Annotated in this window: 66 protein-coding genes; 36 read left to right on the forward strand and 30 right to left on the reverse strand. The window is 73.4% G+C overall.

The features are described from left to right. Nucleotides 1-255 precede the first annotated feature (255 nt). The 6 genes from Voc01_RS43425 to Voc01_RS43450 are packed head-to-tail and all read left to right on the forward strand — an operon-like array spanning nucleotide 256 to nucleotide 8440. On the forward strand, nucleotides 256-3918 hold the full coding sequence (locus Voc01_RS43425) for a nitrate reductase subunit alpha (RefSeq protein WP_203933594.1): 3663 nt from the start codon (nucleotides 256-258) through the stop codon (nucleotides 3916-3918). Further along, nucleotides 3918-5549, forward strand: a complete 1632-nt coding sequence (gene narH / locus Voc01_RS43430) for a nitrate reductase subunit beta (RefSeq protein WP_203933595.1) — start codon at nucleotides 3918-3920, stop codon at nucleotides 5547-5549. Before Voc01_RS43425 ends, narH begins: the two co-directional genes overlap by 1 nt. Beyond that, complete coding sequence (narJ, locus tag Voc01_RS43435) at nucleotides 5546-6166, forward strand: nitrate reductase molybdenum cofactor assembly chaperone (protein ID WP_203933596.1); 621 nt, start codon at nucleotides 5546-5548, stop codon at nucleotides 6164-6166. The genes narH and narJ overlap by 4 nt, the downstream gene beginning before the upstream one ends. Then, nucleotides 6163-6897, forward strand: a complete 735-nt coding sequence (narI, locus tag Voc01_RS43440; RefSeq protein WP_203933597.1) for a respiratory nitrate reductase subunit gamma — start codon at nucleotides 6163-6165, stop codon at nucleotides 6895-6897. The genes narJ and narI overlap by 4 nt, the downstream gene beginning before the upstream one ends. Next, entirely contained in the window at nucleotides 6894-8099 is a 1206-nt protein-coding gene (locus Voc01_RS43445) for an MFS transporter (RefSeq protein ID WP_239160913.1), read from the forward strand. Before narI ends, Voc01_RS43445 begins: the two co-directional genes overlap by 4 nt. Before the next feature lie 8 nt (nucleotides 8100-8107). Then, the gene (locus Voc01_RS43450; protein WP_203933599.1) at nucleotides 8108-8440 is read left to right on the forward strand and encodes a cupin domain-containing protein; all 333 of its coding nucleotides are present in this window, start codon (nucleotides 8108-8110) and stop codon (nucleotides 8438-8440) included. A gap of 6 nt (nucleotides 8441-8446) precedes the next feature. On the opposite strand, the gene Voc01_RS43455 is transcribed toward Voc01_RS43450, so the two are convergent. Both Voc01_RS43455 and Voc01_RS43460 read right to left on the reverse strand, forming a co-directional pair. After that, nucleotides 8447-9457 (reverse strand): LLM class flavin-dependent oxidoreductase, encoded by a 1011-nt coding sequence (locus Voc01_RS43455; protein WP_203933600.1) that lies wholly within the window; start codon nucleotides 9455-9457, stop codon nucleotides 8447-8449. A gap of 112 nt (nucleotides 9458-9569) precedes the next feature. Beyond that, complete coding sequence (locus Voc01_RS43460) at nucleotides 9570-10574, reverse strand: alpha/beta fold hydrolase (protein ID WP_203933601.1); 1005 nt, start codon at nucleotides 10572-10574, stop codon at nucleotides 9570-9572. Between the two features lie 95 nt (nucleotides 10575-10669). Between Voc01_RS43460 and Voc01_RS43465 the strand changes: the two genes are divergently transcribed. From Voc01_RS43465 to Voc01_RS43475, 3 genes are read left to right on the forward strand one after another with little or no spacing between them, the layout of a single operon-like run. Then, a complete protein-coding gene (locus tag Voc01_RS43465) occupies nucleotides 10670-11338 on the forward strand; it encodes a TetR/AcrR family transcriptional regulator (RefSeq protein WP_203933602.1) in 669 nt (222 codons plus the stop codon). Next, nucleotides 11335-12903: a carboxyl transferase domain-containing protein gene (locus Voc01_RS43470; protein WP_203933603.1), complete on the forward strand. Its 1569-nt coding sequence runs from the start codon at nucleotides 11335-11337 to the stop codon at nucleotides 12901-12903. Before Voc01_RS43465 ends, Voc01_RS43470 begins: the two co-directional genes overlap by 4 nt. Nucleotides 12904-12914: 11 nt before the next feature. Then, nucleotides 12915-14870, forward strand: coding sequence for an acetyl/propionyl/methylcrotonyl-CoA carboxylase subunit alpha (locus Voc01_RS43475; protein WP_203933604.1), 1956 nt, complete (start codon nucleotides 12915-12917; stop codon nucleotides 14868-14870). On the opposite strand, the gene Voc01_RS43480 is transcribed toward Voc01_RS43475, so the two are convergent. From Voc01_RS43480 to Voc01_RS43495, 4 genes are read right to left on the reverse strand one after another with little or no spacing between them, the layout of a single operon-like run. Next, entirely contained in the window at nucleotides 14853-15635 is a 783-nt protein-coding gene (locus Voc01_RS43480) for an IclR family transcriptional regulator (protein WP_239160921.1), read from the reverse strand. The two genes, Voc01_RS43475 and Voc01_RS43480, sit on opposite strands and share 18 nt — an antisense overlap. After that, entirely contained in the window at nucleotides 15590-16525 is a 936-nt protein-coding gene (locus tag Voc01_RS43485; RefSeq protein ID WP_239160914.1) for a PDR/VanB family oxidoreductase, read from the reverse strand. The genes Voc01_RS43480 and Voc01_RS43485 overlap by 46 nt, the downstream gene beginning before the upstream one ends. 2 nt (nucleotides 16526-16527) lie before the next feature. Continuing rightward, nucleotides 16528-16758 (reverse strand): hypothetical protein, encoded by a 231-nt coding sequence (locus tag Voc01_RS43490; RefSeq protein ID WP_203933605.1) that lies wholly within the window; start codon nucleotides 16756-16758, stop codon nucleotides 16528-16530. Nucleotides 16759-16772: 14 nt separating this feature from the next. Continuing rightward, nucleotides 16773-17810, reverse strand: a complete 1038-nt coding sequence (locus Voc01_RS43495) for a Rieske 2Fe-2S domain-containing protein (protein WP_203933606.1) — start codon at nucleotides 17808-17810, stop codon at nucleotides 16773-16775. A gap of 133 nt (nucleotides 17811-17943) precedes the next feature. Between Voc01_RS43495 and Voc01_RS43500 the strand changes: the two genes are divergently transcribed. Together Voc01_RS43500 and Voc01_RS43505 are read left to right on the forward strand one after the other, a co-directional pair. Next, the gene (locus tag Voc01_RS43500; protein WP_203933607.1) at nucleotides 17944-18414 is read left to right on the forward strand and encodes a YfbM family protein; all 471 of its coding nucleotides are present in this window, start codon (nucleotides 17944-17946) and stop codon (nucleotides 18412-18414) included. Between the two features lie 25 nt (nucleotides 18415-18439). Further along, nucleotides 18440-19054, forward strand: a complete 615-nt coding sequence (locus Voc01_RS43505; RefSeq protein ID WP_203933608.1) for a hypothetical protein — start codon at nucleotides 18440-18442, stop codon at nucleotides 19052-19054. 2 nt (nucleotides 19055-19056) lie between these two features. Here Voc01_RS43505 and Voc01_RS43510 read toward each other — a convergent pair whose 3' ends face one another. The 3 genes from Voc01_RS43510 to Voc01_RS43520 form a co-directional block, all read right to left on the reverse strand. Further along, a complete protein-coding gene (locus Voc01_RS43510; RefSeq protein ID WP_203933609.1) occupies nucleotides 19057-19566 on the reverse strand; it encodes a DUF1877 family protein in 510 nt (169 codons plus the stop codon). A 16-nt stretch (nucleotides 19567-19582) separates the two neighbouring features. Next, nucleotides 19583-19879, reverse strand: a complete 297-nt coding sequence (locus Voc01_RS43515; protein ID WP_203933610.1) for a hypothetical protein — start codon at nucleotides 19877-19879, stop codon at nucleotides 19583-19585. Nucleotides 19880-20157: 278 nt separating this feature from the next. Beyond that, nucleotides 20158-21180: a serine hydrolase domain-containing protein gene (locus Voc01_RS43520; RefSeq protein ID WP_203933611.1), complete on the reverse strand. Its 1023-nt coding sequence runs from the start codon at nucleotides 21178-21180 to the stop codon at nucleotides 20158-20160. Between the two features lie 99 nt (nucleotides 21181-21279). Here Voc01_RS43520 and Voc01_RS43525 point away from each other — a divergent pair, with 99 nt between their 5' ends. Beyond that, nucleotides 21280-21837, forward strand: a complete 558-nt coding sequence (locus tag Voc01_RS43525; protein WP_203933612.1) for an RICIN domain-containing protein — start codon at nucleotides 21280-21282, stop codon at nucleotides 21835-21837. A gap of 15 nt (nucleotides 21838-21852) precedes the next feature. Here the strand turns inward: Voc01_RS43525 and Voc01_RS43530 are convergent, their stop codons facing one another. Beyond that, nucleotides 21853-22506: a response regulator gene (locus Voc01_RS43530; RefSeq protein ID WP_203933613.1), complete on the reverse strand. Its 654-nt coding sequence runs from the start codon at nucleotides 22504-22506 to the stop codon at nucleotides 21853-21855. Continuing rightward, on the reverse strand, nucleotides 22503-23654 hold the full coding sequence (locus Voc01_RS43535; RefSeq protein ID WP_203933614.1) for a sensor histidine kinase: 1152 nt from the start codon (nucleotides 23652-23654) through the stop codon (nucleotides 22503-22505). Before Voc01_RS43535 ends, Voc01_RS43530 begins: the two co-directional genes overlap by 4 nt. Before the next feature lie 172 nt (nucleotides 23655-23826). Between Voc01_RS43535 and Voc01_RS43540 the strand changes: the two genes are divergently transcribed. After that, entirely contained in the window at nucleotides 23827-24426 is a 600-nt protein-coding gene (locus Voc01_RS43540) for a hypothetical protein (protein ID WP_203933615.1), read from the forward strand. Here the strand turns inward: Voc01_RS43540 and Voc01_RS43545 are convergent. Next, the gene (locus tag Voc01_RS43545; protein WP_203933616.1) at nucleotides 24347-24667 is read right to left on the reverse strand and encodes a helix-turn-helix domain-containing protein; all 321 of its coding nucleotides are present in this window, start codon (nucleotides 24665-24667) and stop codon (nucleotides 24347-24349) included. The genes Voc01_RS43540 and Voc01_RS43545 overlap by 80 nt on opposite strands. A gap of 516 nt (nucleotides 24668-25183) precedes the next feature. Between Voc01_RS43545 and Voc01_RS43550 the strand changes: the two genes are divergently transcribed. From Voc01_RS43550 to Voc01_RS43560, 3 genes are all read left to right on the forward strand, one after another. Next, nucleotides 25184-25819 (forward strand): hypothetical protein, encoded by a 636-nt coding sequence (locus tag Voc01_RS43550; RefSeq protein WP_203933617.1) that lies wholly within the window; start codon nucleotides 25184-25186, stop codon nucleotides 25817-25819. A 101-nt stretch (nucleotides 25820-25920) separates the two neighbouring features. Further along, complete coding sequence (locus tag Voc01_RS43555; protein WP_203933618.1) at nucleotides 25921-27297, forward strand: multidrug effflux MFS transporter; 1377 nt, start codon at nucleotides 25921-25923, stop codon at nucleotides 27295-27297. A gap of 1360 nt (nucleotides 27298-28657) precedes the next feature. Further along, nucleotides 28658-29152: a hypothetical protein gene (locus Voc01_RS43560; RefSeq protein ID WP_239160915.1), complete on the forward strand. Its 495-nt coding sequence runs from the start codon at nucleotides 28658-28660 to the stop codon at nucleotides 29150-29152. Here the strand turns inward: Voc01_RS43560 and Voc01_RS53695 are convergent. The 4 genes from Voc01_RS53695 to Voc01_RS43575 form a co-directional block, all read right to left on the reverse strand. Continuing rightward, on the reverse strand, nucleotides 29110-29622 hold the full coding sequence (locus Voc01_RS53695) for a hypothetical protein (protein ID WP_239160916.1): 513 nt from the start codon (nucleotides 29620-29622) through the stop codon (nucleotides 29110-29112). The genes Voc01_RS43560 and Voc01_RS53695 overlap by 43 nt on opposite strands. A 103-nt stretch (nucleotides 29623-29725) precedes the next feature. Beyond that, nucleotides 29726-31096, reverse strand: coding sequence for a permease prefix domain 1-containing protein (locus Voc01_RS43565; protein WP_203933619.1), 1371 nt, complete (start codon nucleotides 31094-31096; stop codon nucleotides 29726-29728). Next, on the reverse strand, nucleotides 31093-31449 hold the full coding sequence (locus Voc01_RS43570; RefSeq protein ID WP_203933620.1) for a PadR family transcriptional regulator: 357 nt from the start codon (nucleotides 31447-31449) through the stop codon (nucleotides 31093-31095). Before Voc01_RS43570 ends, Voc01_RS43565 begins: the two co-directional genes overlap by 4 nt. A gap of 48 nt (nucleotides 31450-31497) precedes the next feature. Beyond that, nucleotides 31498-32112, reverse strand: a complete 615-nt coding sequence (locus Voc01_RS43575) for a hypothetical protein (protein WP_203933621.1) — start codon at nucleotides 32110-32112, stop codon at nucleotides 31498-31500. A gap of 45 nt (nucleotides 32113-32157) precedes the next feature. On the opposite strand from Voc01_RS43575, the gene rnhA reads away from it, so the two are divergent. Then, nucleotides 32158-32865: a ribonuclease HI gene (gene rnhA, locus Voc01_RS54865; protein ID WP_203933622.1), complete on the forward strand. Its 708-nt coding sequence runs from the start codon at nucleotides 32158-32160 to the stop codon at nucleotides 32863-32865. A 57-nt stretch (nucleotides 32866-32922) separates the two neighbouring features. Then, nucleotides 32923-33252: an ArsR/SmtB family transcription factor gene (locus Voc01_RS43585; protein ID WP_203933623.1), complete on the forward strand. Its 330-nt coding sequence runs from the start codon at nucleotides 32923-32925 to the stop codon at nucleotides 33250-33252. An 18-nt stretch (nucleotides 33253-33270) separates the two neighbouring features. Here Voc01_RS43585 and Voc01_RS43590 read toward each other — a convergent pair whose 3' ends face one another. Both Voc01_RS43590 and Voc01_RS43595 read right to left on the reverse strand, forming a co-directional pair. Beyond that, nucleotides 33271-34443 carry a macrolide family glycosyltransferase gene (locus Voc01_RS43590; RefSeq protein ID WP_203933624.1) on the reverse strand — a complete coding sequence of 391 codons (1173 nt, stop codon included), beginning with the start codon at nucleotides 34441-34443 and terminating at the stop codon, nucleotides 33271-33273. Between the two features lie 176 nt (nucleotides 34444-34619). After that, complete coding sequence (locus Voc01_RS43595) at nucleotides 34620-36644, reverse strand: S9 family peptidase (protein ID WP_203933625.1); 2025 nt, start codon at nucleotides 36642-36644, stop codon at nucleotides 34620-34622. A 1028-nt stretch (nucleotides 36645-37672) separates the two neighbouring features. Between Voc01_RS43595 and Voc01_RS43600 the strand changes: the two genes are divergently transcribed. Continuing rightward, complete coding sequence (locus tag Voc01_RS43600) at nucleotides 37673-38170, forward strand: GNAT family N-acetyltransferase (RefSeq protein ID WP_239160917.1); 498 nt, start codon at nucleotides 37673-37675, stop codon at nucleotides 38168-38170. Nucleotides 38171-38221: 51 nt separating this feature from the next. Here Voc01_RS43600 and Voc01_RS43605 read toward each other — a convergent pair whose 3' ends face one another. Both Voc01_RS43605 and Voc01_RS43610 read right to left on the reverse strand, forming a co-directional pair. Beyond that, entirely contained in the window at nucleotides 38222-38734 is a 513-nt protein-coding gene (locus tag Voc01_RS43605; RefSeq protein WP_203933626.1) for an RICIN domain-containing protein, read from the reverse strand. Between the two features lie 72 nt (nucleotides 38735-38806). Next, on the reverse strand, nucleotides 38807-39358 hold the full coding sequence (locus Voc01_RS43610) for a TetR/AcrR family transcriptional regulator (RefSeq protein ID WP_203933627.1): 552 nt from the start codon (nucleotides 39356-39358) through the stop codon (nucleotides 38807-38809). A 71-nt stretch (nucleotides 39359-39429) separates the two neighbouring features. Between Voc01_RS43610 and Voc01_RS43615 the strand changes: the two genes are divergently transcribed. Further along, a complete protein-coding gene (locus Voc01_RS43615) occupies nucleotides 39430-40101 on the forward strand; it encodes an SDR family oxidoreductase (RefSeq protein WP_203933628.1) in 672 nt (223 codons plus the stop codon). Here Voc01_RS43615 and Voc01_RS43620 read toward each other — a convergent pair. Together Voc01_RS43620 and Voc01_RS43625 are read right to left on the reverse strand one after the other, a co-directional pair. Continuing rightward, complete coding sequence (locus tag Voc01_RS43620; protein WP_203933629.1) at nucleotides 40067-40783, reverse strand: DUF5710 domain-containing protein; 717 nt, start codon at nucleotides 40781-40783, stop codon at nucleotides 40067-40069. The two genes, Voc01_RS43615 and Voc01_RS43620, sit on opposite strands and share 35 nt — an antisense overlap. 16 nt (nucleotides 40784-40799) lie before the next feature. After that, complete coding sequence (locus tag Voc01_RS43625; RefSeq protein ID WP_203933630.1) at nucleotides 40800-42560, reverse strand: sialidase family protein; 1761 nt, start codon at nucleotides 42558-42560, stop codon at nucleotides 40800-40802. A gap of 141 nt (nucleotides 42561-42701) precedes the next feature. Between Voc01_RS43625 and Voc01_RS43630 the strand changes: the two genes are divergently transcribed. Then, nucleotides 42702-43112: a (R)-mandelonitrile lyase gene (locus Voc01_RS43630; protein ID WP_203933631.1), complete on the forward strand. Its 411-nt coding sequence runs from the start codon at nucleotides 42702-42704 to the stop codon at nucleotides 43110-43112. Between the two features lie 4 nt (nucleotides 43113-43116). Here the strand turns inward: Voc01_RS43630 and Voc01_RS43635 are convergent, their stop codons facing one another. From Voc01_RS43635 to Voc01_RS53710, 3 genes are all read right to left on the reverse strand, one after another. Beyond that, complete coding sequence (locus tag Voc01_RS43635) at nucleotides 43117-43719, reverse strand: CBS domain-containing protein (protein WP_203933632.1); 603 nt, start codon at nucleotides 43717-43719, stop codon at nucleotides 43117-43119. A 155-nt stretch (nucleotides 43720-43874) separates the two neighbouring features. After that, on the reverse strand, nucleotides 43875-44522 hold the full coding sequence (locus Voc01_RS53705) for a response regulator (protein WP_239160918.1): 648 nt from the start codon (nucleotides 44520-44522) through the stop codon (nucleotides 43875-43877). Continuing rightward, complete coding sequence (locus tag Voc01_RS53710; RefSeq protein WP_239160919.1) at nucleotides 44510-45766, reverse strand: sensor histidine kinase; 1257 nt, start codon at nucleotides 45764-45766, stop codon at nucleotides 44510-44512. The genes Voc01_RS53705 and Voc01_RS53710 overlap by 13 nt, the downstream gene beginning before the upstream one ends. 176 nt (nucleotides 45767-45942) lie before the next feature. Here Voc01_RS53710 and Voc01_RS43645 point away from each other — a divergent pair, with 176 nt between their 5' ends. From Voc01_RS43645 to Voc01_RS43700, 12 genes are read left to right on the forward strand one after another with little or no spacing between them, the layout of a single operon-like run. Continuing rightward, nucleotides 45943-46926, forward strand: a complete 984-nt coding sequence (locus Voc01_RS43645) for an ATP-binding cassette domain-containing protein (protein WP_203933633.1) — start codon at nucleotides 45943-45945, stop codon at nucleotides 46924-46926. 2 nt (nucleotides 46927-46928) lie between these two features. After that, complete coding sequence (locus tag Voc01_RS43650; protein WP_203933634.1) at nucleotides 46929-47765, forward strand: ABC transporter permease; 837 nt, start codon at nucleotides 46929-46931, stop codon at nucleotides 47763-47765. A gap of 29 nt (nucleotides 47766-47794) precedes the next feature. After that, a complete protein-coding gene (locus Voc01_RS43655; protein WP_239160920.1) occupies nucleotides 47795-47992 on the forward strand; it encodes a ferredoxin in 198 nt (65 codons plus the stop codon). Between the two features lie 10 nt (nucleotides 47993-48002). Continuing rightward, nucleotides 48003-57938, forward strand: a complete 9936-nt coding sequence (locus tag Voc01_RS43660) for a non-ribosomal peptide synthetase (RefSeq protein WP_203933636.1) — start codon at nucleotides 48003-48005, stop codon at nucleotides 57936-57938. Beyond that, complete coding sequence (locus Voc01_RS43665; RefSeq protein ID WP_203933637.1) at nucleotides 57939-65858, forward strand: non-ribosomal peptide synthetase; 7920 nt, start codon at nucleotides 57939-57941, stop codon at nucleotides 65856-65858. Then, complete coding sequence (locus tag Voc01_RS43670; RefSeq protein ID WP_203933638.1) at nucleotides 65855-72787, forward strand: non-ribosomal peptide synthetase; 6933 nt, start codon at nucleotides 65855-65857, stop codon at nucleotides 72785-72787. The genes Voc01_RS43665 and Voc01_RS43670 overlap by 4 nt, the downstream gene beginning before the upstream one ends. 17 nt (nucleotides 72788-72804) lie before the next feature. Then, the gene (locus Voc01_RS43675; protein ID WP_203933639.1) at nucleotides 72805-76758 is read left to right on the forward strand and encodes a non-ribosomal peptide synthetase; all 3954 of its coding nucleotides are present in this window, start codon (nucleotides 72805-72807) and stop codon (nucleotides 76756-76758) included. Then, complete coding sequence (locus tag Voc01_RS43680) at nucleotides 76755-78053, forward strand: glycosyltransferase (protein WP_203933640.1); 1299 nt, start codon at nucleotides 76755-76757, stop codon at nucleotides 78051-78053. The genes Voc01_RS43675 and Voc01_RS43680 overlap by 4 nt, the downstream gene beginning before the upstream one ends. After that, nucleotides 78050-79246: a cytochrome P450 gene (locus Voc01_RS43685; protein ID WP_203933641.1), complete on the forward strand. Its 1197-nt coding sequence runs from the start codon at nucleotides 78050-78052 to the stop codon at nucleotides 79244-79246. The genes Voc01_RS43680 and Voc01_RS43685 overlap by 4 nt, the downstream gene beginning before the upstream one ends. After that, entirely contained in the window at nucleotides 79246-79563 is a 318-nt protein-coding gene (locus tag Voc01_RS43690; protein ID WP_203933642.1) for a DsrE family protein, read from the forward strand. The genes Voc01_RS43685 and Voc01_RS43690 overlap by 1 nt, the downstream gene beginning before the upstream one ends. Beyond that, nucleotides 79563-79985, forward strand: coding sequence for a hypothetical protein (locus Voc01_RS43695; protein WP_203933643.1), 423 nt, complete (start codon nucleotides 79563-79565; stop codon nucleotides 79983-79985). Before Voc01_RS43690 ends, Voc01_RS43695 begins: the two co-directional genes overlap by 1 nt. Further along, nucleotides 79985-80368, forward strand: coding sequence for a hypothetical protein (locus Voc01_RS43700; protein ID WP_203933644.1), 384 nt, complete (start codon nucleotides 79985-79987; stop codon nucleotides 80366-80368). The genes Voc01_RS43695 and Voc01_RS43700 overlap by 1 nt, the downstream gene beginning before the upstream one ends. A gap of 3 nt (nucleotides 80369-80371) precedes the next feature. Here the strand turns inward: Voc01_RS43700 and Voc01_RS43705 are convergent, their stop codons facing one another. Genes Voc01_RS43705 through Voc01_RS43725 form a run of 5 tightly spaced genes read right to left on the reverse strand, consistent with a single transcriptional unit; the run spans nucleotide 80372 to nucleotide 85009 of the window. Next, nucleotides 80372-80863: a DUF3995 domain-containing protein gene (locus Voc01_RS43705; RefSeq protein ID WP_203933645.1), complete on the reverse strand. Its 492-nt coding sequence runs from the start codon at nucleotides 80861-80863 to the stop codon at nucleotides 80372-80374. A 5-nt stretch (nucleotides 80864-80868) separates the two neighbouring features. Next, the gene (locus tag Voc01_RS43710) at nucleotides 80869-81372 is read right to left on the reverse strand and encodes a hypothetical protein (RefSeq protein WP_203933646.1); all 504 of its coding nucleotides are present in this window, start codon (nucleotides 81370-81372) and stop codon (nucleotides 80869-80871) included. Nucleotides 81373-81403: 31 nt separating this feature from the next. Further along, complete coding sequence (locus Voc01_RS43715; protein WP_203933647.1) at nucleotides 81404-82813, reverse strand: M1 family metallopeptidase; 1410 nt, start codon at nucleotides 82811-82813, stop codon at nucleotides 81404-81406. A 26-nt stretch (nucleotides 82814-82839) separates the two neighbouring features. Beyond that, a complete protein-coding gene (locus Voc01_RS43720) occupies nucleotides 82840-84003 on the reverse strand; it encodes a tryptophan 2,3-dioxygenase family protein (protein WP_203933648.1) in 1164 nt (387 codons plus the stop codon). Beyond that, the gene (locus Voc01_RS43725) at nucleotides 83996-85009 is read right to left on the reverse strand and encodes a methyltransferase (RefSeq protein WP_203933649.1); all 1014 of its coding nucleotides are present in this window, start codon (nucleotides 85007-85009) and stop codon (nucleotides 83996-83998) included. Before Voc01_RS43725 ends, Voc01_RS43720 begins: the two co-directional genes overlap by 8 nt. A gap of 388 nt (nucleotides 85010-85397) precedes the next feature. Between Voc01_RS43725 and Voc01_RS43730 the strand changes: the two genes are divergently transcribed. The 3 genes from Voc01_RS43730 to Voc01_RS43740 all read left to right on the forward strand — a co-directional run bounded on the left by Voc01_RS43730 (nucleotide 85398) and on the right by Voc01_RS43740 (nucleotide 86914). After that, nucleotides 85398-85676, forward strand: a complete 279-nt coding sequence (locus Voc01_RS43730) for a LysR family transcriptional regulator (RefSeq protein ID WP_203933650.1) — start codon at nucleotides 85398-85400, stop codon at nucleotides 85674-85676. Between the two features lie 135 nt (nucleotides 85677-85811). Beyond that, complete coding sequence (locus tag Voc01_RS43735; RefSeq protein WP_203933651.1) at nucleotides 85812-86030, forward strand: MbtH family protein; 219 nt, start codon at nucleotides 85812-85814, stop codon at nucleotides 86028-86030. Nucleotides 86031-86113: 83 nt separating this feature from the next. Next, on the forward strand, nucleotides 86114-86914 hold the full coding sequence (locus Voc01_RS43740; RefSeq protein ID WP_203933652.1) for a thioesterase II family protein: 801 nt from the start codon (nucleotides 86114-86116) through the stop codon (nucleotides 86912-86914). Nucleotides 86915-86951 lie beyond the last annotated feature (37 nt).

The following is an 86951-nucleotide window of genomic DNA, read 5'->3' on the forward strand; positions in this document are numbered from 1 at the left end:
AACGATCAACAGAGAACCGAACCCCGCGAGGGCAGAGCGTCCGAACCACAGTCACACACCACGACCGCACACGAACGTCCATCCGGGCCCAACGACACCCGCATGACGGGTCCAACGGCCCTGGGCCGATTGCCGTCCGGCACCCACCATGGGGATCGGCCCGGTGATCTCCCCCCGTGAGGTCGTCCTCCGAAGGTGAGGCGGGGACCGCTGCACACCTGGTAGGACGGGCTTTCCGGACCTGAGGAGGTGCCCATGGCGGGTGGAACCGACGGTGCCGAACGGGCGTTGCTGGCCTTCGGCGGGCTCGTGCGCCGGGCGGAGGTCTCTCCCGACGGGCGGGCGCTGTACCAGGTCGGCGGACGGGAGGCCGACGCGTTCTACCGCGACCGGTGGTCCTACGACAAGGTCGTGCGCTCCACGCACGGGGTGAACTGCACCGGCTCGTGCTCCTGGAAGGTGTACGTCCGCGACGGCATCATCACCTGGGAGCAGCAGCAGACCGACTACCCGAGCGTCGGGCCCGACCGGCCGGAGTACGAGCCGCGCGGCTGCCCGCGGGGTGCCGCGTTCTCCTGGTACACGTACTCGCCGACGCGCGTGCGTTATCCCTACGCGCGCGGGGTGCTGGTCGAGCTGTACCGGGAGGCCAAGGGCCGCCTCGGCGACCCGGTCGCGGCGTGGGCCGACATCCAGAACGACCCCGAACGGCGGCGCCGGTACCAGCGGGCCCGGGGCAAGGGCGGGCTGGTGCGGATCTCGTGGGACGAGGCGCAGGAGATGATCGCGGCCGCGCACGTGCACGCGATCGCGACGTACGGCCCCGACCGCGTGGCGGGGTTCTCGCCGATCCCGGCGATGAGCATGGTCTCCCACGCCGTGGGCGCCCGGTTCCTGTCGCTGATCGGCGGCAGCATGCTGTCGTTCTACGACTGGTACGCCGACCTCCCGGTCGCGTCGCCGCAGATGTTCGGCGACCAGACCGACGTGCCCGAGTCCGGCGACTGGTGGGACGCGTCCTACCTGATCATGTGGGGCTCCAACGTTCCCGTGACCCGTACACCCGACGCCCACTGGATGGCCGAGGCCCGCTACCGCGGCCAGAAGGTCGTCGTCGTCTCGCCGGACTACGCCGACAACGTGAAGTTCGCCGACGACTGGCTGCCCGCCCAGCCGGGCACCGACGGCGCGCTCGCCATGGCGATGGGTCACGTGATCCTCAAGGAGTTCTTCGTCGACGGGCGCACCCCCCGCTTCGTCGACTACGTCCGCCGCTACACCGACCTGCCGTACCTGGTGACCCTCGACCGGCACGGCGACGGGTACCGGCCGGGCAAGTTCCTGACCGCCGCCGACCTCGGTGAGACCGGCGCCGAGGCGGCGTTCCGCCCGGTGCTGTGGGACCTGGCCGCGGGCGCGCCCGCGGTGCCGAACGGGTCGCTCGGGCACCGCTTCGGCGAGACCGGCGTCGGCAGGTGGAACCTCGACCTCGGCGCCATCCAGCCGCAGCTGACCTGCGCCGGCGGTACACCCGTCACGGTGGCGCTGCCGCGCTTCGACGGCGACGCGCCCGCGGTGATGCACCGGGGCGTGCCCACCACCACCGTGGCCGGGCGGCTGGTGACCACCGTGTTCGACCTGATGCTGGCCCAGTACGGGGTGGCCCGGCCGGGTCTGCCGGGGGAGTGGCCGGCCGGCTACGACGACCCGGCGCAGCCGTACACGCCGGCGTGGCAGGAGCCGATCACGGGCGTTCCGGCCGCCGCGGTGACCCGCATCGCGCGCGAGTTCGCCGACAACGCCGACCGGTCCGGCGGCCGGTCGATGATCCTGATGGGCGCCGGCACCAACCACTGGTTCCACTCCGACACGACCTACCGGGCGATGCTGGCGCTGACCACGCTCACCGGGTGCCAGGGCGTCAACGGCGGCGGGTGGGCCCACTACGTCGGGCAGGAGAAGTGCCGGCCGGTCACCGGATGGTCGCACCTGGCGTTCGGGCTCGACTGGTCGCGGCCGCCGCGCCAGATGATCGGGACCGCGTTCTGGTACACCCACACCGACCAGTGGCGCTACGACCACTACGACGCCGGCGTCCTGGCGTCTCCGCTCGGCCGGGGCACGTTCGCGGGCCGGCACACCATGGACCTGATCGCGCAGTCGGCCCGGCTCGGCTGGATGCCCAGCATGCCGACGCTCGACCGCAACCCGCTCGACGTCGCCGACGAGGCGCTCGCCGCCGACCCGGAGAACCCCGCCGCGCACGTCGCGCGGGAACTGGTCGACGGCCGGCTCGGCTTCGCGTGCACCGACCCGGACGCGCCGGAGAACTGGCCGCGGGTGCTCATCGTGTGGCGGGCCAACCTCCTCGGGTCCTCCGCCAAAGGGAACGAGTACTTCCTGCGTCACCTGCTCGGCACCGACTCGAACCTGCGCGCGGCCGAGACCCCGCCCGACCAGCGCCCGCACGACGTGACGTGGCGCGACGACGCGCCGGAGGGCAAGCTCGACCTGTTGCTCAGCCTCGACTTCCGGATGACGTCGACCACGCTGTTCTCCGACATCGTGCTGCCGGCCGCCACCTGGTACGAGAAGCACGACCTCAACAGCACCGACATGCACCCGTTCGTGCACGCGTTCACGCCGGCCATCAGCCCGCCGTGGCAGACCCGTACCGACTTCACCGCGTTCCACGGCATCGCGAAGGCGTTCTCCGCGCTGGCGAAGGACCACCTCGGCGTCCGGCGGGACCTCGTCGCGGCGCCGCTGCTGCACGACACCGCCGACGCGTTGGCGACGCCCGGCGGCGTCGTCCGGGACTGGAGGACCGGCGAGGTCGACGCCGTGCCGGGCCGCACGATGCCGAAGTTCGTGGTGGTCGAACGCGACTACGGCGCCGTCGCCGAGAAGCTGGCCGCACTCGGTCCGCTGCTCGACCGGCTCGGTACCACGACCAAGGCCGTCACCGTCGACGTCGGTCCCGAGATCGAGCAACTGAAGTCCATCAACGGCACCGTGCGCGGCGGCGTCGCCGACGGTCGGCCGCGGCTGGACACCGACGTGCGCGCGTGCGAGGCGATCCTCCTGCTGTCGGGCACGACCAACGGACGCGTGGCCACGCAGGGGTTCGAGGCGCTGGAGCGGCGGACCGGACAGCGGTTGGCCGACCTGGCCCGCGAGCACGAGGGCAAGCAGATCCGGTTCGCCGACACGCAGTCGCGGCCGGTGCCGGTCATCACGAGCCCGGAGTGGTCGGGCAGCGAGCACGGCGGCCGGCGGTACTCGCCGTTCACCATCAACACCGAGCGGCTCAAGCCGTGGCACACGCTCACCGGCCGGCAGCACTTCTACCTCGACCACGACTGGATGCAGGAGCTCGGCGAGGAGCTGCCGGTGTTCCGGCCACCGCTGGACATGCACAAGCTGTTCGGCGAACCGCGGCTCGGTCCCAAGGGCGAGCTGGAGCTGACCGTGCGGTACCTGACGCCGCACTCGAAGTGGTCGATCCACTCCGAGTACCAGGACAACCTCATCATGCTGACGCTGTCGCGCGGCGGTCCGACGATGTGGATGTCCGAAGTGGACGCGGCGAAGATCGGCGTCGCCGACAACGAGTGGATCGAGGCCGTCAACCGCAACGGCGTCGTGGTGTGCCGGGCCGTCGTCACGCACAAGATGCCCGAGGGGACCGTGTACATGTACCACGCGCAGGAGCGGGTGATCGACGTGCCGAAGGCGGAGACCAACGGTCGCCGCGGCGGCATCCACAACTCGCTGACCCGGCTGCTCATCAAGCCCAGCCACCTCATCGGCGGGTACGCGCAGCTGTCGTTCGCGTTCAACTACCTCGGTCCGACCGGAAACCAGCGCGACGAGGTCACCGTCGTCCGCCGGCGCTCGCAGGAGGTGCAGTACTGATGCGGGTGATGGCGCAGATGGCGATGGTGATGAACCTCGACAAGTGCATCGGGTGCCACACCTGCTCGGTGACGTGCAAGCAGGCGTGGACCAACCGGTCCGGCGTCGAGTACGTGTGGTTCAACAACGTCGAGTCCCGCCCCGGGCAGGGCTACCCGCGCACCTACGAGGACCAGGAGCGGTGGCAGGGAGGCTGGGTCCGCACCCGGCGCGGCAAGCTGCGCCCGCGCGCCGGTGGCCGGCTCCGCAAGCTGTTCAGCATCTTCGCCAACCCCAAGCTGCCGTCGATGGGCGACTACTACGAGCCCTGGACCTACGACTACGAGCACCTGCTGTCGGCGCCGGCCGGCGACGACACCCCGGTCGCGCGGCCGAAGTCGTTGCTGACCGGGAAGGACACGACGGTGACGTGGTCGGCCAACTGGGACGACTCGTTGGCCGGCGGCAACGAGATCGCGGCCGGCGACCCGGTGCTGCGGCAGGTGTCCGACCGCGTGAAGCAGGAGTACGAGAAGGCGTTCCTGTTCTTCCTCCCGCGCATCTGCGAGCACTGCCTCAACCCGTCGTGCGCCGCGTCGTGCCCGTCCGGCGCGATCTACAAGCGGGCCGAGGACGGCATCGTGCTCGTCGACCAGGACCGGTGCCGGGGCTGGCGCATGTGCGTCACCGGCTGCCCCTACAAGAAGGTGTACTTCAACCACCGCACCGGCAAGGCGGAGAAGTGCACGTTCTGCTTCCCCCGCATCGAGATCGGCCAGCCCACCATCTGCTCGGAGACGTGCGTCGGCCGGCTGCGCTACCTCGGTCTCATGCTCTACGACGCCGACGCGGTCGCGGAGGCCGCGGCGGTGGAGGACGAGAAGGACCTGTACGCCGCGCAGCGGTCGGTGTTCCTGGACCCGCACGACCCGGAGGTGGCCGCCGCCGCGGGCCGCGCCGGGATCCCGGACGACTGGATCGACGCCGCACGCCGGTCACCGATCTGGGACCTCATCGTGAAGTACGAGGTGGCGCTGCCGCTGCACCCGGAGTACCGCACGATGCCGATGGTCTGGTACATCCCGCCGCTGTCGCCGGTCGTCGACGTGCTGCGCGACACCGGCCACGACGGCGAGAACGCCGGCAACCTGTTCGGCGCCGTCGACGCGCTGCGCATTCCGGTCGACTACCTCGCCGGGCTGTTCACCGCCGGCGACCCCGCGCCGGTGCGGGCGGTGCTGAACCGCCTCGCCGCGATGCGCGCCTACCAGCGGCGGGTCAACCTCGGCGAGCCGCGCGACGAGTCCATCGCCGCGGCCGTCGGCATGACCGGAGCCGGGATGGACGACATGTACCGCCTGCTCGCGATCGCGAAGTACGAGGAGCGTTACGTCATCCCCGCCGCGCACGCCGAGGACGCGCACCGCCTGGAACAACTGGGTACCGAGTGCCCCGTGGCGTCCTCCGGACCGTTCGGTGAGGCGTCCGGCACCCCGGCACCGATCGACGTGGAGAACTTCCACATGCTGCGCGAGCGGCAGACCGCCGACGAGGTCACCGACGTGCCCAGAAGGGTGAACCTCCTGACGTGGGACGGCAGGGGCCGTCCCGCCGGGATGTTCCCACCGAAGCGCGACGAGAGCGACCGGTGACGATCCCCTGGCGTGCGGTCGCGGCCCGTTCCGCGTCGCTCCTGCTGCGCTACCCCGACGACACGGTGCTCGCCGCGCTGCCCCTGATCCTCGACGTGCTCCCCGGCCTGCCGGCCGAGGTCGGCACGCCGCTGCACACCGTGGCACGGCACCGCCTCGGAACTGGAACCCGTGAGCTGCAGGCCGAGTACGTGGAACTGTTCGACTTCCGCCGCCGCTGCGCCCTGCACCTGACCTACTACACGTGCGGCGACACCCGCCGGCGCGGCGAGGCGCTGGCGAACGTCGCGGCCGTCTACAAGGCGGCGGGGTTGGAGGTCGTCGACGGCGAGCTGCCCGACCACCTCCCGGCGCTGCTCGACCTCGCCGCGGCCGATGCCGCCGGGGGATCGGGCTGGCGGCTGCTGCGCGAGTACCGGGTCGGTCTCGACCTCCTCGCGACGGCGCTGGAGCGGTCGCTGTACCGGCACGCGATCCAGGCCGTGCGCGCGATGCTCCCGCCCGCCGGCCCGGCCGAGCTCGCCGCGGCCGCCCGCCTCGCCCGTGCCGGCCCGCCGCAGGAGCAGGTGGGCCTGGAGCCGTACGGGCTCGTCGACACCACCGGAGGTCGCAGGTGAACACCGACGTCCTGCTGTGGGCGGTCTACCCGTACGTCGCGGTGGCCGTGCTCGTCGGCGGGCTCATCTGGCGCTACCGGTACGACAAGTTCGGGTGGACCACGCGGTCCTCGCAGCTGTACGAGACCGCCGTGCTGCGCTGGGCCAGCCCGATGTTCCACTTCGGCGTCCTCCTGGTGCTCGTCGGCCACGTCGGCGGTCTGATGGTCCCGAAGTCCTGGACCGAGGCCGTCGGCGTCACCGAGCACGCCTACCACCTGATGGCCGTGTTCATCGGCACCGTCGCCGGGCTCTGCACGCTGATCGGCATGGCGCTGCTCATCGCACGCCGCCGGTTGACCGGCCCGGTGTTCGCCGCCACGACGAGGAACGACAAGGCGATGTACGTGGTGCTGGGCGGCGTCATCGTTCTCGGCCTGTGGGCGACGGTGAAGGCGAACGTCGCCGGCGGTGGCTACGACTACCGCGAGACCGTGTCGCCGTGGTTCCGGTCGCTGTTCGTCCTGCGACCGGACCCGGACCTGATGGCCGGGGTGCCGGCGAGCTTCCGGGTCCATGTCGTCGCGGCGTTCGCGCTCTTCGCGTTCTGGCCGTTCACCCGGCTGGTGCACGCGTTCAGCGCGCCCGTCGGTTACCTCACGCGTCCCTACGTGGTCTACCGCAGCCGTGACGAGCGTTCGCGCCCCGGGTTGCGTCCGTCGCGACGCGGATGGGACGGGAGTGGCAGATGAGAACCCGCAACCTGGTCGTCGCGACCCTCGGTTTCACCGTCAACTTCTGGGCGTGGGCGCTGATCGGCCCGCTGGGCCCCGGAATCAAGGAGCGCCTGGGTCTCAGCTTCGCGGCGCAGTCGCTGCTCGTCGCCGTGCCGGTCGTGGTCGGTTCGCTCGGCCGCATCCCGGTCGGCGCGCTCACCGACCGGTTCGGCGCCCGCGTCATGTTCCCGGTCCTCAGCCTGCTGACGATCGCGCCGGTGCTGACGCTCACCGTCGTCGAGAGCTACCCGGCCCTCATCGTCGCCGGCTTCTTCCTCGGCCTCGGCGGCACCACGTTCGCGATCGGGGTCCCGCACATCTCGGCGTGGTATCCGCCGTCCCGCAAGGGTTTCGCGCTCGGCGTGTTCGGCATCGGCACCGGTGGCACGGCGATCGCCAACTTCACCACCGTCAAGCTGGCCGACGCCTACGGAAGGAACACGCCGTTCGTCCTCGTGGCCGCCCTGCTCGCCGGCTACGCGGTGCTGGCGTTCGCCGTGCTGCGTGACGCGCCGGGCCGCACCGCGCCGGCCGGGTCGGCGTTCGCGCGCACCGTCGAGGTCGGCCGGCTGACGGTCACCTGGCAGTTGTGCTTCCTGTACGCGGTCGGCTTCGGCGGGTTCGTCGCGTTCAGCGTCTACCTGCCCGCGTACCTGCGCACGGTCTACGACCTGAGCACCAACGACGCCGCGCTGCGCACCGCCGGGTTCGTCGTGCTCGCGGTGGCCGCGCGCCCGACCGGCGGCTGGCTGTCCGACCGGTTCCATCCGGTGCCGGTGCTCGTGTGGTGCTTCTCGGGTGTCGCGGTGTTCGCGATCATGCAGGCGTTCCAGCCGCCGCTGATTCCGGTGGCGACCATCGCGTTCCTGTCCATGGCCGCGCTGCTCGGCGCCGCGAGCGGCGCGGTGTTCGCGCTCGTCGGCAAGGTCGCGCCGGCCGACAAGGTCGGGTCCGTCACCGGGGTCGTCGGTGCGGCCGGCGGCCTCGGCGGCTTCGTCCCGCCTCTGATCATGGGCTGGGTGTACGGCGTCGAGGGCTCGTACGCCATCGGTCTCATGCTGCTGTCCGACGTCGCGTTGGCCGCCGCGGTCTACACCGCGGTCCGGATGCGCGGCCTGTCCACCACGTCCGCCGCCGGCGGCGTCTCACCGCCCGTCGCGGCACGGGCCGAAAGCTAGGGGACCGCGTGCGCACGCACTCATTGACCGACCTCGCCGCCGAGCACCTCGCCGCCGCCCGCTCCGCCGCCAGCGGGCGCAGCGCGAAGACCGTCGTCGGCGGCCACGACCGGGCTCTCCGGCAGACCCTCATCGCGCTGGCCGCGGGGCACCGCCTCGACGAGCACGAGAACCCCGGTGAGGCAACGGTCCACGTCCTGCGCGGCGAGGTCCGGATGGTCACCGGCACCGAAGCCCACGACGCCACCACCGGCGACCTGCTCCCGGTACCTGACGCCCGGCACAGCCTCGAGGCCCTGACCGACAGCGTGGTGCTGCTGACCGTGGCATTCGCTCCATAGCCGAGGTCACGACCCGAGCCTTGCGAGTGCCGCCGGGATGCGTGACGGTGCCGCGGCCAGGAGCGTGGCCTCGATCTGTGCCCAGGGCAGGCCCGGTGGCAGACCGATCATCGTGATGTCGGCGGTGTCGGCCCACCGGTCCAGTTGCTGGCGCACGGTGTCGGGATGGCCGTACGCGGTGAACTCGTCGAGCAGGGGTTCCGCCGCGTCGGGGACGACGCCGGCGCCGCGGTGCTGCAGCGGGTTGGCGGCCCGGGTCAGGTCGACCTCGGCGCCGAGGCCCTGCGCGGTGACCAGGGCCGGGTAGAGGTCGCCCATCCGGGCCATGTACTGGGCGGTGCACGCGGCCACGGCGGCCCGTGCGTCGTCGACGTTCCGGTCGACCACGGTGAAGGGGCCCGCGGCGATGGTCATGGTGCGGCCCTGTCGCAGCGTGGCGGCCAGTTCCCGGCAGCGGTCGCGGCGCAGGTAGATCGGGTACCACCCGTCGGCGAGGTCGGCGGCCACCGGCAGGGTCCGCTCGCCGGTGGCGGCCATCCAGATGGGCACGTCGGCCGCGGCGGGCAGGCCGAGCCGCAGCGCCCGGGCGCCGGGCGCGTGGCGCAGCGCCGCCCGGTCACCGGCCAGCAGCGCGCGGACGGCCGTGGCGACGTCGCGGAGCCGGCCGGCCGGGTCGGTGAACACGGTGTCGTGCCAGCCCTCGACGAGCTGCCGGGTACTGGCTCCCAGCCCGAGGATGAACCGGCCCTCGGAGAGCTGGTGCAGGGTGGCGGCGCTCATCGCGATCGTGGCGGGGCTGCGGCCCCACACCGAGAGGATGCCGGCGAGCAGCCGGATCCGCGACGTCTTCACGGCGATCTCGGCCAGCACGACCGTGGCGTCGAGGCCCCATCCCTCGGCCACCGAGAAGACCTCGTACCCGAGGTCGTCGGCGAGCAGCGCGGTCCGCACGATGACATCGCGCCGGACCTCCATCGGGGTGAGGGCCACCCCGCGTCGGGTGTTCAGGTTTGGCATGCACGAAAGGTAGGTCCGCCGGCGCGGGAGCGAATCGGTCGTCCTACCTACCCGGGCCGCTCCCGGCCGGGCGGCTTCCCGACACTCCCGAGCTGGCCGCCGCGGGAACTACCTAGCCGGCGGCCGACCACACGGCGATCTGGGCGCGGGTGCGGACCCCCAGCTTGTTGCGCAGGTGCTCCAGGTGCGCGTCGACCGTGCGGACCGACACGCCGAGCCGGCGGCCGATGTCGGCGTTGGTCAGGCCCGCCGCGAGGAGCGCGGCCACCTGGCGTTCCCGCGCGGTGACCGGCTTCGTGGCGGTCACCGCGCCGGCGGCGGGCGCGTGCCGGTCGAGGAACGACCGGATGGCGCCGACGGCGGCGTCGACCCGCTCGGCGTAGATCGGCTGTGCCCGGCCCTCCAGCGCCACGAGCTGCGCGCCGGGGATGAGCCCGGCCATGCGGCGGCCGAGATCGAACGGCACGGCCCGGCTGCCGCGCCGGTGCAGGACCAGCGTGGGCACCCGGATCGCGGGCAGTACCGCGCCGACGCGCATGCGGTAGTACATGTCCAGGAGGTCGGCGGCCATCCCGGCGGTCGCGGCGCCGCGCTGCAACCGGGCGAAGCCGGCGACGGACTCCGCCGGGGCGTCGGGCAGCCAGATGTCCGCGAGGACCCGGGATCCGAGACCCCAGTGCGCCCGCACCGTCGACAGGACCGAGGCCCGCACGTCGGCGGGTGCGAGCTGCCCGCCGTCGGCGCAGCTGCCGTAGACCAGCAGGGCCGTCACGGCGTCGGGACGCCGGGCCGCGTGCGCGGCCGCCACCTGCCCGCCCTCGCACGACCCCAGCAGGGCGTAGCGGTCGAGGCCGAGCTGGCCGGTCAGCGCGTCGAGGACAGCCAGCTCCGACTCCAGCGTGAAGTCGTCACGGGACCGGTTGGACAGGCCGCAGCCGACCCGGTCGTACCGGATGACGGTGTACTCCCGCGCGAGCTCCTCGACGAACCGGCGGTGGTCGGGCAGGTCCCACATCAGCTCCAGGTGGGAGATCCAGCCGAGCAGGTAGACCAGCGGCGGACCGCTGCCGGTGACCGAGTACGCGACCTGGCCGGCCGGCGTGGATACGAACCTCACCAGGTCAGCGTGCCAGCCCGGCCGACCGGGAGCGGCGACGAGTTCCCGACAGTAGAATGGACCCGCCCAATCGATCGATCGATAGAGTGGTGGAGATGACCGGGGTCGACGCCGTGCGTCAGGCGGCCGTGTCGCTGTTCGCGCGGCAGGGCTACGCCGGCACCGGCATCCGCGAGCTGGGCCGCGCGGTCGGCCTCACGTCGGCCACCCTGTACCACTACGCCGGCGCCAAGGAGGACCTGCTCGCCGGCGTCATGCGCGACGCGCTGGCCGAGCTGCTGCGGTCGGCGCGCGACGCGGTGGACGGCCCCGGCGTCCCGGACGGCCCGGCCGTCCAGCTCGCCCGGCTCGTCGCCGTCCACGTGGGCTTCTCGGCGGTCAACCCGCAGACCACGCGGGTCACCGACCACGAGGTCCGGGCGCTGTCCCCGGCCACGCGGGCCGAGCTGGTCGGCATGCGCGACGACTACGAGGCGATGTTCGCCCGGGTGCTCGACCGCGGCGCCCGCACGGCGGTGTTCGCGCTGACCGACGTCCGGCTGGCCCGGCTCGGCCTGCTCGGGATGTGCAACGGCGTGGCGAACTGGTACCAGTCGGGCGGGCGGGTCGACCTGGAGACCCTGCAGGAGCGCTTCATCGAGTTCACCTGCCGCATGGTCGGCACCCCCGTCCTGCACCTGGCGGACCTCGGTCCCCTCGCCCCACCGGTGCGGCTGGCCTGCGAGCCGCCCACCTCGACGACGTCACGGGAGGAATCCGCATGACCACCGCAGCCGCGCTGCGCAGCACCGTCGACCCGGGTGGTGAGCAGGCCGTCCGCAACGCGGAGTCGCACCGGGCGCTCGTCGCCGACCTCAACGCCCAGCTCGCCACGGCCCGGCTGGGTGGACCGGCGCGGTCGCGGGCGCGGCACGTCGAGCGGGGCAAGATGCTGCCGCGCGACCGGGTCGACTCCCTCCTCGACCCCGGGTCGCCGTTCCTGGAGCTGTCGCCGCTGGCCGCGCACGGCCTCTACGACGGCGACGCACCGGCGGCCGGGATGATCACCGGGGTCGGGCGGGTGTCGGGCCGGGAGTGTGTGGTGGTCGCGAACGACGCCACGGTCAAGGGCGGCACCTACTACCCGATGACGGTCAAGAAGCACCTGCGGGCGCAGGAGGTGGCGCTGCACAACCGGCTGCCCTGTATCTACCTGGTCGACTCGGGCGGCGCGTTCCTCCCGCGGCAGGACGAGGTGTTCCCCGACCGCGAGCACTTCGGGCGGATCTTCTACAACCAGGCGCAGATGTCGGGCCTCGGCATCCCGCAGATCGCCGCGGTGCTGGGGTCGTGCACGGCAGGCGGCGCCTACGTGCCGGCGATGTCCGACGAGGCGGTGATCGTCCGCGACCAGGGGACGATCTTCCTGGGCGGGCCGCCGCTGGTGAAGGCGGCCACCGGCGAGGTGGTCACCGCCGAGGAGCTGGGCGGCGGCGACCTGCACTCGCGGGTCTCGGGCGTCACCGACCACCTGGCCAACGACGACGCGCACGCCCTGCGGATCGTCCGGTCGATCGTGTCGACGCTGGGACCGCGCGCCCCGCGCCCCTGGGACGTGGCGCCGACCGAGGCCCCGGTGGTCGACCCGGCCGACCTGTACGCGGCCGTGCCGACCGACTCCCGGATCCCGTACGACGTGCGCGAGGTGATCGCGCGGGTCGTCGACGGGTCGCGACTGCACGAGTTCAAGGCCGGGTACGGCACGACGCTGGTCACCGGGTTCGCGCGCATCCACGGCCACCCGGTCGGGATCGTGGCGAACAACGGGATCCTGTTCTCCGAGTCGGCGCTCAAGGGCGCACACTTCGTGGAGCTGTGCGACCAGCGCGGGGTCCCGTTGGTGTTCCTGCAGAACATCTCCGGGTTCATGGTCGGCCGCGAGTACGAGGCCGGCGGCATCGCGAAGAACGGCGCGAAGATGGTCACCGCGGTGGCGTCGACGCGGGTCCCGAAGCTGACCGTGGTGATCGGCGGCTCGTTCGGCGCCGGGAACTACGCCATGTGCGGCCGGGCGTACTCGCCCCGGTTCCTGTTCATGTGGCCCAACGCGCGGATCTCGGTGATGGGCGGCGAGCAGGCCGCCACCGTGCTCGGGACCGTCGGCCGGGTGGACCCCGACGTCATCCGCGCCCAGTACGAGACGCAGGGCCACCCGTACTACTCGACCGCCCGGATCTGGGACGACGGCGTCATCGACCCCGCCGACACCCGCATGGTCCTGGGCCTGTCGCTGTCGATCGCCGCCAACGCGCCGCTGGCCGAGCCGGCCTTCGGCGTCTTCCGGATGTGAGGACCCCGACCATGTTCTCGACTGTTCTCGTGGCCAACCGCGGGGAGATCGCGGTGCGGGTCATGCGCACGCTGCGCCGGCTGGGGATCCGGTCGGTGGCGGTGTACTCCGACGCGGACGCCGGCGCTCCGCACGTCGCCGCGGCCGACGTGGCGGTGCGGCTGGGGCCCGCGGCGGCGGCGGAGTCGTACCTGTCGATCGACCGGGTCATCGACGCGGCGAAGGCCACCGGGGCGGAGGCGATCCACCCCGGCTACGGCTTCCTGTCCGAGAACACCGCGTTCGCGGCCGCGTGCGAGCGGGCCGGCATCGTGTTCGTCGGGCCGCCCGCGTCGGCGATCGAGGCGATGGGCGACAAGATCCGCGCGAAGGAGACCGTCGCCAAGGCCGGCGTCCCCGTCGTGCCGGGCTCCGACGGCTCGGGGCTGTCCGACGACGAGCTCGCGCTCGCCGTCGAGCGGGTCGGCTACCCGGTGCTGCTCAAGCCGTCGGCGGGTGGCGGCGGGAAGGGCATGCGCGCGGTCCACCGGGCGGAGGACCTGCGTGACGCGATCGCGTCGGCCCGCCGCGAGGCGAGGGGCTCGTTCGGCGACGACACGCTGCTGGTCGAGCGGCTGGTCACCAACCCGCGGCACATCGAGCTCCAGGTTCTCGCCGACACCCACGGCACGGTCGTGCACCTGGGCGAGCGGGAGTGCTCGCTGCAGCGGCGGCACCAGAAGATCGTCGAGGAGGCGCCGTCGCCGCTGCTCACCGCCGACCAGCGGGAGGCGATGGGCGCCGCCGCGTGCGAGGCCGCCCGCGCCTGCGGCTACGCCGGTGCGGGCACCGTGGAGTTCATCGTCGACGGCAACCGCCCCGACGACTGGTTCTTCATGGAGATGAACACCCGGCTGCAGGTCGAGCACCCGGTCACCGAGGAGGTGTACGGCGTCGACCTGGTCGAGGCGCAGCTGCGGGTCGCGGCCGGCGAGCGGGCGCCGTGGCCGGCGGTCCTCCGACCCGACGGACACGCGATCGAGGTCCGCGTCTACGCCGAGGACCCCGCCGCCGGCTTCCTGCCGACCGGCGGGCGCGTCCTGGCCTGGCGCGCGCCGGCGGGCGTGCGCACCGACGCCGGGATCGCGGAGGGCGGCGTGGTCGGCTCCGACTACGACCCGATGCTCGCCAAGATCATCGCGCACGGGCCGGACCGGGCCGCCGCGATCAGACGGCTCGACGCCGCCCTCCGCGACACCGTGCTGCTCGGCCTCGGCAGCAACCTGGCGTTCCTGCGCGCGCTGCTCGCCGACCCGGACGTGCGCGCCGGGAACCTCGACACCGGCCTCGTCGAACGCAGGCTCGCCGACCTCACCGCCCGGGAGGTGCCCGACGACGTCCTCGGCGCCGCGACCGGCATCGCCCTGCTCGGGCTGGAACCGTCCGCACCGGTCGTGGACCCGTTCGACATCCCCGGCGGTTGGCGCCTGGGCGAGGACGCCTGGACCACCCGCACCCTGGAGGTGCAGGGCCACGCCCCCGTCGAGGTCCGCTCCCGCGGCCGCGCCGCCGACGCCGAGGTGTCCATCGCCGGTGGGGCGCCGGTGCGCACCTCGACGGGTCCACGCATCCATTCCCAGGACGGGGTGAGCCGGACCTACGTCGCGGCCCGCGCCGCCGACGGCACGCTGTGGATCGCCCGCGACGGCCACACGTGGGCGATCCGCGAGCACGAGGCGCTCGACGCCGCCGCCTCCACCGGCGCCGCGGGCGCCGGCGGTCCGGTGCTCTCGCCGATGCCCGGCACCGTGACCGTCGTCGAGGTCACCGAGGGCCAGCAGGTGTCGGCGGGGCAGCGGCTGGTCGTCGTGGAGGCGATGAAGATGGAGCACGTGCTCACCGCCCCGGTCGACGGCACGGTCAGCGACCTGCGGGCCCGCGCCGGTGCCACCGTCGCGAAGGACGCGGTGCTACTCGTCCTGCAGTAGCCGGGAGATCCCGCGTGCGGCGGCGCGCACGGTCGGGGTCACGCCGCGGACCGCCGCCGCCGAGCTGCCGCGCACCACCACCGACAGGGCGGCGACGACCGTGTCGCCGGCGGTGACGGGCGCGGCGACCGACACCGCGTCGTCGGTGACCTGGCGGTCGCTGACGGCGTAACCGGTGCGGCGGACGTCGGCCAGCAGCCGTCGCAGCCGGCGCGGGTCGGTGACCGTGTGCGCGGTGAACCGGGTCAGCGGCGCGGCCAGCACCCGCTCCTGCACGTCGGGCGGCGCGTGGGCCAGGAGCACGAGCCCGACCCCGGTCGGCGGCATCGCGAAGCGCCCACCCACGCGGGTCAGCACGGCGACGGCGTCACGGGCGGCGAACCGCTCGACGAACACCACCTCGTCGTGGTCGCGCACGGCCAGTTGCACGTTCTCGTGCGTCACCTCGTACAGGTCCTCCATGAACGGCAACGCGGCCTCGCGCAGGCCGAGGCCGCGCGGGGCGAGCGCGCCGAGCTCGAACACCCGCAGGCCGATGCGGTAGCGCCCGTCGGGGCCGCGTTCGAGGCCGCCCCAGGCGACCAGTTCGGCGACCAGGCGGTGCGCGGTCGAGACCGGCAGGCCGACGCCGCGGGCGATCTGGGACAGCGTGAGCGCGGGCCGGTCGCGGGAGAACGCGTCGAGGACCGCGAGCAGCTTGCCGCCCGCGCTCGCACGGGTCAGAGGTCCAGGACCAGTCTCGGCCCCGCCGCCCGGGACACACAGACGAACATCGTGTCGTTGGCCGCCCGTTCGTCCGGGGTCAGCAGCGAGTCCCGGTGGTCGACCCGGCCCGCCAGCACCGGCGTCTCGCAGGTTCCGCACGTTCCCTCCCGGCATGACGAGAGCACCTCGACCCCGGCCTCCTCGAGCGCCCGCAGCACAGACTGGTTCGGCGGGACGGTCAGGGTCAACCCGCTCGCGGCGAGCTCCACCTCGAACGCCTCCAGCGGGCCGGCCGCGGCGCGGGGCGCGAACCGTTCGACGTGCAGGCTGCCGGCCGGCCAGGCCGCGCACCGCCGTTCGACGGCCGACAGCAACGGTTCCGGCCCGCAGCAGTAGACCGCGGTGCCGGCGAGGGGACGGCCCAGGACGCGGTCGAGGTCGATGAGGCCCACCTCGTCCTGCGGGTACAGGGTCGCGCGCGCGCCCAGCGCGTCCAGGAACGCCATCGACCGGCGGCTGCGGCCGCCGTAGTGCAGGTCCCAGTGCGCGCCCGCGGCCGCGACGGCCGCGACCATGGGAACGATCGGGGTGACGCCGATGCCGCCGGCGATGAACAGGTAGCGCGGCGCGTCGACGAGCGCGAAGTGGTTGCGCGGCCCGCGGGCGTCGACCACGGTGCCCTCCCGCACGGCGTCGTGCACGTGTGCGGACCCGCCGCGCCCGTCCGGTTCCCGCAGGACCCCGATGCGCCACGTCGTGCGGTCGGCCGGGTCCCCGCACAGCGAGTACTGCCGGACCATGCCACCGGGCAGCCGCAGGTCGATGTGCGCGCCCGGGTCCCAGGGCGGCAACGGTGCTCCGGTCGCGTCGGCGAGGTCCAGCACGGCGACGCCCTCGGCGCCGGCCACCCGGCGGGTGACGCGCAACCGGAGGTCCACCTCGTCGCGCACTGTCAGGCCGGGACGGTGGGGCGGCGGCGGATGAGCGCCGGATCGGTGACCAGATGAGCCGGCGGCTCCGCTGGCGTTTCGACCGGCTCGGTTACGGATGCGTGCGCCGGATGCGCCGACAGCCACTCCCACAGCCGCACCGGATCGTCGGCCTCGGCCCGCGCGCCGCAGTGGCACGTGCCGTGGAGACGGTCGGAGCCCGGCAGCCAGCCGACCCGGGTCCGACGGCTCACGCCGGGCCGGCCGCTCACGGCGCACCGGCCGCGAGGCGGGCGATCATCTTCCGGGCGGCCAGGCCGCCCGTGTCGATGTTGATCGACAGTTCCTGGTAGCCGTCCGGCTCGCCGGTCAGCACGCGCTCCAGGACGTTCAACGCCGCCACGTCCTGGAGCACGACGGTGCGGTTGCTCTCGCGCAGGAAGTCCGACACCTGCTCGTCGTCGAGGGCGAAGTCGCGGGCGACGGCCCAGAAGTCGTGGGTCGACGACTCCGTCTCCGGGGTGATCGCGTACACGACCTCGACGTGGAACGCGTCCGGGTCGGTGCCGTCGGCGTTCGGGAGCACGCCGACCGGTGCGACGCGGCTGTGGAGCGTGTAGAGGCACGGCGGGGTGAACTCGATGTCCTGCCAGCGCGTGATCCGCCCGGTGATGCCGGTGCTCTTCGCGTAGAACGGCGGGCAGGCGGCGTCGGCCATCCGCCGGGAGACGTGGACGACGCCGGCCGCGTCGTCGACCTCGGTGGTGATCGGGGTGTCGGCCACCTCGGGCGTGCCGATGTATCCGCCGTGCAGATACGTCTCGTGCGACAGGTCCATCAGGTTGTCGACGAGCAGGCTGGCGCGCGCCGCGAGCGGCTCCATGCCCGACACGGTCGTCCAGCCCGCCATGTCCAGCCACGGCGCCCGCGGGACCGGCAAAGTCGCCGCGCTGTGCGGGTCACCGATGAACACCCACACGAAGGAGTCCTGTTCGACGACCGGATACGTCCTGAGCCGCGCCGTACGCGGGATCCGGGTCTGGCCGGGGACGGCGACGCACACGCCGTCGGCGCCGTAGGTGAAGCCGTGGTAGCCGCAGACGACGGTGTCGCCGACGAGGTGGCTGGGCGGTTCCGACAACGGGAACCGGCGGTGCACGCAGCGGTCGCTCATCGCGGTGACCCGGCCGTCGCCGGTGCGCCAGAAGAGGATGGACTCGCCGCAGACCGTGCGGCTGAACGGTTCCCGGCCGACCTCCCGGCCGAATGCCGCCACGTACCACTGGTTGCGCACGATCGAGGTCATGGGCGTCAGTGTGGGCGCGGTCACGACCCGGCGGAAGCGACATTTCCGCCTGGCGGAAATGTTCCGCCGTGCGCGGCCATGACACACTGGCCGCCGTCCATCGATACGGGGGAGAACAGCAATGGGCATGGTCATGTCGTTCCATCGGGTCACGCCGGACGAGCTCGCGCGGGTCGTGGAGGATCCCGGGTGCGTCGACGACATCCTGGAGGCCGCCGGGGAGCGGGCGCAGGCGGACGGGAGCCCGGACGGTGACCTCGACAAGTCGTGGGCCGGGCTCGACTTCCTGCTGGCCGCCGCGGACGTGCCCGTGGACATCGAGGACGGCGTCATGGACTACCTGGACGACGACGGCACCGTGTCCGTGTGGGACGCGACGAAGGTCGCCGAGGCCGCGCGGGTCCTCCGCTCGACCCCGTTCGGCGAGCTGGCCCGGCATCACGACCCGGCGCGGATGACCGAGCTGGACATCTATCCCGGCATCATCTGGGTACGCGACGGCGACGAGGCGCTGGACTGGCTGCGCGAGTGCTACGAGGCCCTCGTCGCCTTCCTCGACGACGCGGCGTCGCGGGGCTGCGCGGTGGTCAAGACCTTCGGGTAGGTCCGCGGGCACTAGCCTGAGCGGTGTGAACTGGTTGGAGGTCGTCGGCTGGGTCGGGTCGGCGTTGCTGGTCTGGTCGTTGCTGCAGACCGGGATCCTGCGGCTGCGCGCCCTGAACCTGGTCGGCTGCCTCATCCTCATCGGCTACAACGGCGCCCTGCGCGTGTGGCCGATGGTCGGCCTCAACGTGGTGCTCGCCGTCATCAACATCGTGTACCTGTACCGCCTGCTGACCACCCGGCACGACGAGCGCGAGTACGAGGTCGTGCGCGTCGGCGTCACCGACGAGTTCCTCGCGCACACGATGCGGGTCCACGGCGCCGACATCGCCCGCTTCAACCCCGGCTTCCGCTGGGACCCGGCCGCGCCCGACCGGGCGGCGTTCCTCGTCGCCCGCGGCGACGAGGTGGTCGGGGTGATGCTGGTCCACCTGCTCGGCGACGGAACGGCGCGCGTGGAGCTCGACTACGTGACGCGGCGGTACCGCGACCTGACCCCGGGCGAGTTCGTGTACCGGCGCAGCGGCCTCCTGGCCGGCCTCGGCGTCCGGCGGGTCACCACACCGCCGGGAATGGTCGCCCCGTACTACGGTCGCCTCGGCTTCCGCCGCGACGGCGACGCCTACGTGCTGACCCTCTGAGCTCAGTCCCACCAGAGCGCGGTCGCGAGCCCGCGCCGCGCCGCGTGCGCGTAGAAGTCGAGCAGCGCGGTGAGGTACTCGCGCAGGTACGGCCGCGGATGGCCGTGCCAGTCCGACGAGTCGAGCACCTCTTCGGCCGCGGCGGGGTCGTCCGGGAGGACGTCGAGCACCGCCTCCGGGTCGATCCGTCCGAGCACCGTCGCGACCTCGGCGACCGCGTCGGGCTCGAGGGCGTTCACCGGGTGCTCCCACACCGTGTCGGGGGCGTCGCGGTACGCCGGGTTGATCTCCGTGTCACCCTCCATCGCGCGCCTCAGCGCGATGACGGTTCCGGTCTCCAGCCGCGCCAGCTCGAAGACGCGGATCAGGTCGGGCGGCGCCCAGTTGAGGTCCAGGTACTCCGACCGCGGCAGCGTGACGAACGAGCACAACCGGTCCAGCTCCTCGACGGAGGCGCGGCACGCGGTCAGGACCGGCATCGGGAGTCGCGCGAGCTGCTGGGTGACGGCCACGCCCCGAAGTGTCGCATCACAGCTCCCACACGGCGGGCCGCACCGCGCCGGCGGCGTCGCGGACGTTCGCGACGAGCAGGCCGTGGTCGGTCAGCTCGACGACCGAGGTGACCGTCCAGCCGGCTGGTGCCACGAGCTCGCGGCGCGTCCCGTTGTGCCACAACGAGAGGCGGCCGCTCTCGGCCTGGACCACCATGCGGCCGCCGTCGGCCACAGCCACGCCCTTCGCCGAGTGTTCGCCGGGCCCGAGCGGCACGACGGTGCGGTGGTTGCCGGCGTTCCCACCGGGCGGCCCGGGTCGTCCCGGCGGCACCGAGGTGCATCGGGCTGACCGCCGCGGCGGTCGCGGCGGTCGCGGCCGGCGGGTTCCGCCACGGGTCGGCCGGCCGCCGCCGGTGGAGTGACCGGGCCGCGGACAACGACCGGGCACAAACGAACATCATCCAGGCAAGATGATGTTCGTCCATGCCCGGTGACGCAGCCCGACCCATGACCACCACTGCCGCGCGCCGGGCGATGCGCGGGTCCCGGTCGCCGACCGGGCGCAGGCCATCATGCTGGCCCGCGAGTCCGGAATGGGCTGACGCACGTCTACATGGACCCGTCGAACACCTCGACCAGCGGCCAGATCGTGTCCTCGCCGACGCCGAGCATGACGAGGGTGACGTCGGGGCCGGGGTAGTGCCGCAGCAGGGCGCTGACGCCGAAGCTCACGCCCTCCTTCTCGTGGTAGCGGTCGTCTCGGAACTCCAGGCCGTACCCCTGCGGCAGGTAGCCCTCGGGGTACGCGTGCGGCACGAGCATCGCGGCGGTCGACTCCGGTCCGAGCAGCCGGCCACCGACGAGCGCGCGGTGGAACAGGGCGAGGTCGCCGACCGTCGACCAGGCGCCGCCGGCCGGGTCGCCGACCGGCGGGTACGAGAAGATGTTGCGCCGCCACCCGGTCACCGCGCCGTTGCCGTCGCGGATCGCCTCGACGCCCTCGGCGACGTTCGGTTCGACGACGTCCATGCGCAGGAAGGCCGACCGGGTCATGCCGGCGCGGTCGAAGACCTCGGCCGCCACGTAGTCGCGGTAGCGGCCGCCGGTGGCCCGCTCGACCATGAGGCCCAGCAGGATGTATCCGGCGTTGCAGTACCGGCAGCTCTCGCCCGGCGCGAACTTCGGCGGCCTGGTGACGAAGTGCGGCAGGTGGTCGGCCGTCTCGGTGAACGCGTACGTGGGGTCGCTGACGAACAGGTCCTCGAACCGTTCACCGTCGAGTTCGTCGGCGTCGTCGGCGATTCCGGAGGTGTGGCAGAGCAGCATGTGCGCGGTGACGTCCGGCGAGATCGTGGTGCCGGTCAGCCCGAGGTAGTCCACGGCCGAGGTGTCGAGCGCGAACGCGCCGCGCTCGACCTGCTGCAGCACGGCCACGGCGGTGAACAGCTTCGTCACCGACGCGGTGTCGAACCTGGTGTCGACCGTGCACGGCACGCGCCACGCCCGGTTGGCGTATCCGTACGCGGCGGCGTGCAGGGGCTCGCCTCCGCCGGTCACCAGGACCGCGCCGGTGAACTCGTCACGCGCGGCGAGCCGGTCGAGGGTGGCGGTGAACTCCGTGAGGTCGGGCATGGCGGCGAGCATGGCAAAGCGCCGGCCCGCGCCGCCACCGAATTGGCCTACGTAGATCCGCGTATGGAACCGCACGGGCCGACGCCGTTTCATGGCCGGGTGAAACGACTTCTCGCCCTGATGGTGCTCGTGACCGCCGTCGTGCTGCCGGCCGCGCCGGCGATGGCCGACCCGCCGGCGATGGCCGACGCGCCGGCGATGGCCGACGTGTCCACCCCGTCGAGGTTGCTGAACCTCGGTGCCGGCAAGGTCCTCGGTTGGAACGGTGAGGTAGCGCCGCCGCCGGGAGGCGCGCTGCACCTGTGGGTGCGCGTCACGCATCCCGCAACCGTTGCGCTGCCCGGGTTCTCGGCGCCGTACCAGCTGCGCAACCCGGTCACCGGCCTGTGCCTCGAAGACTACGGAGACGGCGCCCAGATCGTCCTGACCGGGTGCGGAACCGACCCGGCGGACGACTCGCCGCAGCTGTGGCAGCACCACCGCACGCCCGACCGCATCGCGCACCAGCGCCCGTTCGGCTTCCTGTTCAACCGGTCCACCGGCCGGGTACTCACCGCTGTGCCGTCGACCGGCACCCGGCCGAACGTGGTCGTGACCGTGGCACCGTCCGGTTCGGACAGTGCCGCGTACCAGCTCTGGACCGCGCTGGCGCCGTAGAGCCGTACGCTCGTCTCACGTCGGGCGGACGAGGCCGTGTTCGTACGCGTAGATGACCGCGTGGACGCGGTCGCGCAGGCCGAGTTTCATCAGCACCCGCGCCACGTGGGTCTTGGCGGTGGCGTCGCTGACCACCAGTTCGGCGGCCAGTTCGGCGTTCGACAGCCCGCGGGCCAGCATGTGCAGCACCTCGGCTTCGCGGGGCGTCAGCAGGTCCAGGCGGGGCGGCGGTCCGGGTTCGGTGCGCAGGCCGGCGAACGCGGCGATGACCGACCGCGTCACCAGCGGGTCCAGCAGGGCCTCACCGCGGGCCGCGACGCGGATCGCCTCGACGAGCCGTTCGGGCGGCGCGACCTTCAGCAGGAAGCCGGCGGCGCCGGCGCGCAGCGCCTCCCGGACGTAGCCGTCCTCGTTGAACGTGGTCAGCACGACGACGCGGACGTCCGGGTCGGTGGCGAGGATCCGCCTCGTCGCGGCGAGGCCGTCCATGCCGGGCATGCGGACGTCCATGAGCACCACGTCGGGCCGCAGCGCCGCCACCGCCCGCACGGCCGTCCCGCCGCTGGACGCGTCACCAACGACCTCGATGTCCTCCTCGGCCTCCAGCACCATGCGCAGCCCGGCCCGGATCATGCTCTCGTCGTCGGCCACCAGGACCCGGATCGTCATGCGTCGGCCCCGCCGGGGAGGGGCAGCGCCGCGCGGACGGCGAAGCCTCCGCCGGTGGACGGGCCGGCCTCGACCGTCCCGCCGTAGACGGCCACCCGCTCCCGCATTCCCAACAGTCCATGTCCGCCGGCTCCGGCCGGGCCGTCGGGCGCGGTGCCGTCCGCGAGGGGACCGTCGTCGGTGACCGCGATGGCCAGCCAGCCGTCGCCGTAGTCGAGGTGCACGTCGGCCCGGGTGGGACCGGCGTGCCGCAACGTGTTGCCCAGCGCCTCCTGGACCACCCGGTACGCGGCGAGGTCGAGCCCCGGCGGCAGCGGTCGCGGCACCCCGGTGACGCGCAGGTCGACCGGCATCCCCGCCGCCCGGAGCTGGCCGAGCAGCCGGTCGAGGTCGCCGAGCCGGGGGAGCGGGGCCAACGGCGCCGGCTCGTCGACGCGCAGCAGCCCGACGGTGCGGTGCAGCTCGCCGACCGCCTCGCGTCCGAGGCGCTCCACGTCGAGCAGCGCGTCGCGGTGCCGCGTGGCGGTGGGGTCCCGGTCGAGGTGACGCCGTACGCCGGCGACCCGCACCGTCATCACGCTCACGGTGTGCGCGACGGCGTCGTGCAGTTCGCGGGCGATCCTGGCCCGTTCCTCCTCGACCGCCTCCCGTGCCCGCCGCTCCTGTTCGGCCACCAGGTCCTGGGCGAGCCCGGCCAGCCGTTCGGCGCGGTCGGCCTCGCGGCGCAGCAGCCGGCCGGCGGTCCAGGCGACGGCGCACCCGACGCTCCACACCACGGCGTCCCACGGCCGGACCGGCCACCGCGCCGTGATCGCGGTGAGCAGCACGGTGGCCGGAAGCGCGGCGACGGCCACCGGATCGGCGCTGCGGCGGGCCACGGTGGACAACGCGAAGAGGCAGCCGATCACGACCGACCCGGTGATCGCGGCGACGCCGGGGAGCTGCGTGACGACCACGACGGCGACGAACACGCCGAGGCATCCGAGCGGCAGCCGCGAGCGGAACAGCATCGCCGCGGCCGCGACGACCACCGCCGCCACGGCGGCCGGTTCCCGGTACAGGCGGCCGTCGTCGAGCGCGAGCTCCGCGACGCCGATGGCGAGAAGGGCGGCGGCGAACGCGACGTCCACCGGGTGTGGCGCCTGCATGGCACGACGCTACCGCCGCGTCCCGGCTTCGTCGTCGTCATAAATATCGACACGCGCCGCCGCCGCGTCCGCCGGACGGCCGAGCCGCGGACCGCGCCGCCGGGCGACGACGGACCGGGCCCGGACGGCCGACGCTGTGACCCATCGACCGAATGGAGAGGAAGCCTTGGACATGGCATCGACGTACATGCGGGTGGCGGGTGCGCTGACGGCCTTCGGCGGCATCGCCTGGGGTGTCGCGTGGATCGTGACCCCGTCGAGTTCCGACGACCACAACCTGCTGGAGTTCTGGGCCAGCGTCCCGTTCTCGGTGGGCCTGCTGGCGCTGCTCACCGCGATGTGGGTCACCGCCGCGACCGGTACCGGCCGATGGGGGCGCGGGTTCCTCGCCGCCGAGGCCGTCGCGGTCGTGCTGGCGCTGTGCTGGACGTTGCCGTACCTGGTGGACATCGACCGGCCCAACACGGGCGTGCTGATGGTGCTGGACCTGTTCTGGCCGTTGAGCATGCTGGGTCTGGTCGTCGTCGGTGTGCTGGTGGCCCGGGCGCGGCGCTGGCCGCGTCCCCTGCGTTACCTGCCGCTCGCCGCGAGCCTGCTGCTGGTGGTGGACATGGCGTTCTTCTGGGCCTCCGACCGCGTGGCCACCCTGGTGACCGGCAGCTACCTCGCGGTCTCCTACGGCATCCTCGGGGTCATGATGATCCGGTCTGCTGCTGACGCTTGTAGTTCTCGTTCTCCCGAAGAGCCTCTTCGAGCTGATCCTCGAGGATGATGATGCGGCAGGCGGCCTCCAGCGGGGTTCCCCCGTCGACCAGTTCCCGGGCCCGGGCGGCGAGGCGCAACTGGTAGCGGGAGTACCGGCGGTGTCCGCCGGCCGACCGGAGCGGGGCGATCAGCTTCGCCTCGCCGAGCCGGCGCAGGAAGTCCTGGGTGGCGCCGGTGATCTCCGCGGCGCGGCCCATCGTGTAGGCGGGATAGTCTTCGTCGCCGAACATGTCGTCGGGTTGGGCCATGCAGTACCTCCACGATGAGGGCCCCGGCGCGGAAGCGCCGGGGCCCGGGTTAATGGGTCAGAAACACCATCTTGACGTGTCCACACCGACTGCTGAATACGGTTGTCGGTGCGAGGATCGCATCTGCGTGACCGGAGACCACCTTTCGTTCGATGGAACCTGCGGTGTCCGCCCCAGCGGTGGAATCACGCGTGGTGGCGGGCGATCCAACGGTGTTCAGCCCTCCCTTTCCTCGTCCTTCAACCTGTCTTTCAATGCTGGTCTTGCAACTGCTTACTTCGCGTTCCGTAATGCCGAGCGAGCCCGGAAGGCGTCCGAACTCCGTTTTGTGCCCGGTCGTCTGCGTCTTCGACGATCACTTCCTTCAACCCCAGAAACATTAGCAAGGCCCGGTCAGAATGTCTAGTGCCGCCGCGCCAGATTTTCTGACCGGATGGAGCCAGGTCACTATGCTGGCCGGGCACCGGAGCCGCGCCCCCGTCGGAGGGCCGCGGTGTCCGGACGGGGGAGGAACTGATGCGGCGACTGGTCACGCTCGGCGTGGTGGCGCTGATGCTCGGCGGCGGTTCGGTGCTCGGCGGCTGCTCGGTGCTGGGCCGGCACGAGGTGAAGAAGCCGCAGCGCCTCACCTCGACGCTCTGCGACGCGATCGGCGTCGACGCGCTGCGCGGGCTCGTCCCGGACGGGAAGATCGAGCAGTACGCCGGAGCCGACGACAACCTCGTCGACGACCTGGCCGACGCGGGCTGCAACGTCACCGTGGCGAACGACGCCGGGTGGGGCGACGTGCGGATCCTGGTCCGGCGGGCCGGGCAGACCGCGACGAGCACCGCGCGCGAGTACGCCGGAACCCTCCTGAGGACCGAGTGCGGCAAGATCGCGGAGCCCGGCTGGGCGACCGGCATGGCCGAGCACAACAGGGACTTCACGGCCGGCCCTCCGACCGAGCCCACCGGCGTCGGCGACGAGGCCTGCATGATCACCGCCGAGCACACGCTCCTCGACGACCGAGTCGCCCAGGTCTGGGTCTACGCCCGCCGCGGCATCGAGTTCGTCCAGCTCGAGTACACGTGGGGAGGCGGCGACATCACGGCGATGTCGGCGAAGGCCGTCGACCTCACCAGGGCCGTCTTCGGCGCCCGGCTGAGCTAGCGGGACCTATGGCGTAGGCCACATCCGGGTCGCGCCCGTCGAAATGCCGCCGGGTCCGCGTCATGTCGGCACAGGCGAGGGGACCGGCAAGGGGTGGCTGAGTGAACGGGACCGACCGGCGGCGTGCGACCGTCATCGTGATCCTCGGTGGGCTGATCGCGGTCGGGCCGCTGACGATCGACGTCTACCTGCCGGCGCTGCCGGCGATCCGGTCCGACCTGGCGACCACCTCCGCCGGTGTCCAGCTGACCATCACCGCCACGATGGTGGGGATGGCCGTCGGCAACCTGCTCGTCGGTCCGCTCTCCGACATGCTCGGCCGGCGCCGACCGCTGCTGGCCGGGCTCGTCGTGCACGTGGTGGCGTCGCTGCTGTGCGCGGTCGCCGCCGACCTCGTCGTGCTGGCGGCGGCGCGGGTGCTGCAGGGCGTGGCGGTGGCCGCCGCCGGCGTCATCGCGACCGCCGTGCTCCGCGACCTGTTCAGCGGCTCGGTCTTCGCCCGGGTGCTGTCGCGCCTGCTGCTGATCCCCATGACGGCGCCGATCCTGGCACCGTCGCTCGGCGGCGTGGTGCTGCGCTGGACCGGCTGGCAGGGCGTGTTCGTGGTGCTGGCCGCTGCCTCGTCGGCGCTGACCGTCGTCGTGGTGCTCGCGTTGCCGGAGACGCTGCCGGCCGACCGGCGCCAGCCGGCCCGTCCGGCGAGCACGGCCGCCGCGTGCCGCGCCCTCGTGCGCGACCGCGGCTTCGTGGGCTTCGCCGTGGTGACCGGTCTCGCGATGGCCGCGCTGCTCGCCTACGTCGCCGGCTCCTCCTTCGTGTTCCAGGAGCGGTACGGGCTGAGCGGGCAGGCGTTCGGGTTCGTCTTCGGCGCCGGCGCGGTCGGTCTCGTCGTGGCGACGCAGCTCAACGCCTGGCTCCTGCGCCGCCTTCCGCCGCAGCGGATCCTGGTCGCCGCGATGCTGGTGGGCGCGACGGCCTCGCTCGTGCTCGTGGTGTCGACGGTGACCGGTCTCGGCGGCCTGCCCGGCATGCTCGTGCCGCTCTGGCTGACGGTCGCGACGATCGGTCTGGTGTTCCCGAACACGCCGGCCCTGGCGATGTCCCGCCACGGGGCCGTCGCCGGCACCGCCGCGGCGCTCCTCGGTGCCGTGCAGTTCGGCCTCGGCGGCGCCGCGGCCCCGCTGGTGGGACTGCTCGGTTCCGGCGCGCCGGCGATGGCGGCGGTGGTCGCGGTCGCGATGGTCGCCGCCGCCGCGGTCGCGGTCGTCACGACTGTGGACGGCCGGTCGTCCACAGTGGAGGGTCACACGTGCACGCTGAAGCCGCCGGTGCCGGCGGTACCGGTGCCACCGGCGCGACGGCCGACCGATCTCGACCACGCCTCCGAGGGCTCGCACGGCATCGGCCGGCCGGCGCGGCGGGCCGACTCGCGCAGCCGGTCGCGCTCCCGCTCCCAGTCGTACAGGGAGTCGGTGTAGCGGCGCAGCTTCGTGCCGTCCGGGTCGACGGCGTCGTACCGGTCCCACTGCCCGGTCATCGCCAGAAAGGCCGGCACCAGCTCGGGGTCCGACGGGGTCGCGCCGGACGCGAGCGCGACCTCCGTCGCCACGTCGCTGTACATGGCCGCGTCGCAGAGCGCGTCGCGGTCGGAGCCGGGCGGCAGGTCACGCAGCAGCCGCAGGCACGCCCGCCGGACGTCGGGCGGGGTGTCCGCGTCGGGGTGGAGCACGTCCAGCAGCCGCTCGACCGCGTCCGGAACGCCGTACCGGTACAGCGTTTCCGGATCCGCGGCGCGGAACCCGTCCCACTGCCCGGTCAGCACGAGGAACAGCGGCACCGCGTCGGGGTCCGCGGGGCGGTATCCCGCCTCGACGGCCGCGTCGACCGCCTCGTCGTCGCCGTCCATCGCCCACCGGCACACGGCCTCGCGGGCGGCGCCGGGGCCGAAGTTCCGCAACGCCCGTCGCACCGCCGGCGCGTACGGCTGCGGACCCAGCGAGTGCAGGAGGTCGGCGACGAGCGACTCGCCCTCGAAGCCGGCCAGCAGGTCGTACCGCTCGCGCAGCGCCATCAGCACGGCGAGTGCGGGGCGCGTTCCCGCTCCGGCGGGGCGGGGCAGGTGCGGGTTGGCGAGCGCGATCCGCAGCACCGGGGTCGGTTCGCCGGCGGCGTCCCACAACCGCAGCGCCGACAGGTCGGCGTGCAGCCGGCTGGCGAATGCGGCCTCGATCGCGTCGAGCAGCAGCGGTTCGTCGGTGGTCGACAGGACGCCGGTCAGCCCGTCGCGCACGGCGGGATCGTCGGCGCCGAGCGCGAGGCTCACCACGAACGACCCGACGCCGGCATCCGGGTGGCGGTGGTGCCGCGGTGCGTCGAGGTCGATTCCCGCGACGAGCCGGATCCGCGGCACGTGCGGGCTGCGCGGGTCGCCGGCGAGGAGGAACCCCGCGAGCGCGGGCGAGATCCGGTGGTCGACGTGGCCGAGCCTGTTCCGGGTGAGCCGGAGCCAGACGGCGTACCAGATCCGGGCGCGGTCGTCGTCGCAGCCGTCCCACCACCGGTCGAGCGTGGCCCTCGCCGACCCGCGGGCGACCGGGTGACCGCTGTCGGCCAGGACCAGCACCAGGGCCCACAGGTCCCGGTCGGTGAGCACACGCCGCCGGGCGATGAGTCCCGTGACCCACCGGCCGGGCGGCGACCGCCGCTGCCACGCGATCTCCTCGATGGCCGTCGTCTCCACACGATCACCCTCCCGGCGACGGCCATACGCCGCCTACACACGCGGATCTGCACGGAATCTTCACGCCGCCCCCGGGAAGCGGCGCCTACGCTGTGATCATGGGGACCGTTACCCGCGTGCGGTTCTGGCTCGTGCTGTTCGTGGTCGGCCTCGTCGTCAGCGGCGTCACCGCGTTCCCGCTCGAGGCCGAGACCCGGTTGCTCGCGAGGATGCTGCACGCCGGCTGGTCGCCGGCGCCGGAGCAGCTACCGTCGCTGGTGAGCTGGGTCGACCGGGTCCACGAGGGTGTCGCGCGGACCAACCGCGACTACCCCTTCATGGCGTACGGGACGGACTGGCTCGCCTTCGCCCACCTCGTGATCGCGATCGCGTTCTGGGGCCCGATCCGCGACCCGGTGCGCAACGTGTGGGTGGTCCAGTTCGGCATGATCGCGTGTGCCGCGGTCGTGCCCCTGGCGCTGATCGCGGGCGCCGTGCGGGGGATCCCGTGGGGCTGGCGGCTCATCGACATCTCGTTCGGTGTCGTCGGGATCGTCCCGTTGCTGTTCGCTCACCGGGGCATCCGCGAGCTCTCCCGCCAGCCGACGGCGTGAGCCCCGCGCGGGCGGCTCCAGGGACGGCCGTCGCGCACCAGGGTCACGGCCAGCGCCAGCGCGGCGACGAGGCCGGCGACCGACCAGCCCGCGACGCTGGCCGTCCAGCTGCCGTACCCGCCGCCGAACGCGTAGGGGAAGACGGGCAGGTACTCGTCGACCGGCCGGACGAGCGACCACACCGTGGTGACCGGTACCGCGACGATCGCCCACCGCTGGCCGGGAGTGGCCTCGCCGGCCGACCGCCGCCAGATCACCCAGGCGGTCCCGATCGCCGCTGCCGCGAGGCCCTGGGCGAGGACCGCCCACGGGTGGCCGTAGAGCGCGCCGCGTGTCCACCAGACGGCCGCGCACCAGGCCACGAGCAGCGCGGCGATGCCCGGAGAACGGGCGAGGGTCCGCAGCGCACGCTCGTCGCCGGCCGCGACCTGCGCCAGCAGGTCGGCGTCGCTCAGCGGTGGCGTCTGCATGACCCCACTGTCGCGGCCGGCACCGCGTTCGGTTCACCGCCGAAGCATCGGATTTTCAGACGACGTCGAGCGGCCGGGTTCAGACGAGGTCGAGCGGCCGGGTTCAGACGAAGTCGAACAGCGGGGGGAAGACGAGCACGACGATCCAGGCCCACGCCGCGTACACCGGCAGGTACCAGGTCTGCCAGCGCTCGATCGCCGTGAACGGGGTCCGGCGGCGGACGAACGCGAACAGCAGCCACGCCGACCACGCGAGGTTGGCCAGCAGGATCACGTTCTCGCCCAGGGCCGCCGCCTTGTTGGGCGTGGTGCCGTACCCGGTGATGCGTCCGGTGATCTCCAGCAGCACCAGCACGTCGATCGCCAGCGCGCTCACCACGAGCGCGAGCTGCAGCACGTCGAACGGGCCGGGCGGGGCGAGCGGGTCGCGGGCCGAGACCGAGTAGAGCAGCAGCCCGAGCACCACCACCAGCAGGAGGTCGAACAGGATCAGCGCCTCGCGTTCGACGTCGATGCCGTTGCTGGTCACCACGACGGCGCCGAGGAAGGTGAGCAGCACGGCGGTGAACAGCGGGGTGAACAGCCGGGTGAGGACCGGCGCGATGTTCTCCACCACGCTCTGCTTCGCCTCGACCAGCCACCCGGCCACCACGACGGCGCCCGCCGCGCCGCAGGGCAGCATCCACTGCGAGATGAACACTTCCGGGTCGAGGCCGATGGCCTGGAACGTGCCGGCCACGAACCCGGTGAGCACGCCGCCGCCGAGCGCGATGAGCACGAAGTAGATGAGGCACTCGCCGGTGAAGCGGACGAAGTCCATCCGCCGCCGCGACGTGCGCCACTCCTCGGCCACGTACGCGAGCGCCACCACGAACCACAGCGCGATGGGCAGGTGCAGGCTGGTGATCGCGAGCGACTGCGACGGGTCGGCGAGCGGGTAGGCGTTGGCCCCGATGGCACCCAGCGCGAACAGCGCCGCCACGACCGCGACCAGCCGGACACCGGCCCGCCGCCGCCAGAGCAGGAACGCGGCCAGCCACGGCAGCGTCAGCACGCCGATATTGGGAGCGTAGAAGGACAGGTCGCTCTCGTCGGCCAGCCGCTGCCCGAACAGCTCCGGCACCTTGACCGACGCGGCCGCGCCCACCGTGCAGCCGATCATCACCCACAGCTCGCGCCGCGACCGCCGGTCGCCGGCCGGGCCTCCGGTGTCGCCGGTCAGCACGAGCTGCTTCCACAGCCGGTCGGAGTGTTCGCGGGCGAACTCGCGGGACAGCTCGTCGAGGCTGCCCATCCGCTTGACCGCGACCAGGAACGCCTCGTCGGGGCTCAGCCCGGTGGCGACGAGCGTGTCGACCGAGCCGCGTAGGTGGTCCTCCAGCTCGTCCGCGTCGGACGGCCGCAGCTCCCGGCGCCGCTCCACGTACTGGCGCCACTGCGCGAACTGCGCCTCCAGGTCGTCCCGCGCGGTCACGGCCGACCCTCCGCGGGGAGCTCGGACAGGCCGAGCCACAGCTGCTTGAGCGCGTCGACGACCGTGTCCCACTGGCGTCGCTGCTCGGCCAGCGCGGCCAGTCCCGTCGGGGTGATGCGGTAGTACTTGCGCCGGCGTTCGCCGGCCGCCGCGCGCCAGGTCGACTCGATGTGGCCGAGCTTCTCCAGCCGGTGAAGCAGGGGGTAGAGCAGCCCTTCGGTCCAGTCGAGCTCGCCGCCGGACAGGTCGTGGATGCGCCGCAGGATCGCGTAGCCGTAGCTCTCGCCCTCGGCGAGGATGCCCAGCACGATCGGTGTCGCCGAGGCCGCGACCAGGTCCTTGGTGACCTTCACCGGGCACCACCTCCGCTCCCGACCCTAGAGCCTCGATGCATAGTACAGCTAGGTATCCATCGGGGGGACCTCCAGGGGCGCGGTGAACGCGAACGCGGCGTCGAGCCTGGCGGCGAGCGCCGCGCCGTCGCCGGTGTGCCGGGCGGCCCAGGCGGCGAGCACGGCCGCGAACGCGGTCAGGTCGCGGTGGACCCCCGCCAGCATCCCGGTGAGCTCGGCGCGGCTCACCGCGATGTGCGGACCCCCCGCGACCGGGGCGTCGTTGCCGGGTGAACCGGTGTCCTGCCACACGGTGATCCGGTCGCCGAACGACATCCCGGGCGTCGGGTCGTGGCCGAGCCACGGGGATTCGGGGACGTGGAGGGCGCGCGCCCAGTCGCGCCAGTCCTCCAGGCCGCAGCAGCAGCCCGGCACGATCTCGATGGTGTCGGTGTCGGCCAGGAGCAGTCCGCCCGGCGCGATGAGGTGCCCGGCGCCGGCGAGCCCGTCGGGTGGGAGGCTGTTGTAGTCGGCGACGACCGCGACGAACAGCCCGGCCTCGGCGTCGCCGCAGCTGCCGTCGAGGGTGAGCCAGGACCCGGGTTCGGGTGTGGCGACGGTCCACGGCACGGGGTTCGGCTCGGTGTACGGCGTTTCCAGAACCGCCCGCAGGGTGATGGCCACCCGTCGATTCTGCGGTGCCGTCGTGGGTCACGGTAGGTTGTGCGGGTGAGGGGGCAGGGTGCGAAGCGGGTGCAGATCTGGACCGACGGTGCCTGCAAAGGCAACCCGGGTCCCGGTGGCTGGGGCGCGCTGCTGCGGTACGGCGAGGTCGAGAAGGAGCTGTGCGGCGGCGAGGCCACGCCCACGACCAACAACCGGATGGAGCTGACCGCCCCGATCCGGGCGCTGACGGCGCTCACCCGCGCGTCCGTCGTCGACCTGCACACCGACAGCACGTACGTCCGCAACGGCATCATGTCGTGGATGGCCGCCTGGAAGCGCAACGGGTGGCGCACGAAGGACGGCCAGCCGGTCAAGAACGAGGACCTGTGGCGCGAGCTCGAGGCCGCCGTCGCCCGTCACGACGAGGTCGTCTGGCACTGGGTGAAGGGCCACGCCGGCCACGTGGAGAACGAACGGGCCGACCGGCTCGCCGCCCGCGGCCAGCGCGAGGCCCTGGAGGCCGCCGGCGTCGCGGTGCCCCCGTTGCCCGAGCCGCGCCGCGCCGCCGTCCCGCGGGCCGACGGAACGGGGTGCGGTGCCACGACGAAGGTCGGCCGACCGTGCCCGAACGGTGCCCGCCCGTCCGGTTTCTGCCACGTGCACGACCCCGCCGTCCTCTGCGGGGCCCCGACGAAGCGCGGGACCCCGTGCGGCGTCTCCACCGGCGGCGGCCGCTGCCGGACACACGAGGACGTGCCGACCACCGTCTGACCTGGCAGTTGCTAGAGTTCGCACCAGCGATCAGGAAATCCACCGAGGGGTGGCTCTATGCACCGGCCGCTGTACGAGGTCAAGGCCGAGTTCTTCAAGACGCTCGGTCATCCGGTACGCATCCGCATTCTGGAGCTGCTGTCCGAACGCGACCACTCCGTCGGCGAGATCCTGCCGGAGGTCGCCGTCGAGGCCGCGAACCTGTCGCAGCACCTCGCGGTGCTCCGCCGCTCGGGGCTGGTCACCTCGCGGAAGACCGGCGCCACGGTCGTGTACGCCCTCACCAGCCCACAGGTGGCCGACCTGCTCCGCGTGGCCCGGAGCATCCTCACCGAGGTCCTCGACGTGCGGGTCGAACAGCTCTCCGACCTGCGCCCCGGCACCTGACGGGCCGGTCGTCCCGCGTCAGCCGGGTCGGCCCAGGGTGCGCTCCACCGCGTCGGCGGCCGCTGGAACGCCGCCGGCGGCCGTCATCTCCCCGCGCATCCAGGCGAGCCGCTCGCGCACGTGTTCGTCGTCGGCCACCCGCTCGACGGCCGTCCACAGTGGATCCGCCGTGATCCGGTCCGGCGCGAGGACCGTGCCGAGGCCGAGCTCGGCGATCCGGTCGGCGTTCGCCCGCTGTTCGGCCATCTGCGGGACCGCCACCATCGGGACCCCGAAATGCAGGCTCTCCATCGTGCTGCCCATGCCGGCGTGGGTGACGAACGCCTTCGCGTGGCGCAGCACGGCCAGTTGCGGCACCTGCCGGTGCACCTCCACGTTGGGGGGAACCGCCCCCAGGACGCCCGCGTCGACGGTGCCGATCGCCAGAACCACCTGCCAGGGCCGGTCCGCGGCCGACTGCAGCACGGTGCGGTAGAAGTCGGGCCGGTCGTTGTAGGCGGTGCCGAGCGAGACCAGCGCCACCGGCAGGTCGCCGGACGGCTCCCAGTCGCCCTGGTCGGTCCGGTCGGCGAAGAGCGGTCCGACGAACTCGTACCGGTCGGTGAAGGTGTCTCCGGCGTACTGGAACGCGCGCGGCAACGCGACCAGCCGGAGCGCGGCGCCGTCCCCCCGCATGAACCCGTCCATCGCGCCGGCGCCCTCCTTCTGCAGGAAGCGGCTGATGCGTACGGCCATCAGCAGGAAGCGCGGGCTCAAGGGGTTGAACGTCGTGTACTTCTGCGCCATCGACCAGTGCTCGTTGCCGACGAAGTTGGGCCAGGTCTCCACCGCCGGAACCTGCCAGCGGACCGCGAGGATCCGGCCCCACCAGCACATGGTGCCGTCGTGGACCACCAGGTCGGGCTTGTCGGCGTCGCTCAGCTGCGCCAGCATCGACTTCGTCTCGGTGAGGACCATGTTCATGGCCCGGGCAAGCTCTTTCCCGTGCATCTGCGGCGTTTCGACGTCGCGCCCCTCCCAGGTGGAGGTGACGGGGACGACCTCGGCACCGGTCGCGGCGACGCGCTCGGCGTACGTCTTGGTGGTGGCGTAGGTGACCCGGTGACCGCGTCGCACGAGTTCGGCGGCGAGTCCCAGGGTCGGGTTGACATGTCCGGCAGCGGCGGGGGCGAAGAACGCGACGGTTGCCATACGGATACATTTAAGTAGATATCGATCGACTCCGCTATCCCTGCCGGCGGGCGGTGCGGACGGCACGGCGAACCGGCGGACGCGTGGGCGCGCTCCCACGGCAGGTCGCACGCCGGGAGCGGCCCACACCGGCCGCCTGAAGACAGGGGTCGCGGTCTCCGGATAGGGGCCCGCGGTCAGCCGAGCAGGTCGGGGCGCCGCCACTCCTCGCCGAGCACGTGCTGCGCCAGGAACGCGAACACCGTGGAGTACCACACCTTCGCGTGCTGCGGCTTGAGGATCCAGTGGTTCTCGTCCGGGAAGTACAGGAACCGGTGCGGCGTCGAGCCGTCGGCCGCCGTCGACCGGGAGAGCAGGTCCCACCACAGGCCCAGCGCCTCGCCGACCGGTACCCGGTAGTCCCTGTCGCCGTGGATGACGAGCATCGGCGTGGTGATCCGGTCGGCGAACAGGTGCGGGGAGTTGGCGGCGACCATGTCCGGCGTCATCTCGCGGACCCAGTACGACGCCAGGTCCGTGGTCGCCAGCATCTGGTCCAGGTTCCACAGCGCCGCGTGCGTGACGATCGCGGCGAACCGGTCGGTGTGACCGGCGATCCAGTTGGCCATGTAGCCGCCGAAGGAGCCGCCCATCGCCGCGGTCCGCGTGGCGTCGATGTCGTCGCGCCGCTCGGCGGCGTCGGTGACCGTCATCAGGTCGGTGTACGGCGCGGCACCCCAGGCGCCCCAGCCGCGCCGGACGAAGTCGTTGCCGTACCCCGTCGACAGTGCGGGATCGGGCAGCAGCACCGCGTACCCGCGCGCGACGGCGATCCACCAGTTCCAGCGCCACGACCACGAGTTCCACGACCGCAACGGCCCGCCGTGCACCCACAGCAGCAGGGGAGCGGGCGAGTCCGGGCCGGCGCCGTGCGGCACCGCGAGCCACGCGCGCAGGGGTGTGCCGTCGGCGGCGGTGGCGGTCACCTCGTCCAGGCGCCCGGGAAGCGGCACGGCCGGCGCCGGACCGCGCAACGGCTCCACCGTTCCGGTGCCGTCGGCCGCGACCCGCACGGGCGCCGGTGGCGCGTCGACCGCCGCGCGCAACGCGTAGACCCACCGCCCGTCCGGCGACACCTGGACGTCGCTGTAGGCGCCGTCGTCGGGCGTGAGCCGGGTCGGTTCGCCGGTGGCGGCGTCGACGCGCCACAGCGGCGAGCGTCCGTCGTGGTCGGCCGCCACGACCAGCGCGGCGCCGTCGGGGGTCCAGCGTGCGGGTGACGGCCAGCGCTCCCACTTGTCCGTCAACGGCTCCACGCGACCGCCGGCGAGCGGCACGACGCCCATCCACTGGTAGGGAGGGTCCTGCGGGCCGGACCGCTGGTGCACCACGCACGCGACGCGGGCGCCGTCGGGCGAGACGCGGGGGGCCTCGTACTCGTGGTCGGCGTCGTCGGCGAGGACGCGGCGCTCGCCGCTGTGCACGTCGATCGCCACCAGCGTCCGGCGCTGGACCCCGCCGGGTTCGGCCACCAGCCACGACGCGACGACGGTGCGGCCGTCGGGCGTCACGTCGAAGTCGCTCCGGTCGAGGGCCGCGCCGACGTGACCGGTGAGGTCGCGCAGCGTCAGGGTCTCCCCGCCCGCGTCTGCGACGAGCAGGCGCGTGCGGCCGGGGCCGAGGTGGTGGTCCCAGTACCGGATCGGGTAGCCCTCGTGCAGGATCGCCGTCACCTTCGCCTCGGTGCGCGGGTCCCGGAGCTCCTTGTCGTTGTCCGGGCCGGTCGCCGACGGCAGGAGGTCCGATCCGATGACCACCCGTCCCGACGCGCTGACCCGGACGCTGCCGACGCCGCTGGACGGGTCCGCGACCACGCGGGCGTCGCCGCCGTCACACGGCTGCAGCCACAGCGCGGTGGGGTCGTCGTCGGTGTCGCCGTCCGGTGCGGGCCGCGAGGAGGTGAAGAGCAGGTGACCGTCGGGCGTGAACCCCACCGCCGACTCGCCCTTCCCGCTGCGGGTGAGGCGTCGCGCCGGCCGGTCGCCGTCCGGGTCGACCTCCCACAGGGACGTCACGTACCGGGTCTTCGTGCGGTCGAGGGTCCCCACGCCCACGACCAGGCGGCGCCCGTCCGGCGACAGCCTGAGCCCGGACACCCTGGGCAGGGCGACGTAGGCGTCGAGGTCGAGGAAGGGCTCACCCGCGGAGGCGTCGGCGATCATGATGCCTTTCTATCACCGCCGGTGCGGACCGCCGCCCGGCTTCCGACCGGATCCGAACGCTCAGGTGCGCCAGCGCGCCAGTGGCCGCCGTTCCGCCTCCACGTAGTCGGAGCACAGCCGCACGGCACGTTCCCGTAGCGCCGTGAGGTCGGCGTCGGGGCGGTGCCGGGCGCCCCAGATCTCGGCTTCGAGGTCGATCGCGGCCTGTTCCCACGGTTTCTCCGGACCGCTCAGGTCGCTGTCCTCGCGGTCGATGCGCTGTTCGTAGGCCCGCCGGCCGAGGCCGCGGAAGCCGATGATGGAGCACCACGTTTCGTCGTCGAGGCTCAGTACGGTCGGTAGCGACGGCCGCCACCGGAGACGCCGAGGGCAGGCAGCAGGACCTCATCGAACGTCGATCCCCGGTCCGGCGCCACCCCCTCGAAGGCCGCGATCGCGGCGCTGGCGGCACGGAGTGCTTCAAGATCGCGATCCGCGGAACGAATGCGCGGCTGGGCTCAAGGTTTCTTCCGCGGAGCGCGATCATGGGGGCGGGTCGGTCGTGTTGGGCGTAGAGGGTGGCCGATCAGCTGGGGTGGCAGGCCCGAATGGTGGCCGGTGGCCGATCGTGGAGAGAAGGTGCTGTTGTCACGGGAGTTTCTCGCCACGATCGCGGCCCGACGCGGCTGACAGCCTCCTCGAACCTGTGTGGGATCTGGACGATCGCCGGAGCCGGGCCGCGAAGGTCACTCACGGTGGCATCGTCCGGGCGACCCGGCATCGGTGATCAACTTCTCTGGAACGAACGTGAAGTCACGCTGCACTTTTCTTCCAGAAAAGTTGATCATCCCGGAGTGTCAGGTCGTTGAATCCGACCGAACCGGACGCCGATGTTCGGGCGAACCGGCTGCGGCGAGCACCCGGGGTGACGCTGCGCGATAGCCGCGTGCGCAAACCCGCCGCCGCCCAGAATCTCAAACCGCCTCTCACACAACGATCACGGCGCCGAGACCTCCGTGCGCAGATCGCCCGGCGTCTAGGATCCGGTCGTGGGACCGGTGACGGTCCGGCCCGCGCGGGTCGGAGACGTGGCGCGGATGGCGCGCGTCAACGTGCGGTGCTGGCAGGAGACCTACCGCGGTCTCATGCCCGACGCGGTGCTCGACGACCCCGGGTTCGTGGCCGCCCGCGAGCGGTTCTGGACCGTCGCCCTGACCGACGGGCGGTACCGCGCGAACCGGGCGGCCGTCGCCGAGCGCGGTGGCGAGCTGGTCGGTATCGCCATGTCGGGCCCGCCCCTCGACGCCGACGCGGCCTGGGACCGGCAGCTGTACATCCTGTACGTGCTGAAAGCCGACCACGGCACGGGTGCCGGGCCGGCCCTGCTGGAAGCGGTGGTCGATCCAGCCGAGGCGGTCGCGCTGTGGGTCGCGGATCCCAATCCCCGAGCCCAGGCGTTCTACCGCAGACACGGCTTCGTCGCCGACGGGGCGTCCCAGGTCGACGGCGGCGTCCGCGAGGTCCGCATGGTGCGCCGCCCGCGGTAAGGGCGCGCCCGGCCACCGGTCGGGGGATGCGGTGGCCGGGCGCGCGGTCCATCACGGGTCGACGATGCGGAACGTCTGGAAGTTGTTCCAGTCGCACGGCTGCGTGGTGAACTGCATGTCACCGGTGATCGACGCGGTCAGGCACCGTCCGGTGCTCTTCTGCTGCCACGAGACGAACCCGCCGCCCCAGTCGTACTTGCGCCACACCTGGGTGTCGTTGCCCTGCCACGGCCGGGTCACGGCGAGCCACCCGGCGGCGGCCCAGTCGTAGGCGTCGAGGTACCGGCCGGTGCTGCGCTGCTGGATCGTGTACGTACCCGGACCCACGTTGGCGACGATCCACTCCTGGGTGAAGTTCGCCTGGTACGAGCGGAGCACGACCCGGAAGTCCATGCCCGGGTAGTCGTAGGCGTCGAGCATCATCGGCCCGCTGCCCAGCGTGATCCGTACCCGCTCCGATGACGCCGCGGCGGCCGACGCGGGCGCGCCGGCACTCGACACCACCGCGGCGGCCACAGCGAGCAGGGCGAGCCCGCGTACGCCGAATCTCTTCAAGGTCTTCATGGGAATGTCCTCCATAGGTGATCGTGCCCGTGACGGGCACGACGACCAGGGTTCCCGAACGGCCGGCGCCGTTCATGAAGACGATCGGGAGGTTTCCTGGAGAGCGGCCGCCAGGCTGTCGTGGGCCTCCCGCAGAATCCGGTCGGACAGGTCGGTGCCGGCGGTGGCGCGTGCGAGGACGATAGCGCCGACCATCGTGCTCAGCGCGGCCAGGTCGCCGCCGAGCAGGCGGGCGTACGCCTCCACCCCGTCGGCGAACACGGCGCGGGCCGGTGTGTCGGCGCCGGAGTGGGCCAGGTCGACTCCGAAGCCGGCGGTCGGGCAGCCGTCGCCGGGGGAGTCGCGGTGCCCGGGCGACAGGTACCGGGCGAGGAACGCCTCGCGGGTCTCCCCGGCGGTGGCCAGGCGCTCGGCCTGCTGGGCGAACGCCTGCCCCACCGCCTCGGCCACCAGCGCCTCCTTGGAGGCGAAGTGCTTGTAGAACCCGCCGTGGGTGAGGCCCGCCTCGGTCATCACGTCGGCCACGCTCACCCCGGCCGCGCCCCGCTCCCGGAACAGCCGGGCCGCCGTCTCGACGATTCGCTTCCGGTTCTCCCGCGCCTGCGACTGCGACACCCGTCCCATGCGACCCAGCATAGATGACAGGTGTCATCTATCACGTTGTGCCGTTAGATGATGAGCGTAATCTAACGGCCATGGACCTCTCGAACGCAGTCGCCCTCGTCACCGGCGCCAACCGCGGCCTCGGCCGGCATTTCGCCGCCCAGCTGCTCGAACGCGGCGCGAAGGTGTACGCCGGTGCCCGCAACCCCGCCTCCGTCGACCTCCCCGGCGCCGTGCCGGTCCAGCTCGACGTCACCGACCCGGCGTCCGTGGCGCGCGCGGCACGGGCCGCTCCCGACGTCACGGTTCTCATCAACAACGCCGGTTCGTCCACCGGCCAGCCCCTCATCGACGGCGACCTCGACCTCATCCGCCTGGAGATGGAGACCCACTTCTTCGGCACGCTCGCCGTCACGCGCGCGTTCGCGCCGGTCATCGAGGCCAACGGCGGCGGCGCCGTGCTCAACGTCCTGTCGGTGCTGTCGTGGTACCACCCGGCCGCGCTCGGTGGGTACAACGCCGCCAAGGCCGCCGGCTGGGCGCTGACCAACTCGGTGCGCGAACAGCTCGCGCCGCGCGGCATCACCGTGTCCGCCCTCCACGTCGGCTACATGGACACCGACATGGCCGCGTCGGTTCCGAAAGAGCGGAAGATCGCTCCGGGACCGGTGGCGGCGCAGGCCCTCGACGCGATCGAGGCCGGCGTACCGGAGATCCTCGCCGACGACCTCACCCGCGGCGTGAAGGCGGCCCTGGCGGGTTGAGGCGGCCGGTGGCGACGGTGTCGCGGTCGGCGGCGTCGGGTGGGGGCCGCACCGTCACGCCGGCGTCGGTGAGGATGCTCAGGTCCAGCGTCCACTGGAGCTGTGACAGGCGGAACCACACCTCGAACGCGACCTCCACGTGTTCGCGGGCCCGCGCCTCGGTCATGCCGGTGACCGCCATCAGGTGCGCGTACGCCTCCCGCTCGCGCCCGCGCACCTGGGCCAGCCCGAAGTGGGTGACCGTGTGGCAGGCGCTGCACAGGCAGATGAGCCGGCCCAGCCGCTGGACCCGCGTCCGGTCGTCGTAGGTCCACCGCTCGTGGGCCTCGAGCCACCGCTTCGCGGCCGGGTTTCCGGCGGCGCCGCACACCTCGCACCGGTGCCCGGCCCGCCGGGTGATCATGCGCCGCAGCCGTTCCCAGTCGCGGTGGTCGACGCACGACCGGACGTTGGTGAACCAGCAGCTGCGCGGCACCAGGTCGACGAACAGGCCGGCGCCGAGCGAGCGGTCCTCGCCGGGCAGCAGGTCGGGCACGTCCGGCATCGCGGCCCACGGGTCGAGGGCCGCGATGCCGGATCTCGGTGCGTACCACCGCTTCGCCGCCGGGTCCCACCGGGCGCCGGCCCGCTTGGCGGCGTCCTTGTCCGCGAACGGCACGTCGAGCCAGAGTCGTCCGGTCACCCGGAAATTATGACCGTCAGACGAGACCGAAGATGGACTGCGTGTACGCGTCCTGGTTGGGGGTGGTCACCCCGGGCCGGCCGCGGAAGTCGACCCAGCACGGGTGGAGCTGGAAGTCCCAGCCCATCGCGATGCCCGTGTAGTCGCCGATGAACACGCCCTGGATCTGGGTTCCGTCGGGGTTGCCCTGGGTGAACTGCACCTGCGGGTTCTGGGTCTGCGTGGTGATCCGCCGGACCCGCGCGCCGTCGATGCCGGTGCTCCAGGCGGCCGAGTACGCGTAGTCGAGGCCGATCCCGTTCGGGTCGTACCTGCGCGTGTAGTACGACACGGCGACCCGGCTGGCCAGCGACGTCACCGCCGGGAACACCTCGTCCTGCGGGCTGCCGACGGTCATGGTCCTGCTCCAGTTCTCGCCGTGCCGGCCGCGGACGACGAACACGTCGCCGTTGGTCCGCACCGACTGGCCCTCCGGGGTGTAGGTGCCGTTGCGGTCGTCGGCCCACGTCAGCCACACCTGGTCGGTGACCGGGTCGTAGGAGGCCAGCGGGTAGCTGTTGATCCGGAAGTTCTGACCGGTGAGCGTCGGCCGGCCGACGACCGGGTTCAGCGGGAAGTTGAAGTTCACGTCGACCTCGGTGTGGTGGAACGTCCGTCCCCCGTCCCGCGAGGTCGACACGACGACCGCGTCGTGGTCCTCGAAGCCGGTGCACTCGACGTCGCCGCAGACGGATGCCTCGTGCGCCACGTACAGCGAGCCGTCGCGGCCGAGGACCGGGTTCGAACCCTGCGCGTACGGGGTGATGCCGCCGCTGAACCCGTCCAGCGCCGGCGAGACGCGCACGACCGGCGACCAGGTGGTGCCGAAGTCGGTCGACTTCGACATGACGATCGGCGACTCGAGGTAGCCGTCGGCCGTGTAGGTGAAGCGCGTCCACGTCACGTAGACCGTGCCCGAGTGCGGGTCGGCCGTGACCCAGTTCTTGTCGTTGAAGAACTGCGTCGGGACCGGCGTGCCGGCCGGCGTGACGCCGTCGAGCCGGATGATTCGCGGCTCGCTCCACGTCAGCCCACCGTCGCGGGAGACCGACACGACCTGTCCGCTCGCCTGCTGCGTCCCGTCGGTGGGGACGACGCGGCTGAACACCAGGTTCGAGTAGTAGACCGTGTTGTTCGGGCCGAACGCGATCGACGGGTCACCGACCGAGTCCATATAGGACAGTGCGCCCACGGCGCCGGTGTGGAAGGCGAGCCTCGGCAGCTGGACGTTCGTCCACGTGCGTCCGCCGTCGAAGGTCGTGTACGCCCAGCCCGACCCGTCGTTGCGACCGATGCGCGGGTTGAAGACCCGGTAGTCGTTGGCGCCGGCGACGAGGTTCTTCGGGTTGTACGGGTTGACCGCGATCGTGGTCTCGTTCTGGGCGGTCGGGCAGCCCTGCTGGGTGCCGGCCTCGACCACGCGGTCACCGACGATCTGGTCGACGTTGGGCGCCGGGTTGCGGTACGGGTTCGTGTCCGGCAGGTACGTCTGGCACAGGGCACCGGGCGCGTTGGGCGCCTCCGCGCCGGTGCCGCCCGGACGGCGGGCCTCGTACGTCTCCTTGATCAGGCGGTTCGGGTACCGGTGCGCGGGCAGCGCGGCGGCCGTGCGGGCGGCGGCCCCGCCGGCCTGCTCGTGCGGTGCGGGCGGGTCGGCGTGGGCGGCCGCCGGCGTCAGCGGGACGAGGGAGGCGACCAGCGCGACCGCGAACACCGGGGCGGACGATCGACGTCTCATGATTCTCCTCTGCGGAGGGCAGAACCTGTCGACCCGATTCGACCAATGATCGGCCTTGATCGATAGAAGTCCGCGGCCGGGAACGGGTGACGGAGAGGGTGCCATATCCTGGTCGGCGGCACCGCACACCGAGGAGAGACCGTGGAACTGAAGCCAGTGGCGGCCACCGCCAGGATGCCGGCGGAGCGGTTCGTCGGCGACGTCTACATGACACCGGTGTACAGCGGTACCGGACCGTCGCGGATGACCGTCGCGTTGGTGCGGTTCACTCCCGGCGCGCGCACCAACTGGCACGTGCACGCCGTCGGGCAGACGCTGCACGTCACCGAGGGCGTGGGACTGGTCGGCATCCGCGACGGATCGGTGATCCGGGTCCGCGCCGGCGACACGGTCGTCTGCCCGCCCGGGGAGGACCACTGGCACGGCGCCGCCGCCGACACGTTCATGAGCCATCTGGCGATGCTCGAGGCGAAGCCCGACGGCGGCGACCCGACCACGTGGATGGAGCCGGTGCCGGACGACCTCTACCGCGCCGCGAACGACACGGTGTGACCGGTCAGGCCGCGGTCCGCGCCGGACCCGCCGTGTCGTCGACCTCGAAGTGGATGCGGTCGACGACCGCCGTCACACCGCGCACGTGACCCGCGAGGCGGGCGGCCATGCCGGCGGTCGTGCGCCGCGCGACCGTGCCGGTGAGCGTGACGGCACCGTCGTGCACGTCGACACGGACGCGGCCCGGATCGATCAGCAGGGTGCGCCGCAGCACGCGCTCGACGGCGTCGCGGATGGCGGTGTCGGGACGGGTCAGCGGACGCAGGACGCCGGCGCGGGACACGACGCCCAGCAGCCGGCCGTCGTCACCGGTGACCAGGAGCCGGCCGGCCGTGCTGTGCTCGAGCTTCATCGCGGCCACCGACAGCGGCGCGTCGGCCGCAACGGTCGGCGGTCGCACCGACATCACCTCGCCGGCCGTGCCGGTGGCCCCGTGCGCGAGGTCGGCCTCCGACACCGTGCCCAGGACGCGCCGGTCCGCGTCGACGACCGGCACCGCGCTCACGCGGTGGACGGCGAGAAGGCGGGCGAGCTGTTCGACCGGGGTGTCGACGGTGGCGGTGACGACCCGCCGGGTCATGACGTCACGGACCTGCCGCGGCTGCATCGGCCGGTACCTCCTGTCCGCGGACAGGGTCGCCCGCTCCCTCCACCCTGTCCCATCGGGCCCGCGACGGTCAGGGCCGGATGCGGCGAAGATCGGACCGGTCAGGTTGCCGGCCGCCGGCAACGGTGACGAGGGCGCCGAAGCCCGCCCGGGTGTCAGGGCCGGCCGCGCAGGTAGGTGAGAACGGCGAGGACGCGTCGGTTCGTGTCGTCGCTGACCGGCAGGTCCAACTTGGACAGAACGCTGCCGATGTGCTTGACGACGCCGGCCCCGGTGAGCGAGAGGATCCGGGCGATCGCCGCGTTCGAGTGGCCCTCGGCGACCAGCGCCAGCACCTCGCGTTCCCGCGACGACAGGCGCTCCAACGGATCCCGGTGGCGCAGCATCAGCTGGCGCACCACCTCAGCGTCGACGACGGTCGCGCCGGCGGCGACCCGCCGCAGCGTCCCGACGAACTCCGCGACGTCGACGACGCGGTCCTTGAGCAGATAGCCGATGGCGCGGCCCTGCCCCGAGGCGAGCAGCTCGGCGGTGTAGCCGTGCTGCACGTACTGGCTGAGCGCCACCACGGCCAGGTCCGGGTCGGCGGCGCGCAGGGCGATCGCGGCGCGCAGTCCCTCGTCGGTGAAGCCCGGCGGCATCCGCACGTCGGTGACGACGAGCCCGGGCCGGGTCCGCTCGACGGCGGCGACGAGCGCGTCGGCGTCACCGACCGCGGCGACCACGTCGAAGCCGAACCGCGCCAGCAGCCCGCCGAGGCCCTCGCGCAGCAGCACGGAGTCCTCCGCGATCACGACGCGCACGGCAGCTCCACCCGCAGCACCGTCGGGCCGCCCGGCGGGCTCGACAGGAGCAGGCGGCCGCCGGCGGCAGCGGCCCGGTCGGCGAGGCCGGTGAGACCGGACCCGTCCGACGGGTCGGCGCCGCCGCGCCCGTCGTCGCGGACCTCGACGGCGAGCCGGTCGTCGGCGCGCCGGACGGTGACCGCGGTCCGGCTGGCGCCGGCGTGCTTGACGATGTTGGCCAACGCCTCCGCCACGGCGGCGAACGCGACCCGCTCGACCGGCGGCGGGAACCGTTCCGGTCCCGCGTCGACGGTCACCCGCACCGAGCTGCCGGCGGCGAGCTCCTCGACGGCGGCCCGCAGGCCCAGCTCGCGCAGCGTGCGCGGGCTGATGCCGCGCACCAGGTCGCGCAGCTCCACCATGAGGGTCTTGGCCTGTTCGTGCGCCGCGGCGACGGCGGCGGTCGCGGGGGAGTCGGCCGGCAGGTCGTACCGGGCGAGGCCGAGCTGCATGGTCAGGCTCACCAGCCGTTGCTGGGCGACGTCGTGGAGGTCGCGCTCGATGCGCTGGCGTTCGGCGTCGAACGCGTCGGCCAGCCGCGTCCGTGACCGCGCCACCTCGGTCAACGACGGCTCGGGCTCCGCGCACAGCAGGGTCCGGGCGAGCGCGGCGTGCGCGCCGCCGGACCACGCGGTCAGATACACGAGGACGGGCGTGAGCACGGCGCCCAGCGCCACGCGCTCGACGACGCGGAGGATGTCGTCCTCGACCGTGAGGCGGTACACCGCCGAGACGGGCGTGGACACGACGAGCAGCGCGACCGGCGTCAGCACGGCCAGCCACACCGGCGCCACGACGCCGAGGAGGGGCAGGTACGCCACCGCCCGCCAGGTCGCGGGATCGGTGTAGAGCCGGCCTCCGCGCACCGGGGCGTGCCCGCCGGCCAGGTCGACCAGGCGCAGCCGCCACCGCTCGACCCGCGCCACCGCGACGGCGAGCGGCGGCGCCGTCAGGGCGAGCAGGCCCAGGCCGGCCAGACCCAGCACGGTGGCGACGAACAGGTGCCGGCCACCCGCACCGGTCAGGCTGACGGTGCCCGTCCTCAGCACCCGCACGGCGAACACCAGCGGCACCAGCGGAACGGCGAGCGCGAGCCACAGCAGGGCCGACGCCGCGGCGGTGGTCGCGGCGTAGGCGAGCGCCCGCCACGGCCAGGCCGAGGCGAGGAACCCGGGCCGTCGTACCGCGCCGAGGAGCGTCATGGGCCCACGCTAGGTCAGCGGCGGACACCCCGGCCAGGTCGCTGGGTCGAGCCTTCGGGTAGACCTGGCCATACCCGCCGGGTGCTCCAGCGCCAAACAATTCGATGTGCCGTTGAGCCGGGACCGGCCGGACCGGTTGCATGAATCGCGTCAGCGACAGCGGCGGGAGTGGCTTCATGGCAGCAGCGAAGACGGATCTGATGATCCAGACGTCCGGGCTCACGAAGAAGTTCGGTTCCGTCACCGCGTTGGACGACGTCGACCTGGAGGTCGCCACCGGAACGGTGGTGGGCCTGCTCGGACACAACGGTGCCGGCAAGACGACGCTGGTCAACGTGCTCAGCACGCAGGTGCGGCCGAGCGCCGGCACCGCCCGCGTGGCCGGGTACGACGTGGTCGACCAAGGCGCCGAGGTCCGGCGTCGCATCGGGCTGACCGGCCAGTTCGCCGCCGTCGACGACAACCTCTCCGGCCGCGACAACCTCGTGCTGCTCGGCCGGCTGTTCGGCGCCTCCCGCTCGGCCGCCCGCCGCCGCGCCGACGAGCTGATCGAGGCGTTCGACCTGACCGACGCCGCCAAGCGGCAGACCCGCGGCTACTCCGGCGGGATGCGTCGCCGCGTCGACCTGGCCGCGTGCCTGGTCGGCCGCCCGCGCCTGATCTTCCTCGACGAGCCGACCACCGGGCTCGACCCGCAGAGCCGTCGCGCGGTCTGGGAGACCATCGAGGGCCTCGTCGCCGACGGCGCGACGGTGCTGCTGACCACGCAGTACCTCGAGGAGGCCGACCGGCTCGCGTCGGCCATCACGGTGCTCGCCGACGGTCGCGTCATCGCGGCGGGACCGACGGCCGAGCTGAAGGCCAAGGTCGGCCGGCGCACCGTCAACGTCACGCTGCGCAGCGTCGACGACGTCGCCACCGCCACGGACGCGTTGCGGCGCAACGGCTTCACGCCGACCGGTGAGGCCGGCAGCCGCGTGCTGACCACCCCGGTCACGACGTCCGGCGAGCTGGTCGCCGTGGTGCGGGCCATCGACGAGGTCCGGGTCGAGATCGCCGAGCTGGCCTTCGCGGAACCGACGCTGGACGACGCGTACCTCGCGCTGAACGAGAAGCGCCACGAGCACAGCCACGAGACCACCACCGAAGGGACGGTGTGACGATGACCGCCGTCATCACCAGGCAGGATCAGCAGCCGCCGGCCGTCGATACCGGGCGGGACGAGGGGCGCGGGGCCAGCGTGCCGGTGCAGATCTGGGTGCTGACCGGCCGGTCGCTGCGCGCGTTGCGCAACCCGGCCGTCGTGCTGCCGAGCCTGCTGTACCCGGTCATCATGCTGACGCTGTTCAGCCAGATCTTCCGCAGCATCGACAAGACCCCCGGCTTCCCGGCCGGCGTGACCTACATCGACTACCTGCTGCCGGCGATCATCCTGGCGACCGCTGTCGCCGCCGGCGCCCGGTCCGGTGCGGCCCTGACCGTCGAGATGGGCAACGGCATCATCGCGCGGTTCAAGTCGATGCCGGTGCGCACGGGTTCGGTTCTCGTGGCGCGCAGCCTCGCCGACACCGCGCAGAACGCCATCGACCTCACCCTCACCCTGCTCCTCGGCGTCGTCGTCTTCGGTTTCTCGCCGGCCGGTGGGGTGCCGGGAGCGTTGGGAATGGTCGGGATCGCGGTGCTGGTGGGGTTCTCGGTCAGCTGGGTCTTCCTCGCACTGTCGGCGTGGCTGCGCACGGCGCAGGCGCTGGAGCCCATCACCGGGGTCGTCACGACCGTGCTGATGTTCGCGTCGAGCGCGTTCGTCCCGCTCGACAGCCTGCCGGGCTGGTTGCAGACGGTCGCGAACGTGAACCCGATGTCGGAGACGATCAACGCCGCGCGGGCGCTCGCGCTGGGGACGGCCGACGCGTCGTCGGTGCTGCTGTCGGTCGCCGGGTGCGCGGCGGTCGTCCTGGCGACCGCTCCCGTGGCCATCGCGTTGTTCCGGCGTCGCTGAGGTACCGGGAGGCCATCGTGCGCGTGAGCGTGAACAGGGAACTATGCATCGGGCACGGTGAATGCGCGTGGATCGCGCCCGATGTGTTCGGACTGAGCGACGACGACGGCGCGGTGGTGCTCCTGCGGCCGCACCCGTCGGCCGACCTCCACGAGGCGGTCCTCGACGCACAGCACAGCTGCCCGGGCGGCGCGATCGAGGTCGCGACCGGATCGACGGAGGAGTGACGGTCGCATGGTGGCGGGTATCGATCGCGCTCCGGTCGGCGGCGCGCAACGGCTGCGGGTGTCGGATCCGGCGCTGCGCGCGCTGGCGGAGATCGCGCGGCGCGGCGGCGTCGACCTGCGGGACGCGGTGACCGCCGCCCTCGCCGCGGCACTGCACCGCATCGTCGGCGACGGCTACGCGATCGAGCCGCCGGACGGCGTGGCCCTACGGGTGCCGGTCGACCCGACCGTCGGGCTGCTCACGCTGGCCCGCCGGGCGGCGCGCGAACGCCGCTGGAACCTCAGCGGGTCCGCTCCCGCGGCGGAGGTCACCGCCACCGTCGAGGCGACGCGGCACGGCGACGTCCGGATCGGGGTGCGGGTGGCGGCCGACGTGTCGGCCACCGTTCCCGGCGCGGACGACCTGGCCCGCCACCTCACCCGCTTCCTCGACAACGTGGCCGGCGCCGACCCGTTGCTGCCGGTCGCCCGCGTGCCGATGACCGGGGCCGCCGAACGCCACCGCGTGCTGGTCGAGCTGAACGGCACCGACCGCGACGTCCCCGACGCGACGCTGCCCGACCTGTTCCAGGCCCGAGTGCGTGAGACCCCCGACGCGCCGGCCGTCACCGACGGCCGCACCACACTGTCCTATGTGGACCTCAACGTCCGCGCGAACCGCCTGGCGCACCGGCTCGTCGCCGCCGGTGTCGGCCCGGAGGACCTGGTGGGCCTGGCGCTGCCCCGCTCGACCGACCTCGTGGTCGCGATCGTGGCGATCCTCAAGGCCGGCGGCGCCTACGTGCCGGTCGACGCCGACTACCCGCCCGACCGGATCGCCTACATGCTCGCCGACGCCCGGCCGCGGCTGGTGGTCACGGCCGGTTCGATGCTCGCGGGGCTGCTGCCCGCCGGGCAGGCGGTGCTGCGCCTCGACGACCCCGGGATCCTCGACGACGGCCCCGCGTCCGACCCCACCGACTCCGACCGGACCGCGCCGCTGTCGCCGCTCAGCCCGGTGTACGCCATCTACACCTCGGGGTCGACGGGCCGCCCGAAGGGCGTCGTCATGCCCGGGGCGCCGTTGGTCAACCTGCTGCACTGGCACCACGCGTCCATCCCGGGCGCGGGCGCGCGGGTCGCGCAGTTCACCGCGGTCAGCTTCGACGTCTCGGCACAGGAGATCCTCGGCGCGCTGCTGTTCGGCAAGTGCCTCGTCCTTCCCGACGACGACCTGCGCCGCGACCCGGTCGAGCTCGTGCGCTGGATGCGCCGGTACGGCGTCAACGAGCTGTACGCGCCGAACCTGGTGCTCGACGCCGTCGCCGCCGCGGTCGAGGAGACCGGCTGCGAGCTTCCCGAGCTGACCCACATCGCGCAGGCCGGCGAGGCGCTGGTACCCGGCGCGCGCATGACCGCGCTGGTCGGCGGCCGGCCGGGGCGCCGCCTGCACAACCACTACGGGCCCACGGAGACGCACGTCGTCACCGCCCACACGATGCCGCCGGCGGTGGAGGACTGGCCGACGCCGGTCCCGATCGGCCGGCCCATCTGGAACACCCGCGCCTACGTACTCGACGGTGGGCTGCTGCCGGTGCCGGTGGGTGTGGTGGGCGAGCTGTACATCGCGGGATCCGCGGTCGCGCGGGGCTACGCGCGGCGGGCGGGGCTGACCGCGGGCCGGTTCGTGGCCGACCCGTTCGGCGTCGGTGAGCGCATGTACCGCACCGGTGACCTCGTGCGGTGGGTCGACGGGGGCGTGCTCGAGTACGTGGGCCGCGCCGACCACCAGGTGAAGGTGCGCGGGTTCCGGGTGGAGCTGGGCGAGGTCGAGTCGGCGCTGGTCGGCTGCGCCGGTGTGGGCCAGGCCGTGGTCGTGGTGCGGGAGTTCGCGCCCGGTGACGCCCGGCTCGTCGGTTACGTCACGCCCGCCAATGAGTCCACTGTGGACGGTCACACCGTACGTGCGACGGTGGCCGGGATGGTGCCGGAGTACATGGTGCCGGCCGTCGTGGTCGTGCTCGACGCTCTGCCGTTGACGGCGAACGGGAAGGTCGACCGCGGGGCGCTGCCGTCGCCGCCCGCGGGCCCGTCGTCGGCGCCGGCCGGTACGGGCCGGCGTTCGGCCGCGGTCGAGGTGCTGTGCGGCCTGTTCGCGGAGGTGCTCGGCACCGGTCAGGTCGGTCCGGCCGACGGGTTCTTCGCGCTCGGCGGGCACTCGATCCTGGCGGCGCGGCTGGTCTCGCGCGTGCGCGCGGTGTTCGGCGTCGCGCTGCCGGTGCGCGCCCTGTTCGAGGCGCCGACCCCGGCCGGGCTGGCCGAGGTGCTGCTCACGGCCGACGGCGACGACGGGCCGGGTACGGCGCTGGAGCCGGTCGCCGGGCGTCCGGACGCGGTTCCGCTGTCGTCCGCGCAGCGCCGGCTGTGGTTCGTGTCCAAGGTGGACGGTCCGTCGGCGGCGTACAACATCCCGTTGCTGCTGCGGCTGTCCGGGACGGTGGACGGGCCCGCGCTCGCCGCCGCGGTGTCCGACGTGGTCGGTCGGCACGAGGCGCTGCGCACCGTGTGCCCGCAGGTCGACGGCGAGCCGCGCCAGGTGGTGCTCGACGCCGCGGACGTTCCGGTCGTCGCGGTGACGGTCGACGCCGGCGGGCTGGACGCCGCGGTCGCCGAGGCGGCCGGCCGCCCGTTCGACGTGGCGGTCGACGTTCCCGTGCGGGCATGGCTGTTCACCGCAGGGGAAGAGCGGGCGCTGCTGCTCGTGGTGCACCACATCGCGGCCGACGGCTGGTCGCTGGTGCCGCTGGCCGACGACCTGTCGGCCGCGTACCTCGCGCGGCTGGACGGGGCGGCGCCGGAGTGGGCTCCGCTGCCGGTCCAGTACGTGGACTACACCCTGTGGCAGCGCGAGACGCTGACCGACCGCGTGCGGGAGCGCCAGCTCTCCTGGTGGCGGGAGGCGTTGCGGGACCTGCCGGTGGAGGTGGCGCTGCCGCTGGACCGGCACCGTCCGGCGGCCCCGTCGCACCGCGGCGCCACGGTGCCCGTGCACATCGACGCGGGGACCCACGCCCGGCTGGCGGACCTCGCCAGGGGTGGGCACGCCACCGTGTTCATGGCCTTCATCGCCGCGCTGGCGGCGACGTTGAGCCGGCTGGGCGCCGGCACCGACATCCCGATCGGCACCGTGGTCGCCGGCCGCGACCACGAGAAGCTCGACCGGCTGGTCGGGTTCTTCGTCAACACCCTCGTGCTGCGTGCCGACACGAGCGGGCGACCCAGCTTCACCGAACTGCTGCGGCGGGTGCGTCACCACACCCTCGACGCGTTGGCCCACGCCGACCTGCCGTTCGAGCAGATCGTCGAGGACCACAACCCGCCGCGTCACCTCGCCCGGCACCCGGTGTTCCAGACGGTCGTCGCGTTCCAGGACGCCACCGAGCCGACGCTCGACACCCCCACGCTCACCGGGACGTTCGAGCCGCTCCGCACCACGACCGCGAAGTTCGACCTCTCCTTCGAGCTGACCGAGACGCCCGACGGCATCCACGGCGACCTCGAGTACTCCACCGACCTGTTCGACCACACCACCGCGCGGACCATCGTCGACACCCTGACGACCCTGCTGCGACACGCCACCGACCGCCCCGACGAACCCGTCACCGCACACCCCGTCCTGACCGCCGACATGCACCACACGCTCGTCACCGCCCACAACGCCACCGCCCACGACGTCGACGCGGCGTCGACCGTCCAGGAGCGCTTCGTGGCCCAGGTCGCGCTCACGCCCGACGGGATCGCGGTTCAGGCCGGGGACGACCGGCTGAGCTACGCCGAGCTCGACGCGCGGGCCAACCGCCTCGCGCACCTGCTCGTCGACCGCGGTGCGGGCCCGGAGACGCCGGTGGCGCTGCTGATGGAGCGCTCGACCGACCTCGTGGTGGCCACGCTCGCCGTCCTCAAGGCGGGTGGCGCCTACGTTCCGCTCGACACGCGGGCGCCCGCCGACCGGCTGCGCGACATCCTCGACGAGGGGTCGGTGGAGCTCCTGCTGACCGACCGGTCCGATGTGGACCTGCCGGTCACCACCCTCACGATCGGGGCCGAGCCGGCGGGGGACGACAGCGACCCCGGCGTCGCCTCGCACCCGGACCAGCTGGCGTACGTGATGTACACGTCCGGCTCGACCGGCCGTCCGAAGGGGGTCGCGGTCACGCACCGGGACGTGCTCGCCCTGACCGGCGACCACCGGTTCCGGTCCGGCAACCACCGCCGGGTGCTCCTCAACTCCCCGCACGCGTTCGACGCCTCCACCTACGAGCTGTGGGTACCGCTGCTGCACGGCGGCACGGTCGTCGTGGCGCCGCCCGGTGAGCTCGACACCGCGGTGCTCGCCGGCGTGATCCGCGCCGGCGGCGTCACCGGGATGTGGCTCACCGCCGGGCTGTTCCGGCTCCTCGTGGACGAGGACCCGGGCTGCTTCGCGGGGGTCGGGGAGGTGTGGACCGGCGGCGACGTGGTGCCGGCCGGTGCCGTGCGGCGGGTGCGCGAGCACTGCCCGGATCTCACCGTCGTCGACGGCTACGGACCGACCGAGACCACGACGTTCGCCACCAGCCACCGGATCGGGCCGGGGCAACCGGTTCCGGACCCGGTGCCGATCGGGTCGCCGCTGGACACCATGCGCGTCTACGTGCTCGACGGTGGGCTGCTGCCGGTGCCGGTCGGTGTGGTCGGCGAGCTGTACGTCGCGGGTACCGGGGTGGCGCGCGGCTACGTGCGCCGGCCGGGGTTCACCGCGACCCGGTTCGTGGCCGACCCGTTCGGCGCAGGCGGGCGCGTGTACCGCACCGGAGACCTGGTGCGGTGGCGCGAGGGCGGTGTGCTGGAGTTCGTCGGCCGCGTCGACGACCAGGTGAAGCTGCGCGGGTTCCGGGTGGAGCCCGGCGAGATCGAGTCGGCGCTCGTCGCGTGTCCCGGCGTGGGCCAGGCCGTCGTGGTGGTCCACCGCTCGGGGACCGGCGACAGCCGCCTGGTCGGGTACGTCGTGCCGGCCGGCGACTCCACTGTGGACAGTGCCACGGTGCGGTCGCGGGTCGCCGACGTGCTGCCGGACTACATGGTGCCGGCGGTCGTGGTGGTCCTGGACACGTTGCCGTTGACGCCGAACGGAAAGGTCGACCGCAGGGCGTTGCCGGAGCCCTCGCTGCCCGCGGGTCCCGCGGCGGTGTCCACCGGCCTCGGCCGCCGGTCGGCCGCGGTCGAGGTGCTGTGCGGCCTGTTCGCGGAGGTGCTCGGCGTCGACCGGGTCGGGCCGAGCGACGGGTTCTTCGACCTCGGCGGTCACTCGCTGCTCGCGGCCCGCCTGGTCGCCCGGATCCGGACCGTCTTCGACGCGGCGGTGCCGGTGCGCGCGTTGTTCGAGGCGCCGACCCCCGCCGGTCTCGCCGAGGCGCTGCTGACCCTCGACGGCGGTCCCGGTGTTCCGCTCGAACCGGTGCCGACCCGGCCGGCCGTGGTTCCGCTGTCGTTCGCGCAGCGCCGCCTGTGGCTGGTGTCGCGCCTGGAGGGACCGTCGGCGACCTACAACATCCCGCTCGTGCTGCGCCTGCCCGACGGCGTCGACGAGGACGTCCTGGCGGCCGCGTTGTCGGACGTGACCGGCCGGCACGAGGTGCTGCGGACCGTCTGCGCCGACGTCGACGGTGAGCCGCGGCAGGTCGTCCTCGACAGCGCGACGGTCCCGGTGACCGCGGTCGCCGTCGACCCGGCCGCGTTCGACGCGGCGCTGGCCGAGGCGGCCCGGCGGCCGTTCGACGTCACCGTCGACCTGCCGATGCGGGCGTGGCTGTTCGACACCGGCACGGGCGGACGCGTCCTGCTCCTCGTGCTCCACCACATCGCGGCCGACGGGTCGTCGCTGGCGCCGCTGGCCCGCGACCTGTCCACCGCCTGCGCCGCGCGGCTCTCCGGGCGGGCACCGGGGTGGCGGCCGTTGCCGGTGCAGTACGTGGACTACACGCTGTGGCAACGCGCCGCGCTGACCGATGCGGTGCGCGAGCGCCAGCTGGCCTGGTGGCGGAGCACCCTCGACGGGCTGCCCGTGGAGGTCGGCCTGCCGGTCGACCGCCACCGCCCGGCGGTGCCGTCGCACCGCGGCGCGACGGTGCCGGTGCGCGTCGACGCCGACGTCCACGCGCGGTTGGTGGACCTGGCGCGTGGTGAGCACGCCACCGTGTTCATGGCCGTGGTCGCGGCGCTGGCGGCGACGTTGAGCCGGCTGGGCGCCGGCACCGACATCCCGATCGGCACCGTGGTCGCCGGCCGCGACCACGAGAAGCTCGACGAGCTGGTCGGGTTCTTCGTCAACACCGTCGTGCTGCGCGCCGACACGAGCGGGCGACCCAGCTTCAGCGGGCTCCTGCGGCAGGTGCGGCACCGCACCCTCGACGCGCTCGCGCACACCGACGTGCCGTTCGACCGCGTCGTCGAGGACCTCGACCCGCCGCGCCACCTCGGCCGGCACCCGTTGTTCCAGACCATCGTCGCGTTCCAGGACACCGGGGCGTTCGAGCCGCTGCGCACCACGACCGCGAAGTTCGACCTCTCCTTCGAGCTGACCGAGACGCCCGACGGCATCCACGGCGACCTCGAGTACTCCACCGACCTGTTCGACCACACCACCGCGCGGACCATCGTCGACACCCTGACGACCCTGCTGCGACACGCCACCGACCGCCCCGACGAACCCGTCACCGCACACCCCCTCCTCACCGCCGACCGGCACCACACGCTCGTCGAGGCGCACAACGCCACGGCGTACGCGGCCCCCGACGTGACGATGGGCGCGCTGTTCGAGGCGCAGGCCGCGCGCACCCCGTCACATACGGCCGTCGACGCCGGCACGGAGAGCCTGACCTACGCGGAGCTGAACGCGCGGGCGAACCACCTCGCGCACCTGCTGCGGGAGCGGGGCGTCGGGCCCGACCGGGTGGTGGCGCTGGCGCTGCCGCGGTCGGTCGACAACGTGGTGGCGATCCTCGCGGTGCTCAAGGCCGGCGGCGCCTACCTGCCGGTGGACCCGGCCTACCCGGCCGACCGCATCCGGTTCATGCTCACCGACTCCGGCCCGGCGGTGCTGGTCACCACCGCGACGACCGGGGCGGACCTTCCCGACAGCGACGTTCCCCGGCTGCTGCTCGACGACCCGCAAACCGTCGCGGCGCTGGACACCCGGCCGGTGGACAACCCCGACGGTCCACTGTCGACGGACAACCTCGCCTACGTCATCTACACGTCCGGCTCCACCGGCACGCCGAAGGGTGTCGGGGTGACGCACGCCGGCGTGCCCAGCTTCGCCGGCGCGCAGATCGAGCGCCTCGCCGTGACGGGGTCGAGCCGGGTGCTGCTGTTCTCCTCGCCCAGCTTCGACGCGTCGGTGCTGGAGCTGTGCCTCGCGCTGCCCGCCGGCGCGGCGCTCGTCGTGCCGCCGGCCGGGCCGCTCGCGGGGGAGGATCTCGCGACGGTGCTGGCCGAGCGCCGCGTGACCCACGCGTTGATCCCACCGGCCGCGCTGGCCAGCGTTCCGGAGACCGACCTGCCGGAGTTCGGCACGCTCGTGGTCGGCGGCGACGCGTGCTCGGCAGAGCTGGTGCGGCAGTGGGCACCCGGGCGGCGCATGGTCAACGCGTACGGGCCCACCGAGTCGACGGTCGCGGTCACCTACAGCGACCCGCTCGGCGACCACGGCGTGCCGCCGATCGGGCGACCCGTCCGCAACAGCCGGGTCTACGTCCTCGACCCGCACCTGTCGCCGGTGCCGGTCGGCATTCCCGGCGAGCTGTACATCGCCGGTGCGGGCCTGGCCCGCGGGTACCTCGGGCGGCCGGGCCTGTCGGCGCAGCGGTTCGTCGCCGACCCGTGGGGGCCGCCGGGCTCCCGGATGTACCGCACCGGCGACCTGGTGCGCTGGGACGCCGACGGGAACCTCCACTACCTCGGCCGCATCGACGGACAGGTGAAGCTGCGCGGCTTCCGCATCGAGCTGGGCGAAATCGAGTCGGTGCTCGGCGCGCACCCGGGCGTGGCGCACGCGGTCGCCCTGCTGCGCGAGGACGGCGTGCGGGGCCGGTACCTCGCCGCGTACGTGGTGCCGGTCGAGGGTCACCCGCTCGACGTGGCCGACGTCAGGCGCCACGCCGCCGCGACGCTGCCCGAGCACGCCGTGCCGGCCGCCGTGGTGCCGCTGGCGGCGCTGCCCGTCAACGCCAACGGCAAGCTCGACCGCGCCGCGCTGCCGGCGCCGGACTTCACCGCGCGGGCCGCCGGCCGGTCGCCGCGCACGCCGCGCGAGGAGCTGCTGTGCCGGCTGTTCGGCGAGGTTCTCGGCGTCGACGGCGTCGGCATCGACGACAGCTTCTTCGAGCTCGGCGGCGACAGCATCGTGTCGATCCAGCTGTCCTCGCGGGCCCGCCGCGCCGGGCTGGTGATCAGCCCGCGCGACGTCTTCCAGCAGCGGACCGTCGCCGCGCTCGCCGCCGTGGCCGGCACGGTGCGGGCGGTTGCGCCGGCCCGGGCCGACTCCGGCGTCGGGGAGGTGCCGGCGACCCCGATCGTGCGGTGGCTGTGCGGGCTCGGCGGGCCGGTGGACCGGTTCAGCCAGGCCCAGGTGCTCGCGGTGCCGTCCGATGTGGACCGCGCCGGCCTGGTCGCCGCGGTGCAGGCCGTGCTCGACCACCACGACGCGCTGCGCTCGCGCCTGCACCGGCGCACCGACGGCTGGACGCTGGAGGTCCTGCCGCGCGGCGCCGTCCGCGCCGACGACCTCGTGACCCGCGCCGGCGGCGACCTCGCCGCGGAGCTCGACGCCGCACGCGACCTCCTCGCCCCCGACGACGGCGTGATGCTCCAGGTGCGGTGGCTCGACGCCGGACGCCTCCTGGTGGTCGCGCACCACCTCGTCGTCGACGCGGTCTCGTGGCGCATCCTGCTGCCCGACCTCGCGGAGGCGTCCGAAGCGGTCCGCGCGGGCCGGGAGCCCGCGCTCGACCCGGTCGGCACGTCGCTGCGCGGCTGGAGCGAACGCCTCGCGACGGTGGCGGCCGACCGGGAGAACGAGCTTCCCCTGTGGACGGAGATGCTGTCCGTGCCGCAGCCCGTGCTGGCCGACCGCCGGCTCGACCCGGCGACCGACACGCTCGCCACCGCGCGCTCGCTCACGACGACCCTGTCGCCGGACCGGACGGCCGACCTGCTCGACGCGGCCACGGCCGCGTTCGACGGCCGGGTCGCCGACGTGCTGCTGGCCGCGCTCGCGTTCGCCGTGGCCGACCACCGCCGCCGTGCCGGACGACCGGCCGACGCCGTCCTCGTCACGCTCGAAGGGCACGGGCGCGAGCCGGTGTTCGAGGGCGCCGACCTGTCGCGCACGGTCGGCTGGTTCACGTCGATGTACCCGGTGCTGCTCGACCCCGGTCCGATCGACTGGCACGAGGTGCGCACCGGTGGGGCCGGGCTCGGCCGCGCGGTCAAGCGCATCAAGGAGCGGCTGCGGTCGTTGCCGGACAACGGCATCGGCTTCGGGCTGCTGCGTCACCTCAACCCGCGCACGGCCGCCGTCCTGGCCGCGCTGCCGGTCCCGGAGATCGCGGTCAACTACCTGGGCCGCCTCGACGGGGAAGACGGGCTCGCCGCCGACGCCGACCCCGCGATGCCGTTCGCGCACAGCCTCGAACTGGACGCGTTCGTCGACGGCGACCGGCTGGTCGCCACGTGGACGTGGCCCGACGCGCTGTGGCCGCCGGACGCCGTGCGCGCCCTCGCCGAATCGTGGGTCACCCACCTGGAGGCCGTGGCCGTCCACGGCTCGTCGGCCGGCGCCGGCGGCTACACCCCGTCCGATCTCGCCCTCGCGGGTCTGTCGCAGGAGGAGATCGAGTTGCTTGAGTCCGAGTGGAGGGTTTCCTAGATGGCCAGGTCCATGCTCGCCGATGTCCTTCCGTTGTCGCCGTTGCAGGAGGGCATGCTGTACCACTCGCTCAGCGACGAGCGGGGACCCGACGTCTACACCGTGCAGCTGACGTTCGACCTGCACGGCCCGCTGGAGGCCGGGCGGCTGCGCGGTGCCGCGCAGGCGCTGCTGCGCCGGTACCCGAACCTGCGCGGCGCGGTGCGCCACGAGGGCCTCACCCGGCCGGTGCAGGTGATCCCGCGCCACGTGGACGTGCCGTGGGCCGAGCACGACCTGGGCCGGCTCGACCCCGCGCGCCGGGCGGAGGAGGCGCGCGCGATCCTCGACGACGACCGCACCCGGCGCTTCGACCTCACCCGGCCGCCGCTGCTGCGCTGCACCCTCCTCCGCCAGGAGGCCGACCGTCACACGTTGGCCCTGTCGCTGCACCACATCCTCATCGACGGCTGGTCGTTCGCGATCCTCGTCGACGAGCTGTTCACCCTGTACGCCAACGACGGCAACGAGGGCGCGCTGCCCCCGGTCGCCCCGTACCGCGACTACCTGACCTGGCTCGGCGGCCGCGACCGGGACGCCGCCCGGGAGGCGTGGCGGGCGGCCCTCGCCGGGCTGGACGAGCCGACGCTGCTCGCCGACCGGCCGGCACCGGACGGATCCGGGGCCGCGCCGGAGCAGCTGTCCGTCGAGCTGCCCGAGGACGTCACCGCCGACCTCGTGGCGACCGCGCGGCGCCGCGGCTGGACGCTCAACACGGTGCTGCAGGGCGCCTGGAGCCTCGTGCTGGGCGGCCTCACCGGCCGCGACGACCTCGTGTTCGGCACCACTGTCGCCGGCCGACCGGCCGACCTGCCCGGCGTCGAGTCGATGGTCGGCCTGTTCATCAACACCGTGCCGGTGCGTGCCGTGCTCGACCCGGCCGAGCCGGTGGCGACGCTGTTCGACCGGCTGCAGGCCCGGCAGGCCGACCTCGACCCGCACGCGCACCTGCCGCTGCCCGAGATCCAGGGGCTGGCCGGGGTCGGCGAGCTCTTCGACACGCTCGCGGTGTTCGAGAACTACCCGTTCGACGCCGACTCGCTCGACCGCGAGGTCGCCGGCGTGCGCGTCGGCCGGTTCGCCGGTCACGACGCGAGCCACTACCCGCTGACGATCGTCGCGACGCCGGGCCCGAGACTGCACCTGCGGCTGGGCCACCGCACCGACGTCGTCGACGCCGCCACCGCCGCGGGGATCGCCGACCGCCTCCTGCGCGTGCTCGGGACCGTCGCCCGCGACGACGGCCGCACGGTGGGCCGGGTCGACCTGCTGAGCCCCGCCGAGCGCGAGGAGATCCTGGTCTCCTGGAACGGCTCCGAGCCGCCCACCGCACCGACCGACACGATCACCGGCCTCTTCGACGCGCAGGTCGCGCGCACCCCGGGCCGGGTGGCCGTCGGGTGCGAGGGCGCCACGCTGACCTACGCCGAGCTCAACACCCGTGCCAACCGGCTGGCGCACCGCCTCGTGGCGCTCGGCGCCGGTCCACAGAGGACGGTCGCGCTCGCCCTGCCACGGTCGAACGACCTCGTGGTCGCGATCCTCGCCGTGCTGAAGACCGGCGCGGCGTACCTGCCGATCGACTCGGCGTACCCGGCCGACCGGGTCGCGTTCATGGTCGGGGACGCGGCGCCGGTGCTCGTGCTCACCACCACGGAGGCGGCGACGAACCTGTCCACCGTGGACAGTTCCGTCCCCGTCGTCCTGTTCGACGACGCCCTCGTCGACGGTGCCGCCGAGACGACGCCGCGGGTCCGCATCGAGACGCTGTCAGCGGCGTACGTCATCTACACGTCCGGCTCGACCGGCCGGCCCAAGGGCGTCGTGGTGACCCACGACAACGTGGTGCGGCTGTTCTCGGCGACCCGGCGGTGGTTCGAGTTCGGACCGACCGACGTGTGGCCGCTGTTCCACTCGGCCGCGTTCGACTTCTCGGTCTGGGAGCTGTGGGGCGCGCTGCTGCACGGCGGCCGGCTCGTCGTCGTGCCGTACCGGGTCAGCCGGTCGCCCGAGGAACTGCTGGAACTGCTGGCGACCGAACGGGTCACCGTGCTCAACCAGACGCCGTCGGCGTTCTACCAGCTGATCCAGGCCGACCAGGACCGTCCGGACCTGAGCATGGCGCTCGCGCTGCGCGTGGTGGTCTTCGGCGGTGAGGCGCTGGACCTGCGGCGCCTGTCGGCCTGGTACGAGCAGCACGCCGACGACGCGCCCGTTCTCGTGAACATGTACGGCATCACCGAGACCACCGTGCACGTGTCGTACGTGGCGCTGACCGAGCGGATTGCCGCCGACGCCTCGGGCAGCCTCATCGGCGTCCCGATCCCGGACCTGCGGATCTACGTCCTCGACTCGGCGTTGCGCCCGGTGCCGCCCGGAACGCCGGGCGAGATGTACGTGGCCGGCCCCGGCCTCGCGCCCGGATACCTCAACCGCCCCGGGCTCACCGCCCACCGCTTCGTCGCGGATCCGTTCGGTGCGCCGGGAACCCGGATGTACCGCACGGGCGACCGGGCCCGGTGGCTCGCCGGCGGCCGGCTGGAGTACCTCGGCCGCGCCGACGACCAGGTGAAGATCCGCGGGTTCCGCATCGAGCTGCCCGAGATCGAGGCCGTGCTGCGCGGGGCCGTCGCGGACGTCGCGGTGATCGTCCGCGAGGACCGGCCGGGTGACCGGCGGCTGGTGGCCTACGTGGTGCCGGCGGGCGACGCGCCCGACGCCGACGCACTGCGGTCCCGGGCCGCCGCCGCGCTGCCCGACTACATGGTGCCGTCGGCGTTCGTCACCGTCGACGCGTTGCCGCTGACCGTCAACGGCAAGCTCGACCGCCGTGCCCTGCCGGCGCCGGAGGCGTCCGCGGCACCGGCCGGTGGCCGCGCCGGCTCGCAGACGGCCACCGAGGAGATCCTCTGTGGACTGTTCGCCGACGTGCTCGGCGTACCGGCGGTCGGGCCGACCGACAACTTCTTCGCGCTCGGCGGGCACTCGCTGCTCGTGACGCGCCTGGTGAGCCGGATCCGGTCCACACTGGACAGTGAGGTGGCGGTCCGGACGCTGTTCGAGGCGCCCACGGTGCGCGACCTCGCCGCGCGGCTCGACCGCACGGCACCGCCGCGACAGCCGCTGGTGCCCGTCGAGCGGCCGGCGGACATCCCGCTGTCGTTCGCCCAGCGCCGGCTGTGGTTCCTCAACCGCTTCGAGGACGCAGGTGCCGACCACCACATCGCGTTCGCGGTCCGCCTGTCCGGGTCGCTGGACCGGGCCGCGCTGGAGGGCGCGCTCGCCGACGTCGTCAGGCGCCACGAGAGCCTGCGGACGGTCTTCCGCGACGCGAACGGCCATCCGTACCAGGTCGTCCTGCCGCCCCACGCGGCCACCGGCCTGCGGTTCGCGGCCCGGACGATCACCGCGGCGGCGCTGCCCGGCGCGCTGGTCGAGGAGCAGCACCGCGGCTTCGACCTGTCCACCGACCTCCCGGTCCGAGCGACGCTCTTCGAATTGGACGCGGCCGAGAGCGTCCTGCTGATCACGCTGCACCACATCGCGGCCGACGGCTGGTCGCTGGCGCCGCTGGCGCGTGACCTGTCGACGGCCTACCGCGCCCGGACCGACGGCGCCGCGGCCGACCTTCCCGCCCTGCCGGTGCAGTACGTCGACCACACCCTGTGGCAGATCGACGTGCTCGGCGACGCGGCCGACGCCGACAGCCCGCTCGCCGGTCAGCTGGCGTACTGGCGTCAGGCGCTGGTCGACCTGCCCGTCGAGCTGGCCCTGCCGACCGACCGCCCCCGTCCGTCCGATGTGGACGCCGCGACCTCGCGCGGCGGCCGCGTCGCGTTCCGGCTGAACGCGGAGCTGCACCGCCGGCTCGGCGACCTGGCCCGGCAGAACCGCGTGTCGGTGTTCATGGTGCTGCACGCGACCCTGGCCGCGCTGCTGACCCGGCTCGGTGCCGGCACCGACGTCCCGATCGGCACGCCGGTGGCCGGACGCACCGACCGCGCCGTCGAGGACCTCGTCGGGCTGTTCCTCAACACGGTGGTGCTGCGCGCCGACACCGCCGGCGACCCGACGTTCCGCGACCTGCTCGCGCGGGTCCGCGACGTCGACCTCGCCGCGTACGCCCACCAGGACCTGCCCTTCGAACGGCTCGTCGACGACCTGCGGCCCGAGCGTTCGGCGCACCGCCACCCGCTGTTCCAGGTGCTCTTGAACCTGCAGAACAACCCGGAACCGGTGCTGGACCTGCCGGGCATCGACGTGCGCGACGAGCCCGTGGCGGTCGCCGCCGGCACGTTCGACCTCGCGCTGGACCTCACCGAGCTCCACTCGGAATCCGGGGTGCCGGCCGGGGTCGAGGCCTTCGCGCAGTACGACACCGCGCTGTTCGACCACGGCACCGTCCGCCGGATCACCGAGCGGTTCGTGCGCCTGCTGACCGCGGTGGTGGCCGGCCCCGAGCTGCGCATCAGCCAGATCGACCTCCTGGGGTCGGCGGAACGGCGTGCCCTGGCCGGCTGGACCGGCGCCCAGCGCGACCTGCCGCCGGCGCTGCTCGGCGACCTGGTACGCGCACAGGCCCGGCGCACCCCCGACGCCGTCGCGGTGCGCGACGACGCCGGTTCCCTCACCTACGCCGAGCTGGACGAGCGGTCGAACCGGGCCGCGCACCTGCTCGCCGGCCTCGGTGTCGGCCCGGAACGACCGGTCGCCGTCGCGTTGCCGCGCACCGCCGAACTCGTCGTCACACTCCTCGCGGTGCTGAAGGCCGGCGGCGCCTACCTTCCGGTCGACCCGGAGTACCCGGCGGAGCGGATCGCACTGATGCTGCGCGACGCGGCACCCGCGGTCATCGTCACCACGGCCGGCGTCGGCAGCGATCTGCCGGCGGACACCGCGGTTCCTGTGCTGCGCCTCGACGTGGCCGAGACCGCCGCCGCGCTCGCCGCACAGCCGTCGACCCCGGTGCCCGTCGCGGCGACCACCCCGGACGGCACGGCCTACGTCCTCTACACGTCGGGCTCCACCGGGGTCCCGAAGGCCGTCGTGGCCACGCACCGGGGCGTCACCGACCACCTGCGGTGGATGGCGGCCGAGTACCCGGTCGGCGGCGGCGACGTGGTGCTCTTCCGCACCCCGGTCACGTTCGACGCGGCCGGGTGGGAGCTGTGGCTGCCGCTGGTGACCGGCGCGACGCTCGCGGTGGCGCCGCTGGACGTCAGCCGCGACCCGGACCGGCTCGACGCGTTCCTCGACACCCACCGCGTCACCGTGGCGCAGTTCGTGCCGTCGCTGCTCGCCTCGCTCCCGCCGCCGACGCGGCACCACCTGCGCCGGGTGTTCGCCGGCGGGGAGGCGCTGACCGCTGCGCTGGCCGAGCACGTCGCGACGGAGTGGGGCGTCGAGGTGGTCAACCTCTACGGCCCCACCGAGACGACCATCCAGGTGACCACCCAGCCCTACCGGGCCACCGGCAGGAACGGCACCGTGCCGATCGGGCGGCCGGTGTGGAACACCGGCGCGCACGTGCTGGACCGGTCGCTGCGGCCGGCGCCCGTCGGCGTCCCGGGCGAGCTGTACGTGTCCGGGAACCAGGTCGCGCGCGGCTACCTGCGGCGCCCGGCACTGACCGCGTCGCGGTTCGTGGCCGACCCCTCCGGCGCGCCCGGTGCCCGGCTGTACCGCACCGGCGACCTCGCGCGCTGGCTCGCCGACGGCACATTGGAGTACCTCGGCCGCGCCGACGACCAGGTCAAGGTGCGCGGCATGCGGATCGAGCCGGGCGAGATCGAGGCGGTGCTCGCCACCCACCCCGAGGTCACCCGCGCCGTCGTCGTGGTCCGCGACGACCTGCCCGGCCACCGGCAGCTCGTCGGCTACGTGGTCCCGCGGCCCGGACGTCCCGTCGACCGCGCGGCCCTGCGCGCGCACGTCGCCGCGGTGCTGCCCGAGCACATGGTGCCGGCGGCCGTGGTGCCGATCGACGTCGTCCCGGTGACCCCGAACGGAAAGCTCGACCGCACGGCGCTTCCCGCGCCGCCGGTCGAGTCTGAGACCACCGACGCGCGCATGCCGCAGACGGCCGAGGAGGTCGTCATCGCCGGGATCATCGGCGAGCTGCTCGGCCTGCGTGACGTCAGCGCCGAGACGAACTTCTTCGACCTCGGCGGCGACAGCATCCTGTCGATCCAGCTGGTCAGCCGGGCCCGCGCCGCCGGGCTCGTCGTGACGCCGCGCGCGGTGTTCCAGCACAAGACGGTGGCCGCGATCGCCGGTGCCGCGCAGCCGGTCGCCGGGCGCATCGGCACCGAGCCGGACACCGGCATCGGCGCCGTGCCGCTGACGCCGGTCATCCACGCTCTGCGCCTGCGCGGCGGGCCGATCGACCGGTTCAGCCAGCAGCAGCTGCTCCGCGTTCCCGCGGGACTCGGCGAGGAGCGCCTCGTCGCCGCCGTCCAGGCGGTCCTGGACCACCACCACGCGCTGCGGATGCGGCTGGACCGCCGGCCCGCCAGCGGCGAGTGGGCCCTGGAGGTCCCGCCGCCGGGCAGCGTCAGCGCCGGTGACGTCGTCCGTCGGGTGGAGGTCGGCGGCACCGACGGGGCGCTCACCGCGGCCCTGGCCGAGCACCTGGAGCCGGCGTGGGCCCGGATCTCGCCGGACCGCGGCCTGATGGCGCAGGTGGTCTGGTTCGACCGCGGGCCGGTCGCCGACGGGCGGCTGCTCGTCGTCCTGCACCACCTGGTCGTCGACGGTGTCTCGTGGCGGATCATCGAGGAGGACCTCGCCGCGGCGTGGCGTGCGGTCGAGGCCGGTCGAAAGCCGGAGCTTGCGCCGACCGGGACCTCGTTCCGGCGCTGGGCCGAGCACCTGAACGCCGACGCGGTCGGCGCCCGGGTCGCGGAACTTCCACTGTGGACGGACGCGACCGACGGGTTCGACCCGCTGATCGCCGACCGGCCGCTGGACCCGACCCAGGACGTCATGTCGACGATCCGGTTCGTCACGGGCACGGTGCCGCCCGAGCGGGCCACCGCGCTGCTGTCGGCGGTGCCGGCCGCGTTCAACGCCGGCGTCAACGACATCCTGCTGACCGCGCTGGTGCTGGCCGTCGGCGCGTGGCGGCGCGAGCTGACCGGCGTGGACGAGACCGCCGTGTCCGTCGACCTGGAGGGACACGGCCGGGAGGAGTTCCTCGACGACGTCGACCTGTCGCGGACCGTCGGGTGGTTCACCTCCGTCCTTCCGGTGCGGCTGGACCCCGGCGCCGTCGACCCGGCCGACCTGCGCCGTGGCGCGCCCGCCGTCGCCGCCGCGGTCGACCGGGTCAAGGCGACGCTGCGCGGCCTGCCCGACAACGGCCTGGGCTACGGGCTGCTGCGCCACCTCAACCCGCAGACCGGTCCACAACTCGCCAGCGCGCCACCCCCGCAGGTCGGCTTCAACTACCTGGGCCGGTTCACGCCCGGGCGGGAGGCCGGTGACTGGGGTACCGCGCCGGAGCGGATCGCCGGACGCGAGGACGCGCAGACGCCGCTGGCGCACGTCCTGGAGCTGAACGCCCTGGCCGAGGACGGCCCGGACGGATCGACGCTGACCGCGGTGTGGTCGTGGCCCGACGCGCTGCTGACGGAGCGGGACGTCCGCCGGCTCGGTGACGCGTGGGTCGCCGCTCTCGACGCGCTGGCCCGGTGCGCCGACGCCCGCGCCGGTGCCGCCGCGCTCACCCCGGCGGACCTGTCGCTGGTGACGCTCGACCAGAGCGCCATCGACGCGATCGAGGCCGACGGTCCGGAAAGCGTTGGCGACGACCGGTTCGAGGACTTCGAGGACTTCGACGACGTCGACGGCGACCTGCTGGCCGGGGGTGCGTCCCGGTGAGCCGCATCGAGGACGTGCTGCCGCTGTCGCCCCTGCAGGAGGGCCTGCTGTTCCACGCGCAGTTCGACGAGCAGGCCCCGGACCTCTACACCGTGCAGGGCGTGGTCGACATCGAGGGACGCGTCGACGCCCGCCGGATGCGTTCGGCCGCAACGGCCCTGCTGCGCCGCCACGCCAACCTGCGGGCCGCCTTCCGGCACGAGGGCGTCGACCGGCCCGTGCAGGTGATCCGCCGCCACGTGGCGGTGCCGTGGGACCAGGTCGACCTCAGCCGGCTCGCCCCGGCCGAGCGGGCCGACGAGCTCCAGCGTCTGCTCGCCGCCGACCGGGCCCGCCGGTTCGACATGACCCGCGCCCCACTGCTGCGCTTCACGCTGATCCGGCTGGAACGCGAGCGGTTCCGGCTCGTCATGAGCAACCACCACATCCTGATGGACGGCTGGTCCGGCCCGGTGCTGTGGGGCGAGCTGTTCGAGCTGTACGGCCGCGGCGGCGACGACACCGGGATGGCGCCGGTCACCCCGTACCGCGACTACCTCGCCTGGCTCGCCGCCCGCGACCTGCCGGCCGACCGCGACGCCTGGCGGTCGGCGCTCGCCGGGCTCACCGAACCCACGCTCGTGGCGCCGGGCAGCGGACCGGCGGCCGCCCGACCGGAGAGTTACACGGTCACCGTTCCCGCCGCGACGACCGCGCAACTGGTGGGCCTCGCCCGCCGGTGCGGCGTCACGCTCAACACCGTGGTCCAGGCCGCCTGGGGCGTGCTGCTCGGTCGGCTCACGGGCCGGCGGGACGTCGTGTTCGGCGCGACGATGTCGGGCCGGCCGGCCGAGATCCCCGGCATCGAGGCCATGGTGGGCCTGTTCATCAACACCGTTCCGGTGCGGGTGGACGTCGACCCGGCGGCCACCGTCACGCGGCTGCTGACCGGGTTGCACCGGCGCCAGGTCGACCTCATCGAGCACCAGTACCTCAGCCTGGCCGAGATCCAGCAGGTGGCCGGCATCGGCGAGCTGTTCGACACGCTGGTGCTGTTCGAGAGCTACCCGGTCGACGCCGACGCGTTGCGGGATCTGCCCGGCGGGCTGCGGATCGCCGGCGGCGACGGCGAGGACGCCACCCACTACCCGCTGACCGTCGCCGCGATCCCCGGCGAGGAACTGCACCTGCGCCTCAGCTACCGGCCCGACCGGTTCACGGCCACGCGGATCGCCGCGATCGCCGGCACCCTGGTGCGGATCGTCGAGGGGTTCGTGTCCACATCGGACGGTCCGGTCGGCCGCCTCGACGTCGTCACGCCGGCCGAGCACCGCCGGTTCGCCGACATCAACGCCACCGGGCGCGAGCTTCCCGCCACCGGCCTGGGTGCGCTGTTCGACGACCAGGTGGCCCGCACCCCCGACGCGACCGCGCTCACCGTCGACGGAACGTCGCTGACGTACCGGGAGCTGTCCGACCGTGCCGACCGGCTGGCGGACCTGTTCGTCGCGCGCGGGGTCGGTCCGGAGACGTTCGTCGCCGTCGCGCTGCCGCGCTCGGCCGACCTGGTGGTGACGCTGCTCGCGGTGACCCGCACCGGCGGCGCCTACCTGCCGCTCGACCCGGAGCACCCGACCGAGCGGCTGCGCGGAACGCTGGCCGACGCCCGGCCGGTGCTGCTCGTGACGACCGGCGACCAGGTCGACCGGCTGACCGGAGCCGCGGACCCGCCCGCGGTCCTGTGCCTCGACGGGCCGCTTCCGGTGGCACCGCGGCGGTCCCCGGCCCCGACCCACCCGGACGCCGCCGCGTACGTCATCTACACGTCCGGCTCGACCGGCCGTCCCAAGGGTGTCGTCGTGCCGATGGGCGCGCTCGTGAACTTCCTGCTGTCGATGCGCGAGCGGTTCCCGCTCGGCCCCGGCGACGGGCTGCTGGCCGTGACCACGGTGTCGTTCGACATCGCGGCGCTGGAGCTGTACCTGCCGCTGATCTGCGGCGCCCACGTGACGCTCGCCGACAACGCGACGGTGATCGACCCGGTGCGGCTGACCGCGCTGCTCGCGGACTCGGGTGCCCGCACCGTGCAGGGAACGCCCTCGCTGTGGCAGGCGCTCGTGGCGACCGGGTCGCCGGCGCTGCGCGGCCTGCGGGTGCTCGTCGGCGGCGAGGCCGTCCCCGAGCCGCTCGCCGACGCGCTGCGCGACCTCGACTGCGACGTCACGAACCTGTACGGCCCGACGGAGACCACGATCTGGTCGACGGCCATGCGGCTCGACGACGCCGGCGCGCCGCTGATCGGCCGGCCGATCTGGAACACCCGGGTGTACGTGCTCGACGACGGGCTGCTGCCGGTTCCGCTCGGTGTGGTGGGCGAGCTGTACATCGCCGGCACCGGGCTCGCGCGCGGGTACGCGGGGCGGCCCGGCCTCACCGCCGTGCGGTTCGTGGCCGACCCGTTCGTCCCTGGCGAGCGCATGTACCGCACCGGAGACCTGGTGCGGTGGACCGACGGAGGCATGCTCGACTACATCGCCCGCGTCGACCACCAGGTCAAGGTCCGCGGGTTCCGGGTGGAGCTGGGCGAGATCGAGTCCGCGCTGGTGAACCGCGCCGGCGTCGGACAGGCCGTGGTGGTGGCCCGCGAGTTCGGTCCGGGCGACGTGCGGCTGGTCGGCTACGTGGTGCCCTCCGGCGACTCCACAGTGGACGCTCCGGGGCTGCGGGCCGCGGTCGCGGACGTGCTGCCCGAGTACATGGTGCCGTCGGTCGTGGTCACCCTGGACGCGTTGCCGCTGACGGCGAACGGCAAGGTGGACCGCAAGGCGCTGCCGGTGCCCGAGCTGCCCACCGGCTCGGGGTCGCCGGCCGGCCCCGGCGCGGGCGGCCTGGGCCGGCGCTCGGCGGTCGTCGAGGTGCTGTGCGGCCAGTTCGGCCAGGTGCTCGGCGTCGACGCCGTCGGCGCCCACGACAGCTTCTTCGAGCTGGGCGGCCACTCCCTGCTGGCGGCGCGGCTCGTGGCACGGATCCGCGCGGTGTTCGGCGTCGCCGTACCGGTGCGGGCGCTGTTCGACGCGCCGACCCCGGCCGGGCTGGCCGACACGCTGCTCGCCGTCGACGGCGCCCCGACCGGTCAGGCCCTGGAACCGGTGACGCCCCGTCCGGCCGACGTGCCGCTGTCGCACGCGCAGCAGGGGCTGTGGTTCCTCAACCGCCTCGATCCGGCCAGCACCGCGTTCCACCTGTCGTTCGCGCTGCGCCTGTCGGGCGCGGTGGACGAGGGGGCGCTGGCCGGCGCACTGTCCGATGTGGTCGGCCGGCACGAGGTGCTGCGCACGGTGTGCGCGCAGGTCGACGGGCGGCCGTTGCAGAAGCTGCTCGACGGCGTCGGGCTCACGCACGTGTCCGTCGGCGCGACGGACCTGGACGGGGCGGTCGCCGCGGCGGTCGCGCAGCCGTTCGACCTCGCGGTCGACGTCCCGTTCCGGGCCTGGCTGTTCACCCCGGACGACGGCGACCGGGTGCTGCTGCTCGTGGTGCACCACATCGCGGCCGACGGCTGGTCGATGGCACCGCTGGCGGCCGACCTGTCCACCGCCTACGCCGCCCGGCTGGCCGGCGGCGCACCCGCGTGGGCGCCGCTGCCGGTCCAGTTCGCCGACTACACCCTCTGGCGGCACCGGACCCTGACCGACGCGGTCCTCGACCGCCAGCTGGGCTGGTGGAGCGCGGTCCTGGAGGACCTGCCCGTCGAGCTGGCGCTGCCGGCGGACCGGCCCCGCCCGGTCACCCCGTCCCATCGCGGCGCCACCGTCGACGTGCACCTCGACGCCGACACCCACGCCGCCCTGGCCGCGCTGGCCCGGGCCGGGCACGCCACGGTGTTCATGGCCGTCGCCGCGGCCCTCGCCGCGACCCTGAGCCGGTTGGGCGCCGGTACCGACCTCCCGATCGGCACCGTGGTGGCCGGGCGCGACCACCCCCGTCTCGACCACCTCGTCGGGCTGTTCGTCAACACGATCGTGCTGCGCGCCGACACCTCCGGCGGGCCGACGTTCACCGAGCTGCTGCACCAGGTGCGCCAGCGCACCCTCGACGCGCTCGCGCACGCGGACGTCCCGTTCGACCGGGTCGTCGAGGACCTCAACCCGCCCCGGCACCTGGCCCGCCACCCGTTGTTCCAGACCATGCTCGCGTTCCAGAACAACGCCGCGGCGGTCCTCGACCTGCCGGGCCTGGAGGTCGCCCCGTACGACACCGGCGCGCCGCCGGCCCGGTGCGACCTGGCCTGGGAGCTGGCCGAGCGGTGGGACGCCGAGGGCCGGCCCGCCGGCATCGGTGGGCGGCTCACCTACAGCACCGACCTGTTCGACGCGACGACCGCCGGGCGCCTCGCGACGGCGTTCCAGGCGATGGTGTCCCACGCCGTCGCCGCGCCGGAGCGTCCCGTCGACGACGCCGACCTGGTCGACGACGCCGACCGGGTACGCCTCGAACGCTGGGGCGGAACCCCGGTGACGCCGGTGACCGACGGCTTCCCCGCGTTGTTCGCGCGGCGCGCGGCGGCCGACCCGGACCTGCCCGCGGTGGAGCAGGGCGGCACCGTGCTGACCTACCGGGACCTCGACGAGCGGTCGAACCGGTTGGCCAGGCTGCTCGTCGGGCGCGGCGTCGGCCCGGAACGGGTGGTGGCGGTCGCGCTGCCGCGCACGCCCGGCTTCGTCGTGGCGGTGCTCGCGATCCTCAAGGCCGGCGGCGCCTACCTTCCGCTGGACCCGGACTACCCGGCCCGGCGCACGGCGGTCATCCTGGCCGACGCCCGGCCGGCACTCGTGCTCACCGACGCCGAGATCGCGGACCGGCTGCCGACCACCGCCGACGTGCTGCTGCTCGACCGGGCGGACGTCGACGGGTTCGCCGCCACGCCCGTGCCGGCAACGGTGTCGCCGACGAACGTCGCCTACGTCATCTACACCTCGGGCTCGACCGGTGCGCCGAAGGGCGTGGCCGTCACGCACGCCGGCATCGGGAACCTCGCCACCGAGCACGCCCGGGTCCTCGGGCTCGGCACGGAGAGCCGGGTCCTGCAGCTCGTGTCGACCAACTTCGACCCGTCGGTGGCCGACCTGGTGCAGACGCTCGCCGCGGGCGCCACGCTGGTGCTGCCGGAGGTGACCGGGCAGCTCGTCGGCGAGCAGCTGGCCGAGGTGCTCGCCCGGACGCGGACCAGCCACGTCATGCTGCCGGTGTCGGTGCTGGCGACCATCGGTGCCGTCGACCTGCCGGCGCTGCGGTGCGTCGTCGTGGGCGGCGAGCGGTGCCCGGCCGACCTCGTCGACCGGTGGGCCGCCGGCCGCACGGTCATCAACGCCTACGGCCCGACCGAGGTCACCTGCACGGCCACGATGAGCGGCCCGCTGGAGGCCGGCGGCGCCGCGGCACCGACGATCGGAGGGCCGATCGCCGGGGTGCGGGCGCGGGTCCTCGACGAGCGGCTGCGCGCGGTTCCGGTCGGCGTGGCGGGCGAGCTGTACCTCGGTGCGGTCGGTGTCGCCCGTGGGTATCTCGGCGATCCGGGACGCAGCGCGCAGCGGTTCGTCGCCGACCCGGCCGGCCCGCCCGGTGCGCGGATGTACCGCACCGGCGACCTCGTCCGCTGGCGCGGCGACGGCACGCTCGAGTTCGTCGGCCGCGCCGACCGTCAGGTGAAGCTGCGCGGGTTCCGCATCGAACCCGGCGAGATCGAGGCCGTGCTGAACCGGCACCCGGCGGTGCGGCAGTGCGCCGTGACGCTGCGCGCCGACCGGCTGGTCGCCTACGTCGTCACCGACGGCAGCACGGACACCGCACGGCTCTACGGCCACGCCGCCGCGGTGCTGCCGGCGCACATGCGGCCCGTCGTGGTCCTGCTCGACGCGATGCCGTTGACACCCAACGGAAAGCTCGACGAGCGTGCGCTGCCGGAGCCCGATCTCGCGTCGGCGGTGCGCAGCCGCCCGGCGCGGACGCCGCGCGAACGGGTCCTGTGCGACCTGTTCGCCGAGGCGCTGGACCTGCCGGCGGTCGGCATCGACGACGACTTCTTCCAGCTCGGCGGCCACTCGCCGCTCGTGCCCGGGCTCGCCGCCCGGGTCACGGCCGCGCTCGGGGTGGACCTGAGCATCCGGACGCTGTTCGCCGCGCCCACGGTGGCCGCGCTCGCCGCGGCGCTGGACTCCGCGATGGGGCCGGACGACCCGCTGGAGACCCTGCTCCCGTTGCGCCGCACCGGGTCCGAGCCACCGCTGTTCTGCCTCCCGCCGGGGCTGGGCATCGGCTGGATGTACTCGGGGCTGCTGCGGCACGTCACCGACCGGCCGGTCTACGCGCTGCAGGCCCGGGCGCTGTCGGCCGCCGGAGACCGGGCACCGTCCACGATGGACGGGATCGTCGAGGACTACCTGGCGCTGATCCGCTCGGTGCAGCCCGACGGGCCCTACCACCTCCTCGGCTGGTCGTTCGGCGGGCTGGTCGCGCACGCGATCGCCGAACGGGTGCCGGTGGCGACCCTGACGATGCTCGACACCTACCCGGCGGCGGGTCAGTACCACGTCGCGGCGGACATCGACGAGGAGTCTTTCCTGGCCGACCTGCGCGACGTCGCCGGCGACGACGGTCCGCTGGCGGCTCTCGACGAGCGGCAGACCGCCGCGCTGTACGGGGTCGTCCGCGGCCACGCGGGCATCGGCGCGTCCCACACCCCCGGCGTGGTGGCCGCCGACCTGCTGCTGTTCCGGGCCGGCGCCGCACGGGAGGCGGCCATCGGTGACCCGACGATCTGGAAGTCCCATGTGGACGGTGACGTCGACGTGGTCGACGTGGACTGCCTGCACCACGAAATGACCCGTCCGGGCCCGATCGACGAGATCGGCCGCGTCGTGGCCGACCGCCTGGCCGCGGGCGAACGGTGAGAGCGAGGTGATGTGCCATGTCCCCGGGTGACGGGAACCGGCTGCCGTTGACGGCGGCCCAGCGCGGCATCTGGTACGCGCAGGGTCTGGACGCCACGAACCCCATCTACAACGGCGCCGAGTACGTCGACATCGCCGGGCCCGTCGACGCGGGCGTGTTCCTGGCGACGCTGATCCGGGTGGTCGGCGAGACCGACGCGCTGCGGGTCCGGTTCCACACCGACGACGAGGGCCCGTGGCAGGTCGTGCACGACGAACCGGCGGTGGACCTCGCGGTCACGGACGTGTCGACCGAACCGGACCCGGTGGCCGCGGCCGAGCGGCTGATGCTGGCCGACGTGCGCCGGCCGGTGGACCTGCTGCGGGGCCCGCTGTTCACGCACATCCTGTTCCGGGTCTCCGACGACCGGCACCTGTGGTACCACCGCTGCCACCACATCCTGCTCGACGGCTTCAGCGGCGCCCTGTTCGCCGCGCGGGTCGCGGCCGTGTACACCGCGCTCGCCGCGGGCGCCGAGGTTCCACCGAGCGGGTTCCGGCCGCTGCGCGACCTGGTCGACGCCGAGGCGGCCTACCGCGCGTCCGACCGTTTCACCGCTGACCGCGACTACTGGACCGCGGAGCTCGCGCACCGGCCCGAGCCACCGACGCTGGCGGCACGCCACCCCACGATGCCCGACCGGCTGGTACGGCACCGCGCGGAGCTTCCGGTGCCCACCGCGCGCGCGGTGCGGGAGGCGGCCCGGTCCTGCGGCGTCACGCTTCCGGCGATGCTGACCGCCCTGGTCGCCACGTACCTCCAACGCCTGACCGGCGCGCCCGAGGTGGTGCTGGGACTGCCGGTCACCACCCGGCTGGGCCGGGAGGCGCGCAGCGTACCGGGCATGGTGTCCAACGTGCTGCCGCTGCGGGTGGCGGTCCGTCCGGAGTGGACACTGGAGGAGCTCGGCGCGTACGTGTCGACGCGGATGCGCGAGGCCCTGCGCCACCAGCGGTACCGGTTCGAGGACCTGCGGCGCGACCTGAACCTCGTCGGTGACGAGCGGCGGCTCGTCGGCCCCGACGTCAACATCATGATGTTCGACTACGACGTCCGGTTCGCCGGCGCCCGGGCGACCGCGCACAGCCTCGCGCTCGGCCCGGTCGACGACCTGTCGGTCGTGGTGTACGACCGGTCCGACGCCCACGGGCTGCGCATCGACTTCGAGGGCAACCCGCACCTGTACTCCGACGAGGAGCTGGCCGCCCACCACGAACGGTTCCTGGCGTTCGTGGCGGCGGCCGTCGACCACAGTGGACCGGTCGGCCGGCTCGACACGGTGGCGCCGGCGGCCGTCGACTGGTCGTTCGTCTCCGACCCGCCGTCGACGCCCGTGACCACGCTGGCCGACCTCTTCGCCCGGCAGGCCGCCCGCACGCCCGACGCCACCGCGGTGGTCGACGGCGACCGGCGACTGTCCTACCGGGACATCGCCGGGCGCGCCAACCGGCTGGCCCGCGAACTGGTCCGGTCGGGTGCCGGGCCGGAGCGGTTCGTCGCGCTGGCCCTGCCGCGCACCGCGGACCTCGTCGTGGCCGTGCTCGCGGTGGTCGCCTCCGGCGCGGCGTACGTGCCGCTGGACCCGCAGTACCCGACGGACCGCCTGGCTTTCATGCTCGACGACACCCGGCCGGTGGTGCTCGTCTCCACCGCCGAGGTCCTCAGCCGCCTGCCCGACGTTCCCGTGACGTGCCTGTCGGTCGAGGACGGGCCCGGCGGGGCCGACGGCACCCCGCTCACCGACGCCGACCGGGTGGAGCCGCTGCGCCCGGAGCACCCCGCATACGTCATCTACACGTCGGGGTCCACCGGGCGTCCCAAGGGCGTGGTGATCCCGCACCACAACGTCGTCCGGCTCTTCGACGCGACCGACGCGTGGTTCGGGTTCGGCACCGACGACGTGTGGACGCTGTTCCACTCGTACGCGTTCGACTTCTCGGTCTGGGAGCTGTGGGGCGCGCTGCTGTTCGGCGGCACGCTGGTCGTGGTGCCGCACGCGGTTTCGCGGTCGCCGGGGGAGTACCTGACCCTGCTCCGGCGCGAGCGGGTCACCGTGCTGAACCAGACGCCGTCGGCGTTCTACCAACTGGTCCAGGCCGGCGCCGACGACCCGGCGTCCGACGGCGACCTGGCGCTGCGCACCGTCGTGTTCGGCGGCGAGAGCCTGGACCCGCGCAAGCTGGCCCCGTGGTTCGAGCGCCACCCCGCCGGATCACCGGAGCTGGTGAACATGTACGGCATCACCGAGACCACCGTGCACGTCACGCGTCTGGTGCTGGACAGGGGCTCCGGTGAAAACGCCGTCGGCCGGCCCATCCCGGACCAGCGGGTGTACGTCCTCGACGGCGCGCTGCGGCCGACGCCGCCGGGCGTGAAGGGCGAGCTGTACGTCGCCGGGGAAGGGCTCGCGCGCGGCTACCTGAAGCGTCCGGCGCTCAGCGCCGGCCGGTTCGTCGCCGACCCGTTCGGCCCGCCCGGCGCGCGCATGTACCGCACCGGTGACGTCGGCCGCTGGGCCGGCCCCGGGCGGCTGGAGCACCTCGGGCGCGCCGACGACCAGGTCCAGCTGAGGGGCTTCCGGATCGAGCTGGGCGAGATCGAGGCGGCCCTCACCGCGCAGCCGGGAGTCGCACAGGCCGCCGTCGTTCCGCACGAGCAGCAGCGCGGGGACCTGCGGCTGGTGGCCTACGTCGTCACCGCGCCGGGCGCGGACCCCGACGCGGCGACGCTGCGCAAGCAGGTGGCCCAGGTGCTGCCCGACCACATGGTGCCGTCGGTGTTCCTGCCGGTGCCGGCGATCCCGCTGACCGTCAACGGCAAGCTCGACCGGCGTGCCCTGCCGGCGCCGGACCTCAACGCGGTGACCTCCGACGGCGTGCCGCGCAACCCGCGCGAGGAGCTGCTGTGCCGGCTCTTCGCCGAGGTGCTCGACGTGCGCCGGGTCGGCGTCGACGACAACTTCTTCGACCTGGGCGGACACTCGCTGCTCGCCACCCGGCTGCTCGGTCGCGTGCGCGAGACGTTCGGCGTGCAGCTGAGCATCCGCAGCCTGTTCGAGTCCCCGTCACCCGGTACCTTCGCCGCGCGGCTCGACGTGGGCGGCGACAGCGGCGGCCCGTTCGACGTGCTGCTGCCGTTGCGGACCTCCGGGGCACACGCACCGGTGTTCTGCGTGCATCCGGCCGGCGGCCTCAGCTGGTGCTACTCGGGTCTCATCAAGCACCTCGGTCCCGACTACCCGGTCTACGGCCTGCAGGCGCGCGGCCTGGCCGGCGACGAACCGATGCCGGCGACGATCGAGGAGATGGCCGACGACTACGTCGAGCAGATCAGGACGGTCCGGCCCACCGGCCCCTACCGCCTGGTCGGCTACTCCGCCGGCGGCGTCATCATCCACGCGATGGCCAGCCGCCTGCGCGAGCTGGGGGAGCGGGTCGACCTGCTCTGCGTGCTCGACACCTACCCGAACCAGCGCCTGCCCGGGATCACCGAACAGGACATCCTGGCCGACCTCCTCGGCTGGGTCGGCTACGACCGCCGGTACCTGGGCAGCGGGCCGCTGACGCACGCGACGGTGACGGCGGTGCTGCGCAAGCTGGGCAGCGCCCTGGCGAGCCTGGAGGAGAGCCACGTCGGCGCGATCAGCCGCATCTACGCCAACAACCGGACCCTGTTCGACGGGTTCCGGCCCCGTCACTTCGACGGCGACCTGCTCCTCGTCGTCGCGACGCTCGACAAGCTCGACATCTCGCCGACGCCGGAGACGTGGCGGCCGTACGTCGGCGGCGCGCTCGAGGTCCGCACGGTCGACCGGCAGCACACCGACCTGATGAAACCCGGCCCGTTGACCGAGATCGGCGCGATCGTGGCCGGGCGCCTGGCCGAGCTGGACGGCCCACGCACCGAACCGACCCGAGGAGGGGTCTCATGAAGGTACTCATCTACACCTACGGCAGCCGGGGTGACGTGCAGCCGTACCTCGGGCTCGCGCGCCGCCTCGTCGAGACCGGCCACGAGGCGGTCCTGGCGGGCCCGGCGCGGTTCGCGTCGCTCGCCGCGCCGTACGGGGTCGGGTTCGCGCCGCTGGACGACGGCCCGCTGCGGCTGGCCGAGGCGCGCAACCAGCGATCGGAGGGCAGCGAGGGCAAGGGGATCCGCGGCGCTCTCGCGATGATGCGTGAGCTGAAGCAGATGATCCCGAACGTGCTCGCCGAGTGCTGGGCGGCCGCGGCCGACGGCGCCGACGTGGTGCTGCACCACCCGGGGCTGTCCGTGGGTCAGCACATCGCGGAGAAGCTGGGCGTTCCGGCGGTGCCGACCGCGCTCCAGCACGGCTACGTGCCGACGAGGGAGTACCCGAGCCTCGCGCTGTCGGCCGAGAACCTTCCCGGCTGGCTGAACCGGCTCAGCTACGTGCTGCTGAAGGCCGGGTCCGTGGCGTTCAAGGAGCCCATCGAGACCTGGCGCGCCGGCACCCTCGGGCTGCCGAAGCGCAAGGACCGCCACGACGTCTTCCGCAACCCCGACGGAACGCCCACGATCGTGCTCAACGCGTTCAGCCCGACCGTGTTCCAGGTGCCGGCAGACTGGCCCGACCGGGTGCGGACCACCGGCTACTGGTTCCTCCCGGCCAGTCCACAGTGGACACCGTCGGCGGAGCTGAAGGGCTTCCTCGACAGCGGGCCGGCGCCGGTCTACATCGGGTTCGGCAGCTTCATCGGCGCCGACCCGGAACGGGCCGGGCGGGTGGTCGCGGAGGCGGTGCGCCGGTCGGGGCTGCGGGCGGTCATCGCCCGCGGGTCGGGCGGCATCGAGGTCACCGACCTTCCCGACAACGCTTTCCTCCTGGACGAGGCACCGCACGACTGGCTGTTCCCGCGGTTGCGGGCCGTCGCGCATGCCGGCGGCGCCGGCGTGACGGCCGCGGCGCTGGCCGCCGGCGTTCCGCAGGTCGTCTGCCCCACGCAGAACGAGCAGCTGTTCTGGGCGCGACTCATGCGCGGGCACGGCGTCGCCGCGGAACCGTTGCGCTACAAGAGATTGGACGCCGACGCGCTCGCGAGCGCGCTGACCACGGCGGCGACCGACCCCGGCCTCGCCCGGAAGGCGGCGGAGCTGGGCATCCGGGTGCGCGCCGAGGACGGCACCGGTGCCGCCATCCGGGTCATCGAGGAACTGCTCGCCCGGCCGGCCGGCGCGGCGGTCCGGACGGAGGCGACGGCATGAGCATCGCGACGAAGCTGGCCGCCGACCCGACCTCGGTCGAGGCGCAGAACGCGTTCTTCCCCTGGCTGCGGGAGCGGCGGGAGAACGCGCCGGTGAGCCTGGACCCGGAGACCGGCCACTGGAGCGTGTTCCGCTACGACGACTGCGTGCGGGTGATGAACGACCCGCACACGTTCTCCAACGACCTGACCGACCTGACCCCGCCGCAGGAGGACTACGACCTGTTCCTCAAGGGCAACCTCGCCACGATGGACGAGCCGCGGCACCGGCGGATGCGGCTGCTGGTGAGCCGGGCGTTCACGCCCCGGTTCATCGCGTCGCTGAAACCGCGGATGATCCAGATCGCCGCCGGCATCCTCGACGGGCTCGACGGCACCGACGAGTTCGACGTGGTGCCCACGCTCGCGTCGTCGTTGCCGCTGACCGTGATCTGCGAGCTGCTCGGCGTGCCGATGGAGGACCGGGAGACGTTCCGCGAGTGGGCGCACGTGATCCACGACAACGGCGGCGAGAGCGTGGAGCAGATGCTCGTCGTGGCGCCGGCGGTCCGGGCGATGAACGGGTACCTGCGCTCCCTCATCCGGCAGCGGCGCGCCCACCCGCGGGAGGACCTCGTCACGAAGATGGTCTCGGCCGAGCACGAGGGCCGGCGCCTGGAGGAGGACGAGATCATCGGGTTCATCGGGCTGCTCCTGATCGCCGGTCACCTGACCACGACAGCGATGATCACAAATATCCCGTCGCTGTTCGACAGCCGCCCGGACCTGTGGACCCAGCTGCGGGCCGATCGCGACCTCGTCAAGGGCACCATCGAGGAGATCGTCCGGTACCGGCCGTCGTTCACCCGCTTCGTGCGGCGGACGCTGGCCGAGTCCGAGATCGGCGGGCAGCGGATCCCGGCCGGCGACCTGCTCAACGTCTGGATCGCGTCGGCGAACCGCGACGAGGCGCACTTCCAGCGTCCCGACGAGTTCGACATCCGTCGCGACCCGAACCGGCATCTCGGTTTCGGGCAGGGCATCCACTACTGCATCGGCGCGTGGCTCGCCCGCATCGAGGGCGACGTCGCGCTCAACGCCCTGCTCGACCGGTTCACCCGGGTCTCCGTGCAGCACGAGCGCGGCGTGACCTACCTCGACCCGGACATCATGCTCGGCGCCACCGTGCTCCCCGTCCGGGTGACCAGACCCTGATGGCCACGGCGTACGTCATGGTCGAGACCGCGGGCCCGTGGCGGGGACCGGGCTGCGCGCGGTTCGTCTCCGACGCGGTCACGCTGTGCCGGGCGGGTCATCCGGTGCAGCTCGTGCTCCTGCAGGACGGTGTCACGGCGGCGCTGCCGGGCGCCGTCCCCGGGCTCGGGGACGGCGTCGAGGTCTGGGTCGACGAGTTCTCGTTGTCGCAGCGCGGGTTGCCGGTGGAGAAGCTGGCGCCGGCGACCCGCGTGGTCACGATGACCGAGATCGCCCTGCGGATCCTCGACCCGGCGACGCGGGTGGTGTGGCACTGATGGCCCCGCGGAAGGCCCTGTCGAAGGCCCCGCACACCGACGTGCTGCTGACCGTGATGGGCGCGCCGCACGAGTCCGACCTGTTCACCAGCGTGCTGCGGCTGACGCAGGCGCTCCTGGAGACCGGCGCGTCGGTGCAGGTGTGGACGTGCGGGTATGCGAACATGATGACCCAGCGCGGGCTCGGGGACTCCAAGCCGCGCAACCTCGCCGCCTGGTCGGTGGACTACCCGTCGCCGGCGACGCTCGTCCGTGGGCTGCTGGACCGGTTCCCGGGGCGGCTGTTCTGGTTCGGGTGCCGGTTCTGCAGCGACGACCGCGGTGCCGTCGACCACCTGCCGGAGGTGGCGCTGCGCGCGCCGTCGAAGTTCGCCGACCACGTGGGTACAGCGCGCAAGACGCTGTTCATCGGGGTGATGTGATGCGGGGACTGGCCATCGTCGAACGGGCCTACCGCGGGGCGGTCGAGAACCAGTACGCCGACGCCCTGTACTGCGCGTACCTGCTGCACCAGCACATGGGCGGGCTGGACATCCTCCTGCGCGGCCCGGCCGTGTCGTACGTGGCCGCCGCGCCGGCGCCGCCGGGCCTGCGGGTCGGCGACCGGGTCGTGCGGACGCTGAGCGACCCGCGTGCCGGGCTGCGACGGCTGATCGCGGCCGGGGTGGGCGTCTGGGCCGAGGAGCAGGACGTGCTCGCGCTAGGTCTGTCCACAGAGGACTGTGTGGCGGTCGGGGTGTCCATGACGGACAGTGCGGAGATGACCCGACGGTGGGACGGCTACTGGAGCGTCTTCTACCTGTGACGCCTATCTGGGACCCCGGAAACAGCGCCACCCCAGTACCGCCCAGCACACGCCCCACGCGATGAAGAACGGCGACCACAGGAACAGGTCCCAGCGCACCGTGTACTCCGTCTGCGGGGACACCCCGATGACCAGCCGCTGGATCCCGCCGACGATCTGGCCGACGCCGCGCAGGACCATGAGCGCGGCCAGTCCCCACGTGCCCGCCAGCACCAGCCAGCGCGGGAAGACCCGGAACCACGGGCGGGTGGTGGCGACCGCGGCAAGCGCGGCGGCCGCGGCCAGACCGACGCTGACCCAGTGCCCGACGACGGTTCCCGGCTCGCGGGCGAGCAGGTCGTCGATCGCCTCCCGGGGCAGCGGGGACTCGGCCATCAGCGTGGAGCCGCCGAGCGCCCAGTGCAGCTTGAGCGCGCCGTACGCCACCGCGCAGGCGCACGCGCCGTAGACGGGCCAGTCGCGCAGCAGGGCCGGCGTCGTCCGGTCCGGCGCCACGCCGGTCACCCCCGCCGCCACTGACGCGAGCGCCGCTGGTACGACACCGTGGCGGCGGTCCACAGCGCCAGGCCGGCGACGGTCTGCACCCCCATGAGGATCCGCTCCTCCAGCGGCTCCGAGCCGCCGAAGACCCGGGCGGCGACGAACGGCACGCCCGCGGCCGTCGGCACGAGCGCGCCCCACATCGCCGTGAGCATCATCCACCGCGGGATCCGCCGCCCCCAGCCCTGCACGCTCGCCAGGGCGAGCACGGCGGCGCCGGCACCCATCGCGGCGAGCGTCCCCTGCCGCAGCGCGACGTGGCCGAGCTCGTCGTACGCCGACCGCGGCACCTCCTCGCCGAAGGGCATTCCGAGCTTGCCCTGCACCGCGTACGTGGCCTTCATACCGGCGTAGACCAGGAACCCGGCGGCGCAGACGTAGGCCGGCCAGGCCGACCGCCAGGGCGCGTGCCCGCCGGTGTCGGCAGGCGCTTCGGTGTCGGCGTTCGCGGTGGGTTCGGTCATCGAGTGACATCCTTCCGGCGGGGAGTCGGTATCACGGGCCGAGGGTGCCCGGCCACAGGTGTTCGGGAGCCGGCCGCGTCGTGCCGCGCGCCCACGCGTCGAAGAACGCCGTGAGGTCCTGCCCCGACACCCGTGCGGCGAACGCCTCGAACTCCGGCCAGGTGGCGTTCGAGTGGGCGTGCAGGGTCGGCCACGACCGCAGAACCGAGGCGAACGCCCGCTCGCCGATCCGGTGCCGCAGCGCGTGCAACGCGAGCGGTCCGCGCAGGTACACGGGGTAGTTGAACTCTTCGTTCGGTCCCATGTCGTACAACGGGCGGGTCCAGAAGTCGGGGATCCACTCCTCGGCCTGCGCGATCAGGTCGCGGTACCGGGCGTCGAGGTCGGCGCCGTCCTTCGCCTCGTCCCACAGCCAGGGGGCGTAGCTCGCGAAGCACTCGGAGACGCAGACGTCCTTCCACTGCCGTACCGTCGCCGAGTCGCCGAACCACTGGTGGGCGGTCTCGTGCACGACGGTCGCCAGGTCGGCGTAGGCCGCGTACACCGGGCGGCCCTGCGTCTCCATCGAGAACGGCACGGGGTCGGCGAGGAAGACACCGCCCGCCGCGTCCTGGGGATACGGGCCGAACCTGGAGGCCATGAACCCGATTATCTCCGGCAACCGGGCCGCCAGCGAACGCTTGTCGTCGCCGACCCCGGGCGCGTAGGCGTGCACGACCGGCGTGCCGTCACCCAACCGGGTGCGCTCCACCGTGAACCGGTCGATCGCGAGGAGGGACAGGTACGTCGCCATCGGCCTCGTCTGCGCCCACCGGTAGGTGGTCCAGCCCGGTCCGGTCGTGCTGCCGGCCTCCCGGCCGTTGGACACGACCGTCCATCCCGTGGGAACGGTGGCGGTGAGCCGGAAGGTCGCCTTGTCCGTCGGGACGTCGTTGGCCGGGAACCACGTGGTGGCGGTGTGCGGGGCGCCGGCCGCGAACACGCCGCCGGTGCTCGTGTCCTGCCAACCACTCAGGCCGAGCAACCGGTGCGGGAGCGGCGCCGGCCGGCCCTCGTAGCGCACCACGGCGCGGAACCCGGCACCGCGGCGCAGCGCGTCGTCGGGCGTGATGACCAGCTCGTGCTCGGCCTCCCGGGTGAACCGGGCCGGCCGGCCGTCGACGGTGACGGCGGTGACCGTCAGGCCGTTCAGGTCGAGGTTGAACCGGCGCAGCGCCCGGGTCGCGCGTGCGGTGACGACCGCCTCCCCCGTGAGCAGACGCGTGTCCGGCGCGTAGGTGAGCCCGAGGTCGTAGTCGAGGACGTCGATCCCGCCGTTGCCGTCGGTGGGGTAGTACGGGTCACCGGCACCGGCGGCGCCGTCGACCGGTGGGTGGCCCGCCCCGGTCGTCAGCAGGAGGGCGGCGGCGGCCACCGCCAGGAGCACGCGGCTTCGGTTCACGGCTTTGTCTCCCTACCGGCAGGCTCTCATCGACAGGCGAAGTCGACGAGCAGGTCGTGGTGCTCCGTGCGGTCACCGGTCCGGGCGTAGCGGGTCTTGTCGACGTACCGCTTGAGGTAGCTGGCCCCGTCGGTGCCGCCCGAGCCCTTGATGTCGGCCAGGTACCTACGCCCGAACCCGTAGTGCCGGCCGCGCCAGGTGAGCAGCGCGCGGGTGCTGTCGTCGAGCAGCGACCGCAGCGCGGGGTCGCCGGTCTCCTCGACGACGTCGACCAGCGCCCGCCGGCCGCGCAGGGCCGGTGCGTTGAGCACGGCCAGGTGGGGGAAGCGGTCGTACGTCTCGGCCTTGCGGGGGTCGTGCCCGTAGACCACCAGCTCCATCAGGTGGTAGTTCAGCGACTGCACGGCACTGGCCGCGCCGGTGGCCTCCCGGAATCCCATGAACATGGTCGGGGTCAGCGTGCGCAGCAGGTGGAAGATGTCGTTGAGCAGGTCCGCGTACGTGCCGAGGCGGCGTAGCCGCTCGCCGGCGAGCGGCGGGTCGGCGCCCACCGCGTCGACGACCCGGTGCGCGGTCTGCCGCACCAGGAAGAAGACGAGCTCGCAGGCCTGCACGCACCGCAGGAAGATGTGCTCGTCGTGCTTGTCCGACTGCCGGAAGCCGCTGCACCGCGAGAGCAGGAACCGCCGGCGGCGCGCGCTGTCGGTGACGAACTCGCCGCGGACGAGGTCCTGCACGGTCTCACCGCTGCCGGGGTCGGTGACGATCCGGCGGACGCGGGTGATGAGGGTCCGCAGCCGGTGCAGCCGTTCGCTCGTCTCGGCCGAGGGACGCCAGACCCGGCCGGCCTCCCGGCTCTCCACCCGGGCCAGGTCGGAGAGTGTCACGTGCAGCGCCACCAGTGCCGCCCGGTCGGTGTCGTCGGGGTGCTGGCGCAGGTACCAGTCGAACACGTGCAGGCTGGTGTACCGGTAGTACTCGGGAATGGTGTCGCGCCGGCTGAACGACCGGGTCAGCAGCCGGACGGTCTCGTCGTGCGGCCCGTCCGCTCCGACCGACGCGCGCTCGTAGCACGCGGCCAGCTCGTCGCGTTCGGCGTCGGTGAGGACGATCCGCCCGTTGGTGAACTGGAGGTCGGCGAACCGCTCGCAGTCGGCCGGCATCCATGTGGTCTCCAGGTGCCTACGCATGTGACCCCTCTGCTGTGGACCGGTGTCCGATGACCAGGTGCTTGTCCTGAGTGGACCGTCGCACGTCGCACCGGACGAAACCGGCCCCGTGCAACAGCTCGACGTACTCGGCCGCGCTGCGGTGGCGGCCGTCGGTCTCCACGTGCATCGACAGGTTCATCGCGGCGGTCGCGAGCGGGCCGCGCTTGTCGTGGTCGAACAGCCGCTCCATCACCACGACCCGACCGCCGGGCGCACACGCGTCATGGGCGGCGCGCAGCAGGGCGAGGCACGTCTCGTCGGTCCAGTCCGAGAGGATGTAGCCGAAGCTGATGCAGTCACCGCCCGGCAGCGGGTCCCGGAAGAAGTCGCCGCCGACGAAGTCGAGCCGACCGTCCAGCCCGTACCGGTGCCGGGTCCGCGCCAGGTGCGGCTCCACGGCGGGCAGGTCGAACACGGTGGCGCGCAGGTCGGGGTGGGCGCGCAGGGCGGCGACGGAGAACGGGCCGTTCGCGCCGCCGACGTCGACGAGGTGGGTGTGCCCGTCGAGCTCGGCGAGCTCGACCAGCTCGGTGGAGACGTCGAAGCTGAGCTGCCACATGGCCGCGAGGAACTGTCCGACCGAGGCGTCGTCGCGGTAGATCTCGTCGAACGCGCCCGGGCCCGCGGGCGGCTTGCCGGAGACGAGGTACTCGGGCAGCTGGCGCAGCCGGTCGGCGGTGCTCTCCACCAGGTGCGCGAGGAACCCGCCGAGGTAGCGGGGGTCGTCCGGGTCCAGGTACGGCCGGTGCGCGTCGGGCACGCGGAACCGGCCGCCGTCGTCGCGGTCGATGACCTCGAAGGCGCCCAGGGTCAGCAGCAGACGCTCGACCGTGTCGGGGGTGAGCCGCAACGCCGTGGCCACCTCCGCCGCGTCGGCGCCGTCGTGCGCGATGAGGTACGCCAGCACGCCGTGCTCCGCCGCGAGGTGCAGTGCCGGCGTCGCGAATACGCCGTAGATCGCCTTTTCCAGGTGCGCGGGCGCCATACAAGCACTCCTGTCGCGGGGGATGCGGATACGCGCGGCCGCGGCACGGCCGCGCGTTGTAGAACGGTAGGTCCGGTGACCGGCATCGACGAAGCCCACATCGAAGATCCTGTTGTGGACACCGGATGATCCTGTGAGCGGCCGGTGCCCCGAAGGGGTCACCCGGACCCTGGCAGGGGTCGCTGTCCGTCGATGCAGGGTTAACCGCCGGCGAGGTCGGTCCGTAGTCTGACTTCACTTCAGTAATTCGAATCCACTCGGTTGGATGTCGAGTTCGGAGCCACGCACGGGGGTCGCCACACTGTCGACAGCACCGTGTCGGGGCTCTCCCAAGACCACACGCCTCGCGGTTGCCACCGCGCCTGCGGCAGATCGGGGGAAGAACCGTATGGACGAGCGGGAGCTTCGCGCGTTCCTATCCATCGCGACGATCGGCCGGATGGACATGGCCGCAAAGGCCCTGGGCTATTCGCAGCCGGCCGTCAGCTACCAGATCAAGTGCCTGGAACAGAACCTGGGGTACAAGCTGTTCACCCGGGACTCCACCGGAGCCCGGCTGACCCGGGAAGGGCAGATGATCCTGCCCTCGGTACGTGCCGCGCTCATGCTCTTCGACGGCATCCGGGAAGCGTCGCCGCGGCGGTCGGCGGTCGCATTTCCTGCCTGATTCGAGCCTACGGTCGCCGTACCCGGTACGCCACCGCGCATTCAACAAATCGCACTGCAGGCTTTTCGATGCACCGTTGTCCGCCGCGACGGTCGACTGGTTCCCTGAACCGACACCGAACTGGAGGAACTCGCGATGACCAACCCGTTCGACGACGACGAGGGCAGCTTCTACGTCCTGGTCAACGCCGAGAACCAGCACTCGCTGTGGCCGGCGTTCGCCGAGGTGCCGGCCGGCTGGACCGTGGTGCACGGTCAGAGCGGCCGCAAGGAGTGCCTGGACTACATCGAGAACAACTGGACGGACATGCGTCCCACGAGCCTTGTCGCGGTGATGGAGGGCTCGACCCCGTAACCCTCCGTCCGACGGTCGGCCGGCTCCCGGTGGTGTGACCGGGAGACCGGCCGACTGTCGTCTGTCCACAAAGGAGACACGCAGTGGAGGCAATAGTGCGGCCGGACCCCCGGCCCGACGCCAGCCACGCGCTGGTGTGCTTCAGCTTCAGCGGTGGTGGCACCGCCCGCATGCGGTCCTGGGCGCGGGTGCTGCCGCCGCACGTGGAGCTGCTCCTCGTCTGCTACCCGGGGCGGGAGGGCCGCTTCGTCGAGCCGTTCGCGGCCGACTGGGACGCGCTGGTCGCCGACGCGGTGCGGGTCGTGCACCACGCGGTCACGGTGCCGTACACAGTGCCGTACACGGTGCTCGGCCACAGCCTCGGCGCGTGGGTGGCGTTCGAGGTCGCCGTCCGGATGGGCCGGCTCGGCCGCGCACCGACGACCGTCGTCGCGTCGGCGTCCGAACCACCGACCCGCTGGCGGCACAAGCGCACCCGGCCGCCGACGGCGGCCGACACCGACGACGAGCTGATCGCCTGGATGGGACGCGTCGGGCAGGTTCCGGCGGCGGTGCTCGCCGAGCCGGAGCTGCGGGCGATGGCGGTCGACGTGCTGCGCGCCGACATCCGGGTCTCCGACTCCTACCGCTACCGTCCGGGCGTCCGCGTCGACGCCCCGATCCAGGTGCTGCACGGGACCCGCGACCACGACGTCGATCCGGGGACGCTGTTCGACTGGGCCGACCTGACGACCGCCAGCTGTCTCATCGAAGCCGTCGACGGCGGGCACTTCTACACCGACGAGATCTGGGCCTCGCTGCCGACGCTCGTCTACGGCGGGGCCGACCCGCCGACCACGCGGCGCGTCGGATCGTGGGATCCGGCCCTGACCCAGGCGGGGTGAGCATGTCTTCAGCAACCGAACACGACCGGGTGGTGTT

The sequence above is a fragment of the Virgisporangium ochraceum genome (genome assembly GCF_016863655.1).
Taxonomy (GTDB): Bacteria; Actinomycetota; Actinomycetes; order Mycobacteriales; family Micromonosporaceae; genus Virgisporangium; species Virgisporangium ochraceum.

What these genes read in the sequence shown, in the direction of transcription:
- Voc01_RS43665 (WP_203933637.1), top strand. Translation starts at nt 57,939, where the DNA reads ATGGCCAGGTCCATGCTCGCCGATGTCCTTCCGTTGTCGCCGTTGCAG.
- Voc01_RS43685 (WP_203933641.1), top strand. Translation starts at nt 78,050, where the DNA reads ATGAGCATCGCGACGAAGCTGGCCGCCGACCCGACCTCGGTCGAGGCG.
- Voc01_RS53710 (WP_239160919.1), bottom strand. Translation starts at nt 45,766, where the DNA reads ATGACGCTCCTCGGCGCGGTACGACGGCCCGGGTTCCTCGCCTCGGCC.
- Voc01_RS43650 (WP_203933634.1), top strand. Translation starts at nt 46,929, where the DNA reads ATGACCGCCGTCATCACCAGGCAGGATCAGCAGCCGCCGGCCGTCGAT.
- Voc01_RS43690 (WP_203933642.1), top strand. Translation starts at nt 79,246, where the DNA reads ATGGCCACGGCGTACGTCATGGTCGAGACCGCGGGCCCGTGGCGGGGA.
- Voc01_RS43500 (WP_203933607.1), top strand. Translation starts at nt 17,944, where the DNA reads ATGTCGTTCCATCGGGTCACGCCGGACGAGCTCGCGCGGGTCGTGGAG.
- Voc01_RS43545 (WP_203933616.1), bottom strand. Translation starts at nt 24,667, where the DNA reads ATGGCCCAACCCGACGACATGTTCGGCGACGAAGACTATCCCGCCTAC.
- Voc01_RS43540 (WP_203933615.1), top strand. Translation starts at nt 23,827, where the DNA reads ATGGCATCGACGTACATGCGGGTGGCGGGTGCGCTGACGGCCTTCGGC.
- Voc01_RS43610 (WP_203933627.1), bottom strand. Translation starts at nt 39,358, where the DNA reads ATGGGACGGGTGTCGCAGTCGCAGGCGCGGGAGAACCGGAAGCGAATC.
- Voc01_RS43710 (WP_203933646.1), bottom strand. Translation starts at nt 81,372, where the DNA reads ATGACCGAACCCACCGCGAACGCCGACACCGAAGCGCCTGCCGACACC.
- Voc01_RS43585 (WP_203933623.1), top strand. Translation starts at nt 32,923, where the DNA reads ATGCACCGGCCGCTGTACGAGGTCAAGGCCGAGTTCTTCAAGACGCTC.
- Voc01_RS43590 (WP_203933624.1), bottom strand. Translation starts at nt 34,443, where the DNA reads ATGGCAACCGTCGCGTTCTTCGCCCCCGCCGCTGCCGGACATGTCAAC.
- Voc01_RS43425 (WP_203933594.1), top strand. Translation starts at nt 256, where the DNA reads ATGGCGGGTGGAACCGACGGTGCCGAACGGGCGTTGCTGGCCTTCGGC.
- Voc01_RS43535 (WP_203933614.1), bottom strand. Translation starts at nt 23,654, where the DNA reads ATGCAGGCGCCACACCCGGTGGACGTCGCGTTCGCCGCCGCCCTTCTC.
- Voc01_RS43550 (WP_203933617.1), top strand. Translation starts at nt 25,184, where the DNA reads ATGCGGCGACTGGTCACGCTCGGCGTGGTGGCGCTGATGCTCGGCGGC.
- Voc01_RS43520 (WP_203933611.1), bottom strand. Translation starts at nt 21,180, where the DNA reads ATGCCCGACCTCACGGAGTTCACCGCCACCCTCGACCGGCTCGCCGCG.
- Voc01_RS43735 (WP_203933651.1), top strand. Translation starts at nt 85,812, where the DNA reads ATGACCAACCCGTTCGACGACGACGAGGGCAGCTTCTACGTCCTGGTC.
- Voc01_RS43475 (WP_203933604.1), top strand. Translation starts at nt 12,915, where the DNA reads ATGTTCTCGACTGTTCTCGTGGCCAACCGCGGGGAGATCGCGGTGCGG.
- Voc01_RS43625 (WP_203933630.1), bottom strand. Translation starts at nt 42,560, where the DNA reads ATGAGACGTCGATCGTCCGCCCCGGTGTTCGCGGTCGCGCTGGTCGCC.
- Voc01_RS43700 (WP_203933644.1), top strand. Translation starts at nt 79,985, where the DNA reads ATGCGGGGACTGGCCATCGTCGAACGGGCCTACCGCGGGGCGGTCGAG.
- Voc01_RS43680 (WP_203933640.1), top strand. Translation starts at nt 76,755, where the DNA reads ATGAAGGTACTCATCTACACCTACGGCAGCCGGGGTGACGTGCAGCCG.
- Voc01_RS43615 (WP_203933628.1), top strand. Translation starts at nt 39,430, where the DNA reads ATGGACCTCTCGAACGCAGTCGCCCTCGTCACCGGCGCCAACCGCGGC.
- Voc01_RS43675 (WP_203933639.1), top strand. Translation starts at nt 72,805, where the DNA reads ATGTCCCCGGGTGACGGGAACCGGCTGCCGTTGACGGCGGCCCAGCGC.
- Voc01_RS43605 (WP_203933626.1), bottom strand. Translation starts at nt 38,734, where the DNA reads ATGAAGACCTTGAAGAGATTCGGCGTACGCGGGCTCGCCCTGCTCGCT.
- Voc01_RS43560 (WP_239160915.1), top strand. Translation starts at nt 28,658, where the DNA reads ATGGGGACCGTTACCCGCGTGCGGTTCTGGCTCGTGCTGTTCGTGGTC.
- Voc01_RS43730 (WP_203933650.1), top strand. Translation starts at nt 85,398, where the DNA reads ATGGACGAGCGGGAGCTTCGCGCGTTCCTATCCATCGCGACGATCGGC.
- Voc01_RS43695 (WP_203933643.1), top strand. Translation starts at nt 79,563, where the DNA reads ATGGCCCCGCGGAAGGCCCTGTCGAAGGCCCCGCACACCGACGTGCTG.
- Voc01_RS43455 (WP_203933600.1), bottom strand. Translation starts at nt 9,457, where the DNA reads ATGCCAAACCTGAACACCCGACGCGGGGTGGCCCTCACCCCGATGGAG.
- Voc01_RS43465 (WP_203933602.1), top strand. Translation starts at nt 10,670, where the DNA reads ATGACCGGGGTCGACGCCGTGCGTCAGGCGGCCGTGTCGCTGTTCGCG.
- Voc01_RS43645 (WP_203933633.1), top strand. Translation starts at nt 45,943, where the DNA reads ATGGCAGCAGCGAAGACGGATCTGATGATCCAGACGTCCGGGCTCACG.
- Voc01_RS43635 (WP_203933632.1), bottom strand. Translation starts at nt 43,719, where the DNA reads ATGCAGCCGCGGCAGGTCCGTGACGTCATGACCCGGCGGGTCGTCACC.
- Voc01_RS43720 (WP_203933648.1), bottom strand. Translation starts at nt 84,003, where the DNA reads ATGCGTAGGCACCTGGAGACCACATGGATGCCGGCCGACTGCGAGCGG.
- Voc01_RS43445 (WP_239160913.1), top strand. Translation starts at nt 6,894, where the DNA reads ATGAGAACCCGCAACCTGGTCGTCGCGACCCTCGGTTTCACCGTCAAC.
- Voc01_RS43725 (WP_203933649.1), bottom strand. Translation starts at nt 85,009, where the DNA reads ATGGCGCCCGCGCACCTGGAAAAGGCGATCTACGGCGTATTCGCGACG.
- Voc01_RS43530 (WP_203933613.1), bottom strand. Translation starts at nt 22,506, where the DNA reads ATGACGATCCGGGTCCTGGTGGCCGACGACGAGAGCATGATCCGGGCC.
- Voc01_RS43470 (WP_203933603.1), top strand. Translation starts at nt 11,335, where the DNA reads ATGACCACCGCAGCCGCGCTGCGCAGCACCGTCGACCCGGGTGGTGAG.
- Voc01_RS43595 (WP_203933625.1), bottom strand. Translation starts at nt 36,644, where the DNA reads ATGATCGCCGACGCCTCCGCGGGTGAGCCCTTCCTCGACCTCGACGCC.
- Voc01_RS43495 (WP_203933606.1), bottom strand. Translation starts at nt 17,810, where the DNA reads ATGACCTCGATCGTGCGCAACCAGTGGTACGTGGCGGCATTCGGCCGG.
- narH (WP_203933595.1), top strand. Translation starts at nt 3,918, where the DNA reads ATGCGGGTGATGGCGCAGATGGCGATGGTGATGAACCTCGACAAGTGC.
- Voc01_RS53695 (WP_239160916.1), bottom strand. Translation starts at nt 29,622, where the DNA reads ATGCAGACGCCACCGCTGAGCGACGCCGACCTGCTGGCGCAGGTCGCG.